The 111,264-nt window shown below is 72.5% G+C and carries 110 protein-coding genes and 1 pseudogene (2 of these 111 running past the window's edge); 67 read left to right on the forward strand and 44 right to left on the reverse strand.

Going from position 1 to position 111,264, the window contains the following annotated elements; all coding sequences use genetic code 11:
* Positions 1–234: the 5' portion of a thioredoxin gene (gene trxA, locus AB0D93_RS24930; protein WP_362122981.1), read on the reverse strand. It extends 147 nt beyond the left edge of the window; the window shows 234 of its 381 coding nt (coding positions 1–234); its start codon is at positions 232–234; its stop codon lies off the left edge, out of view.
* A 140-nt stretch (positions 235–374) separates the two neighbouring features.
* Between trxA and AB0D93_RS24935 the strand changes: the two genes are divergently transcribed.
* Entirely contained in the window at positions 375–1,805 is a 1,431-nt protein-coding gene (locus tag AB0D93_RS24935; protein ID WP_362122984.1) for an NAD(P)/FAD-dependent oxidoreductase, read from the forward strand.
* A gap of 240 nt (positions 1,806–2,045) precedes the next feature.
* On the opposite strand, the gene AB0D93_RS24940 is transcribed toward AB0D93_RS24935, so the two are convergent.
* On the reverse strand, positions 2,046–2,690 hold the full coding sequence (locus AB0D93_RS24940) for a peptide deformylase (protein ID WP_362122987.1): 645 nt from the start codon (positions 2,688–2,690) through the stop codon (positions 2,046–2,048).
* A gap of 360 nt (positions 2,691–3,050) precedes the next feature.
* Here AB0D93_RS24940 and AB0D93_RS24945 point away from each other — a divergent pair, with 360 nt between their 5' ends.
* The 3 genes from AB0D93_RS24945 to AB0D93_RS24955 are packed head-to-tail and all read left to right on the forward strand — an operon-like array spanning position 3,051 to position 4,999.
* Positions 3,051–3,473 carry a BlaI/MecI/CopY family transcriptional regulator gene (locus tag AB0D93_RS24945; RefSeq protein ID WP_362122990.1) on the forward strand — a complete coding sequence of 141 codons (423 nt, stop codon included), beginning with the start codon at positions 3,051–3,053 and terminating at the stop codon, positions 3,471–3,473.
* A gap of 6 nt (positions 3,474–3,479) precedes the next feature.
* Positions 3,480–4,409, forward strand: coding sequence for a M56 family metallopeptidase (locus AB0D93_RS24950; RefSeq protein WP_362122992.1), 930 nt, complete (start codon positions 3,480–3,482; stop codon positions 4,407–4,409).
* A gap of 14 nt (positions 4,410–4,423) precedes the next feature.
* Positions 4,424–4,999 carry a GNAT family N-acetyltransferase gene (locus AB0D93_RS24955; RefSeq protein ID WP_362122995.1) on the forward strand — a complete coding sequence of 192 codons (576 nt, stop codon included), beginning with the start codon at positions 4,424–4,426 and terminating at the stop codon, positions 4,997–4,999.
* 52 nt (positions 5,000–5,051) lie between these two features.
* Here AB0D93_RS24955 and AB0D93_RS24960 read toward each other — a convergent pair whose 3' ends face one another.
* From AB0D93_RS24960 to AB0D93_RS24970, 3 genes are all read right to left on the reverse strand, one after another.
* A complete protein-coding gene (locus AB0D93_RS24960) occupies positions 5,052–5,399 on the reverse strand; it encodes a tetratricopeptide repeat protein (RefSeq protein ID WP_362123376.1) in 348 nt (115 codons plus the stop codon).
* A gap of 62 nt (positions 5,400–5,461) precedes the next feature.
* Entirely contained in the window at positions 5,462–5,917 is a 456-nt protein-coding gene (locus AB0D93_RS24965; RefSeq protein WP_362122998.1) for a MarR family transcriptional regulator, read from the reverse strand.
* A complete protein-coding gene (locus tag AB0D93_RS24970) occupies positions 5,914–6,402 on the reverse strand; it encodes a MarR family transcriptional regulator (protein ID WP_362123000.1) in 489 nt (162 codons plus the stop codon). Before AB0D93_RS24970 ends, AB0D93_RS24965 begins: the two co-directional genes overlap by 4 nt.
* A 311-nt stretch (positions 6,403–6,713) precedes the next feature.
* On the opposite strand from AB0D93_RS24970, the gene AB0D93_RS24975 reads away from it, so the two are divergent.
* The 9 genes from AB0D93_RS24975 to AB0D93_RS25015 all read left to right on the forward strand — a co-directional run bounded on the left by AB0D93_RS24975 (position 6,714) and on the right by AB0D93_RS25015 (position 21,013).
* A complete protein-coding gene (locus tag AB0D93_RS24975) occupies positions 6,714–9,293 on the forward strand; it encodes a Pls/PosA family non-ribosomal peptide synthetase (protein ID WP_362123003.1) in 2,580 nt (859 codons plus the stop codon).
* Between the two features lie 13 nt (positions 9,294–9,306).
* Positions 9,307–12,558, forward strand: coding sequence for an amino acid adenylation domain-containing protein (locus AB0D93_RS24980; protein WP_362123006.1), 3,252 nt, complete (start codon positions 9,307–9,309; stop codon positions 12,556–12,558).
* 41 nt (positions 12,559–12,599) lie between these two features.
* The gene (locus AB0D93_RS24985) at positions 12,600–13,604 is read left to right on the forward strand and encodes a TauD/TfdA family dioxygenase (protein ID WP_362123008.1); all 1,005 of its coding nucleotides are present in this window, start codon (positions 12,600–12,602) and stop codon (positions 13,602–13,604) included.
* A complete protein-coding gene (sbnB, locus tag AB0D93_RS24990; protein ID WP_362123011.1) occupies positions 13,601–14,671 on the forward strand; it encodes a 2,3-diaminopropionate biosynthesis protein SbnB in 1,071 nt (356 codons plus the stop codon). The genes AB0D93_RS24985 and sbnB overlap by 4 nt, the downstream gene beginning before the upstream one ends.
* A gap of 36 nt (positions 14,672–14,707) precedes the next feature.
* Positions 14,708–15,703, forward strand: coding sequence for a 2,3-diaminopropionate biosynthesis protein SbnA (gene sbnA, locus AB0D93_RS24995; protein ID WP_362123013.1), 996 nt, complete (start codon positions 14,708–14,710; stop codon positions 15,701–15,703).
* A 277-nt stretch (positions 15,704–15,980) separates the two neighbouring features.
* Positions 15,981–18,377 carry a glycosyl hydrolase family 65 protein gene (locus tag AB0D93_RS25000; RefSeq protein ID WP_362123015.1) on the forward strand — a complete coding sequence of 799 codons (2,397 nt, stop codon included), beginning with the start codon at positions 15,981–15,983 and terminating at the stop codon, positions 18,375–18,377.
* Between the two features lie 260 nt (positions 18,378–18,637).
* Entirely contained in the window at positions 18,638–19,624 is a 987-nt protein-coding gene (locus AB0D93_RS25005) for a L,D-transpeptidase (RefSeq protein WP_362123018.1), read from the forward strand.
* A gap of 146 nt (positions 19,625–19,770) precedes the next feature.
* The gene (locus tag AB0D93_RS25010; protein WP_362123021.1) at positions 19,771–20,409 is read left to right on the forward strand and encodes an ATP-dependent Clp protease proteolytic subunit; all 639 of its coding nucleotides are present in this window, start codon (positions 19,771–19,773) and stop codon (positions 20,407–20,409) included.
* A gap of 1 nt (position 20,410) precedes the next feature.
* Positions 20,411–21,013, forward strand: coding sequence for an ATP-dependent Clp protease proteolytic subunit (locus tag AB0D93_RS25015; protein WP_362123024.1), 603 nt, complete (start codon positions 20,411–20,413; stop codon positions 21,011–21,013).
* 72 nt (positions 21,014–21,085) lie between these two features.
* Here the strand turns inward: AB0D93_RS25015 and AB0D93_RS25020 are convergent, their stop codons facing one another.
* Positions 21,086–21,496 (reverse strand): helix-turn-helix transcriptional regulator, encoded by a 411-nt coding sequence (locus tag AB0D93_RS25020; RefSeq protein WP_362123027.1) that lies wholly within the window; start codon positions 21,494–21,496, stop codon positions 21,086–21,088.
* 198 nt (positions 21,497–21,694) lie between these two features.
* Here AB0D93_RS25020 and AB0D93_RS25025 point away from each other — a divergent pair, with 198 nt between their 5' ends.
* A complete protein-coding gene (locus tag AB0D93_RS25025; RefSeq protein ID WP_362123030.1) occupies positions 21,695–21,943 on the forward strand; it encodes a hypothetical protein in 249 nt (82 codons plus the stop codon).
* A gap of 105 nt (positions 21,944–22,048) precedes the next feature.
* Here AB0D93_RS25025 and AB0D93_RS25030 read toward each other — a convergent pair whose 3' ends face one another.
* Complete coding sequence (locus AB0D93_RS25030; RefSeq protein WP_362123032.1) at positions 22,049–22,381, reverse strand: cupin domain-containing protein; 333 nt, start codon at positions 22,379–22,381, stop codon at positions 22,049–22,051.
* A gap of 340 nt (positions 22,382–22,721) precedes the next feature.
* On the opposite strand from AB0D93_RS25030, the gene AB0D93_RS25035 reads away from it, so the two are divergent.
* The gene (locus tag AB0D93_RS25035; protein WP_362123035.1) at positions 22,722–23,357 is read left to right on the forward strand and encodes a TetR family transcriptional regulator; all 636 of its coding nucleotides are present in this window, start codon (positions 22,722–22,724) and stop codon (positions 23,355–23,357) included.
* 322 nt (positions 23,358–23,679) lie between these two features.
* On the opposite strand, the gene AB0D93_RS25040 is transcribed toward AB0D93_RS25035, so the two are convergent.
* Positions 23,680–25,293 carry an MFS transporter gene (locus AB0D93_RS25040; RefSeq protein WP_362123038.1) on the reverse strand — a complete coding sequence of 538 codons (1,614 nt, stop codon included), beginning with the start codon at positions 25,291–25,293 and terminating at the stop codon, positions 23,680–23,682.
* A 191-nt stretch (positions 25,294–25,484) separates the two neighbouring features.
* Here AB0D93_RS25040 and AB0D93_RS25045 point away from each other — a divergent pair, with 191 nt between their 5' ends.
* Entirely contained in the window at positions 25,485–26,123 is a 639-nt protein-coding gene (locus AB0D93_RS25045) for a TetR/AcrR family transcriptional regulator (RefSeq protein ID WP_362123041.1), read from the forward strand.
* A gap of 57 nt (positions 26,124–26,180) precedes the next feature.
* Positions 26,181–26,966 carry a DUF2993 domain-containing protein gene (locus tag AB0D93_RS25050; RefSeq protein ID WP_362123044.1) on the forward strand — a complete coding sequence of 262 codons (786 nt, stop codon included), beginning with the start codon at positions 26,181–26,183 and terminating at the stop codon, positions 26,964–26,966.
* Between the two features lie 12 nt (positions 26,967–26,978).
* Here AB0D93_RS25050 and AB0D93_RS25055 read toward each other — a convergent pair whose 3' ends face one another.
* Entirely contained in the window at positions 26,979–27,614 is a 636-nt protein-coding gene (locus AB0D93_RS25055; RefSeq protein ID WP_362123047.1) for a TetR/AcrR family transcriptional regulator, read from the reverse strand.
* A gap of 134 nt (positions 27,615–27,748) precedes the next feature.
* Here AB0D93_RS25055 and AB0D93_RS25060 point away from each other — a divergent pair, with 134 nt between their 5' ends.
* From AB0D93_RS25060 to AB0D93_RS25080, 5 genes and pseudogenes are all read left to right on the forward strand, one after another.
* Positions 27,749–28,894, forward strand: a complete 1,146-nt coding sequence (locus AB0D93_RS25060; RefSeq protein ID WP_362123050.1) for a VOC family protein — start codon at positions 27,749–27,751, stop codon at positions 28,892–28,894.
* 23 nt (positions 28,895–28,917) lie between these two features.
* Positions 28,918–29,856: a fumarylacetoacetate hydrolase family protein gene (locus tag AB0D93_RS25065; RefSeq protein ID WP_362123053.1), complete on the forward strand. Its 939-nt coding sequence runs from the start codon at positions 28,918–28,920 to the stop codon at positions 29,854–29,856.
* 19 nt (positions 29,857–29,875) lie between these two features.
* Positions 29,876–31,459 carry a bifunctional 3-(3-hydroxy-phenyl)propionate/3-hydroxycinnamic acid hydroxylase gene (locus AB0D93_RS25070; RefSeq protein ID WP_362123056.1) on the forward strand — a complete coding sequence of 528 codons (1,584 nt, stop codon included), beginning with the start codon at positions 29,876–29,878 and terminating at the stop codon, positions 31,457–31,459.
* A complete protein-coding gene (locus AB0D93_RS25075; RefSeq protein WP_362123059.1) occupies positions 31,456–33,429 on the forward strand; it encodes an acetoacetate--CoA ligase in 1,974 nt (657 codons plus the stop codon). The genes AB0D93_RS25070 and AB0D93_RS25075 overlap by 4 nt, the downstream gene beginning before the upstream one ends.
* Positions 33,430–33,563: 134 nt before the next feature.
* Positions 33,564–33,692 (forward strand): annotated as a pseudogene (locus AB0D93_RS25080) (IclR family transcriptional regulator C-terminal domain-containing protein); the annotation flags it as partial.
* Positions 33,693–33,955: 263 nt separating this feature from the next.
* On the opposite strand, the gene AB0D93_RS25085 reads toward AB0D93_RS25080, so the two are convergent.
* Positions 33,956–34,921: a pirin family protein gene (locus tag AB0D93_RS25085; RefSeq protein ID WP_362123062.1), complete on the reverse strand. Its 966-nt coding sequence runs from the start codon at positions 34,919–34,921 to the stop codon at positions 33,956–33,958.
* A 263-nt stretch (positions 34,922–35,184) separates the two neighbouring features.
* Positions 35,185–35,880: a type 1 glutamine amidotransferase domain-containing protein gene (locus AB0D93_RS25090; RefSeq protein ID WP_362123065.1), complete on the reverse strand. Its 696-nt coding sequence runs from the start codon at positions 35,878–35,880 to the stop codon at positions 35,185–35,187.
* Positions 35,881–36,019: 139 nt separating this feature from the next.
* Between AB0D93_RS25090 and AB0D93_RS25095 the strand changes: the two genes are divergently transcribed.
* From AB0D93_RS25095 to AB0D93_RS25105, 3 genes are all read left to right on the forward strand, one after another.
* Positions 36,020–36,925: a LysR family transcriptional regulator gene (locus AB0D93_RS25095; RefSeq protein ID WP_362123068.1), complete on the forward strand. Its 906-nt coding sequence runs from the start codon at positions 36,020–36,022 to the stop codon at positions 36,923–36,925.
* Positions 36,926–37,228: 303 nt separating this feature from the next.
* Positions 37,229–37,873, forward strand: coding sequence for a hypothetical protein (locus AB0D93_RS25100; protein ID WP_362123071.1), 645 nt, complete (start codon positions 37,229–37,231; stop codon positions 37,871–37,873).
* A 207-nt stretch (positions 37,874–38,080) separates the two neighbouring features.
* Entirely contained in the window at positions 38,081–38,437 is a 357-nt protein-coding gene (locus AB0D93_RS25105) for a cupin domain-containing protein (protein WP_362123074.1), read from the forward strand.
* 79 nt (positions 38,438–38,516) lie between these two features.
* On the opposite strand, the gene AB0D93_RS25110 is transcribed toward AB0D93_RS25105, so the two are convergent.
* From AB0D93_RS25110 to AB0D93_RS25120, 3 genes are read right to left on the reverse strand one after another with little or no spacing between them, the layout of a single operon-like run.
* Positions 38,517–39,491, reverse strand: a complete 975-nt coding sequence (locus tag AB0D93_RS25110; RefSeq protein ID WP_362123078.1) for a pyridoxal-phosphate dependent enzyme — start codon at positions 39,489–39,491, stop codon at positions 38,517–38,519.
* 46 nt (positions 39,492–39,537) lie between these two features.
* Positions 39,538–40,890, reverse strand: a complete 1,353-nt coding sequence (locus AB0D93_RS25115) for a VWA domain-containing protein (RefSeq protein WP_362123081.1) — start codon at positions 40,888–40,890, stop codon at positions 39,538–39,540.
* On the reverse strand, positions 40,887–41,744 hold the full coding sequence (locus AB0D93_RS25120) for a MoxR family ATPase (protein WP_362123084.1): 858 nt from the start codon (positions 41,742–41,744) through the stop codon (positions 40,887–40,889). The genes AB0D93_RS25115 and AB0D93_RS25120 overlap by 4 nt, the downstream gene beginning before the upstream one ends.
* 126 nt (positions 41,745–41,870) lie before the next feature.
* Between AB0D93_RS25120 and AB0D93_RS25125 the strand changes: the two genes are divergently transcribed.
* From AB0D93_RS25125 to AB0D93_RS25140, 4 genes are all read left to right on the forward strand, one after another.
* Positions 41,871–42,443, forward strand: a complete 573-nt coding sequence (locus tag AB0D93_RS25125) for a TetR/AcrR family transcriptional regulator (protein WP_362123087.1) — start codon at positions 41,871–41,873, stop codon at positions 42,441–42,443.
* A gap of 84 nt (positions 42,444–42,527) precedes the next feature.
* Positions 42,528–43,271: an ABC transporter permease gene (locus AB0D93_RS25130; protein WP_362123090.1), complete on the forward strand. Its 744-nt coding sequence runs from the start codon at positions 42,528–42,530 to the stop codon at positions 43,269–43,271.
* Between the two features lie 28 nt (positions 43,272–43,299).
* On the forward strand, positions 43,300–43,971 hold the full coding sequence (locus AB0D93_RS25135) for an ABC transporter permease (protein ID WP_362123094.1): 672 nt from the start codon (positions 43,300–43,302) through the stop codon (positions 43,969–43,971).
* A complete protein-coding gene (locus AB0D93_RS25140; protein ID WP_362123097.1) occupies positions 43,968–44,903 on the forward strand; it encodes an ABC transporter substrate-binding protein in 936 nt (311 codons plus the stop codon). The genes AB0D93_RS25135 and AB0D93_RS25140 overlap by 4 nt, the downstream gene beginning before the upstream one ends.
* 6 nt (positions 44,904–44,909) lie before the next feature.
* Here AB0D93_RS25140 and AB0D93_RS25145 read toward each other — a convergent pair whose 3' ends face one another.
* From AB0D93_RS25145 to rhaI, 7 genes are all read right to left on the reverse strand, one after another.
* The gene (locus tag AB0D93_RS25145) at positions 44,910–46,064 is read right to left on the reverse strand and encodes a betaine/proline/choline family ABC transporter ATP-binding protein (RefSeq protein WP_362123099.1); all 1,155 of its coding nucleotides are present in this window, start codon (positions 46,062–46,064) and stop codon (positions 44,910–44,912) included.
* 87 nt (positions 46,065–46,151) lie between these two features.
* Complete coding sequence (locus AB0D93_RS25150; protein WP_362123102.1) at positions 46,152–46,793, reverse strand: lactate utilization protein C; 642 nt, start codon at positions 46,791–46,793, stop codon at positions 46,152–46,154.
* Positions 46,790–48,277, reverse strand: a complete 1,488-nt coding sequence (locus AB0D93_RS25155; RefSeq protein ID WP_362123104.1) for a LutB/LldF family L-lactate oxidation iron-sulfur protein — start codon at positions 48,275–48,277, stop codon at positions 46,790–46,792. The genes AB0D93_RS25150 and AB0D93_RS25155 overlap by 4 nt, the downstream gene beginning before the upstream one ends.
* A complete protein-coding gene (locus AB0D93_RS25160) occupies positions 48,274–49,029 on the reverse strand; it encodes a (Fe-S)-binding protein (RefSeq protein ID WP_362123107.1) in 756 nt (251 codons plus the stop codon). Before AB0D93_RS25160 ends, AB0D93_RS25155 begins: the two co-directional genes overlap by 4 nt.
* Before the next feature lie 72 nt (positions 49,030–49,101).
* Entirely contained in the window at positions 49,102–50,538 is a 1,437-nt protein-coding gene (locus tag AB0D93_RS25165; protein ID WP_362123378.1) for a rhamnulokinase family protein, read from the reverse strand.
* 8 nt (positions 50,539–50,546) lie between these two features.
* Positions 50,547–52,586 (reverse strand): bifunctional aldolase/short-chain dehydrogenase, encoded by a 2,040-nt coding sequence (locus AB0D93_RS25170; RefSeq protein ID WP_362123109.1) that lies wholly within the window; start codon positions 52,584–52,586, stop codon positions 50,547–50,549.
* 137 nt (positions 52,587–52,723) lie between these two features.
* The gene (gene rhaI, locus AB0D93_RS25175) at positions 52,724–53,884 is read right to left on the reverse strand and encodes an L-rhamnose isomerase (RefSeq protein ID WP_362123112.1); all 1,161 of its coding nucleotides are present in this window, start codon (positions 53,882–53,884) and stop codon (positions 52,724–52,726) included.
* Between the two features lie 275 nt (positions 53,885–54,159).
* Here rhaI and AB0D93_RS25180 point away from each other — a divergent pair, with 275 nt between their 5' ends.
* The 10 genes from AB0D93_RS25180 (at position 54,160) to AB0D93_RS25225 (ending at position 64,749) form a co-directional block, all read left to right on the forward strand.
* A complete protein-coding gene (locus AB0D93_RS25180) occupies positions 54,160–55,677 on the forward strand; it encodes a sugar ABC transporter ATP-binding protein (RefSeq protein ID WP_362123115.1) in 1,518 nt (505 codons plus the stop codon).
* Positions 55,674–56,744, forward strand: a complete 1,071-nt coding sequence (locus tag AB0D93_RS25185; RefSeq protein WP_362123119.1) for an ABC transporter permease — start codon at positions 55,674–55,676, stop codon at positions 56,742–56,744. The genes AB0D93_RS25180 and AB0D93_RS25185 overlap by 4 nt, the downstream gene beginning before the upstream one ends.
* Complete coding sequence (locus AB0D93_RS25190) at positions 56,737–57,726, forward strand: ABC transporter permease (protein ID WP_362123122.1); 990 nt, start codon at positions 56,737–56,739, stop codon at positions 57,724–57,726. Before AB0D93_RS25185 ends, AB0D93_RS25190 begins: the two co-directional genes overlap by 8 nt.
* A 31-nt stretch (positions 57,727–57,757) precedes the next feature.
* Positions 57,758–58,837, forward strand: coding sequence for a rhamnose ABC transporter substrate-binding protein (gene rhaS / locus AB0D93_RS25195; RefSeq protein ID WP_362123125.1), 1,080 nt, complete (start codon positions 57,758–57,760; stop codon positions 58,835–58,837).
* 17 nt (positions 58,838–58,854) lie between these two features.
* Positions 58,855–59,175, forward strand: a complete 321-nt coding sequence (locus tag AB0D93_RS25200) for an L-rhamnose mutarotase (RefSeq protein ID WP_362123128.1) — start codon at positions 58,855–58,857, stop codon at positions 59,173–59,175.
* Positions 59,172–60,527 carry a BNR repeat-containing protein gene (locus AB0D93_RS25205; RefSeq protein ID WP_362123131.1) on the forward strand — a complete coding sequence of 452 codons (1,356 nt, stop codon included), beginning with the start codon at positions 59,172–59,174 and terminating at the stop codon, positions 60,525–60,527. The genes AB0D93_RS25200 and AB0D93_RS25205 overlap by 4 nt, the downstream gene beginning before the upstream one ends.
* Positions 60,528–60,580: 53 nt before the next feature.
* The gene (locus tag AB0D93_RS25210) at positions 60,581–61,606 is read left to right on the forward strand and encodes a LacI family DNA-binding transcriptional regulator (protein WP_362123134.1); all 1,026 of its coding nucleotides are present in this window, start codon (positions 60,581–60,583) and stop codon (positions 61,604–61,606) included.
* Between the two features lie 110 nt (positions 61,607–61,716).
* Positions 61,717–63,018, forward strand: a complete 1,302-nt coding sequence (locus tag AB0D93_RS25215; RefSeq protein WP_362123137.1) for an alpha/beta fold hydrolase — start codon at positions 61,717–61,719, stop codon at positions 63,016–63,018.
* 33 nt (positions 63,019–63,051) lie between these two features.
* Positions 63,052–63,795, forward strand: a complete 744-nt coding sequence (locus tag AB0D93_RS25220) for a PIG-L deacetylase family protein (protein ID WP_362123142.1) — start codon at positions 63,052–63,054, stop codon at positions 63,793–63,795.
* 96 nt (positions 63,796–63,891) lie between these two features.
* Positions 63,892–64,749, forward strand: coding sequence for a pentapeptide repeat-containing protein (locus AB0D93_RS25225; protein WP_362123145.1), 858 nt, complete (start codon positions 63,892–63,894; stop codon positions 64,747–64,749).
* Positions 64,750–64,901: 152 nt separating this feature from the next.
* On the opposite strand, the gene AB0D93_RS25230 is transcribed toward AB0D93_RS25225, so the two are convergent.
* Positions 64,902–66,584 carry a cytochrome P450 gene (locus AB0D93_RS25230; RefSeq protein WP_362123148.1) on the reverse strand — a complete coding sequence of 561 codons (1,683 nt, stop codon included), beginning with the start codon at positions 66,582–66,584 and terminating at the stop codon, positions 64,902–64,904.
* A 144-nt stretch (positions 66,585–66,728) separates the two neighbouring features.
* Between AB0D93_RS25230 and AB0D93_RS25235 the strand changes: the two genes are divergently transcribed.
* Both AB0D93_RS25235 and AB0D93_RS25240 read left to right on the forward strand, forming a co-directional pair.
* Positions 66,729–67,334: a TetR/AcrR family transcriptional regulator gene (locus AB0D93_RS25235; protein WP_362123151.1), complete on the forward strand. Its 606-nt coding sequence runs from the start codon at positions 66,729–66,731 to the stop codon at positions 67,332–67,334.
* Positions 67,335–67,426: 92 nt separating this feature from the next.
* Positions 67,427–68,167 (forward strand): DUF2470 domain-containing protein, encoded by a 741-nt coding sequence (locus AB0D93_RS25240; protein ID WP_362123154.1) that lies wholly within the window; start codon positions 67,427–67,429, stop codon positions 68,165–68,167.
* 52 nt (positions 68,168–68,219) lie between these two features.
* On the opposite strand, the gene AB0D93_RS25245 is transcribed toward AB0D93_RS25240, so the two are convergent.
* The 4 genes from AB0D93_RS25245 to AB0D93_RS25260 form a co-directional block, all read right to left on the reverse strand.
* Positions 68,220–69,452 (reverse strand): lactonase family protein, encoded by a 1,233-nt coding sequence (locus tag AB0D93_RS25245; RefSeq protein WP_362123157.1) that lies wholly within the window; start codon positions 69,450–69,452, stop codon positions 68,220–68,222.
* A gap of 111 nt (positions 69,453–69,563) precedes the next feature.
* Positions 69,564–70,622: a hypothetical protein gene (locus tag AB0D93_RS25250; protein WP_362123160.1), complete on the reverse strand. Its 1,059-nt coding sequence runs from the start codon at positions 70,620–70,622 to the stop codon at positions 69,564–69,566.
* Between the two features lie 70 nt (positions 70,623–70,692).
* Positions 70,693–71,946: an aromatic acid exporter family protein gene (locus AB0D93_RS25255; RefSeq protein ID WP_362123163.1), complete on the reverse strand. Its 1,254-nt coding sequence runs from the start codon at positions 71,944–71,946 to the stop codon at positions 70,693–70,695.
* 644 nt (positions 71,947–72,590) lie between these two features.
* Positions 72,591–73,085, reverse strand: a complete 495-nt coding sequence (locus AB0D93_RS25260; RefSeq protein WP_362123166.1) for an FBP domain-containing protein — start codon at positions 73,083–73,085, stop codon at positions 72,591–72,593.
* Between the two features lie 115 nt (positions 73,086–73,200).
* Between AB0D93_RS25260 and AB0D93_RS25265 the strand changes: the two genes are divergently transcribed.
* Positions 73,201–74,064 (forward strand): DUF3626 domain-containing protein, encoded by an 864-nt coding sequence (locus AB0D93_RS25265; protein ID WP_362123169.1) that lies wholly within the window; start codon positions 73,201–73,203, stop codon positions 74,062–74,064.
* On the opposite strand, the gene AB0D93_RS25270 is transcribed toward AB0D93_RS25265, so the two are convergent.
* Positions 74,001–74,639: a PAS domain S-box protein gene (locus tag AB0D93_RS25270; RefSeq protein WP_362123172.1), complete on the reverse strand. Its 639-nt coding sequence runs from the start codon at positions 74,637–74,639 to the stop codon at positions 74,001–74,003. The genes AB0D93_RS25265 and AB0D93_RS25270 overlap by 64 nt on opposite strands.
* 246 nt (positions 74,640–74,885) lie before the next feature.
* Here AB0D93_RS25270 and AB0D93_RS25275 point away from each other — a divergent pair, with 246 nt between their 5' ends.
* Together AB0D93_RS25275 and AB0D93_RS25280 are read left to right on the forward strand one after the other, a co-directional pair.
* A complete protein-coding gene (locus AB0D93_RS25275; protein ID WP_362123175.1) occupies positions 74,886–78,065 on the forward strand; it encodes a cytochrome P450 in 3,180 nt (1,059 codons plus the stop codon).
* 124 nt (positions 78,066–78,189) lie between these two features.
* Complete coding sequence (locus AB0D93_RS25280) at positions 78,190–79,479, forward strand: ROK family protein (RefSeq protein WP_362123178.1); 1,290 nt, start codon at positions 78,190–78,192, stop codon at positions 79,477–79,479.
* Positions 79,480–79,552: 73 nt separating this feature from the next.
* On the opposite strand, the gene AB0D93_RS25285 is transcribed toward AB0D93_RS25280, so the two are convergent.
* Complete coding sequence (locus AB0D93_RS25285) at positions 79,553–79,735, reverse strand: hypothetical protein (RefSeq protein ID WP_362123181.1); 183 nt, start codon at positions 79,733–79,735, stop codon at positions 79,553–79,555.
* 33 nt (positions 79,736–79,768) lie between these two features.
* Positions 79,769–80,800: an SDR family oxidoreductase gene (locus tag AB0D93_RS25290; RefSeq protein ID WP_362123183.1), complete on the reverse strand. Its 1,032-nt coding sequence runs from the start codon at positions 80,798–80,800 to the stop codon at positions 79,769–79,771.
* A 177-nt stretch (positions 80,801–80,977) separates the two neighbouring features.
* Between AB0D93_RS25290 and AB0D93_RS25295 the strand changes: the two genes are divergently transcribed.
* Complete coding sequence (locus tag AB0D93_RS25295) at positions 80,978–81,856, forward strand: alpha/beta hydrolase (RefSeq protein WP_362123186.1); 879 nt, start codon at positions 80,978–80,980, stop codon at positions 81,854–81,856.
* Positions 81,857–82,104: 248 nt separating this feature from the next.
* On the opposite strand, the gene AB0D93_RS25300 is transcribed toward AB0D93_RS25295, so the two are convergent.
* Together AB0D93_RS25300 and AB0D93_RS25305 are read right to left on the reverse strand one after the other, a co-directional pair.
* Complete coding sequence (locus AB0D93_RS25300; protein WP_362123189.1) at positions 82,105–82,761, reverse strand: HAD family hydrolase; 657 nt, start codon at positions 82,759–82,761, stop codon at positions 82,105–82,107.
* A 49-nt stretch (positions 82,762–82,810) separates the two neighbouring features.
* Entirely contained in the window at positions 82,811–83,851 is a 1,041-nt protein-coding gene (locus AB0D93_RS25305; RefSeq protein ID WP_362123193.1) for a PHP domain-containing protein, read from the reverse strand.
* Positions 83,852–83,966: 115 nt separating this feature from the next.
* On the opposite strand from AB0D93_RS25305, the gene AB0D93_RS25310 reads away from it, so the two are divergent.
* The 3 genes from AB0D93_RS25310 (at position 83,967) to AB0D93_RS25320 (ending at position 85,573) form a co-directional block, all read left to right on the forward strand.
* Complete coding sequence (locus AB0D93_RS25310; protein WP_362123196.1) at positions 83,967–84,770, forward strand: SDR family oxidoreductase; 804 nt, start codon at positions 83,967–83,969, stop codon at positions 84,768–84,770.
* A gap of 10 nt (positions 84,771–84,780) precedes the next feature.
* Entirely contained in the window at positions 84,781–85,179 is a 399-nt protein-coding gene (locus AB0D93_RS25315; protein ID WP_362123199.1) for a hypothetical protein, read from the forward strand.
* 148 nt (positions 85,180–85,327) lie between these two features.
* Positions 85,328–85,573, forward strand: coding sequence for a hypothetical protein (locus AB0D93_RS25320; protein ID WP_362123202.1), 246 nt, complete (start codon positions 85,328–85,330; stop codon positions 85,571–85,573).
* A gap of 12 nt (positions 85,574–85,585) precedes the next feature.
* Here the strand turns inward: AB0D93_RS25320 and AB0D93_RS25325 are convergent, their stop codons facing one another.
* Together AB0D93_RS25325 and AB0D93_RS25330 are read right to left on the reverse strand one after the other, a co-directional pair.
* Complete coding sequence (locus AB0D93_RS25325) at positions 85,586–86,821, reverse strand: RICIN domain-containing protein (RefSeq protein ID WP_362123205.1); 1,236 nt, start codon at positions 86,819–86,821, stop codon at positions 85,586–85,588.
* 106 nt (positions 86,822–86,927) lie between these two features.
* A complete protein-coding gene (locus AB0D93_RS25330; protein WP_362123207.1) occupies positions 86,928–87,485 on the reverse strand; it encodes a VanZ family protein in 558 nt (185 codons plus the stop codon).
* Between the two features lie 239 nt (positions 87,486–87,724).
* Between AB0D93_RS25330 and AB0D93_RS25335 the strand changes: the two genes are divergently transcribed.
* From AB0D93_RS25335 to AB0D93_RS25360, 6 genes are read left to right on the forward strand one after another with little or no spacing between them, the layout of a single operon-like run.
* Complete coding sequence (locus tag AB0D93_RS25335) at positions 87,725–87,919, forward strand: hypothetical protein (protein WP_362123209.1); 195 nt, start codon at positions 87,725–87,727, stop codon at positions 87,917–87,919.
* Positions 87,916–88,368, forward strand: coding sequence for an MrpF/PhaF family protein (locus tag AB0D93_RS25340; protein WP_362123211.1), 453 nt, complete (start codon positions 87,916–87,918; stop codon positions 88,366–88,368). The genes AB0D93_RS25335 and AB0D93_RS25340 overlap by 4 nt, the downstream gene beginning before the upstream one ends.
* 21 nt (positions 88,369–88,389) lie before the next feature.
* The gene (locus AB0D93_RS25345; RefSeq protein ID WP_362123213.1) at positions 88,390–88,650 is read left to right on the forward strand and encodes a hydrogenase subunit MbhD domain-containing protein; all 261 of its coding nucleotides are present in this window, start codon (positions 88,390–88,392) and stop codon (positions 88,648–88,650) included.
* Positions 88,647–89,384 (forward strand): MnhB domain-containing protein, encoded by a 738-nt coding sequence (locus tag AB0D93_RS25350; RefSeq protein ID WP_362123215.1) that lies wholly within the window; start codon positions 88,647–88,649, stop codon positions 89,382–89,384. Before AB0D93_RS25345 ends, AB0D93_RS25350 begins: the two co-directional genes overlap by 4 nt.
* A gap of 10 nt (positions 89,385–89,394) precedes the next feature.
* Positions 89,395–89,742: a sodium:proton antiporter gene (locus AB0D93_RS25355; protein ID WP_362123218.1), complete on the forward strand. Its 348-nt coding sequence runs from the start codon at positions 89,395–89,397 to the stop codon at positions 89,740–89,742.
* Positions 89,742–91,517, forward strand: a complete 1,776-nt coding sequence (locus tag AB0D93_RS25360) for a complex I subunit 5 family protein (protein WP_362123221.1) — start codon at positions 89,742–89,744, stop codon at positions 91,515–91,517. The genes AB0D93_RS25355 and AB0D93_RS25360 overlap by 1 nt, the downstream gene beginning before the upstream one ends.
* 13 nt (positions 91,518–91,530) lie before the next feature.
* Here AB0D93_RS25360 and AB0D93_RS25365 read toward each other — a convergent pair whose 3' ends face one another.
* On the reverse strand, positions 91,531–92,181 hold the full coding sequence (locus tag AB0D93_RS25365) for a DUF4230 domain-containing protein (protein ID WP_362123223.1): 651 nt from the start codon (positions 92,179–92,181) through the stop codon (positions 91,531–91,533).
* A 203-nt stretch (positions 92,182–92,384) separates the two neighbouring features.
* On the opposite strand from AB0D93_RS25365, the gene AB0D93_RS25370 reads away from it, so the two are divergent.
* Positions 92,385–93,332 (forward strand): ribose-phosphate diphosphokinase, encoded by a 948-nt coding sequence (locus AB0D93_RS25370; protein WP_362123226.1) that lies wholly within the window; start codon positions 92,385–92,387, stop codon positions 93,330–93,332.
* Between the two features lie 39 nt (positions 93,333–93,371).
* On the opposite strand, the gene AB0D93_RS25375 is transcribed toward AB0D93_RS25370, so the two are convergent.
* Positions 93,372–93,752 carry an anti-sigma factor antagonist gene (locus AB0D93_RS25375; protein WP_362123229.1) on the reverse strand — a complete coding sequence of 127 codons (381 nt, stop codon included), beginning with the start codon at positions 93,750–93,752 and terminating at the stop codon, positions 93,372–93,374.
* Between the two features lie 153 nt (positions 93,753–93,905).
* Complete coding sequence (locus AB0D93_RS25380) at positions 93,906–94,856, reverse strand: NADP-dependent oxidoreductase (RefSeq protein ID WP_362123232.1); 951 nt, start codon at positions 94,854–94,856, stop codon at positions 93,906–93,908.
* 71 nt (positions 94,857–94,927) lie between these two features.
* On the opposite strand from AB0D93_RS25380, the gene AB0D93_RS25385 reads away from it, so the two are divergent.
* Both AB0D93_RS25385 and AB0D93_RS25390 read left to right on the forward strand, forming a co-directional pair.
* Complete coding sequence (locus AB0D93_RS25385; protein WP_362123235.1) at positions 94,928–95,896, forward strand: helix-turn-helix domain-containing protein; 969 nt, start codon at positions 94,928–94,930, stop codon at positions 95,894–95,896.
* A 59-nt stretch (positions 95,897–95,955) separates the two neighbouring features.
* A complete protein-coding gene (locus AB0D93_RS25390; RefSeq protein WP_362123238.1) occupies positions 95,956–96,798 on the forward strand; it encodes a hypothetical protein in 843 nt (280 codons plus the stop codon).
* A gap of 5 nt (positions 96,799–96,803) precedes the next feature.
* On the opposite strand, the gene AB0D93_RS25395 is transcribed toward AB0D93_RS25390, so the two are convergent.
* Positions 96,804–98,429, reverse strand: a complete 1,626-nt coding sequence (locus tag AB0D93_RS25395; RefSeq protein WP_362123241.1) for an amidohydrolase — start codon at positions 98,427–98,429, stop codon at positions 96,804–96,806.
* 18 nt (positions 98,430–98,447) lie between these two features.
* Positions 98,448–99,950 (reverse strand): APC family permease, encoded by a 1,503-nt coding sequence (locus AB0D93_RS25400; RefSeq protein WP_362123244.1) that lies wholly within the window; start codon positions 99,948–99,950, stop codon positions 98,448–98,450.
* A 122-nt stretch (positions 99,951–100,072) separates the two neighbouring features.
* Here AB0D93_RS25400 and AB0D93_RS25405 point away from each other — a divergent pair, with 122 nt between their 5' ends.
* The 3 genes from AB0D93_RS25405 to AB0D93_RS25415 are packed head-to-tail and all read left to right on the forward strand — an operon-like array spanning position 100,073 to position 101,744.
* Positions 100,073–100,792, forward strand: a complete 720-nt coding sequence (locus AB0D93_RS25405) for a helix-turn-helix domain-containing protein (RefSeq protein WP_362123247.1) — start codon at positions 100,073–100,075, stop codon at positions 100,790–100,792.
* Positions 100,793–100,836: 44 nt separating this feature from the next.
* Positions 100,837–101,301, forward strand: coding sequence for a pyridoxamine 5'-phosphate oxidase family protein (locus AB0D93_RS25410; protein WP_362123250.1), 465 nt, complete (start codon positions 100,837–100,839; stop codon positions 101,299–101,301).
* Positions 101,302–101,351: 50 nt separating this feature from the next.
* The gene (locus AB0D93_RS25415) at positions 101,352–101,744 is read left to right on the forward strand and encodes a VOC family protein (RefSeq protein WP_362123253.1); all 393 of its coding nucleotides are present in this window, start codon (positions 101,352–101,354) and stop codon (positions 101,742–101,744) included.
* Positions 101,745–101,761: 17 nt separating this feature from the next.
* Here the strand turns inward: AB0D93_RS25415 and AB0D93_RS25420 are convergent, their stop codons facing one another.
* Positions 101,762–102,064 carry a DUF4235 domain-containing protein gene (locus tag AB0D93_RS25420; RefSeq protein WP_362123256.1) on the reverse strand — a complete coding sequence of 101 codons (303 nt, stop codon included), beginning with the start codon at positions 102,062–102,064 and terminating at the stop codon, positions 101,762–101,764.
* Positions 102,065–102,093: 29 nt separating this feature from the next.
* On the reverse strand, positions 102,094–103,110 hold the full coding sequence (locus AB0D93_RS25425; RefSeq protein ID WP_362123258.1) for a glutathione S-transferase C-terminal domain-containing protein: 1,017 nt from the start codon (positions 103,108–103,110) through the stop codon (positions 102,094–102,096).
* A 227-nt stretch (positions 103,111–103,337) separates the two neighbouring features.
* On the opposite strand from AB0D93_RS25425, the gene AB0D93_RS25430 reads away from it, so the two are divergent.
* Positions 103,338–104,258 (forward strand): cation diffusion facilitator family transporter, encoded by a 921-nt coding sequence (locus tag AB0D93_RS25430; RefSeq protein WP_362123380.1) that lies wholly within the window; start codon positions 103,338–103,340, stop codon positions 104,256–104,258.
* A gap of 78 nt (positions 104,259–104,336) precedes the next feature.
* Here AB0D93_RS25430 and AB0D93_RS25435 read toward each other — a convergent pair whose 3' ends face one another.
* Positions 104,337–104,786: a nitroreductase family deazaflavin-dependent oxidoreductase gene (locus AB0D93_RS25435; protein WP_362123260.1), complete on the reverse strand. Its 450-nt coding sequence runs from the start codon at positions 104,784–104,786 to the stop codon at positions 104,337–104,339.
* 147 nt (positions 104,787–104,933) lie between these two features.
* Between AB0D93_RS25435 and AB0D93_RS25440 the strand changes: the two genes are divergently transcribed.
* From AB0D93_RS25440 to AB0D93_RS25450, 3 genes are all read left to right on the forward strand, one after another.
* On the forward strand, positions 104,934–105,323 hold the full coding sequence (locus AB0D93_RS25440; protein ID WP_362123262.1) for a nuclear transport factor 2 family protein: 390 nt from the start codon (positions 104,934–104,936) through the stop codon (positions 105,321–105,323).
* 166 nt (positions 105,324–105,489) lie between these two features.
* Positions 105,490–106,719, forward strand: coding sequence for a cytochrome P450 (locus tag AB0D93_RS25445; RefSeq protein ID WP_362123265.1), 1,230 nt, complete (start codon positions 105,490–105,492; stop codon positions 106,717–106,719).
* 12 nt (positions 106,720–106,731) lie between these two features.
* Positions 106,732–106,938 (forward strand): ferredoxin, encoded by a 207-nt coding sequence (locus AB0D93_RS25450; RefSeq protein ID WP_362123268.1) that lies wholly within the window; start codon positions 106,732–106,734, stop codon positions 106,936–106,938.
* Here AB0D93_RS25450 and AB0D93_RS25455 read toward each other — a convergent pair.
* On the reverse strand, positions 106,913–107,500 hold the full coding sequence (locus AB0D93_RS25455) for a TetR/AcrR family transcriptional regulator (RefSeq protein WP_362123383.1): 588 nt from the start codon (positions 107,498–107,500) through the stop codon (positions 106,913–106,915). The genes AB0D93_RS25450 and AB0D93_RS25455 overlap by 26 nt on opposite strands.
* 123 nt (positions 107,501–107,623) lie before the next feature.
* Between AB0D93_RS25455 and AB0D93_RS25460 the strand changes: the two genes are divergently transcribed.
* Positions 107,624–108,082: a nuclear transport factor 2 family protein gene (locus tag AB0D93_RS25460; RefSeq protein WP_362123271.1), complete on the forward strand. Its 459-nt coding sequence runs from the start codon at positions 107,624–107,626 to the stop codon at positions 108,080–108,082.
* Between the two features lie 9 nt (positions 108,083–108,091).
* On the forward strand, positions 108,092–108,616 hold the full coding sequence (locus tag AB0D93_RS25465; RefSeq protein ID WP_362123274.1) for a flavoprotein: 525 nt from the start codon (positions 108,092–108,094) through the stop codon (positions 108,614–108,616).
* On the opposite strand, the gene AB0D93_RS25470 is transcribed toward AB0D93_RS25465, so the two are convergent.
* Together AB0D93_RS25470 and AB0D93_RS25475 are read right to left on the reverse strand one after the other, a co-directional pair.
* A complete protein-coding gene (locus AB0D93_RS25470) occupies positions 108,613–109,464 on the reverse strand; it encodes a hypothetical protein (RefSeq protein WP_362123277.1) in 852 nt (283 codons plus the stop codon). The two genes, AB0D93_RS25465 and AB0D93_RS25470, sit on opposite strands and share 4 nt — an antisense overlap.
* A gap of 136 nt (positions 109,465–109,600) precedes the next feature.
* The gene (locus AB0D93_RS25475; RefSeq protein ID WP_362123386.1) at positions 109,601–110,383 is read right to left on the reverse strand and encodes an endo alpha-1,4 polygalactosaminidase; all 783 of its coding nucleotides are present in this window, start codon (positions 110,381–110,383) and stop codon (positions 109,601–109,603) included.
* Between the two features lie 218 nt (positions 110,384–110,601).
* Between AB0D93_RS25475 and AB0D93_RS25480 the strand changes: the two genes are divergently transcribed.
* Positions 110,602–111,264, forward strand: the 5' portion of a protein-coding gene (locus tag AB0D93_RS25480; protein ID WP_362123280.1) for an aldo/keto reductase. It continues 306 nt past the right edge of the window; the window shows 663 of its 969 coding nt (coding positions 1–663); it begins with the start codon at positions 110,602–110,604; the stop codon falls past the right edge of the window.

The raw sequence follows: 111,264 nt of genomic DNA on the forward strand, positions 1-111,264 counted from the left end.
GATCATGAGGGTCGGGATCGACTGGATGCCGAAGGCCGCGGCCAGCTCCGGCTGGGCCTCGGTGTCCACCTTGCCGAAGACGAGGTCCGGGTTGTCCGTGGCGGCCTTCTCGTACACGGGTGCGAACTGGCGGCACGGCCCGCACCAGGCAGCCCAGAAGTCGATCAGAACGAAGTCGTTGTCGGTGACCGTCTGGTCGAAGTTGTCCTTGGTGAGCTCCACGGTGCTGCTCATGGCCTGAGTCCCTCTTCCTGGTGTGGGGTGTGCCGACGGCGGAAACACGACCGCCGGGCCGCCTATTCCACACGTGCACGTCTGTGTTTCGCGCACGTACCCATGTGGCCGACGCGCACACCACCCACCAGACTGACACCATGACGGAAACGGAATCCATCGCGTACGACGTCGTGGTGCTCGGGGCCGGTCCCGTGGGGGAGAACGTCGCCGACCGCACCCGTGCGGCCGGTCTCACCACCGCGATCGTGGAGAGCGAACTGGTCGGCGGAGAGTGCTCCTACTGGGCGTGCATGCCCAGCAAGGCCCTGCTCCGGCCGGTCATCGCCCAGGCGGACGCCCGCCGCCTGCCCGGCCTCGCCCAGTCGGTCCACGGCCCGCTCGACACCCCGGCCGTGCTGGCCCGCCGGGACGAGTACACCTCCCACTGGAAGGACGACGGCCAGGTCGCCTGGGTGGACGGCATCGGCGCCGACCTCTACCGCGGCCACGGGCGGCTCGTCGGCCCCCGCACGGTCACCGTGACCGCCCCCGACGGCACGGTCACGACCCTGACCGCGCGGCACGCCGTCGCCGTCTCCACCGGCACCCGCGCCCAGCTGCCCGACCTGCCCGGCCTCGCCGGGGTGAAGCCCTGGACCAGCCGCGAGGCGACCAGTGCCGAGGCCGCCCCGGAGCGGCTGATCGTCGTCGGCGGGGGAGTGGTGGCCACCGAGATGGCCACCGCCTGGCAGGCGCTCGGCTCCCGGGTCACCCTCCTGGTCCGCGGCAAGGGCCTGCTGAACCGGATGGAGCCGTTCGCCGGGGAACTGGTCGCCGACGCGCTCACCGAGGCGGGCGTCGACATCCGGACCGGCACCTCCGTGGACTCCGTCACCCGGGAGAACGGCAAAGTCGTCGCCGTCACTTCCGCCGGCGACCGGATCGAGGCCGACGAGATCCTCTTCGCCACCGGCCGCGTACCGCACACCGACGACATCGGCCTCGACACCGTCGGCCTGGAACCAGGCTCCTGGCTGGACGTCGACGACACCCTCCGCGTCACCGGCACCGAATGGCTGTACGCCGTCGGCGACGTCAACCACCGCGCCCTCCTCACCCACCAGGGCAAGTACCAGGCCCGCGTCGCCGGCGCCGCCATCGCCGCCCGTGCGGCCGGCGACCCCGTCGCGGACGAGTCCTGGGGCGCGCACGTGGCCACCGCCGACCATCACGCCGTACCCCAGGTCGTCTTCACCGACCCCGAGGCCGCCGCGGTCGGCCTCTCCCTCGCCGAGGCGGAACAGGCCGGCCACCGCGTCCGCGCCGTCGACGTCGAGTTCTCCTCCGTGGCGGGCGCGGGCCTGTACGGCGACGGCTACAAGGGCCGCGCCCGCATGGTCGTCGACCTGGAGGACGAGATCCTGCGCGGGGTCACCTTCGTCGGCCCCGGCGTCGGCGAACTCATCCACTCGGCCACCGTCGCCGTGGCCGGCCGTGTCCCGGTCAGCCGTCTGTGGCACGCGGTCCCGTCGTACCCGACGCTGAGCGAGGTGTGGCTGCGGCTGCTGGAGGCGTACCGGGACAACTGAGCGAGGAACCCCGCGGCACGCGTTCCGCGGGGCCGGAACAGGTCGCCGTAGAACGCCACCGCGAGCTCGTCCGGCGTCGTCACCGGACCGCCGGCGAGCCGTATGCCGCCGAGGAGTTCGGGGACGACGTCCCGGGCGAGCGAGTCCTCGCTCGGATACCGCTCGCCGGCGCCGTGCACGAAGACGACCTCGCTCACGAACCCTCCCCGGCGACGGCGCAAGGTCACGCGGTGTCAGGAACTAGGGCAGGGTGAAGCCGAGGGCCTCGGCCGCCGCCTCGGGTGCCGGGCTGTTCCACAGCGCGGCCACCGCCTCGTTCGTCGACAGGGAGCGGAGCTCGGCACGGTCCAGGTAGAGCGTGCCGTCGAGGTGGTCCGTCTCGTGCTGGACGATCCGGGCGGGCCATCCGGCGAAGACCTCGTCCACCGGGTGGCCGTGCTCGTCCTCGGCCCGCAGCCGCACCTCGGCGTGCCGGGCCACCACCGCCTGCCACCCCGGCACGCTCAGACAGCCCTCGAAGAACGCGGCACGCGCCGTGCCCACGGGCTCGTACACCGGGTTGACCAGGACACGGAACGGCTGCGGGACACGGCCCCGGGCCACCGCGACCTCATCGGGCACCGGCGCCGGATCCTCGATGACCGCGATCCGCAGCTCCACGCCGACCTGCGGGGCGGCCAGGCCCACGCCGGGCGCGGCGTGCATGGTGACGCGTAGGGCCTCGATGAAACGGGCGAGCAGGGCGGGGCCGAGCTGACCCTCGTACGGCTCGGTGCCGCGCCGCAGCACCGGCCGTCCGGCGGCGACGATGGGCAAGGGGCCGCCGGCGGCGAGGAGTTCCTCGACCCGCTCGGCAAGCGGTGCGTGTTCACGGGGAGGTGCCATCGCGTCAGCATGCCACGTCACCCCGGCACACCCTGTGGTACAGCTCACCAACACCCCGGGGGACCCAGCCCCTTCGCGGTCCGACCACTGGACCACCGGCGTTTCAGCGCCGAGTACCCGGCAGCACGCGGGCCACGGCACGGCGTCCCGCCGGCCGCCTTCCTCGCCGTCGCCATCGTCCTCGCCGTCGCCGTCGCCGTCGTCCTCGGCGATGCCGCGCACCGGCGAGGTCGCGCACCGGCGCGGTCGTCGCGCCCACGCGACGGCCACCGGGCACCGTGGCGGCCCGCGGGCGCACCATGGCTGTGACGGGGTGAAGTAGCGTGGTCCGACACGCCGACGCCGAAGGGAGAGCGGGACATGGCGCGGGAAGGCGGCAGGGTCCGGCGGCGCGGCCAGGGCGAGCTGGAGGAACAGGTCCTCGGCGTGCTGCGCGAGGCGGACGCACCGGTCACCGCGGCCTGGGTGCAGCAGCGCCTCGGCGGCGACCTCGCCCACACCACCGTCGTCACCATCCTGACCCGGCTGCTCGCCAAGGACGTGGTCGCCCGGGAACGCCAGGGCCGTTCCTTCCTGTGGACGCCGACCGCCGACGTGGCCCGGCTCGCCGCCCTGCGCATGCGTCGCCTGCTGGACGGCGAACGGGACCGCGAGGCGGTCCTGGCCAGCTTCGTCACCGCCCTGCCGCCCGGCGACGAGCGGCTGCTGCGCGCTCTGCTGGACGCTGCCGGCACCGGTCAGCCGGACTCCACGGACACGACGGGCCGCCGTACGGAAGACTGACCGCCCATGGGGGTCTTCGTCTTCCTGCCACTGGTGCTCCCGCTGTCCGCCTGGCCGGTCGCCCGGCTCGCCGAGACGCGACTGCACCCGCGCACCGCGACCCGGCTGCTGACGGCGGTCGCGGTGGTCATGGCCGTGTGCAGCACGCTCTGCCTGGCCCTGCTCATGGTGGTCGGCACCGCCCAGCTGCCCGGCAACCCCCTCCCGGACGGCTGGTCCGACCCACAGGTACGGGCCGCCGTCCCCCACGACGAGGTCGCCGGCCGGGCCGCCATCGCCGCGCTCGCCCTGGTCGCCGCCGGCGGTGCCCGCACCCTGCTGCGGCACCGCCGGGTCACCCGCCGCGCCCGCCGGGCCCTCGCCGCGCTGCCGGGCAGGGCGGTCGCGGTATTGCCCGACAGCACGCCGTACGCCTACGCCCTGCCCGGCGGCCGGGGCCGGATCGTCGTCACCACCGCGCTGCTGGCCGGACTCGCGCCCGCCGAGCGGCGCGCCCTGTTCGCCCACGAACGCGCCCACCTGGCCGCCGGCCACCACCGCCATCTGCTCGCCGCGCACCTCGCCGCCCGCGCCAACCCGTTCCTGCGGCCCCTGCGCGGGGCCGTCGTGTACACGGCCGAGCGCTGGGCGGACGAGGAGGCGGCCCGGGCGGTCGGCGACCGGCGCACGGTCGCCCGGGCCATCGGCCGGGCGGCGCTGCTCTCCGCCGGCACCCCCGCGCCCACGCTCGCCGCGCTCGCGGCGACCGGCCCCGTGCCGCGCCGGGTGGCCGCGCTGCTGGCCCCACCACCCGTGGCGCGCACCTGGCCGTCGGCCTTCACCTCGGTCGGCCTCGCCGCCTGGGGTGCCGCCGCCGGGGCGCTGGTGTCGGCGATGTCGTCGGCGAACTCCGCCGTCACCCTGTTCCTGCTGCTGCGCGCGACGGCGTCGCTGTGACCCCGGGGGAGAAAATGGCGTTCTCGGTACGGGCCCTGGCCCCGGACACCTGGCCCGACTTCGCCCGGCTGGTGGCGGAGCACGACGGGGTGTGGGGCGGCTGCTGGTGCATGGCCTTCCACGAGGAGGGCGTCGGCCGCACGAAGACGCCCGAGCAGAACCGGGCGGAGAAGGAGGCACGGGTCCGCGCGGGCAGCGCGCACGCCGCCCTGGTGTACGACGGTCCCGACTGCGTCGGCTGGTGCCAGTTCGGCCCGCCGGTCGAACTGCCCCGGATCAAGCACCGCCGTGCCTATGAGGCGGCCGCCCCGGCCCCGCCCGACTGGCGGATCACCTGCTTCTTCGTGCACCGCGCCCGCCGCCGTACGGGCGTGGCCTCCGCCGCCCTCGACGGCGCCCTGCGCGAGATCGCCCGGCTCGGCGGCGGCACGGTGGAGAGCTACCCGCAGGACACCGAGGGCGCCCGGGTGTCCGCGTCCTTCCTGCACAACGCCACGGTCACCCTGTTCGAGGGCCGGGGTTTCACCCGCACCCGCCGGCTGGGCAAGAACCACTGGGTGGTCAGGCGGACGGTACGGCCGTCCGCCTGACACCTGCCGAGGGCCCGGAACCCCGCCGGGAACCGGGCCCTCATCCCGCGGCTCACTCCTGCGGGAAGTCGCCCCCGAGCGCCGAGGCGATCCGCAGGTGCCGCTCCGCCTCCTCGTGCCGGGCCTGCCGCTGGAGCGTACGGCCCAGCATCAGCCGGGCGTAGTGCTCCACCGGGTCACGCTCGACGATGACCCTCAACTCGGCTTCGGCGCGGCGCAGTTGGGCCGAGTGGTAGTAGGCACGGGCCAGCAGCAGCCGGGGCCCGGTCTGCTCCGGTGCCTCCTCGACCAGCCCGGTCAGCACCCGCGCCGCGCCCGCGTAGTCCTTGGCGTCGAAGAACTGCTGCGCGCGCTCCCAGCGCTCGGCCTGTGTGCCGTGGTCGTAGTACGTGGTCTCCACTTGCGTCTCCACTCGTGACCTCCTTCGACGGCCACAACGGAACGCGTTTGTTTAATATTCCACTAACCTTGCCGGGTCTCCAGGGCCGCCAGCTCCGCGTTGGCCCGCTCGGTGATCAGGGTCAGCACCCGGCCGGTCACGGCGCGGTCCTCCTCGGAGATGCCCGCGTAGATCCGGGCCGTCACCGGCGCCGTCTCGGCCGCGGCCCTGCCGTACAACTCCCGGCCATTGTCGGTGATTTCCAGGCGGGACGCGTCCGTCGCGGTGAGCAGCCCGGCGGTGATCAGCTCCTCGACCGTCGCGTGCGCGTCCGCCGCGTCGACCTTCAGCGCGCCGGTCGCCCCGTCGACGAGCGCCGTGCGCTCGACCGGCCCGTCCGCGACGGCGGCCAGCCGCAGGATCACGTTCTGCTGGAAGGTGGTGCCGTGGGAGGCCAGGACGCGCTCCAGGACGGCACGCGCGGCGTAGTGGGCGAGGGCGATGGTGCGAGGGTCGACAAGGGGGGCGGTGGTGGTCATGACTGCTCCGTCTCGTGATCGGTGGCGCCGAACGGGTCAAGCGGTGCGTCGAGCAGGGTCCGCAGGTCCTGGCTGAACTCGCGGGCGCGCGGGCTGCCGGGGCCACCGAGGGGTGCCGTCAGTTGCCCCAGCAGGCCCTGTACGACCTCGATCGCCTTCTGGGTCACCTCGCGTCCCGGCGCGGTCAGTTCGAGCCGTACGGCGCGCGGGTCGTCGGGGTCGCGGGTGCGCTCGAGCAGGCCGGCCGACTCCAGGCCGCGGGCCAGCTTGGAGACGTAGAGCGCCTCGAGGCCGGTGTGATCGGCGAGGCGCCGCTGGCTGGGTCGCAGGCCGGAGCGGTGCATGCCGTGCAGCGACGCCACCACCACGTACTGCGCGTGGGTCAGCCCCAGCGGGGCCACGGCGCGGTCCACCGCGACCCGCCACTTCATGGACAGCCGCCACACCAGGAATCCGGGGGTGGCTCCTTCGGGAACCTTGCTCATGCTGAATACAGTACATGGCTACTATGTACATAGCTACTATGTACGTGGCTACTTTTTTGGGGCCAACGCCCCAGCACTCCACCCTCGTTGCTGTCGAGGCCATGTGGGTGGACGGGCCGTGCCGTCCGGGCGACCGCCATGCGGGTGACCCGCACTCTCCCTGTCCTCGGGCGGAACAGGGAAAGTCGGGCCAACGGGCCGCGCCTCGCGTGCCGTTAAATCAGCGAGGCAAGTGGCAAATCATCATCTATCCGGACAAACTGAATCCGCCGGTTCGTGATCAGGAACATCCACGTTCTTCAGGAGAGCGCATGGTGGAGCAGTCCTCCGACGTCGTGTCGGAGCCGGACGAACCTGCCGTCGCCCTGAGCGACTCCGGTCCCGGCAGGGCGGAGACCGAGCGGGAGCTCGCGCAGACGCTGGCCGGCCTCCTGGACGCCGAGTGCGTGCCGGTCGACAGCCACTTCTTCCACGACCTCGGCGCCAACTCCCTGGTCATGGCCCAGTTCTGCGCGCGGTTACGGAAGAGGGCGGATCTGCCGTCCCCGTCCATGAGGGACATCTACCGGCATCCCACCATCCAAAGCCTGGCTGCGGCTCTCGGGGAGGCCGCTCCCGCTCCGGCCGGCCCGGTGGCCGCTTCGCCGGCGCCGGTGCCGTCGCCCGCTCCGGGACCGCGCCGGAAGCGGCGGGACCATCTTCTCTGCGGCACGTTCCAATTGCTGTTCTTCCTCGGGTACTCGCTCGTCTCCGGATTCGTCACCGCCGCGGGCTACGAGTGGATCGCCGCCGGTTCGGGCCTGGTCCACGTCTATCTGCGGTCGCTGCTGTTCGGCGGCGTCGGGTTCGTCGCGCTGTGTGCGTTCCCGGTCATCGCGAAATGGGCGCTCATCGGCCGTTGGCGACCGGGTGAGTTCCCCGTCTGGGGCCCCGCCTACCTGCGCTTCTGGCTCGTCAAGGCACTGCTCCACGCGAACCCGATGGTCTTCCTCACCGGGACCCCGCTGTACGTGCTGTACCTGCGGGCCCTCGGCGCCCGGATCGGCAAGGGAGTCACGATCCTCTCCCACTCGGTCCCGGTCTGCACCGACCTGCTGACGATCGGTGCGGGCACGGTGATCCGCAAGGACTCCTTCTTCCTCGGCTACCGGGCCCACGCGGGACACATCCAGACCGGCCGGATCACCCTCGGCAGAGACGCCTTCGTCGGCGAGAAGACCGTCCTGGACATCGACACGTCGATGGGGCACGGTGCCCAGCTCGGCCACGCGTCCGCCCTGCACCGCGGCCAGGCGGTCCCGGACGGTGAGCACTGGCACGGCTCTCCGGCGGAGCCCACGCGGACCGACTACGTCAGGGTCGCCCCGGCCGTATGCGGCACCGCGCGCCGGGCCTGGTTCGGCCTCGGCACCCTGGTGCAGCTGTTCCTCGTGTACGTCCCGCTGGTCGTCGGCGGAATGTACATGCTGTTCACCGAGGTACCGGCGATCGGCAAGCGACTCGACCCGCAGACGGCCGCACTGTCCCGGTCGGAACTGCTCTCCGACGCGCTGGTGCTCTCCCTCGTGCTGTTCTTCGGGTGCGCCGCCCTGGGCCTGGTGGCCCTGTGCACCCTCCCGCGACTGGTGGGCCTGCTGGTCAAGCCCGACAAGGTCTATCCGCTCTACGGATTCCACTACGCGCTGCACCGGGCCACGGCTCGCATGACGAACGTCAGGTTCTTCGCCTGGCTCCTCGGTGACAGCTCCTTCATCGTGCACTACCTCCGCGGACTCGGGTACGACCTGTCACGGGTCGAGCAGACCGGGTCGAACTTCGGCACCGAAGTGCAGCACGAGACACCCCTGCTGGTCTCCGTCGGCAGCGGAACGATGGTCGCGGACGGACTCTCGATCATCAACGCCGACTTCTCCGGCACGTCGTTCCGGCTGTCCCGGGTGTCGATCGGACCGCACAGCTTCCTGGGCAACAACATCGCCTATCCGGCGGGCGGCAGGACGGGGGAGAACTGCCTGCTCGCGACGAAGGTGATGGTCCCTCTCGACGGCGAGGTCCGCGAAGGCGTCGGGCTCCTCGGCTCACCGTGCTTCGAGATCCCCCGGTCCGTGGACCGCGACGCACGGTTCGACCACCTCAGGACGGGCGACACGTTCCGTCGCCTGCTCGCCGCGAAGAACCGCTACAACCTCCGCTCCATGGCGCTCATGCTGCTCGTGCGATGGCTGCACACCTTCGCGCTCACCCTCCTCGCCCTCGCCTCCGTGGACCTGTACGGCGTGGTCGGACACGTGGTGATCGCCGGATACCTGGCCTTCACACTCGCCTTCTCCACCGCCTACTTCATCCTGCTGGAGCGTTGTCTCACGAGGTTCCGTGCGTTGCGCCCCCGGTTGTGCTCGATCTACGACCCGTACTTCTGGTGGCACGAGCGGCTGTGGAAGGTCCCGGACCACTTCCTCAACGTCTTCAACGGAACCCCGTTCAAGAGCCTGGTCTGGCGGCTGCTGGGCGTGCGCATCGGCAGCCGGGTGTTCGACGACGGCTGCTACCTGACCGAGCGGACGCTCGCCACCATCGGCGACGAGTGCACCCTCAACGCCGGCAGCAAGATCCAGTGCCACTCACAGGAGGACGGCACCTTCAAGTCCGACGGCACCACGCTCGGCGCCGGCTGCACCCTGGGCGTCGGCGCCCATGTGCACTACGGCGTGACCATGGGCGACGGCTCGGTGCTGGCGCCCGATTCCTTCCTCATGAAGGGCGAGGAAGTCCCCCGGAACGCCCGGTGGGGCGGCAATCCCGCCGTCGACATGCCGGAGAGCGGCAGCGGGCCCCTCGGCGTCGGCCGGGCCGCGCCGACCACCAACGCCGCTGCGGCGACCGTGAGCTGAGGAAGGCCATTCGATGGGAACGCGCGTGGAAGCGGACCGGGAGTTCTGGAGCCGGGTACTGACCGCCGGCGGTGTCACCACGGTGCCGCGGTGGGTCCGGGAGCCGGTCCCGGGAGCGGCCGAGCACGAGACACCGGTACCGGACGACGTGACGGAGGCGGTGCACGCACTGGCCCGGCACCGTGGAGTGCCGGTGAGCGCGCTGATGCTGGCCGCGCACATGAAGGTGCTGGCCGTGCTGTCCGGCGAGCCGGAGGTCGTAACCGGTTACACCACGGGTGTGCGCGGCGAACCGCTGCCGTGCCGGCCGGCCGTGCCCCCCGGCTCCTGGCAGGACCTGCTGACCGCCGCCCAGCACGCCGAGGCGGAGGTGCTGGCGCACCGGGAGTTCCCGGTGGAGCAGCTGCGGCGGGAGCTGGGAATGACGGAGCCGCCGTACGAGGTCGTGTTCGGTCCCCTCGGGGCCGACGAGGCCCACGCCGACGACGGTGTCCTGCACGTGCGCTGGTCCGAGCGCGGCGGACGGCTGCTGCTGCGCCTGCGGTACCGCACGGACGTACTGGACGCCGGCGCCGCGGCGCGCATCGGCGGCTACCACCTGACGGCGCTGCGGCTGATGACGGCGGACCCCGACGCCGGCCACACCCGACGCGGTCTGCTGTCGGCCGAGGAGGAACGGCAGCAGCTGGAAGGCATGGCAGGGCCGCGCCGGCCGCTGCCGGACGCCCGGGCACACGAGCTGTTCGAGCAGCGGGTCCGGGCGCATCCGCAGGCCGTCGCGGCCGTACACGGCGAGCAGCGGTGGACGTACGACGAGCTCGACCGGCGTGCGAACAGGCTGGCGCGAGCGCTGCTGGCCAGGGGGCTGGGCCGGGAGGACGTGGTCGCCGTCGTCACCGAGCGCACCCTCGACTGGTTGGCGGCGGTGCTGGCGGTCTTCAAGGCCGGCGGCGTCTACCTGCCGATCGAGCCGCACTTCCCGGCCGGCCGCATCACGGCCACGCTGTCGCGCGCGGGGTGCCGGCTGGTCCTGGCCGAAGCCGGCAGCACCCACACCCTCGACCAGGCGCTGGCCACCCTGCCGGGCGTCGAGAAACTGCCGGTCGACACGGCGTACGCCGAACCGCACGCCGACGACGACCTCGGGGTACGGGTCGACCCCGGCCAACTCGCCTACATCTACTTCACCTCCGGCTCCACCGGCGAGCCGAAGGGGGCGATGTGCGAGCACGCGGGCATGCTCAACCACCTCCGCGCCAAGATCGACGACCTGGCGATCGGCGAGGGGTGCGTGGTGGCGCAGACGGCCCCGCAGTGCTTCGACATCTCGCTGTGGCAGCTCATGGCGCCCCTGCTGGTCGGCGGGCGGACCCTGCTGGTCGAGCAGGACGTGATCACGGACGTGGAGCGGTTCGTCGACACACTGGAGCGCGGCCGGGTCGGCGTGGCACAGGTCGTGCCGTCCTATCTGGAGGTCGTGGTCTCGTACCTGGAGCAGCACCCGCGCACGCTCGCGGACCTGCGATGCGTCTCGGTGACCGGCGAGGCGCTCAAACGGGAGCTCGTCCAGCGCTGGTTCGCGGTCCAGCCGGACATCGGGCTGCTCAACGCCTACGGCCTGACGGAGACGTCGGACGACACCAACCACGAGATGCTGCGGGAGGTGCCCGAGCGGGTGCTGCTCGGGCGGCCCGTCAACAACGTTCGCGTCTACGTCGTGGACGAGCACCTGTCGCTGGTCCCGCTGGGCGCCCCGGGACTGATCGCGTTCTCCGGGGTCTGCGTCGGCCGGGGGTACGTCAACGATCCCGAGCGCACCCGGGAGGCGTACCGGACGGACCCCTACCGGCCCGGTGAACGGCTCTACCTGGGCGGCGACTGGGGGCGCTGGCACCCCGGCGGCAAACTGGAGTTCCTCGGCCGCCGGGACAGCCAGGTCAAGATCCGCGGCTTCCGGATCGAGATCGGCGAGATCGAGAACTGCCTGCTACGGGTGGACGGAGTGCGCGACGGCGCGGTGGTCGTCGCCGAGCGGTCCGGCGGCTCCAAGCAGCTGATCGCCTTCTACTCCGGCAGGCAGCAGCAGCCGGAGGCGCTGCGCGAGGCCCTCGGCGCGACGCTGCCCGCCTACATGGTCCCCTCGGCCTTCCACCGGCAGGACAGCCTTCCGCTGACCGCCAACGGCAAGATCGACCGAAAGGCCCTGACCGTACTGGCCGAACGGACGGCACCCGAACGGGAGGCGGGCGACGAGGCCGTCCCGCTCAGCCCGACCGAGCGGAGGCTGGCCGCGGCCTGGGCCGTGCTGCTGGACGTGCCCGAGCACCGGATCGGCCGCACGGACCACTTCTTCGACTCCGGTGGCACCTCCCTGACCGCGGTCAGGCTCACCCTCGCGCTCGACCGCGTGGTGTCCCTGAAGGACATCACCCGGCACCCGGTCCTCGCCGACCTGGCCGCCCTCATCGACGGCACGGCCCGGCAGCGCCCGGAGCTGCTGCTGCCCCTGTCGGACTGCGGCGGCGCCGCGGAGCACACGCTGGTGTGCTTCCCCTACGCGGGCGGCAACGCGGTCAACTACCAGCCGATGGCGAGCGCGCTGGCGGGCGGCTCGGTGGCGGTCCTCGCCGTGGACCTCCCCGGTCACAACCTGGCCGCGCACCCGGAGCCGTTCGCGTCGATCGAGGAGGTGGCCGAGCAGGTCGCCGCCGAGATCACGGCGCGCGGCCTCACCCGGGTCATGCTGTGGGGCCATTCCTCCGGTGCCGCGCACGCCCTGGAGACGGCCGGCAGGCTCAAGGAGCGCGGCGTGCGCGTGACGCGGGTGTTCCTCGGGGCACAACTGCTCGGCACGGCAGCCGACCGGCAGCGGGCCATCGGCGAACTCGACAGCACGAGCGACGCCGACACCGCGGCGCGGCTGACCGCGGACGGTGGCTACACGGAACTGGCGGAGCTGAACGAGCAACACGCCGAACACATCGGTGCGGCCTACCGGCACGACTGCCTCTGCGCCCACCGCTACTTCCGCGAAGCCCTCGAAACACCGCCGCCGGAAAGGCTGTCCGCGCCGGTCACCGTGGTCGTCGCCGCCGACGACCCGCACACCGCCGGCCACGCCGACCTGCACCGTGACTGGCTGCTCCTGGCCGAACACGTCGGACTCCACGAACTCACCGACGGCGGCCACTACTTCCTTCGTACCCGTCCGGCCGAGGCGGCCCAGGCCGTCCTCAGCGCCGCCGTACCCCTCGCCTCCTCCTGAGACCCGTCGCACCCCAGGCGGTCGACCGAAAGGAACCCCAGATGCCGTTCTCCTCGCTGGCGTCAGCGCTGGATGTGGAGTTGCGACCGGACAAACCGGCCCTGCTGCACGTCGATCCCCTCGACGACGCCCCGACCTGGGCGGCCGAGTACCGTGCGGCGCTGCGCGCGCAGGTCACCGAGCACGGGGCGCTGGTCGTGCGCGGCCTCGGGCTGCGCGACATCGATCAGGTCGAGGCCGTCTTCGCGCGGCTGGCCGGCGACCTGATGACGGAGCGGGAGGCCTTCGCCCCCCGCGAGGCCCACCGCCCCGGCCTGTACGCGTCCACGACCTGGCCCGCCAACCAGCCGATGTGCATGCACCACGAGCTCAGTTACCCGCTCCAGGTGCCCGGCCTGATGCTGTTCGCCTGCCTCACCGCTCCCGAACAGGGCGGGGCCACGGCGGTGGCCGACGCCGAACAGATCCTCACGGCCCTGCCCACCGGACTCACCGAACGGTTCGAGCGTGAGGGCTGGGTACTCACCCGCACCTACAACGACGAGATCGGGGCGAGCCTGGCGGAGTCGTTCGGCACCGACGACCGCGCCGAGATCGAGCGCTACTGCCGGGCCAACGCCATCGACTGCACCTGGCGGCCCGACGGGACACTGCGCACCGAACAGCGCCGCAACGCCGTCGTACGACACCCCCTCACGGGCCGGCGCTGCTGGTTCAACCAGATCGCCTTCCTCAACGAGTGGACGCTGGCCCCGGAGGTGCGCGAGTACCTCGTCGAGGTGTACGGCGCGGACGGACTGCCGTTCAACACCCGCTACGGCGACGGCGGTCCGATCGGCGAGGACGTCGTCCAGCTGATCAACTCCACCTACGAGGCGCACACCCGACGCGAACCCTGGCAGGCCGGTGACCTGCTGCTCGTGGACAACATCCGTACCGCGCACAGCAGAGAGGCCTTCACCGGAGAACGGCAGGTACTGGTCGGCATGGCCGAGCCCCTCCGGCCGGCCGAGGACTGCCCGGCCCCGGAGGCGAGCGAGCGATGACCGACGTACTGCCGACCGCCGGCTTGGCGGCCGTGCCCGAACGGCCTCGCGTACCGACGTTCGCGGTGATCAGCGGTGAACAGGTGCAGCGCGCGCTGAGCGGGCGCGAGCAGCACCTGGTGCCACTGGTCGAGGCCGCCTACCGGCTGCACGACGCCGGAGACACGGTCAACCCGCCGTCGTACTTCCTGCGCTTCCCCGACCGCCCCACGGCGCGGATCATCGCCCTGCCCGCATCACTCGGCGGACCGGCCCCCGTGGACGGTCTGAAGTGGATCTCCAGCTTCCCGCAGAACGTGGGCGCCGGGCTGCCGAGGGCCTCCGCGGTGCTCATCCTCAACGACCACGACACCGGCTACCCGTTCGCCTGCCTGGAGAGCTCGATCATCAGCGCCACCCGGACCGCGGCGTCCGCGGCGCTGGCGGCCGACCGGCTCAGCCGCGGCCGTCAACGCCCCACCCGCGTCGGGTACTTCGGCACAGGGCTGATCGCCCGTTACATCCACACCTTCCTGACCGGCACGGGCTGGGCCTTCGAGGCCGTCGGCGTGCACGACGTGTCCGCCGACAGCGCCCGGGGTTTCTGCGGCTACCTGCGGCAGGCCGACGCCACCGCCGCGGTCACCGTCCACGACAGCGCCGAGGACCTCGTCCGCTCCAGCGACCTCGTGGTGTTCGCCACCGTCGCCGGCCGGCCTCACGTCACCGACCCGGCCTGGTTCGGCCACAACCCCCTCGTCCTGCACGTGTCGCTGCGCGACCTCGCCCCCGAGGTCCTGCTCGGCGCGGCCAACTTCGTCGACGACGTCGAGCACTGCCTGAAGGCCGACACCTCGCCCCATCTGGTCGAACAGCTCACGGGCAACCGCGACTTCCTGAACGGAACGCTCAGCGACGTCATCGCCGGGCGTGCCGCACCGCCGGCCGACCGGCCGGTGGTGTTCTCGCCGTTCGGGCTCGGCGTCCTGGACCTCGCCGTCGGCAAGTACGTCTACGACGAGGTGTCCCGGGCGGGGAACCTCCGCCTCATCGATGACTTCTTCCACGAACTTCGCCGCTACGGCTGAGGCCGTCGTCCTCGGCCCGGCACCAGGAGGTCCGCCGTGCCTGTCATCTCCGCTCCGTACGAGTTCAACCAGGGCGATCTCTTCGTCGATCTGGACTCGATCTGCGGATACCCGCTGTACCTGAAGTGCGAGGCCTTCAATTTCGCCGGCTCTATCAAGCTGAAGGCCGCGAGGGAGATGGTGGAGACCGCCGAACGGGACGGAGTCCTGAAACCGGATTCCGTCGTCGTCGAGTCGTCCTCCGGAAACCTGGGCGTCGCGCTCAGCATGATCGCCGCGAGCAAGGGATACCGGTTCCTGTGTGTGACGGACTCCCGGTGCAACCTGTCGACCAGACTGCTGATGGAGGCGCTCGGCAACGAGGTGCACATCGTCGCCGACCAGGACTCCAACGGAGGCTTCCTGGGCACACGGATCGAGTACGTCCGTGCGCTGTGTGCCTCCGACGACCGGTACGTCTGGCTCAGCCAGTACACCAACGAGGGCAACTGGTGGGCGCACTACCGCACGACGGCCCCCGAGATCGCCCGCCAGTTCCCCGAACTGGACGTCCTCTTCGTCGGCGCGGGCACCACCGGGACGCTGATGGGCTGCGCACGCTACTTCCGGCGGTGGCACCGGCCGGTGCGGATCGTCGCCGTGGACAGCGTCGGCTCGGTGGCGTTCGGCGGCGAACCGGGCCGCCGGATGATCCCGGGCCTCGGTATGAGCATGCGCCCGCCGCTGCTCGACGAATCCCTCGTGGACGAGGTGATCCAGGTGGCGGAGACGGACACCATCCGTATGTGCCGGCGCCTGGCCGGACGCGGTTTCCTGTTCGGCGGCTCCACCGGAACGGTGGTCAGCGCGGCGACGGACTGGCTGGCACGACATGACACCCGCACCGTCACCGCGGTGGCCATCGCACCGGACCTCGGCGAGCGTTACCTCGACACCGTCTACCAGACCAACTGGCTGCAGGATCTGTACGGCGATCAGGTGCTCGACACCGCGGACCCCGCACCGACGGACACCCTGTCCCAGGAGGCCTGAGAGCCCGATCAGGGCCCCAGGGCACGTCCCCGCGGCCCAGTGGGCCTCGACCGTGCGGGTGCCTCCCGGCGTGCCGGACGGTGTCCTGCCGCGCCCCCGCGCAGCCGCCTTCTAGCCTCGGCGGCACGCTGGGGCTTCCCGCGCACGTCCGTGCCCGCCTGTTCGAGGACCGCATCGCCCGAGGGCCGGGAACGGACGTCGACCGGGTGGGCGAGGCGGGGCGGGCGCGCGGCGCCGGTGTGGTCGCCCGTGATCCGGCAGACCTTCTGGAGGAACGGTGATCACCCATCCGAGTTTCACGGTAGAGCCGTGGTCGCTGCGCGAGACCGAGCTGAACCTGGACGTGCTTGCGCAGAGCGAATCGGTCTTCGCCCTCTCCAACGGGCACATCGGATGGCGCGGCAACCTCGAGGAGGGAGAGCCGCACGGACTGCCCGGCGCGTACCTCAACGGCGTCCACGAACGGCATCCGCTGCCCTACGCCGAAGCGGGCTACGGCTATCCCGAGTCCGGCCAGACCGTGATCAACGTCACCGACGGCAAGATCTTCCGGCTGCTGGTCGACGACCACCCGTACGATCTGCGCTACGGTCGGCTGGTCGCGCACGAGCGGGTCCTGGACTTCCGCTCGGGAGTCCTCAGCCGCAGCGCACGGTGGACGTCACCCGGCGGTCGTACGGTACGGATCTCCTCGCGGCGGCTCGTGTCCTTCACCCAGCGCGCGGTGGCCGCGGTGGTGTACGAGGTGGAGCCGGTCGACGGACCGGCCACGGTGGCCGTGCAGTCCGAGCTCGTCGCCAACGCGCCGCTGCCACGGTTCGAGGGCGATCCGCGGGTGGCCGCGGCGATCGGGTCACCGCTGGCGGCCGAGGAGAACTTCGCGCAGGACACCCGGCTGCGGCTGGTGCACCGCACCGACCGCAGCGCGCTGCGGGTGGCGGCGGCGGCCGACCATCTCGTCGAAGGTCCGGAGAGCACCCGCTGGTCGGCGCAGTGCGAGCCGGACGTCAGCCGTCTGACGGTCACCGCGGACCTGGTGCCCGGCCAACCGCTCCGGCTGGTCAAGTTCGTGGCCTACGGCTGGTCGGGGGAGCGTTCGCTGCCGGCCGTGCACGATCAGGTGGACGCGGCGGTGGCGGCCGCGGTCAGCACCGGCTGGGACGGTCTGGCCGCGGCACAGCGGGCGTACCTGGACCGCTTCTGGGCGGGCGCGGACGTCGAGGTCGAGGGCAGCGCGCGGATCCAGCAGGCGGTGCGGTTCGCCCTCTTCCACGTGCTCCAGGCGGCGGCCCGCGGCGAGAACCGGGCGATCGCCGCCAAGGGCCTGACCGGAACCGGGTACGACGGACACTGTTTCTGGGACACCGAGTCCTATGTGCTGCCCGTGCTCACCTACACCGCTCCCGAGGCCGTCGCATCGGCGCTGAGGGCGCGTCACCGGATGCTGCCGGCGGCCCGGGAACGCGCGCGTCAGCTGGGGCTCGCGGGAGCGGCGTTCCCCTGGCGCACGATCGACGGTGCCGAGTGTTCCGCCTACTGGCCGGCCGGGACGGCGGCCTTCCACGTCAACGCCGCCATCGCGCTGGCCGCCGACCGGTACGTCATGGTGACCGGGGACGAGGACTTCGAGCGCGTCGAGGGGCTCGACCTCCTCGTGGACACCGCCCGGCTGTGGCGCTCGCTCGGGCACCACGACGCGGAGGGCGTCTTCCACATCGACGGGGTCACGGGTCCCGACGAGTACAGCGCGATCGCCCGCGACAACCTGTACACCAACGTGATGGCCCGGCAGAACCTGGTCTCGGCCGCGGACGCCGCCGTACGCCATCCGGAACGCGCCGCGGAACTCGGTGTCGACGACGAGGAGGCCGCGGCCTGGCGGGACGCCGCGGCCCGCATGGCGGTGCCGTACAACGACGCGCTCGGCGTCCACGAGCAGTCGGCCGGTTTCACGAGCTTGCAGCGCTGGGACTTCGAGGCGACCCCGCCCGAGAACTACCCGCTCCTGCTGCACTACCCCTACTTCGACCTCTACCGCAAGCAGGTGGTGAAGCAGGCCGACCTGGTGCTGGCCATGACGGAGTGCCCGGACGCCTTCTCCGACGAGCAGAAGGCCCGCAACTTCGCCTACTACGAGGCGCTGACCGTCCGTGACTCCTCCCTGTCGGCGTGCTTCCAGGCGGTGCTCGCCGCCGAGACCGGCCATCTGCGCCTGGCCTACGCCTACCTCGGCGAGGCCGCGCTGATGGACCTGGACGACCTGGAGCACAACACCCGCGACGGGCTCCACATCGCCTCCCTCGCCGGGACCTGGATCGCGCTGGTCGCCGGGTTCGGAGGCGTGCGCCGGTGCGCAGGCGACCAGGCGAAACCGGCCCTGCTGGCGTTCGCACCGCGCCTGCCGGAGGAACTGTCCAGGGTGGCGTTCACGCTCCGGGTCCGCGGATGCGGGCTGAAGGTGGAGATCGGTCCGTCCCGTGTGCGGTACCGCCTGCTGGACGGCGACCCGGTGGTCGTGCTGCATCACGGCGAGCCGACGACCCTGACCGCCGGCACCCCGGTGGAACGCCGTCTGCCGCCCCCACCCGCGCGCCCCGAGCCGCAACAGCCCCCGGGCCGTCGCCCGGTGGGCCTGGCCGCCGAGGACGAGGAGCGGGCGGCGACACAGGAGTAGCGCACCGGACGCGGCCGGCCCGTCCGGCCGGACTCCTGCTGGTCTCGGGCGACAGCGCCATGCTCCTCCTCACCCTCGGTCGCGTGCATGCGTTCGGGACGAGTGCGGTACTCACGAGGGGATGGGTCACCGGCCGAGCGGTGGTGCGCACACATTTTTGGGACACGCTTTGCACGACGCACGCAACTGTGGTGCACACCTCGGCTGTCTGACAGGGAGTCGGGCCCTCAGGGCCGAAGAGCGAGAGAGCGGGGCAGGGCGTGGGACGGCGCAAGGGCGGCATAGGGATCGCACTCGTCATGGGCGCGGTGCTGGTGGGCGCGAGTGCCTGCGGCGCGGGCGGCAGTGACAAAGCGGGCGGGGACGACGCCAAGGCGTCGGGCAAGCCGGGCGCGAGCGCCTCTCCGTCACCGACGAAGCCCGCCGGCCCGCCGATGCTGCTGGATACGATCACCCCGCAGACGGGCGCCACGGTCGGCGTGGCCATGCCGATCTCGGTGGTCTTCACGAACCCCGTGGCGGCGAAGGCACGGGCCGCGGTGGAGAAGCACATGAAGGTCAGCGCCTCGCAGCCGGTGGCCGGCGCCTGGCACTGGTTCGGCGACAGGCGCGCCGACTGGCGCCCGAAGACGTACTGGCCCGCCGGCACGAAGGTGAAGGTCGACGCCGACATGACGGGCGTCAGCAACGGCAACGGCCGTTACGGCGTGCACGACTACACGCACTCCTTCACGGTCGGCGACGACGTGCGCGCGGATGTCTCGGTGACCGGCCACACCATGAAGGTCACCCGGAACGGCAAGCCGGTGCGCACCCTGTCGATCAACGCGGGCAGCGCCCAGTACCCCACGTGGAACGGCACGATGGCCGTCATCGACAAGCAGGAGAAGGTCCACATGACCTCCTGCAGCGTCGGCATCAGCTGCGACAAGGGCAGCCCCAACTACTACGACCTGACGCTGCCCTGGGACGTCCACCTGACCCAGTCCGGCACGTATGTCCACTACTCGACCGGCGACCCCTATCCGGGCAGCGGCAGCGCCCGCGGCTCGCACGGCTGCGTCCACCTGTCCATGTCGGACGCCAAGTGGTTCTACGGCCAGGTCAAGCAGGGCGACCCCGTCACCATCACCGGCTCGCCCCGTGCCAAGGCCCCGGCCGACAACGGCTACGCCGACTTCAACCTGGGATGGGACCAGTGGCTCGCGGGCAGCGCGTCGGGGGAGGGCACGACCGCGACGCTGTGACGTGGCTCTTGCGGCATCCGCGCGAGAGGGGCTGAGCCTTCGTCTCTGCCGGTGGCGAATCTGCGGCCGGCAGAGAAACCGCGTCCGGGGATCTCCCGGGGTCAAGAGTGGAGTCGACGGCATCCCTGCCTCGACAAGGAGACCAGATGACTCCACTCACCATGCTCCGGCCCCGCGCGGAGGAGGGCGACACACCGCCCAGCCGCTTCGACGACCATCTCGCGGCACAGCTCCTCGCCCAGCGGATCGTCCTCCTCGGCACCCAGGTCGACGACGTGTCGGCCAACCGGGTCTGCGCGCAGTTGCTGCTGCTGTCGGCGGAGGACCCGCGCACCGACATCAGCCTGTACGTCAACAGCCCCGGCGGGTCGGTCACGGCGGGCCTCGCCATCTACGACACCATGCGGCTCATCCCGAACGACGTCTCGACGCTGGCGATGGGATTCGCCGCCAGCATGGGACAGTTCCTCCTCACCGTGGGGGCGCCCGGCAAGCGGCTCGCGCTGCCGAACGCGCGCATCATGATGCACCAGCCCTCGGCGGGCATCGGTGGGACCACCGCGGACATCGAGATCCAGGCGGAGAACCTCCAGTTCACCAAGAAGGCCATCGAGCGGATCACCGCCGAGCACACCGGGCAGAGCGAGGAGACGATCGCGCGGGACGGCGACCGGGACCGCTGGTTCACGGCCGAGCAGGCCAGGGAGTACGGGATCGTGGACCGGGTGGTGGAGTCGCTCGCCGACATCCGCCCGGCCGCGTCGCGCCGACGGATGGGGCTGTGACATGGGGTCGTACACGGTTCCCTACGTCATCGAGCGGACCGCGCAGGGTGAGCGGTCCTACGACGTCTTCAGCCGGCTGCTGAACGAGCGGATCATCTTCCTCGGCACCGAGATCGACGACGGGGTCGCCAACGTGGTCATCGCGCAACTCCTCCATCTGGAGTCGGCGAACCCGGAGCACGAGATCTCGATCTATCTCAACTCGCCCGGCGGATCGTTCACTTCGCTGATGGCGATCTACGACACGATGACCTTCGTGCAGGCGCCGATCTCGACGTTCTGCGTCGGCCAGGCGGCGTCGACGGCGGCGGTGCTGCTGGCCGGCGGCGATCCCGGCCGGCGGTTCGTGCTCCAGCACGCACGGGTGCTGCTCGGCCAGCCGGCCAGCGGCGGCCGGCAGGGGACGGTTTCCGATCTCAGCCTCGCGGCCAAGGAAATGGTCCGCATCCGTTCACAGGTGGAGGAGGTCCTGTCCCGGCACACGCAGCACGACGTGGCGACGCTGCGCGCGGACATGGACCGGGACAAGGTGCTCACCGCCGAGGAGGCCGTCGCCTACGGGCTCGCCGACGAGGTGCTGAGCCGACGGCTCGCGTTCGTCTGACCGGGGGCGGCCGTGGCCGAAGGCCGGCCGGTACGGCGGTGCCGCGCTCCGCCGTACCGGCCGGCGGTTCGGTCAGGCGGCGAGGCACAGGCCGTCGTACCGTGCCGTGGGCGACGTGGGGCCGTACCGGGCCAACTCGTCCTGGGCGAGCGAGAGCAGGTCGGTGAGGCCGAGCCCGAGGGCCTGGGCGGCGGCCGCGAGCACCTCGGAGGAGGCCTCCTTGCGCCCGCGCTCCACCTCCGACAGGTACGGCATCGAGATCCGGGCCGCCTCCGAGACGTCCTTCAACGTGCGCTCCTGGGCGAGCCGCTCACGCCGCAGCACATCGCCGACGAGGTCGCGCCACAGAGGTTCCCTGGGCGCGGGTGCCCGTGGGGCTCCTGTCGGTCGCTGCGGGGCGCGGCTCGCCCCACCGGAAACTGGCGGCGAGTTCTGCGGGCGCAGGGGGATGACGCGGGCTTCGTCCGGCGCATGAGTGCTCACCCCTTCAGCCTAGGGATCCGCGGCGCCGGGGGAAGGGAGCGGCGTTCTGCCCTGGGTGAAGCCGGGCGGGCGGACCGGCGGTGCCGGTGTCAACACGTCGCGGTCGGTATCCCACGCGAGCGTGGCCGCCTCAAAACCTCCACCTAGATATATCTAGAAGCGGCGCGCGCGGCGGGGACGGGTCGCTAGCGTGGTCGGATGGACACGGAGAGCTTGCCGCACGCTGCTACCGGAAACCTGCGCAGTCAGCTCGTCGCGCACGAGGAAGTCGTCCGTCGACTGGCGAAGCAACTCGGCATCGCCGGCTGCTTCGAGGCCTGCTGCGCGGTCCGCGACGCGGCGGACCTGCTGCTCGCCGCTGGCCGCATGCTGGCCGAAGAGGCGCCCTGCCGGGCCACGGCCCACACGACGGCCGCTTTGTACTCGTTCTCCTTGGCGGACGCGTAACCGGCACGAGCGCCGGCAGGCGTCGCGGTGCCATGTCGCGCAGTGGCCCCGCGGTACCCGAAAGTGTCCGCCTACGACGGCCGCGGTGACCGTGGGCGGATCGGGTCAGGAGGTCTTGGCGACGGTCAGCAGCACGGCGGCGTCTTCGAGGGCCTCCAGGCTGTGGCGGGCGGGCGGCACGAGGAGCAGGTCCCCGGTCATCCCCTCCCACACGTCATCGCCGCTGCGCAGCCGTACCCGGCCGTGCAGGACGTGCACCGTGGCCTCGCCCGGATTCTCGTGTTCGGCCAGAACAGTGCCGTCGCGCAGTGCGATGAGCGTCTGTCGCAGGACGTGTTCGTGCCCGCCGTAGACGGTCTCGGCGCTGCGGCCGTGGGAGGAAGCGGTGGCCCGCCCCAGGTGTTCGCGGACATGGGCGTCGAGGGAGAACTTCCGCATGGCGGTCGTATCCCCTTTCTGGGTCTGCAGCGGACGCCCTGGCGGCGCTGGCGAAGTCCGCTGGTGAGCGGTTCCGGTCGACGGGCGCCGACACGAGCCGGACCTGTGCCGCCTCGGTAGTACCCAGGTGCCACGGAACCACACACGAGAGGGATTCGGGTGGGACACGCGGCTGCGGCCGACCGCTGCCCGGCGACATGAGGCCGTGGCGGTGCTGCACCTGCGCCTGTCCCGCCTCCCGCGACCTCCGTCACCGCGGATGCGGCCACGGGTCGGGCCGCGTCTCGCGTGTCAGAATGGGGGCGCTCGTTCTTCCCTCCGCCCGCATCGAGGTTCCTCCGTGTCCCAGCCCGTCGGCCGCGTGCCGCAGCGACGCAACGCGCGGTCCAACCGGGAGCGCATCCTGGCGACCGCACGCCAGGAACTCGGACGCAACCCCGACATCACCCTGGAGGAGCTGGCTCGCGCCTCCGGCGTCGTCCGGCGCACTCTTTTCGGGCACTTCCCCGGGCGGGCGGCGCTCCTGGAGGCGCTGGCCGCGGAGGCCGCGGAGGCTCTCCAGGTCGCTGTGGCCGTCGGAGCGCCGGGGACGGAGCCGGCCGAGCAGGCGCTCGCGCACTTCACCCTGTCGATGTGGCCCGTGGGCGACCGCTACCGGATGCTCCTGGCGCTGGCCCGTCGGGACCTGGGTACGGAACGTGTCAACGAGATCCTCAAGCCCGCCCGTTTCAGGGTCACCGGCATCCTGGAACAGGGGCAGGGCGAGGGCGTCTTCCACTCCCATCTGCCGCCCGCCGTGCTCAGCGCCGGCCTGGAGGCGATGACGGTCGCCCTGCTGGAAGAGGTCAACACCGGGGCGTTCGAGGACGACGGCAGCCGGGTGGCCGTCGCCACGCTCATCGCGGCCGGGGTTCCGGAGAAGCGGGCGCTCGCCGTGGTCGAGGCAGCCGCGGCGGAGGACGCCACCGACGGTTGAGCCGCGCCGCGGCGGAGGATGCCACCGACGGTTGAGCCGCGCCGCGGCCGTTGAAGCAGAGGCCCGGACACGGGCGGTGATCGGCTCGTGGCGCGGGCGGCGGTCGCCGGTCTGGGTGGGGGCAGTGAGAGCGGATGGCAGTCGTCGGCCTGGCTGGGGGCAGCGAGAGCGGGCGGCGGTCGTCGGTCTGGCTGCGGACAGCGAAAAGGGACGGTGCCGGGCGTCCCCTCCCGGCACCGTCCGGGGCCGTGCGCCGCTCAGGCACGGCCCGTCCTGGGGTGGTGGGGGCCGGAACGGTCTCCGGCCCGCTGCCTCATGGGGCTCAGACGGCGCCCACGGACTCGGTCTCCCGCGCCGCTACCGCCGTGTCCTGCTGACGGTGCTTGCCGGTGTGCCTGCGGCCGGGCAGGACCGCGATGACGATCACGGCTCCGACGGCCATGATGACGCCGCCGATGAGGCTGGTGTGGGCGATGGCGTGGGCGAAGGACTCGTGCACCGCCGCGACCAGGGTCTGGGCCTGCTGGGGTCCGCCCCGCGGGTTCTTCGCGACCTGCTCGGCGACCGCGAGCCCGCCGCCGACCGAGTCCTTGGCGGTGTCCATCGCGGCGGCCGGGAGGTGGCCGCCGACCAGGTCGGTCAGCCTGTGCTTGTAGGAGGTGGCGAGGAGCGAGCCGAGGATCGCGATGCCCAGGGAGCAACCGAGTTCCAGCGACGTGTCGTTGGCACCGCCGCCGACGCCCAGCTCCGACTCGGGGAAGGAACCCATGATGGTGTCGGTGGCCGGCGACAGGCTCAGACCGATCGCGAAGCCCAGCACCACCAGGGACGGCAGGAAGTCGGTGTACGCCGAACCCGCCTCGATGCGAGTGAGCAGGATGACGCCCGCCGTCCCGAGCACCATGCCGATGCCCACGACAGCCTTCACGCCCAGCTTCGGCGTCAGCTTCGCGGTCACCGCGGCGCCGACGAACACGGCCCCGGCCAGCGGCAGCAGGCGCACGCCGGTCTCCAGGGCGTCGTAGCCGAGGACGAACTGCAGGAACTGGGTGGAGTAGTAGATCGATCCGAAGGTGCCGAAGAAGAAGAACAGCACCGCCGTCATCGAACCGGAGAACGGGCGCTCGGCGAACTTGCGCACGTTCAGCATCGGGTTCGGGTGGCGCAACTCCCAGGCCACGAAGGCCAGCAGGCCCACGCCGGCGACCACGGCCGCGGTGATCGGGCCGGTGCCCCAGCCGAAGTGCGGGCCCTCGATGGTCGCGTAGACCAGGGAGCCGATGGAGACGATCGACAGCAGACCACCGACGTAGTCGATGCGGCCCATGCCCTCAGCCTTGGACGGCGGCACGAGGAGCAGCGCGCCCACCACGCCGAGGACGGCGACGGGGACGTTCATCAGGAAGGTCGAGCCCCAGGCGTGGTGCTGCAGCAGCCAGCCGGCGGCGAGCGGGCCCGCGGCGATGGCGAGGCCGGAGGTGGCTGACCAGGCGGTGATGGCCTTGGCGCGCTCGGCCCTCGGGAAGATGGCGACGAGCAGGGAAAGGGTGGCCGGCATGACGACGGCGGCGCCCACACCCATGATCGCGCGTGCGGTGATGACCAGGTCGGTGTGATGGACCTGGCTGCCCATCACCGAGCCGCCCGCGAAGATCAGCAGGCCCAGGACCAGGGCGCCGCGGCGGCTGTACTTGTCGCCGATCGCGCCCAGCACCAGCATCAGCGCGGCATACGGGACGGTGTAGCCGTCGATGACCCACTGCAGGTCGCTGCTGGACAGGCCCAGGTCCCTCGTCATGTCGGGCGCCGCCACGATCAGTGAGGTGTTCGCCATGACGACGATCAGCAGACTCAGGCAGAGCACGAGCAGGGCCCACCAGCGCCGGGGGTAGGGCCCCGTCGTCTTCTCGGCGGGTGTGTTGGCAAAGAGCGGCATAGAAAGCTCCTCGGCGGGAGGCGAAGCGAAGGCTTCGTGGGTTCGCGGATCGGTGTGAGCGGTACGAGTGCGGCCATGGGCCTGCGAGGCACCGGGCAGTTAATTGCCCAACGATGTGCAGGCTAGTTTATTGCCCGTCGATGTGCAAGTATCGGGCCTGCCCTCCCACCGACGACACCGGAGGTCCCGACGTGACCAGCACACACGGGGTAGACACCCCAGGGCGCAGCCGCACCCTCCTCACCCGGTCCCGCATCCTCGAAGCGGCCAAGCGGGAACTCGGCCGTGACCCCGACAGCAGCCTCGGGGACATCGCCGAAGCCGCGGGGGTGGTGCGCCGTACGGTCTACGGCCACTTCAACGGCCGGGCCGCGCTCGTGGACGGTCTGGTGGAGGACGCCGCGCAGGCACTGCGGCAGGCGCTCGCGGACCCGGGGGCTCCTGGCGTGGACGCGGTCACGGCGCTGGCACGCTTCGTCCTCGCCCTATGGCCCGTCGGCGACCGGTACCGCATGCTCCTCCGCCTGGCCCCACACGACCTCGGGGCCGGGCGGGTCGCCGAGGTCCTGGCTCCCGCGCGCGAGACGGCGGCGGCGATCATCGCCCGAGGGCAGCGGCAGGGGGTCTTCCAGACCAGCGTGCCGGCCGATCCCCTGAGCCGGGCACTGGAGGGCCATCTGCTAGGGCTCCTGGAGTGCGTCAACGCCGGCACCTGGAGCGACGACGGCACGCGCACCGCGGCTGCCGCCCTGATCGCCGTGGGTGTGGACGGCGACCTCGCCGTCACCCGCGTCCGAAGCCTCGGCCGGCCGGAGCGCGTCGGCGCCTGAGCCTCGGCCCCCCATGTTCCAAGAAGTTTCCGAGCCCTACCCGGAGAGGACATCCCCATGTACGAGTCCCAGCCCGACGGCAGGTTCGTCGACGAGCCCTACTACGGCGACGCCGCCGTATATGCGAGCCCGCCCCCTCCCGGGCGGCGGCGCCGGATCGTCATCGCCGCGTCCCTGGCGGCGCTGCTGGTCGGCGCCGTCGTGGCCGACCGGATGGCCGCGGCCCACGCGGAGAGCCGTACGGCCGAGGCGTTCCAGGAGGGCATGGGCACGCCCGACCGGCCTTCGGTGCACGTCAGCGGCTTTCCCGTGCTGACGCAGCTGGCCCGGGGCAGCCTGCGGCACGTCGACATCACCGCGAACGACATACCGGCCCGGGGGGCGACGCGGCCGCTGCCGGTGACGAAGCTGACCCTCGGCCTGGACGGACTCAAGACCTCGGGGAACGCCGAGGAGGCCCAAGCCCGCAGCGTCGAGGCGACCGCCTTCCTGTCGTACGACGACCTGTCGGGCGCCCTCGGCCTGCGGATCTCGCGGGGGGACAGGCCGGGACGGGTCGACGCGACGGCCAGGCTGCCACTCGCCGGGGACGTGACCGTGAGCGCGGCGGTCTCGGCGGCCGGTGGCGACCGCATCGCCTTCTCGGACATCCGTGTCACTCAGGGTGAACTGATTCCGCCGGCCAAGGCGCTGCTGGACAAGGGGCTGTCGAAGCCCATCCCGCTCCGGAATGTCCCCCAGGGCCTGCACCTGCGTTCGGTGACCCCCACGGACAGCGGGATCGAGGCCCGCTTCACCGGCACGTCGGTCACCTTTCGTCCGAACCCGTCGTCGGCCGTGTGACGTGCCGGCCGGTCAGGCGAGGTCGGGCAGGGGCCGCCGGGCGACCTCGTGGGCGTCGTCCGGTGGTACGCCCAGCATGCGCAGGACCATTTCGGCGAGGTCCACCGCGGCCTGGTCGCCGTCGAGGTCGGGGCGGGCGAACCTCAGCTCCACCAGGGACAGCAGCGTGCCGCCCAGTGCCGACAGCGCGACCGCCGGGTCCACGGCCGTGAAGCGGCCGGAGGCCATGCCGACCTGGAGGTCACGCAGCGCCCGGGTGGACAGGCCGTTCTCCGAGTGGACGTGGCCGAGGCCGCGGCGGCGCAGGACCTGCATGAGCTCCGGGTGGGACTCCGCCATCCGGGCGCTGAGCCGGAAACCGGCCGCGAGCAGCTCGGCCGGGTCGTCGATCCCGGACAGGTGCTCGTCGAAGTTCTGCCCGAACTCCTCGAGGGCGTCCACCACGGCCGCCTCGAACAGCTCGGTCTTCGACTCGAAGTGGTTGTAGAAGGAGCCGAATCCGACGTCGGCGCGCTCGGCGATCGCCTGGATGCTGGCGCCGGCGTCCCCGGTCTCGGCGAGGATCTGCCGGGCCGCGCGAACGAGCGCCCGACGGGTCTCGGCGCGGCGCCGCTCGAACCGGTTGCTGGGCGGGGCTGACGTAGGCATGCGCAGAGTCTAGCGGCAGGGCGATGGGGCTCACAGTGCTGATGAATTCATCATTTCTTGCCGGTGATGGGTTGACGGCGGAACTGTCACAGTTGATGATTTCCTCATTACGGCAATGTTGCTCGGAGGGCACCGTGTCTGAAACCCGCGTCCCGGGGGCCGACGTCAAGACGGCCCACCAGGACCTCCACAGCGAGCAGGGCGCCCTGCGCGGCGAACACCCCGGCCGCTCCCGGAACCCGCTGATCAAGGTGGCGGACCTGGCCTGGCTCGAGTTCGAGAAGCCCGACCTCGACCGGGCCGAGGTGTTCGCCCGGGACTTCGGCTTCCAGACCGCCGCGCGCACCGAGCGGGAGCTGTGGCTGCGCGGCACCTTCGCCGGCTCGCCCTGCATGGTGATCCGGCGCGGCCGTACGTCCCGTTTCATCGGCCCGGCGTTCCGCGCGGCCGAGCGGGCCGACCTCGGCCGGCTGGCCCGCGCCACCGGCACAGCCGTGGGGGACGCGGACGTGCCCGGCGGCGGCAGGGCGGTCGACCTGCTCGACCCGTCCGGCTTCCCGGTACGTGTGGTGCACTGCGGAGAGGAACTTCCGGCGCTGCCCGAGCAGCGGCCGCTGCAGCTCAACTTCGGCACGGATCACCGCCGTACGAACGCCACGCAGCGCCCACCGCGCGAACCGTCCCGGATCCAGCGCCTCGGCCATGTCGTCCTGGAGACCCGCGTGTTCGGCCGCGCCCTGGACTGGTACCTGGACACCCTGGGCATGATCGTGTCCGACTTCCTCTTCCTGGACGGCCAGCGCGACCGGGGCCCGACGATGGCGTTCATCCGCTGCGACCGGGGTGGCACGCCGGCCGACCACCACACCCTCGCCATGCACCTGGGGCCGGGGACGGGCTATGTCCACTCCGCCTACCAGGTGACCGACCTGGACTCCATCGCCGCCGGCGGTGAGTACCTGGGCGAGCGCGGCTACAAGCGCAGCTGGGGCATCGGCCGGCATATCCAGGGCAGCCAGCTCTTCGACTACTGGCGCGACCCCGACCACTTCATGCTGGAGCACTTCGCCGACGGCGACCTGTTCTCCTGCGACGTCGAACCCGGCTGGGCCCCCATGTCCACGAGCGGGCTGGCCCAGTGGGGCCCGCCGGCCACCCGTGACTTCCTCGGCGCCGGCCCCTCCCCGCAGCGGATCCGCGACGTGATCGAGGCCCTGCGCGGCGACAACGAGATGGACCGCGCACGCCTGCTGGGTCTGCTGAAGGCCGCGAACTCCTGATCCCCCTCACAGAAGGCAAGACAATGAGCACCAACGTCCTGCGCACCGCCGACGGCTGGTGGGTCGTCCGTGGCCACCGCGCCGTCCCCGTCGACACCAAGGCCGCCACCACCGCCGAACTGATCGCCGACCGTGCCGCCGTGCGCGAGGCGGCCCTCTCGGACGACACGGGCACGCCCGTCGCCGACCTGGTCGCCCTCTCGCCGGTCACCACCCCCTGCCGGGTGGTCGCCCAGATGGTCAACTACCGCAGTCACGCCCGCGATTCGGGCTTCACGGGCGACATCCCGCCCGCCTTCTTCCGCAAGGCGTCCGGCTCGGTCAGCGGACCTGCTCAGGCCGTCGTCCGACCCTCCCATGTGCGGTTCCTCGACTACGAGATCGAGCTGGGGCTCGTCATGGGCGCGCCGCTGCCCGTCGGCACCGTCGTCGAGGAGCGGGACCTGCCGTCGTACGTCGCCGGGCTGGTCATCACCAACGACGTCAGCGCCCGTGACGTGCAGCTCACCAAGACACAGTTCTACGAGAGCAAGTCCTACCCCACCTTCACGCCGACCGGCCCGTACCTGACCCTGCTGGAGCCGGAGGACTTCGCCCATCTGCTCGGCCTGCGGCTGAAGTTGTCCGTCAACGGCGAGCTGCGCCAGGACCGCACCCTCGCCGACATGATCGTCCGCCCGGCACAGGCCCTGACCCTGCTGGCCCGCTTCCAGACCCTGGAACCCGGCGACCTGCTGCTCACCGGCACCCCCGGCGGCACGGCGCTCAAGGCGCCGCCCAAGGCGGTGGAGAAGATCGGTTCGCTGCTGCCGCCCGCCGCGAAGTGGAAGGCGTTCTTCAAGAGCCAGGCCCGCAACCCGCACTACCTCCGCACCGGTGACGTGATCACGGCGACGATCTCGTCCCCGGACGGCCGGATCGACCTCGGCGAGCAGCGCACGCCCGTCACGGACGCCGAGTAGGACCCGAGGTGAGCCGCACATGACCGTCGAGCACAACTCGGCAGACGCACCCGTAGTGATCATCGGCGCCGGGCCGGTGGGCGTGACCGCCGCCCTCCTCCTCGCCCGGCGCGGGGTCCGCAGCATCGTCCTGGAACGCCACCGGGACGTCTACCCGCTCCCGCGCGCCGTCGCCACCGACGACGAGGTGTGCAGGATCCTCCAGGCCGCGGGCGTGGAAGAGGAGTTCGCCGCCATCTCACGTCCCGCCAAGGGGCTGCGGCTGCTGGACGCGCGGCACCGGGTGATGGCCGAGTTCCGCCGCTTCGGGCACGGCCCTCACGGCTACCCGCAGACCAGCATGTTCGACCAGCCCGAGCTGGAGCGCCTGCTGCGCGACGCCCTGGCCCGGCGCCCGGAGTGCGAACTGCGTGGCGGCGCGGAGGTCACCGCCGTCGGCCCGGACACCGCGGGCCCCGTGCGCGTGACCTACCGCGACGACGACGGCGAACACCACCTGTGGGCGCAGGCGGTCCTCGGCTGCGACGGCGCCCACAGCCTCACCCGCGACGCCATCGGCGCCCTCTGGGAGGACCTGCGCTTCGAGGAACACTGGACGGTCGTCGACGTCCGGACGAACGCCGGCGTCCGCTGCTGGGAGGGGGTCGACCAGGTCTGCGACCCGGACCGGCCGGCGACCTTCATGCGCGTCGGCGAGGACCGCTACCGCTGGGAGTTCCGCCTGCGCGACGGGGACGAACCGGTCCGCGAGCTGGTGGCCCCCTGGGTGCCGCCCTCGTACGACGGGGACTTCGAGGTCGTCCGCAAGACCCGGTACACCTTCCGGGCGCGCGTCGCCGACCGGTGGCACCAAGGACGGATCTTCCTCCTCGGCGACGCCGCCCACCTCACCCCGCCCTTCATCGGACAGGGGCTGTGCGCGGGCCTGCGGGACGCCTACAACCTCACCTGGAAACTCGCCCGCGTGCTCCAACAGGGAGCGGAGGAAGGGCTGTTGGACACGTACGAGAGCGAGCGCAAGCCGCACGCGCGTCATGTGATCCGGCTCGCGGTGGTCATGGGCTGGGCCATGACCGGCGGCCAGGACGGTGCCGCCGCACTGCGCCGCAGCCTCCTGGCCGCCGCGTGCCGCGTCCCCGGCCTGACCGAACTGGCCGGCCGCGACCTCAGCCCGCCCCTGAGCGCGGGGCCCCTGGTGCGGCGCCGTACCCGCCGGGGGCTGGTGGGCACGCACTGCCCGCAGCCCTGGGTGAGCGCCGGCGGACGGCGCACCCGTCTCGACGACGTGCTCGGCGACTCCTTCACCGTCCTGACCGCCACCGATCCCTGGCCCTCGCAGAGCGCGCTCGCCCACGGGCTGGGCGTCCGGGCGGTCTGCGCGGCCGACCTGGGCGACGACGGCACGCTCGCCGCCTGGCTGCGTGCCGGCCGGGCGGACGCCGTACTGCTGCGCCCCGACCGCGTCGTCATGGACATCGTCCCCGCCGGCGGCCGCGACTTCACGGACACCGCCGCCTGGGCGTCCCTGCTGCACACCACGCGCGGCCCCCACCCTTCCCCACGGACCGTCGAGAAAAGCACGTTGAGGAGCGCCACCCGATGACCAGGTCGTACCCGGCCCCCTTCTTCACTCCCGACCCGGAGGACGTGGCCGCCAGCCGCATCGTGGACTTCGCCCGTCACGCGGGGCTGGACGGTTCCGACTACGCCGCCCTGCACCGCTGGTCGGTCACCGACCTGGAGGGTTTCTGGGGCGCGGTGTGGGAGTACTTCGACGTCGAGGCGGCCACCCCGTACGAGCGCGTCCTGGCCGAGGAGGCCATGCCGGGCGCCCGCTGGTTCCCCGGCGCCACCCTCAACTACGCCCACCACGCACTGCGCCACGTACCGGACGACGGCGCCGCGATCGTCGCCCTCGACGAGACCGGCTCCTCGTACGAGGTGACCGGGAGGCAGCTGCGCTCCCAGGTCGCCTCGGTGGCCGCGACCCTGCGCGAGCTGGGGGTGCGGCGGGGCGACCGGGTGGTCGGCTACCTGCCCAACACCCCGCACGCGATCGTCGCGTTCCTCGCCGCGGCTAGCCTGGGCGCCGTGTGGTCGGTGTGCGGCCAGGACTACGCCCCCAAGGCCGCCGCCGACCGGTTCGCGCAGCTCGAACCGACCGTCCTGATCACCGCCGACGGCTACCTCTTCAACGGCACCACGCACGACCGCCGCGAGGCCGCACTCGAACTGGCCCAGTCCCTGTCGACGTTGAAGTCCACCGTGCTCGTGGACCACGTCGGGCTGCCCCGGCCGTCGGAGAACCACCCCTGCCTGGCGATCCCGTGGGAGGACGCGTCCACCCGCAGCGAGGAACTCACCTGTGTCCCGGTGCCGTTCGACCACCCGCTGTGGGTGGTGTTCTCCTCCGGCACCACCGGCCTACCCAAGGGCATCGTGCACGGCCACGGCGGCGTCCTGCTCGAACACCTGAAGACCCTGGCCCTGCACTCCGACCTCGGCCCCGGTGACCGCCTGCTGTGGTACACCACCACCCACTGGATGATGTGGAACCTGGTCGCCTCCACCCTGCTGACCGGCGCCACGACGTGTACCTACGACGGCAGCCCGGCGCCGTTCGCCAAGCTCGACGTCCTGTGGGAGCTGGCCGCGCGTCACCGGGTGACCGTCTTCGGCACCAGCCCCCAGTACCTGCTCGGCATGGCCAAGTACGGCATCGACCCGTCCATCCACGACCTGTCGTCGATCCGCGTGGTCGGCTGCACCGGTTCCGCCCTGCCGGCCTCCGCCTACCCCTGGGTCCGCGACCACGTCGGCGGCCATGCCCTGCTCGCGTCCATCAGCGGTGGCACGGACGTGGTGTCCGGCTTCGCGGGCAGCGCGCCCAACACGCCGGTGTGGGCGGGTGAGTTGTCCGCGCCGCACCTGGGCGTGGCGCTGGCCGCGTACGACGCCGAGGGTGTCCCGGTCACGGATCAGGTCGGCGAGCTGGTCGTAACCCGGCCCATGCCGTCGATGCCCCTGTACTTCTTCAACGACCCGGACGGCACCCGCTACCGGGACGCCTACTTCTCCTCCTACCCCGGCGTCTGGCGGCACGGCGACTGGATCACGCTCAGGGGACACGGTTCGGTGATCGTCCACGGCCGCTCCGACAGCACGCTGAACCGCAACGGCGTGCGCCTGGGCAGCGCCGACATCCACGACGTCGTCGAACGCCTCCCCGAGATCGCAGAAGCCCTGGTCATCGGAGCGGAGGAACCCGACGGCGGCTACTGGATGCCGCTGTTCGTGGTCCCCGCCGCCGGGGTGAGCCTGGACGATTCCCTCCGTGAGAAGATCAAGGACGCGATCCGCACCGGCGCCTCACCCCGCCACGTCCCCGACGAGATCCTCGAAGTGCCCGGAATCCCGCACACCCGCACCGGCAAGAAGCTCGAAGTCCCGGTCAAGCGCCTCCTCCAGGGCGCCCCGGCCGAACAGGTCGTCAACCCGGCCGCGGTGGACATCCCTGACCTGATCGACCACTTCGCCCGCCTCGGGGCCGAACGCCAAGACCGGTCGGCATGACCAGCGCACACCGCACCCCCACCGTGGCCGGCGCAGGTGCAGCACCGCTGCCGCGGCCCTCGGCAGCCCCCCGCCCGGTCGCAGCCTGCTCCCACGGGGCACGGCGGAGCAGTCCGCCTTCGAGGTCGCCTGCCGTTAGCTGCATCGCGGCCCCTGTCTTCGCCGGCGGCAGCACCGTCGCGGCTCTCTCGGTGGCCGTACCGCGCCCCCGTTTCAGCCCCGCCCAACTCGCCCCGGCCGTACGGACCGCGGCACTGGCTCTCCCGGGCGCTGCGGGGCAACGGCTGACCCGGGCATCGCGGCCCGGGCCAGGGGTTCCGCACCGTCAACCGTCCGGCGCGGAAGAACGCCGTTCGAAGAACCGCATGAGAGGTACTGGCAAAGGCGGTGGACGGGGCGGTGGGTGACGAGGCAGGCGGCGAGGCCGAGGAAGCCCTCGTGGATGTCGTCGCGTCGCGGCGCTCCGCAGGCGGCGGTGGCCGTACGGCCAGGGATCGCTCGTTCGACAATCCGGCGGACGGTGGACTCAGCGCACCCGGCCCCGCGCCTTCAGCGGCACCGGCGGCAGCTCCGGCGCAGGCAACGGATCTCCGTCGTAGCCCTTTACAACCCCGAACCTCGACCCGCTCATCCAGTCCTCCCGGGCCTGCTCGATATCGTCCTGGGTGCGTCCGACGAAGTTCCACCACATGATCAGCTCCTCCGCGAACGGCTCCCCGCCCAGCAGCATGATCCCGGCGTCCGACTCGGCGCGCAGCGGGAGTTCGGAGCGGCCGCAGCCGAGGTAGAGCATCGAACCGGGGAGTACCGGGACGCCGTCCACGTGGACCTCGCCGGACATGGCCAGTACGCCGTACTCGAAATCGGGTTCCAGCGGCAGCCGTACGTCGGCACCCCGGGTGAGGGCGAGGTCCGCGCCGACGATCGGGGTGTACGTCGTACCGGGCGAGGCGGAACCGTCCAGGTCGCCGAGGATCACCGTGGCGGTCAGGCCGGGCGCGGTGACCGTGGGCAGGTCCGGGTGGTACTCGAACTCCGGCTCGGTGTGGCGGTGTTCGTCGGGCAGTGCGACCCACAGCTGGGCGCCGTGCAGGAAGCGGGCGTGCGGACGCGGGCTCTCCTCGGAGTGGCTGATCGCGCGGCCCGAGGTCATCAACCCCAGTTGCCGTGGCCGGATCGTCTGCAGGCTGCCCGTAGAGTCGCGGTGCAGCACCTCGCCCTCGTGCAGCCAGCTGACCGTCTGCAGCCCGATGTGCGGGTGCGGCGGCACCTGCATGCCCGGCTCGTCGGCGATGTCGTCCGGACCGTAGTGATCGACGAAGGCCCACGCGCCGATCATGCGACGGCCGAGGTTGGGCAGCAGCCGGCGCACCTCGGTCGACTCGCCCAGCTTCACCTGACGAGGGCTCAGCAGTTCGCGTACGGGCTCGGCGACGACGAATCCGCGGCCGCCGCAGACGCTGGGCACGGGTGCGCGGTCAAGATTGCTCATGGCGCCCAACTTAGCGGGGCGGGCCCCGCAACGGTGAGCGCGGAAACGCGGAATGTACGGCAAGCGCCTGATGCTGCTGATCCTCCCTCGGTATCGGCGGTGCGCTCGGCCTGCCGTACGACTGGCCCGTGCCGTTCCGGACATCAGGCGCTCGGCGCCGTCGCCGGCGTGCGCCCGCCTGACCCTTGTGGACGCCGAGGGCGACGTCGTCCCCACGGCGACCACCGGAGACGACGGGTGCACGCCTTCTCCGACCGGGCCTCTCAGCCCAGCTTCTCCAGCAGTTCCTGGGCGACCGGGCCCGCGGAGGCCGGGTTCTGGCCGGTGATCAGGTTGCGGTCGGTCACGACGTGGGGCGCCCACGGCTCGCCGGTGCGGATCTGCACGCCCGCCTCGGTCAGCCGGTCCTGGAGCAGCCACCGGGCCCGCTCGGCGAAACCGGCCTGGCCTTCCTCCTCGTTGGTGAAGGCGGTCGCGCGGTAGCCGGCGAAGGCGTTGACGCCGTCGGCGCGGACCGCGGCGAGCAGCGCGGCCGGCCCATGGCAGACCACGGCCAGCGGCCTGCCCGAGTCGAGGGCCGCGACGAGCAGCCGGCCCGAGTCGGCGTCCACCGCCAGGTCCTCCATCGGGCCGTGCCCGCCGGGGTAGAAGACCGCGGCGAAGTCGTCGAGGTCGACCTCCGCGAGCTTGACCGGCGTGCTCAGCTCGGCCATCTCCGCCAGGCCGCGCCTGACCTCCTCGGCCCTCTCCCGACCGCCGTTGACCTCGGGGGCCAGGCTCGCCTGGTCGACCCGCGGCACCACACCGCCCGGCGTCGCGACCACGATCTCGTGACCGGCGGCCTTGAGGGCGCGGTAGGGGACCAGGGCCTCGTCGGCCCAGAATCCGGTCGGGTGCAGGGTGCCGTCGGCGAGCGTCCAGTGGTCGGCACCGGTCAGCACGAACAGGATCTTCGACATGGGTTCCTTCTCCCGGAGCTGGGTGTTTCCACAGAGAACGTAGGCGAGCCGACCCATAGGCAACCAATGAATCACCCAATAGCTGACATTGGATTCCCTATGGGTGCCGGGGAATACCGGACGGTGAATACTCGGACGCGTGGAGACCGCTTCCCTCGACCTGAACCTGCTGCGCACCTTCCTCGCGGTGTACCGCTCCGGCTCCTTCACCGGGGCCTCCCGCCTGCTGGGCCTGTCGCAGCCGACGGTGACGACACAGATGCGCGCGCTGGAACGGCAGACCGGCCGGGAGCTGTTCGAACGGTTGCCGCGCGGTGTCGCGCCGACCCCGGTCGCCGACGAGCTGGCGGCCCGGATCGCCGCGCCCCTGGACGAGCTGGCCGCCGTCGCGGGACCGACGGTCCCGGCGGGCGCGCGCCGTGAACCCGTGCATCTGGGTGGTCCTGCCGAACTGCTCTGCACCACCGTCCTGCCGGCCCTGGCGCCCCTGGTCGCCGAGGGCGTACGGCTTCGGGTGTCCACGGGGCTGACGGATCCCCTGCTGGAGGAACTGCGCGCGGGCCGTCACGACCTGGTGATCGCCACCACCCGCCCCCGGGGCCGTGCCCTGCACGCCGTGGCGCTCAGCGACGAGGAGTTCGTGCTCGTGGCCGCGCCGGTGTGGGCCGGGCGGCTGGCGGACCGGACGGCCGACGAGGGGCCCGCCGCCCTGCACGACCTGCCGCTCGTCACGTACGCCGAGGACCTGCCGATCGCCCGCCGCTACTGGCGGCACGTCTTCGGCCGGCGTCTGTCCCGCACCGCCGACGTGACCGTGCCCGACCTGCGCGGTGTGCTCGCGGTGGTGGCCGCCGGCGCGGGGTTCGCGGTACTGCCCCGCTATCTGTGCCAGGACCTGCTGGACTCCGGCGCGCTCGTGGCCCTGCTGGAGCCGGAGGACCCGCCCATCAACACCGGCTTCCTGGTCCAGCGCCCCGGCGTCCCCGACAACCCGGACGTGCCCCGCGTCCGCGCGCACCTGCTCCGGGAGGCGCGCACCTGGTAGCGGTACGACCGTCGCCCTCACCCGCCGCCGGCCCGCGGACCGCCGGCCCACTCCGGTGCCGGGGTTCTCCTCGCCGTGCCGCTCGCCCCGGTACGGGCAACTCACCCGCAGGACGGCCTCCTTGCTCGTGCCGAGCCGCGGGGCGACCGCGCTGCCGGGTGCGTGCTTCGCCGACACCGACCACTCCACCCGGTGGCTGCCGCACACCCGGATCGCCCAGTCGCATCGACGGTGTGTCGCCGGCTGTGATCGTGCCAGAGTAGTCATCGGCGCGTATCGGGCGGTCGGTTGACGGGGGTATAGATGCACACGGCGTTCCTGCTCGGCACGGGTGTGTTCTGGACCGCGGCGTACGCGCTGTTGATCCGCACGGGCCTCAGTGAGCGCACGTTCGGGATGCCCGTCGTCGCCTTCGCGACCAACATCAGCTGGGAGTTCATGTTCGCGTTCGTGCGGCCCCCGTCCGGGGTGATGCACGTCGTCAACGTCGTGTGGTTCTGCTTCGACCTCGCCGTCGGCTACACGCTCGTACGTTTCGGACGGTCCGAATTCCCTTACCTGCCCGGCCGGTTGTTCCTGCCCGCGCTCGCGGCGCTGCTCGCCTTCGCCTACCCGGGCATGAACTTCGCCTCGGAACAGTTCGACGCGGGGGGCGGGGCCATCACCGCGTTCGGCAGCAACCTGGCGATGTCCGGCATGTTCCTCGCCATGCTCGCCGCCCGCCGGGGCACGCGCGGCCAGTCGCCGGGCATCGCCCTGACCAAGCTCCTCGGCACGGCCTGCGCCTCCTTGTCGATGCTCACCGATCCCGACCCGGTGCCCCGCCACGACACCGCCCTCATGCACTACCTGTACGTCGCCTGCTTCCTGCTCGACCTCGCCTATGTCTGCGCCGTGTTCGTCGTACGCCGTACCGAGCGAACCGTGCCCGACACCGCCGGGGCGTGAGGTGCCCTCGTCGGACGCGCGGAGCGGGCATGGTCGTTCGCGGGCCGCCCGACATCGTTGTCCCGCCCGGATGGCGGCGCCGACCGGTGAGGCCGACGATGGAGCCGTGGGGTACGGCCGCCGCCGCAGCGCCGGTGGCGTCCGAGGCCGCCGGGGGACGGAGGCCGGCCCCGGCCGCGGTCAGCGGCCGGAAGGGAGGATACCGTCATGCTGGAAGTGAAGACGGTCGAGAAGCCGGACGAACGGCGCGACTTCCCCCGCGGCCACCTCGAAGCCCTGCACCTGACCGGGCTCGACTTCGCCGTGGCCACGTTCGAGCCCGGTTGGCGCTGGTCGGAGTCGGTGGCGCCCCTCGCGGGCACCGAGAGCTGCATGGTCCACCACAACGGCTATGTGGTGCAGGGGAGGATGCACCTGCGCATGGACGACGGCGGCGAGTCCGAGATCGGCCCCGGCGACGTCTTCGTGTGCTCGCCGGGCCACGACGCCTGGGTGGTGGGGGACGAGCAGGTCGTGGTCCTCGACTTCGCCGGGACCATGGCGAACGAGTACGCGAAGGACTGACGGACGGGCTGTTGCGGTGGAACCGGGTCGCACGGCGTGCGACCCGGTCGCATGCGGAGGGCCGTACCTCTCTCCGCCGTCAGTCGTCGAAGGCCGTCGCCCCCTGTTCGGCGAAGGCGAGCGCGTCTGTGTGGCCGAAGAGGCCGGGTAGTCCGCCGGTGTGTACGAACACCGTCTTCTCGCCGGGGCGGATGTCTCCGTCCTGGACGGCGGCGTGGAGGCCGGCCAGGGCCCGGGCGGTGTAGACCGGGTCCAGGACCAGCCCCTCGGTGCGCGCGGCGAGCCGCAGCGCCTGCCGCGCCGGACCGGTCAGCGTGGCGTACCCGTCGCCCACCTGGTCCCGGCGCACCCGCAGCCCCTTCGCCGTGACCTCCTGCGTCGCCAGCGGTGCCGCGAACTCCGCGACCGCCGCCGCCGGGTCGGCCAGCGCGCCCACGTCGACGCCGAGCACCGCTCCGGTGCCCAGGGCAGCGACCAGTCCGGCCATGGTGCCGCCCGAGCCGAGGGCGACCACCACCGTGCGCAGCTGAGGCACCTGCTCGTCCAGTTCCTCGCCGCAGCGCACGTATCCCCGGGCGCCGAGGACCCCCGACCCGCCGAACGGGATCAGCGCGGGCCGGGCACCGCCCGCCCGTAGCCGGGCGCACACCTCGGCCGCCGCCGCGTCCAGCCCCGCCTGGTCCACCTCGCCGGCCCAGGCGAGCCGCGCCCCGAACAGCCCGTCCAGCGCGAGGTTCCCGGATCGCCCGGCACCCGGCGTGCCGCGCAGCACCAGGACGGCGTCCAGGCCCAGCCGGGCGGCCGCGGCAGCGGTCAGCCGGGCGTGGTTGCTCTGCGGGGCCCCCGTGGTGACGAGCGTGTCCGCGCCCTCGGCCAGGGCCGCGCCCACGGTCCACTCCAGCTTGCGGATCTTGTTCCCGCCACCGCCCAGACCGGTCAGGTCGTCCCGCTTGATCCACAGGTCCTCGGGCCCGAGTCCGAGCGCGGCGGCCAGCCGGGGCGCCGGTTCGACGGGGGTGGGGAAGGTGCCGAGGGCTACGGGGGAGTGGCTCATCGCGTACGTCCTTGGATGCCGGTCGCGGTCGTCGCGGACCAGTCGATCACACCGGCAACAGCCGGGCGACCAGCGTGCTGAGCTGTCGGGCCGTACGGCACTCGTGCATCTCGACCAGCTCGGCGTAGGCGGGCGCGGCCGAGTCGCCGGTGCCCCACTGGCCGCGCGGCTCGGGGTTCAGCCAGTAGACGCGGCGGGCCCGCCCGGCGACCTCCCGTACGGCGGCCAGGTTCGGGTCGCTCATGTTCGTCCGCGCGTCCCCGAGTACGAACACGGTCGTGCGGGGGCCCACCGCGTCGCCGTACCGTTCGGCGAACTCGCCGAGGGCGACGCCGTAGTCACTGCTGCCGTGCCAGCCGGTCAGCGTGGCCTCGGCGCGGATGCGGGCGCTGAGCCCGTCGGGGTCGGCTCGGCCGTGGTCGAGCAGGCCGGTGACCTCGTCCAGCCGGTTGACGAAGGCGAACACGCGGATCTTGCTGAACTGGTCGTGCAGCGCCTGCACCAGCAGCATCGTGAAGTCCGAGAAGCCGGACACCGAGCCGGACACATCGCAGAGCAGCACCAGTTCGGGGCGTACCGGGCGGCGCCGGCGCAGCACCGGGCGCATGGGCACCCCGCCCGTGGACAGCGAGGAGCGCAGGGTGCGGCGCAGGTCGACCGTGCCGCGCGCGGCCCGGCGGCGGCGCGCGGCCAGCCGGGTGGCCAGCTTGCGCGCGAGCGGCTGCACCGCCCTGCGCAGCTCGGTCAGCTGGTCCCGGTTCGCGAACAGGAAGTCCACCCGGTCCGCGGTCGGTACGACCCCGCGCCGGGCGATCTCGTCCCGCCCGCGCCGCTCGGCGACCCGGCGTCGCGCCTCCGCCCCGACCATCCGCCGGAACTCCCCGATCCGGCGCCGGATCTCGTCGTCCAGCAGCCGGTCCGCGAAACCGGCACCGCTCCCGTCCCGGCCCCGGACGTCCGCCCGCACCCGGGCCAGCAGGGTCTGCGGGCGCAGCCGGTCGAGCGTCTGGTACGCCGAGAAGCCGTCGGACCCGGGCGAACTGCCGTACCCGCCCAGACCGTCGACGGCCTCGGCCGCCAACTGGGCCATCATCGCCCGGTCGTTGGCTGCCAGTGCCTCGGCCAGCCGGTCGCGCAGCTCGTCGCGGTCCGCGCCGGGGCGGTGCGGGCCCCCGACCGTGCGCGGGAAGTACAGGTCGAAGACGGGGTCGAACACCGCCCGCTGTCCGGGGCCGTGCAGCAGCGTCGCGGCCAGTCCCTCCCGCAGCAGCTCCCGGTCCGCGAGTCCCAGCGCCTCCACCGCACGGGCCGCGTCCACGCTCTCGGCGGTGCCGATCCGTACGCCGTGCCCGCGCAGCGCCCGGACCAGCCCGGTGATCCGGTCGGCGACCGCGGTCACAGCGCTTCCAGGTCGAGCTTGGCCGCCGCCTTCTGGATGTCGTCCTGGTGCTTGAGGACCACCCCGAGGCTGTCGTGTACGACCGTCTCGTCCAGGGTGTCGGCGCCCAGCGCCAGCAGGGTGCGGGCCCAGTCGATGGTCTCCGCGACGGACGGCACCTTGCGCAGGTCCATCGCGCGCAGCGCCCCGACCACCCGGACCACCGACTCGGCCAGCGCCGCGTCGAGGCCGGGTACCTTCAGTCGTACGATCCGCCGCTCCAGCTCCTCCTCGGGGAAGCCGATGTGCAGGAACAGACAGCGGCGGCGCAGCGCCTCGGACAGCTCCCGGCCGGCGTTGGAGGTGAGGACGACGAACGGGCGGCGGGTTGCGGTGACCGTGCCCAGCTCCGGCACCGTGATCTGGAAGTCGCTGAGCACCTCCAGCAGCAGCCCCTCCATCTCGACGTCGGCCTTGTCGGTCTCGTCGATGAGCAGCACCGTCGGCTCGTCGCCGCGGATGGCGGTGAGCAGCGGGCGGGGGAGCAGGAACTCTTCGCTGAAGATGTCGGTGCGGGTGTCGTCCCAGCTCTCGTCGCGGCCCGCGGTGATGCGCAGCAGCTGCTTCGCGTGGTTCCACTCGTACAGCGCCCGGGACTCGTCCACCCCCTCGTAGCACTGCAGCCGGACCAGCCGGGCTCCGGCGACCTGGGCGACGGCCTTGGCCAGTTCGGTCTTGCCGACCCCGGCGGGGCCCTCCACCAGCAGTGGCTTGCCGAGCCGGTCGGCGAGGAACACGGTCGTGGCGACGGCGGGCGAGGCGAGGTAGCCGGTCTCGGCGAGGCGGGCGGAGACGTCGTCGACGGACGTGAACAACGGGGCCTCCGGCGGGTCGGGAGTGGGTGTGGCCGGGCACCTATCTAAGCGCTTGTTCACCACCCCTGTCCAGAGATATACACCGATCGGTTTCCATTCGTCCGCGTCGCCGGTTACGCTCGCCGCATGGCCTCCGCAGACAAGGTGTCCCCCCGCGACCGGCTGCTCGACGCGGCCGGCCGGCTCTCGTACCGCGACGGCGTCTCCGTCGGCATCGAGGCGCTGTGCCGGGAGGCCGGCGTCTCCAAGCGGTCGATGTACCAGCTCTTCGACAGCAAGGACGCCATGCTCGCCGCGAGCCTGGAGCGGCGCATCCCCGGATACGAGGCCCGGCTCGCACACCCCGACCCGGAAGCCGCGACGCCACGCGAGCGCATCCTGTACGTCTTCGAACGCCTGGAGCGGGCCTCGGTGGACGCCGACTACCACGGCTGCCCGTACCTGGCCGTCCTGGTCGAGCTGAAGGACCCGGAGCACCCGGCGACCAAGGTCGCCCGAGGCGTCAAGCAGCGGCTGACCGACGCCTTCCGCGCCGAGGCGGAACGCGGCGGCGCCCGCGACCCCGGGCTGCTCGCCCGCCAGCTCGTGCTGGTCTTCGACGGCGCGAGCGCCCGGGCCGGCGCGAAGGTCGAGCACCTGGACGACGGACTGGCCACGGCGACGGTGACGGCACTGCTGGACACGGCGGGGATGGACTGAGAGCAGTGCCCCGTCCGGGCGCTGCCGGACCCGGACGGGGCAGCCCGACGCGCCGCCCCCTCGCCCGCCCAGTCCAATGGGACCGTGACCGCGCCCCCGGACGACTGCCTCGCCCGCAACGAATGGATCTGCGGCGCCTACCTCAGCAGCCGCCGCCAGATCCTCCTCGACGCGGTCCTCCAGCACCTCCGGCTGACCTTCCTGTCCGTCCTGATCGGTCTGGCCATCGCGCTCCCGCTGGCGGTGCTCGCCCGGCGCTGGGGCTGGGCGGCCGGGCCCGTCCTCGCCGTGACGACGATCCTCTACACGATCCCGTCCCTGGCGATGTTCTCCCTGCTCCTGCCCCTGTACGGCCTGTCGGCCACGCTCGTCGTCGCCGGACTGGTGCTGTACTCGCTGACCCTGCTCGTCCGGAACATCCTCGCGGGCCTGCGCGCCGTCCCCCAGGAGACCCGCCAGGCCGCACGCGGCCTCGGCTACGGGCCGATCCGCCTGCTGCTCACCGTCGAACTGCCCCTCGCCCTGCCCGCCGCGATGGCCGGCCTGCGCATCGCCACCGTCTCCGCGGTCTCCCTGGTCACGGTGGGCGCGATCGTCGGCTTCGGCGGCCTCGGGAACCTCATCTACGCGGGCATGAACACCTACTTCAAGGCCCAGGTGCTCACCGCGTCCGTGCTGTGCGTGCTGATCGCCGTCGCCGCCGACCTGCTCCTGCTGGGGGCGCAACGGCTGATCACGCCGTGGACGAGGGCGGGGCGTGCACGAGCGCCCGCGCGCCGCGGCCGGTCGCGCGTGAGGCTCCCCCGGACGAAGGCGGACCGCGCATGAGCACCCGCCCGACGAGAGCGGGGCGCGCATGAACACGCTCACCGCGACCTGGCACTGGCTCACCGACCCCACCCACTGGTCGGGCGACGACGGCGTCCGGCACCGGCTCCTCCAGCACCTGGTGCTCACGGTCGTCTGCCTGCTCCTCAGCTGCCTGATCGCGCTGCCCGTCGCCCTGGTCCTCGGCCACCTCGGCAGGGGCGGTGCGCTCGCCGTCAACATCTCCAACGTGGGCCGGGCCGTGCCCACCTTCGCCGTCCTGGTCCTGCTGCTCCTGACCCCGGTCGGCAGGTGGGGCGAGGGGCCCACCGTGGTGGCCCTGGTGCTGTTCGCCGTACCCCCGCTGCTCACCAACGCCTACGTCGGCATGCGCGAGGTCGACCGCGACGTCGTCCAGGCGGCCCGGGGCATGGGGATGACCGGACGGCAGACGCTGCTGCGCGTGGAACTCCCCCTCGCGCTGCCGCTGGTCATGAACGGGGTGCGGATCGCCGCCGTCCAACTCGTCGCCACCGCCACCATCGCCGCGCTCGCGGGCGGCGGCGGCCTCGGCCGGATCATCACCGCCGGCTTCAACCTCGCCAGTACACCCCAGGTGGTCGCCGGCGCCCTGCTCGTCGCCGTGTTCGCGCTGGTCGTCGAGGGCGTCTTCGAGATCGCCGAGCGGCTGGCACCGGGGCGGACGCGGGGCGGCCGATGAGACGAGCCCGCACAGCCGTCGCGCTGCTCCTCCTCACCGCCTGCTCCGCCGGCCCCTCCCTGGAGAACCGCGGCGAGGTCACCGCACCACCCGGCGACAGCCACCACCTGACCATCGGCACCGCCGGCTTCACCGAGAGTGACCTGCTCGCCCAGATGTACGCCCAGCTGCTGAACCGGGCCGGCTACAGGACCTCGATCCTCACGGTCGCCAACCGGGAGCTGTACGAACCCGCCCTGGAATCCGGCCAGATCGACGTCGTGCCCGAGTACGCGGCCACCTTCGCCGACTGGCTGAACGCCAAGACCCACGGCACCGACGCGAAACCCGTCGGCTCGCCCGACCTCGCCGCCACCATGAAGGCCCTGCGCGCGCTCGCCACACCCCGCGGACTCACCCTGCTCCCACCCGGCCGGGCCGTCGACCAGAACGCCTTCGCGGTGACCGCCGCCTACGCCCGCCGGCACCACCTCAGGACCCTCGGCGACCTCGGCGCCGCACAGCTGGAGGTACGGCTCGCGGCGGGCGACGAGTGCGTGCAACGCCCGTACTGCGAACCAGGGTTGAAGAAGGTGTACGGCATCCGCGTCATCGGCGTCGACCCCAGGGGTGTCGGCACCACCCAGGCCAAACGGGCCGTGCAGGAGGGCCGGGACCAGATGCTGCTCACCACCACCACGGACGCCACCCTCGACTCCTTCGGGCTGGTCCTGCTCGCCGACGACCGACACCTCCAGAACGCCGACTACGTCGTCCCGGTCGTCAACCGCTCCCGCGCCGGCAGTGAACGCGTCGCGAAGGCGCTGGGCAGGCTCAACCAGGTCCTCACGACCCGTGACCTGGCGCAGCTGAACCAACAGGTGGACAGCTGGCGCCGACTGCCCGCCGACGTGGCCCGGACCTGGCTGAGGGACAAGGGCCTGCTGACATGACCGGGCTCAGGCGTCCGCCACCGAGTCGAAGGTCACCTGCCCGCGCGCCACACCCCGCGCGTCCGCGTCCACCGAACGGCGCAGCGCCTCGTGCAGCTTGGCCGGGGTGAGCACGCCGAGGAAGCGGGCGCCGTCCAGCACCGCGACCCACCCGGCGTCGTACTGGAGCATCATGCCGAACGCCTGCTTCAGCGGCGCGCCCACCGGCACCCAGGCGGTCATCCGGTGGGTGCGGTCACCGACCGTGCCGCCCCGCGCGAGCCCGTCGACGCCGACCCAGCCGTGCAGATCGCCGTGCGCGTCGAGGACGACGGCCCAGCGGGCGCCCTCGGCCCGCAGCCGCTCCAGGGTCCGCGCGGCGGGCTCGTCCAGCCGGGCCACGGGCGGCTGTTCCAGGTCGTCCGGCTCGATCGCGGTGACCGACAGCCGCTTCAGCCCGCGGTCGGCGCCCACGAAGGAGGCGACGTACGGCGTCGCCGGCGCGCCGAGCACCGCGCCCGGCGTGTCGAACTGCTCGATCCGGCCCTCGCCGTAGACGGCGATCCGGTCGCCGAGCCGGACGGCCTCCTCGATGTCGTGGGTGACCAGCAGCACGGTCTTGCGCACCGCCGCCTGCATCCGCAGGAACTCGTCCTGCAACTGCTCGCGCACCACCGGGTCCACCGCGCCGAACGGCTCGTCCATCAGCAGCACCGGCGGATCCGCCGCGAGCGCCCGCGCCACGCCGACCCGCTGCCGCTGCCCGCCCGAGAGCTGTTCCGGATAGCGCGGCCCGTACGTCTTCGGGTCGAGCCCCACCAGATCGAGCAGATCCGCGGCCCGCGCCCGCGCCTTCGCCCGCTTCCAGCCGAGCAGTGCCGGCACGGTCGCGGTGTTGTCCAGGACGGTGCGGTGCGGGAAGAGGCCCACCTGCTGGATGACGTACCCGATGCGGCGGCGCAGCCGCACGGGGTCGACGGTGGTGATGTCCTCTCCGTCGACGTGGATCCGGCCGGAGGTCGGTTCGATCAGCCGGTTGACCATCATCATGGTCGTCGTCTTGCCGCACCCCGAGGGGCCGACGAGCGTGACCAGCTCACCCTCGGCCACCTCGAAGGAGAGGTCGTGCACGGCCGTCGTACCGTCCGGATACCGCTTGGTGACCTGCTCGAACCGGATCATGTCCGCACGCTATCGGGACCGCTCGGGCCGTGCGCGGCGGTGCCGCCCGAGCGGGTGGTGCGCTGTGTCCCCAGGGAGAGCGCTCCGTCAGCCGAGCAGGATCACCTCCAGTTTCCGCGGCCCGTGTACGCCCTCCACCCGGTCCAGTTCGATGTCGCTGGTCGCCGACGGGCCGGAGATCCAGGTCAACGGGCGCCCCGGATCGAGGCGTTCGAGGGCCTGCGGGACCGAGGAGACGACCTGGTCCGGGACCCGGACGACACAGATGTGGTGGTCGGGAATCAGGGTGATGCGGCGTCGGCCCTGGTCGGCGGCGCCGTCCAGGACGATCGTGCCGGTCTCGGCGATCGCCACGGCACAGCCCGTGACCACACTGTCCACCCGGTCCAGCCGCTGCGGCGTGTTCGCCGCCCGGTCGTGGATCCGCACCGGGTCCGCGGCGGCCAGCCACTGCGGCGGCAGCCCGGGCGGCACCAGCACCTCCTGGGAGCCGTGCGCGGCCAGCAGCCGCATGACGAGGAGCGGCATCTCCTCGGCGTCGCTGCGGTGCACGACGGCCCGGTAGTCCGCCAGGTTCTCGGCCAGCAGCTCCACCGTCCGCCCGGTCGTCCGCTGCCCGTGCTCGCGCAGATAGTCGCGGGGCAGCGCTTCCGCGTAGGGCCTCTCGTCCGGGGTCACGTCGGCGAGCGCCCGCCGTACCCGGCCCAGGATCCGTTCCCTGCTGCTCACTCGGCCGCCCCCTTGTCTCCGTTCTCGCCGTGCGTGCGCCGCCACCAGTCCCGGAAGGGCTGCGCCGGTACGGCCGGCAGGTCCCGGGTGCCGCTCCACGCCTTGCCCGGGCCCGGCAGGGTACGGGGGTGAAGGCGGCGGGTGCGGGAAGCGAGCCGTTGGCCGGTGCGCAGGGCGGCCGGGTGGAGGAACGCCCAGCGGGCCGCGCGCATGGCCGCCCGTTCGGCCGCGTGACCCTTGGCGGGTCTGAGGAGGACCTTGTTGCCCGCGCGTGTCGCCGTGCCGCCCTGGGCGACCCGTTCGCGCAGGTGGACCAGGACTTCGGGGATGTCGATGGCGACCGGGCACACCTCGTAGCAGGCGCCGCACAGACTCGACGCGTACGGCAGGGAGGCGTCGATCTCGCTTGCCGTGCCCCGGAGCTGGGGGCTGAGGATGGCACCGATCGGGCCGGGGTAGACGGAGCCGTAGGCGTGTCCGCCGGCGCGTTCGTAGACCGGGCAGACGTTGAGGCAGGCCGAACAGCGGATGCAGCGCAGCGCCTGGCGGCCGACCTGGTCGGCGAGGGTGTCGGTGCGGCCGTTGTCGAGCAGCACCAGATGGAAGGTGCGGGGCCCGTCGTCGTCGGTCGTGCCGGTCCACATGCTCGTGTACGGGTTCATCCGCTCGGCGGTGGAGGAGCGGGGGAGCGTCTGCAGGAAGACCTCCAGGTCCCGCCAGGTCGGCACGATCTTCTCGATGCCGACGACCGAGATCAGTGTCTCCGGCAGGGTGAGGCACATCCGCCCGTTGCCCTCGGACTCGACGACCACGAGGGTGCCGGTCTCGGCGACCATGAAGTTGGCACCGGAGATGCCGACCTTGGCCCGCAGGAACTTCTCCCGCAGGTGCAGCCGCGCGGCCTCGGCCAGTTCGGCGGGCGCGTCGGTCAGCCCTTCGGGAGCCGGACGTCCCCACGCGCCCATCCGGGAGCGGAAGATGTCCCGGATCTCCCCCCGGTTGCGGTGGATGGCGGGGACGAGGATGTGCGAGGGCCGGTCCCTGCCCAACTGCACGATCAACTCGGCGAGATCGGTCTCGTAGGCGCGGATGCCCTCCTTCTCGAGGGCTTCGTTCAGACCGATCTCCTGCGTGGCCATCGACTTGACCTTGACGACCTCCGACTCGCCGGTCTCCTTGACGAGTTCGGCGACGATCCGGTTGGCTTCGTCGGCGTCGGCGGCCCAGTGGACCGTACCGCCCGCCGCGGTGACCGACTCCTCCAACTGCACCAGATAGCGGTCGAGATGGCGCAGGGTGTGGTCCTTGATCAGGCGTCCCGCCGCGCGTAGTTCCGTCCAGTCGGACAACTCGGCGACGGCCTTGGCCCGTTTGGCGCGGATGGTGTGCGTCGCGTGCCGCAGATTGCCGCGCAGGGTGGGATTGTGGACGGCCTCGCGCGCGGCCCGGGGGAAGGCCGGCATGCCGACGAACGTGCCGCTCATACGGCGGGCTCCTCTTCCGTGCTCGCCAGGATCTCCGCGAGGTGGACGGGGCGCATGCCCACCCCGAGGCGGCTCATGGTTCCGCCGATGTGCATCAGACACGAGTTGTCGGCAGCGCACAGCACCTCCGCGCCCGTCGACTCCGCACTGCGCACCTTGTCCGCGCCCATCGCCGCCGACACCTCGGCGTTCTTCACCGCGAAGGTGCCGCCGAACCCACAGCACTCCTCGGCACCCGGCAGCTCGACCAGTTCCAGGCCCTTGACCGCCTGCAGCAGCCGGCGCGGCCGCCCGCCCAGACCGAGTGAACGCAGGCCGTGACAGGTCGGATGGTAGGTCACCTTGTGCGGGTAGTAGGCGCCGACGTCCGTCACCCCGAGCACATCCACCAGGAACTCCGTGAGTTCGTACGTCTTCGGCACCACCGGCGCCAGCGTCCGCGCCAGCGAGTCCCCGCGCCCCTCGGCACGCGCCCGCTCGCCCATCCGTGGATACAGTTCCCGCACCATCGCCCCGCAGGATCCGGACGGGGTCACGATCGCCTCGTAGGATCCGAAGACATCGGAGAAGTGCCGGGCCAGTGGCTCGGCCTCGTGTCGGTAACCGGTGTTGTAATGCGCCTGCCCGCAACAGCTCTGCCCCATCGGGAAGTCGACGTCGACACCCAGTCTGGTCAGCAGTTTCACCACGGCACGGCCGGTGTCCGGATAGAGCGTGTCGTTGACACAGGTCAGGAACAGGGCGACACGCATCGCGGCTCCTCGGGGTCGGTCATCGGACGAGTGCAGGGTAGTAGGCGGACACCGCCGACGGGAGAGGGCCGCTCACCGCGTGGCGAGCCGCGCCTCGGCCTCCCGCCAGCGGCCGCCGTCGCCGCGGGGCGTGTACCGGGTCAGCGGCTGGGTACGGCTGAGCAGCCCGCGCATCGCGGCCAGGTCGCCGCCGAGCCCATGGGCACGGGCCTGGACCAGGACGTTGCCGAGGGCCGCCGCCTCCGTCGCACCGGCCACCACGGGCAGCCCGCAGGCGTCGGCGGTCAGCTGGCACAGCAGCGCGTTGCGGGTGCCTCCGCCGACGAGGTACACCACGTCCACCGGATGGTCGGCCAGCCGCTGCGCGTCCGCCACGGCCCGCCGGTGGGCCAGCGCCAGCGAGTCCAGGATGCACCGGGTCACCTCCGCCCGCGTCACCGGCACCGGCTGGCCGGACGCCCGGCACGCCTCGGCGATCCGCTCCGGCATCCGCCCCGGCGCGAGGAACGTCTCGTCCCCGGCGTCCACCACCGAGCGCAGCGCCGGCGCGGCGCCGGCCTCACGCAACAGCGCCCCCAGGCCGGCGCCACCCCAGGCACGCTGGCATTCCTGGAGCAGCCACAACCCCATGATGTTGCGCAGGTACCGGACCGTGCCGTCGAGCCCGAGCTCGTTGGTGAAGTTCGCGGCCCGGCTCTCCTCGGTGAGCACCGGAGCCGTCAGCTCCAGCCCCGCCAGGGACCAGGTGCCGGTGCAGATGTAGGCGAACCGTTCACCGGTCGCCGGGACGGCGGCCACCGCGGAGGCGGTGTCGTGCGAGCCGACGGCCGTCACCGGCACCGGGCCGGTCAGCCCGGTCTCCTCCAGCACCTCCGGCCGCAGCACTCCCGCCGGATCGCCGGGCTGCCGCAGCGGCGCGAACAGCCCGAGATCGATGCCGAGCCGCCCGGCGATGTCGTACGACCAGTCACGGGTCCGGGGGTCGACGAGCTGGGTGGTGGAGGCATTGGTCAGTTCGGTGCCCTGCTCGCCTGTCAGCCAGTACGACACGAGGTCCGGCACGAGCAACAGCCGCTCGGCACAGGCGAGCTGGACCGCGGACCGGGCGGCCGTGAGCTGGTAGAGGGTGTTGAACGGCGCGTACTGGATGCCGGTCGCCGCGTACAGCTCCTCGGCCGGCACGCTCGCCCACACCTTCTCCGCGACCCCCTCGGTGCGGGTGTCCCGGTAGTGCACCGGGTTGCCCAGCAAGGCCCCGTCGGCGTCCAGCAGGCCGTGGTCGACGGCCCAGCCGTCGATGCCGACGGACGCCACCTGCCCCGCCGCCCGCAGCCCTTCCAGAACACCCGCGTACAGCGCGAGGACGTCCCAGCGCAGCCCCTCCGGAAGGCGCACCGGCCGGTTCGGGAACCGGTGCGCCTCGCTGAGCTCCAGCGAGTCCGGGCCGACCCGGCCGACCATCACCCGCCCGCTGGAGGCGCCGAGATCGACCGCGGCGTACGCCTTCACGTCCGCGCTCACCGCAGGAACGCGGCCGCCACACCCGCGTCGACCGGGATGTGCAGGCCTGTGGTGTGCGTGAGGTCCCCGCCGGTGAGCGCGAAGACCGCGTTCGCCACGTGCTCGGGCAGCACCTCCCGCTTGAGGAGGGTCCGCTGCGCGTAGAACTCGCCGAGCTTCTCCTCCGGCACCCCGTACACCGCGGCCCGCTGGGCACCCCAGCCGCCCGCGAAGATGCCGGAGCCGCGCACCACACCGTCCGGGTTGACACCGTTGACCCGGATCCCGTGCTCGCCCAACTCCGCGGCCAGCAGCCTGACCTGGTGGGCCTGGTCGGCCTTGGTGGCGGAGTAGGCGATGTTGTCGGGCCCGGCGAACACGGCGTTCTTCGAGACGATGTAGACGATGTCGCCGCCCAGCCCCTGGGCGGTCATCACGCGTGCCGCCTCCCGGGAGACCAGGAAGGAACCGCGGGCCATGACGTCGTGCTGGAGGTCCCAGTCCTGCGCGGTCGTCTCCAGCAGCGGCTTGGAGAGGGAGATGCCGGCGTTGTTCACGACGAGGTCGACCCCGCCGAAGGCGAGCACGGCAGCCCGGAACGCGCCGGCGATCTGCTCCTCGTCGGTGACGTCCACGGTCACGGCGACGGCCTTGTCCGGTCCGCCCAACTCCTCGGCCACCGCGGTGGCGTTGCCGGCGTCGAGGTCGGCGACGACGACGCAGGCGCCCTCGGCGACGAGCCGGTGCGCGACGGCCCGCCCGATCCCGCTGCCGGCCCCGGTGACCAGGGCGACGCGGGTGGCAAGCGGTTTCGGCTTCGGCATCCGCTGGAGCTTGGCCTCCTCCAGGGCCCAGTACTCGATGCGGAACTTCTCCGATTCCTCGATGGGCGCGTAGGCCGAAACCGCTTCCGCACCCCGCATCACGTTGATGGCGTTGACGTAGAACTCGCCGGCCACCCGCGCGGTCTGCTTGTCCTTGCCGAAGGAGAACATGCCGACGCCGGGGACCAGGACGATCGCCGGATCGGCGCCGCGCATGGCGGGGGAGTCGGGCAGGGCGTGCCGCCGGTAGTAGGCGGCGTACTCCTCCCGGTACGCGGCGTGCAGTTCCTTCAGCCGGGCGACGGCCTCTTCCAGTGGCGCGGTGGGCGGCAGGTCCAGTACCAGCGGCCGTACCTTCGTGCGCAGGAAGTGGTCGGGGCAGGAGGTGCCGAGAGCGGCGAGCCGGGGGTGTTCGGCGCGGGCGAGGAAGTCCAGGACCGGGTCCGCGTCGTCGAAGTGCCCCACCTGCGCCTTGTCCCGGGAGGCGAGGGCCCGCACATGCGGCGCGAGGGCGGCGGCCCGGGTCCTGCGCTCCGCCTCGGGCAGCGCCCCGTACCCCTTGAGAACCGGCCCGAAGGGCTCGGCCCTGCCCCTTTCGGCGAGGAAGGTCTCGGCGGTGCCGATGATGTGGAGCGAGTTGCGTTCGCACTCCTCGGCGCTGTCGCCCCAGGCGGTGATGCCGTGCCCGCCGAGGACGCAGCCGACGGCCTGCGGGTTCGCGGCCTTGATCGCGGCGATGTCCAGGCCCAGCTGGAAGCCGGGCCGTCGCCACGGCACCCAGACCACACTGTCCCCGAAACACTCGGCGGTCAGTTTCTCGCCGTCGGCCGCACAGGCGAGCGCGATGCCCGAGTCGGGATGGAGATGGTCGACGTGCGGGGCGTCCACCAGTCCGTGCATGGCCGTGTCGATGGACGGTGCGGCGCCGCCCTTGCCGTGCAGGCAGTAGTCGAACGCGGCGACCATCTCGTCCTCGCGTTCGACCCCGGGGTAGACGTCGACGAGCGCGCGCAACCGGTCCAGCCGCAGCACGGCCAGCCCCGCCCCGGTGAGGGTGCCGAGATCCCCACCGGACCCCTTCACCCACATCAGCTCCACATCACCACCGGTGACGGGATCGGTGGCGACGCCTTTCGCGGAAGCGTTTCCCCCGGCGTAGTTGGTGTTCCGGGGATCGGAGCCGAGCCGGTGGGAGCGGGCGAGGAGGGCGGCGGCTTCGGGATGGGTTGCCATGAGAACGGTTCCCTTTCACAGGTCACGACAGGAGGCGTATCGAAGGGGCGGGGCTGTACGGACATGCGGGTGCGCCGTGTGGGTGCGCCGAGCCACCACGCGCCCGCACCCCGCAGCGGCGCCGGCTCGGCGGACGCTCACGCCCCCCAGCCGGCCTGCTCCCCGCCCACCCGCTCAGCGACGATCTTCTCGGCCCATCCGGAGCGGGCGTACGCGGCGAGCGGCTCGGGATCCAGCCCCATCTCCTCCCGCACCTCCCGGAGCAAGGGCCGCACATCCGTGTTGAACGCGTCCATCAGCACGGCATTCGCTGCGAGAACGTCCCCGGAGAGCTGGGCGTCGGCCAACGCCGACCGGTCGACCAGCAGGGCCTTCGCCGTCGCCTCCTGGACGTTCATCACCGACCGGATGATCGCCGGGATCTTCGCCTCGATGTTGTGGCACTGATCGAGCATGAAAGCGACGTCGGGCGAGAAACCGCCTCCGCGCACCACCTCGAACATGATCCGGAACAACTGGAACGGATCGGCCGCCCCCACCATCAGGTCGTCGTCGGCGTAGAAACGGGAGTTGAAGTCGAAGCCGCCGAGTTTCCCCTCCCGCAGCAGCGTGGCCACGATGAACTCGATGTTGGTCCCCGGAGCGTGGTGCCCGGTGTCGACGACCACCTGGGCCCGGTCCCCGAGCTTGAGACAGTGGGCGTAAGCGGTTCCCCAGTCCGGCACATCCGTCGTGTAGAACGCCGGCTCGAACAACTTGTACTCCAGCAGCATCCGCCGGCCCTCGCCGAGGCGCGCGTACACCTCCGCCAGCCCTTCCGCGAGCCGGTCCTGCCGGGCGCGGATGTCGTCCTGGCCCGGATAGTTCGTACCGTCGGCGAACCAGAGCTTCAGGTCCTTCGACGCGGTCGCGTCCATGATGCCGACGCACTCCAGCAGATGGCCGACGGCCTTCCTGCGCACCGCCGCATCCGGGTGACAGATGCTGCCCAGTTTGTAGTCGTCGTCCTGGAAGGTGTTGGAGTTGATCGTGCCGAGCCGCAGCCCGCGTTCCTCGGCGTACTTCGCCAGCGCCGCGTAGTCGTCGACCTCGTCCCAGGGGATGTGCAGGGCGACGGTCGGGGCCACGCCGGTGAACTCGTGCACCTTCGCCGCGTCCTGCAGCTTCTCCCACGGATCGCGGGGCACGCCGGGCTGGGCGAACACCTTGAAACGGGTCCCCGAGTTCCCGTACGCCCACGACGGTGTCTCGACGGCCTGGGTCTTGAGCGCGGCCTTCACCGCGGCGAGGTCGGTCACTGCAGGACTCCTGGTGATGTCGGTCGTAACGACGCAGCGCTATGAAACGATTCAGAACCGCAAGCTAGGGGCCGCCCGGAAGGGTGTCAAGCACTCCGACCGTCCCCGTTGTCCGTGACTCCGCCGTGAACCTTCGGCTATCGAAAGTTTTTCGACACGGACCCATTGACGTGCCCTGGCTGGGGTGCCTACGGTCCCGGCAATCCAGTTGAAACCTTTCACGGCGCGGTGGAGGCCTTCGGGGCCGTCCCGCCGGTGTCGTCGAGGAGCCTGACATGACCCACCCGCCTGACCCGGGGCCGGCGCCGGTGCTGGCGCTGAAGGGCGTCTCCAAGTCCTTCGGTGCCGTACGCGCCCTCAGGGACGTCTCCCTGGAGCTGTTGCCCGGCGAGGTGCACGCCCTCGCCGGCGAGAACGGCGCGGGCAAGTCGACGTTGATCAAGACCCTCGCCGGGGTGCACCGGCCCGACGCCGGCCAGGTGCTGCTCGACGGGGAGCCCGTCGTCTTCCACGGCCCCGGCGACGCCCGCGACGCCGGTATCGCCGTGATCTACCAGGAACCCACGCTCTTTCCCGACCTGTCGATCGCCGAGAACATCTTCATGGGCCGCCGGCCGAAGCGCGCCCTGGGCCGGATCGACCACAAGGCCACCCACGCGGCGACGGCCGCCCTGATGAAACGGCTGGGTGTCGCCCTCGACCCCGACCGGCCCGCGCGGGGTCTGTCGATCGCCGACCAGCAGATCGTGGAGATCGCCAAGGCGCTGTCCTTCGACGCCCGGGTCCTGATCATGGACGAGCCGACGGCCGCCCTGACCGGCAGCGAGGTCGCCCGCCTCTTCGGGGTGGTGCGGACGCTGCGCGAGCAGGGCGCGGCGGTGCTGTTCATCTCGCACCGGCTGGAGGAGATCTTCCAGATCTGCCGGACGGTGACGACCCTGCGGGACGGCGCCCGGATCGCCAGCGAGCCGCTGGCCGGCATGACCGAGGACGACCTGGTCCGCCGCATGGTGGGCCGGGACCTGGACGAGCTGTATCCAAAGCAGGACGTCACTCCGGGCGAGGTGGCGCTCAGCGTGTGGCGGCTGACCCGCGAAGGCGTTTTCACCGATGTTTCCTTCGAGGTGCGGCGCGGCGAGATCGTCGGTCTCGCCGGGCTGGTCGGAGCCGGCCGTACCGAGGTGGCCCGCGCGGTGTTCGGCGTCGACCGCTGGGACGCGGGCGAGGTCGAGGTCGACGGGCGCCGGCTCGCCAACGGGGCGCCGTCCACCGCCATGGCCGCGGGCCTCGCCCTCGTTCCCGAGGACCGGCGCGCCCAGGGCCTGGTGATGTGCATGTCCATCGAGCGGAACATCGGCCTGACCGGGCTGCGTTCGACCGTGCGAGCCGGGCTGGTGGACCGGGGTGCCGAGCGCAGCCGGTCCCTGGACTGGGCGGTCAGGCTCCAGGTGAAATACGCCCGGATCGCCGACGCCGTCTCCACGCTGTCCGGTGGCAACCAGCAGAAGGTCGTCCTCGCCAAGTGGCTCGCCACCGGGCCGAAGGTGCTCATCGTGGACGAGCCGACCCGCGGCATCGACGTCGGGACCAAGGCCGAGGTGCACCGGCTGCTGTCCCAGCTCGCCGCCGACGGCGTGGCGGTCCTGATGATCTCCTCCGACCTGCCCGAGATCCTCGGCATGGCCGACCGCGTCCTCGTCATGCACGAGGGCCGGCTCACCGCCGACATCCCCCGCTCCCGGGCCACCGAGGAGACCGTGCTGGCCGCGGCCACCGGGAGGGCCGCCGCATGACGGTGACAAGCCCGAACCCCGCCCCCGCCACCGAGACGCCCCGGTCCGGTGGAACCCGGCTGGTGGACCGCGTCTTCAGGATGCGTGAACTCGCCATCCTGGTCGTCTTCCTGGTGATGATCGCCGTCACCGAGGCGGGCAACAGCCAGTTCCTGTCGGAGCAGGGCGTCAAGGACCTGCTGCTCAACGCGACCATCCTGGTGCTGGTCGCCACCGGGCAGTCCCTCGTCGTCATCACCCGCAACGTGGACCTCTCCGTCGGTTCCACCCTCGGCATCAGCGCCTTCGCCGCCGGCACCTGTCTGCACGGCGGCGTCAACCCGGTGATCGCGGTCACCCTGGCGATCCTGCTGGGCACCGGGTTCGGGCTGCTCAACGGGCTGCTGGTCAGCCTCGGACAGGTGCCCGCCCTCGTCGTCACCCTCGGCACGCTCTACATCATCAGGGGCGTCGACTCCATCTGGGTCGGCTCCCGGCAGATCACCGCGGCCGACCTCCCGGGCGGCTTCGTCGACTTCGGTTCCGGCGGCATCTCCGCGATCCCCTGGCCGGCCCTGATCGCACTGGTGGTCCTCGTCGGAACCGCCTACTACCTCAAACACTTCGGCAGCGGGCGGGAGTTGTACGCACTCGGCTCCAACCCCGAGGCGGCACGGCTCGCCGGTATCCCGGTGCGCAAGCGGATCCTGGCCGCGTACACCTTCTGCGGCGGCCTCGCCGGACTCGCCGGGGCGATGTATCTGGCCCGGTTCGGAAACGTCGACTCAGGCACCGGAAACGGCTACGAACTGACCGTCGTCAGCGCCGTCGTGGTCGGCGGGGTCGTCTTCACCGGCGGCTCGGGAAGCGTGTACGGCGCCGCTCTCGGCGCACTGCTCCTCACCTCGGTCAACAGCGTGCTGCCCGCGCTCGGTGTCAGCTCGGTCTGGGTGCTCGCCATCAACGGCGTCCTGCTGCTGCTCGCCATCGCCGTCGACCGGATCGTCGCGCTGCGGGTGGCCGCCGCGCTGAAGAAGGACTCCGACCGGAGGAACACCACCATGGCGAAGGAGAACGCCGGTGCCTGAGTCGCTGACCCGCGCCGTCCGCTGGGACACGGTCGTCGGCGCGCTCCTCGTCGTCCTGCTGCTGATGTCGTTCGGTTTCGTGGACGGTTTCGGCAACGCCCTCAACCTGTCGTTCCTTCTGGGCAACACGCTCCCGATCGCCCTGATCGCCCTGCCCATGACCCTGCTGGTGGTCGCCGGCGAGATCGACCTGTCGGTGGCGTCGACGGCCGGGCTGTCCGGAGCGGTGATGGGCAGACTCTGGAACGAGGGCATGGCCATCGAGACGATCATCCCGCTCTGCCTGCTGCTGGGCCTGGTCTGCGGGCTGGTCAACGGTCTGCTCGTCACCCGGCTCGGACTGCCCTCCCTCGCCGTCACCATCGGCACCCTCGCCGCCTACCGGGGCCTCGCACAGATCGTGCTCGGCTCCGACGCCGTGACCGACTTCCCCTCCCCGTACCTGAACTTCGCCGCCGGTCGCGTCGGGAACTCCTTCCTGCCCCAGGCCTTCCTGCCCTTCCTGGCCCTGCTCGCCGTCGCCGTGGTCGTGCTGCACGCCACCCCGTTCGGCCGGTCGCTGTTCGCGGTGGGCGCGAGCGAGGAGGCGGCTCGGTTCGCCGGGATCCGGGTCAGGCGGACGAAGCTGATCCTTTTCCTCGCCACCGGGTTCATGTCCGCGCTCACCGGTGTCTTCTGGGCACTGCATTACGCCAGTGCGCGGTACGACAACGCCACGGGGCTCGAACTCTCCGTCGTGGCAGCGGTGTTGCTGGGCGGTATCGATTTCGACGGCGGCCGGGGCACGTTGGGCGGGGCGATCGCCGGTGTGTTTCTGCTCGGTGCGCTGCAGAACGTGATGAGCCTGCTGAACGTCTCCGCGCAGTCGCAGATCGTCGTCACCGGCGTATTGCTGGTCGTTTCCGTGCTGGGCCCCCGGGTGGCGCGCCAGATATCGGTCGCGAGGGTGGGCCGCAGGGCCGCCTCGACTCCGACCTCGTAGTCCGTCCCCTTCCCCGTAAAGGACCCTCGTCATGCGCAAGCCATCCCTCCGCCGTACCTGCGCCGCCCTCGCCGCCGGTACCTCCCTCGCCCTGGCACTGACCGCCTGCGGCGGCACGACGAAGAACGACGTCAAGGCCGACGACGGCTCCGCCGCCTCCGCGGGCAAGGCCGATCCGAACGCGGCCACGAAGAAGGGGCTCACCGTCGGTTTCCTGCCCAAGCAGGTGAACAACCCGTACTTCACGACCGCCGACAAGGGCGGGCAGCAGGCGCTTGCGGAACTCGGCTCCACATACAAGGAGGTGGGACCGTCCAGTGCCACGGACACCTCCGGCCAGGTGAGCTACGTCAACACGCTCACCCAGCAGCAGGTGAACGGCATCGCCGTCTCGGCGCAGGACCCCGGTGCCCTGTGCACCGCGCTCAAGCAGGCCATGAGCAACGGCATCAAGGTCGTCACCTACGACTCCGACACCAACCCCGGGTGCCGTAACGCCTTCGTCTCGCAGGCGTCCGCCGAGGACCTCGGCCGCACCGAGGTGCAGCTGCTCGCGCGGCAGATCGGGTACAAGGGCGAGATCGCGATCCTGTCGGCCGCGCAGACCGCGACCAACCAGAACACGTGGATCGGCTACATGAAGGACGAGCTGAAGGATCCCAGGTACAAGGACATCAAGCTCGTCAAGATCGCCTACGGCAACGACGACGCCCAGCAGTCCTTCCAGCAGACCCAGGGCCTGCTCCAGGAGCACCCGGACCTGAAGGGGATCATCTCGCCGACCACCGTCGGCATCAAGGCGGCCGCCCAGTACCTGTCCGGCTCCAAGTACAAGGGCAAGGTCAGGCTCACCGGTCTCGGCACGCCGAACGACATGCGCAAGTACGTCAAGAACGGCACCGTCGACGCATTCGAGCTGTGGGACCCGGCGAAGCTCGGCGACCTGGCCGCCCGTGCCGCGGTCGCGCTGGCCTCGGGACAGATCACGGGCAAGCAGGGCCAGACCTTCAAGGCCGGCGCCACGACGTACACCGTCGGCAAGGACGGCGTGATCACCCTGGGCAAGCCGACCGTATTTGACGCGAAGAACATCGGCCAGTTCAACTTCTAGCGGACCAGGGGTCGTTGATGCAGCGTGTGTGTTTCCTGCTGAAGGTCCGGACGGACCGCCTCGAGGAGTACCGTGAGCGGCACGCCGCCGTCCGGCCGGAGATGCTCGGCGCCCTGAAGGCGTCCGGCTGGCACAACTACTCGCTGTTCCTGCGCGAGGACGGCCTGCTCGTCGGCTATCTGGAGACAGAGGACTTCGCCGCCGCCCGGGCCGGCATGGAGGCAACCGAGATCAACGCCCGCTGGCAGGCGGAGATGGCGCCGTTCTTCGAGTCGCTGGACGGCGCCCGGCCCGACGAGGCGATGAAACCGCTCACGGAAGTGTTCCACCTGTCATGACCGCCGCCGGAAGCGGGCCCGCGGCCCCCGGGGTCACCTGGCTCGGCCGCACCCTCCTCGATGCCCGGGCCCTGTACTTCGTGTCGTACGACGGCCTCGTCAACAACAACTCGTTCCAGAAGAACGGCCTGTTCACCTACCGGGGCCGGCAGTACGCGGCCTGGTACTCCGCCGACCGCAGCGCGACCCTCGCCCGCCGCACCACGGGCGGGGCACACTGGTCGACGGTGGCCCTCGACCACAGGCTCACGAGCGACGACTCGCACAACGTGATCTCGATGGGCGTGTCGCGGACCGACGGCCGGCTGCACGCGGTCATGGACGCGCACAGCGACGGCTTCTTCTACGTGAAGTCCGCCCCCGGGCTCCTCGACGGCGAACTACCGTGGACCCCGGCCGCCTTCGGTCCGGTACGCACCACCCTGGACGGACTCGCGCTCACCGAGCGGTTCACGTATCCGCAGTTCCTCTGCACCCCCGAGGGCAGGCTGCAGCTCGGGTACCGGGCCGGCGTCTCCGGAGACGGCCGCAACGCCCTCGCGGAGTACGACGGTGCGCGGTGGACCGTGCTGGGGGAGTGGAGCAGCTCGTCGGGCACCTACACCAGCGCGCACGGCTCCAGTGACGCCCGCAACATGTATCTGCACGGCCTCGACTACGACGCCCAGGGCCGGCTGCACGCCCTCTTCACCTGGCGCGAGCAGAGCGCCTCCGTGATGTGCGGCAGCGGCGGCCTGAGCAACCACGACACCGGTTACGTCCACTCCACCGACCGAGGACGGACCTGGCGCAACGACGCCGGTGCGCTCGTCGGCACCACCGGCGGTCCGGACACGGTCGCCGTCGACGGCCCCGGACTGGTGGTGGACCCGCTCGGCCCCGACCATTCGCTCATGAACCAGGAGAGCCAGGCCGTCGACTCGGCCGGCCGTCCGCACGCGGTCATCAGCTACGTTCCCGGCCGCTTCGGCCGGTGCACCACGGACTACGTCGCCGACCGCATCGCCCACGGGCGCGCCTTCCATCTCCGCAAGAACGCTTCCGGACACTGGCAGAAGACCGAGATCCCCCTCCCGCTCGACTCCACCCAGCGCACCCAGCTCGTCCTGGACCGGTACGACAACGCCTACGCGGTCTTTCCCTACGGCCGCATCGCCGCCGCCTCCAAAGCCTCCGGTCACACCGACTGGACACCGCTGTATGACGGCGGTGGTCTGAACGCCTTCGGCGAAGTGGTGATCGACGAGACGCGGATCCGGGCGGACGACGTCCTGTCCTTCATGTACCAGGAGAGGTCCACCGGTACGACCCCCTCACCCCTCTACGTGGCCGACTTCGCGCTGCCTGCATGACGGTAATGTGAAGGTCGTCCCGCCGCCCCTCGTCCCCTGGAGGTCTTCACCCGATGGCCCAGTCGGTGGGTATCAAGGACGTCGCCCGTGCCGCCGGAGTGTCGGTGGGAACGGTGTCGAACGTCATCAACCGCCCGGACACCGTCGCCAGTGAGACCCGGGCACGGGTGCTGTCCGCGATCGACCGGCTCGGCTATGTCCGCAGCGAGTCCGCGCGTCAGCTGCGCGCGGGCCGCAGCCGGATCATGGGCCTGCTCGTGCTCGACATGGGCAACCCGTTCTTCGTGGACGTGGCACGCGGTGCCGAGCGGGCGGCCCGCGAGGCGGGGCTCGGCGTGATGGTGTGCAACAGCGCCCAGAACGCCGCCGAGGAGGCCGAGTACCTGTCGCTCTTCGCCGAACAGCGGGTGCGCGGCGTGCTGTTGACCCCGGCCGACGCCACCGGCAGGAACATCGAGGCCTTCCGCCGGCACAACATCCCGTTCGTGCTCGTCGACCGGGTCGCCGAGGGCACCGCCGAGTGCTCGGTCTCCGTGGACGACGTGGCCGGCGGCGCCCTCGCGGTCCGGCACCTGGTGGATGCCGGACACCGCTCGATCGCCTACGTCAGCGGGCCGCCCGGGCTCAACCAGGTCCGCGACCGCCGTACCGGCGCCCTGAACGCGCTGGCCGAGGCCGGGCTCGGCCCCGAGGCGCTGCGCGAGCTGCCCACCGAGCGGCTCGACGTGGCCGCGGGCCGTGACGCCGGCGCCCGCCTGCTCGGCCTCGTCGACCGCCCCACCGCCGTGTTCTGCGCCAACGACCTCCTCGCCCTCGGTGTGCTGCAGGCCATGTACGCGGCCGGCGTGACCGTGCCCGACGACCTGGCGATCGTCGGTTACGACGACATCGAGTTCGCCGCGGCGGCGGCCGTACCGCTGACCTCCGTGCGGCAGCCCGCTGTCACCATGGGTGCCCTGGCCGCCGAGCTGCTGCTGGAGGAGACCGAGCAGGGCGAGGGCACGCCGACGCACGAGCACCGCCGGGTGGTGCTCCAGCCGGAGCTGGTCGTGCGCCGCTCCAGCCTCGTCGCCCGCTGATCCGCACGCTGACCCGGAGTTCAGTAACAATCCATGATCCCGGGGGTCGGCGGGGGTCCGGTCATGTGCTGAACTGGGATGCGTCCGCACCGTTCGTCCCGGGAGACCCGTTGAGCCTCAGCTACCGCCAGCCCGGCGTCATCCTCACCGACCGCCGCTTCACCGTACCCCTCGATCACACCGAGCCGGACGGCGAGACGATCGAGCTGTACGCCCGCGAGGCGGTCGCGAGCGATAAGGCCGGGCAGGAACTGCCGTGGCTGCTGTACCTCCAGGGCGGTCCCGGGTTCGGGGCGAATCGTTTCGTCGGACGTCAGGCGTGGCTCGACCGGGCTCTGAAGGACTACCGCGTCCTGCTGCTCGACCAGCGCGGCACCGGCAGCTCGACACCCGCCACCCGGCAGACGCTCCCGCTGCGCGGCAGCCCCGCCGAACAGGCCGACTACCTCACCCGCTTCCGCGCCGACGCGATCGTCCGGGACTGCGAGACCATCCGCCCGCAGGTCACCGGCGGCGCGCCGTGGACCGTGCTCGGCCAGAGCTTCGGCGGCTTCTGCACGGTGTCATACCTCTCCCTCGCCCCCGAGGGCCTGGACACCGCCGTCATCACCGGAGGCCTGCCCTCCCTGCACGCCCACGCCGACGACGTCTACCGCGCGGCCTACCCGCGGATCGAACGCAAGGTCACCGCGCACTACGCCCGCTACCCGCAGGACGTGGAACGGGCCCGTCACATCGCCGACCACCTCCTCACCCACGACGTGACCCTCCCGAACGGCTACCGGTTCACCGTCGAGGCGTTCCAGTCCCTCGGCCTGATGCTCGGCGCGAGCGACGGCAGCCACCGGCTGCACCACCTCCTGGAGGACGCCTTCGTGCGCACACCCGGTGGCCCCGAGCTGTCCGACGCCTTCCAGGAGCAGGCCCAGTCCCTGCTGTCGTACGCCGCCCACCCCCTCTACGCGCTCGTCCACGAGTCCATCTACGGCCAGGGCGCCCGCCCCACCGCCTGGGCCGCCGCGCGGGTGCGCGCCGAGTTCCCGCAGTTCGACGCGGCCAAGGCGCTCGCGGGCGACACCCCGGTGCTGTTCACCGGCGAGACCGTCCACCCCTGGATGTTCGAGGCCGATCCGGCGCTGCGCCCGCTGCGCGAGACGGCCGACCTGCTCGCCGCCCGCACCGACTGGCAGCCCCTGTACGACCCCGCCCGCCTCGCCGCCAACGAGGTGCCGGTGGTGGCGGCCGTCTACCACGACGACATGTACGTCGACACCGCGCACTCCCTGGAGACCGCGCGCACCATCCGCGGCCTGCGCACCTGGGTCACGAACGAGTTCGAGCACGACGGCCTGCGCGCGGGCGCCCCCCGCGTCCTGGACCGACTGCTGTCGATGGCACGCGACGAGGTGTGAAGCCGGGGCGGCGGAGCGCATAGTGTGCGGCCCATGACCGAGCCCGCGATCCCTCAGCTCAAGCCCATGCCCGAGGACTGGCAGCGCGCCCTGGCCGTGGTGGCGCACCCCGACGACCTCGAATACGGGTGCGCCGCGGCCGTCGCGGCCTGGACCGACGGCGGCCGCGAGGTCGGTTATGTGCTGGCCACCCGTGGCGAGGCGGGCATCGACACCCTCGACCCGGCCACCTGCGGCCCGCTGCGCGAGCGCGAGCAGCGGGCCAGCGCGGCCGTCGTCGGCGTCGGCACCGTGGAGTTCCTCGGCCACCGGGACGGGGTGATCGAGTACGGCCCCGTGCTGCGCCGGGACATCGCGGCCGCGGTCCGCCGTCACCGGCCCGAACTCGTCCTCACCCTCAACCACCGCGACACCTGGGGCGATGCCGTCTGGAACACCCCGGACCACGTGGCCGTCGGCCGGGCCACCCTGGACGCCGTCGCGGACGCCGGCAACCGGTGGATCTTCCCCGAGCTCACCGAGCAGGGCCTGGAACCCTGGAACGGCGTCCGCTGGGTCGCCGTCGCCGGTTCCGCACGGCCCACCCACGCGGTGGACGCCACACCCGGCCTGGAGCGGGCGGTGCGCTCGCTGCTCGAACACCGCACGTACATCGAGGCGTTGACCGACGAGGACCCGGAAACGTACGCCCGCACCTTCCTGACCACCAGCGCCGAGGCCACCGGCGAACGCTTCGGCGGCACACCGGCCGTGGCTTTCGAGGTCTTCACCCGCTGACCGGGCCGCTGCTCACGCCGAACCGGCCCTCGCACGACGCTGACCTGCGTGATCCCGCCGGAATCGGGGTTGGGTCGGCCCGGTAGGCTGTCCCCCATGCCAGATCAGACAGCGGGACTTCCGGAGCTGCGCGGGGACTGCGCGAACTGTTTCGGGCTGTGCTGTGTCGCCCTGCCCTTCGCCGCCTCCGCCGACTTCGCGCTCGACAAGTCGGCCGGGAAGCCGTGCCCCAACCTCCAGGGGGACCACCGCTGCGGCATCCACGCCGACCTGCGGAAGAAGGGTTTCACCGGCTGCACGGTCTACGACTGCTTCGGCGCCGGACAGAAGGTCTCGCAGCTCACCTTCGGCGGGCAGGACTGGCGCACGGGGTCGAAACAGCACGCGCGCCGGATGTTCGACGTGTTCCCGGTCGTACGGCAGCTGCACGAGCTGCTGTGGTACCTGACCGAGGCGCTCGGCCTGCCCGCCGCGCGCTCCGTCCGTCCCGAGCTGCGGCAGGCGCTGGAGGAGACCGAGCGGTTGACCCGGCGGTCCCCCGAGGAACTGGCCGCGCTGGACGTGGCCGTGCACCGGCAGCAGGTCAACGTGCTCCTGCTACGGACCAGTGAGCTGGTCCGGGCGGGCGCCGGCGGCGCAAAGGGTGGCAAGAAGGGCAAGGGCAGGGGGAAGGACCGCCGGGGCGCGGATCTCGTCGGGGCCCGGCTCCGGGGCGCCGATCTGCGCGCGGCGAGTCTGCGCGGGGCTTGTCTCATCGCCGCCGACCTCACCGGCGCGGATCTGCGCGACGCGGACATGATCGGCGCGGATCTGCGCGACGCCGATCTGACGGACGCGGACCTCACCGGCGCCTTCTTCCTCACCCAGCCCCAGCTCAACGCGGCCCGCGGCAGCACCGGCACCAGGCTGCCCGAGTCGGTGACGCGACCGGCGCACTGGACGGCGGGCGGCTGAGCCGGGCAGGCGGCGTCGCAGGCCTGAGGTGTCCGGGCCGGGGGTCGCGGCCGAGCGGGCTCGGCGCGTGTCCCGAGGCCCTGCGGGAGGGCGCCCGGTGGCGCCCCTCACCCCCCCGGCCCGTGGACCGGAGGGACGCGTGCCCTCCGGGTTCAGCGCGCCGACCGGTGCACCGGACAGCCGTCGGCCGACGTGCTCTCGGTGGGTGTGCCGGCCGCGTGGGTCGCTGTCGGCTCCGCGGTGCTCCCCGGTGCGCCCGCCTGGTGCGCGGGGCAGGTCTCCGGCGCGGCGATCGCCTTCTCCGGGGCGGCCTCCCCGGTGGCGGCACCTTGCGCCGGGCGCGCCTTTGGCGTGCTCACGCCCGGTGCCGGTCCGGTTTCCGGTGTCCGGGCCGGCGTCGGCCGTCGCTCCAGGTGCAGCCGCAGCCCCTCCGGGATCACCGTCAGCCGTTCCGTCACGGTCAGCCGGTACGCCGGGTCGGCCCGGAGCTCGTAGCGGCGTAGCAGCAGGCCGAGGACCAGTGTCGCCTCGTGCAGGGCGAACTGGCGGCCGATGCAGGCCCGTGCGCCGGTGCCGAACGGCTTGAAGGTGTGCGGGGGGCGGGCTCGTACGGCCTTCGCGTCGAAGCGGTCCGGGTCGAAGCGCTCGGCGTCCTCGCCCCACACCTCCGGGTCGCGGTGCAGCATCGGTGTCAGGATCAGTGCCCACGCGCCCCGGAGCATCGGGTGGTCGTCGGCGAGTACGGTGTCCTGCCGGGCCTCGCGGGCGAACGCCGGCGCCGTCGGCCACAGCCGCAGGGACTCGTCCAGCACGCGGCGCACGTAGCGCAGCTTGGCCACCTGGTCGTAGCCGGGCTGTGCGGTGTCGCCCCAGACGCGGTCCACCTCGGCGCGGGCCCGGGCGGCGATCCCGGGGTGCCGGGCGAGGTAGTACAGGGCGAAGGAGAGCGCGCCCGAGGTGGTCTCGTGGCCCGCCACCAGGAACGTGATCACCTGCTTGCGGACGTTCTCCGCCGACAGCTTCTCGCCGGTCTCCGGGTGCGCCGTCTCCAGCATCCGGTCCAGCAGGTCGCCTTCCCCGCGGCCCGACCGGCGCCGCTCCGCGACCAGGCCGTCGACCGTCCGGTTGAGGTAGGCCATGTCGGCCGCGTTGCGCCGGGCGGCGGAACGCAGGAACAGCGGGGCGAGCGGCGTGGGCACGCTGTTCAGGCGCTGGGCGTAGGTGAGCGTGCCGACCATCGCGGTGACGAAGGGGTGCGGGCGGTCCCGTTCGAAGGAGCCGAAGTCGTGCCCGAACCCGGTCCGCGCGATCGTCTCCAGGGTCAGCTTGGTCATGTCGCCGGGCACGTCGACCGCGCGCCCGGCCGCCGCCTCCCGGTCCCAGTGGCCGGTCAGGCGCCCGGCCACCGACAGCATCATGCCGTGATAGCCCTCCATCGCCTCGCGGCTGAACCCGGGCGCCAGGACGTCGTGCGCCAGCTGCCAGTTGGGCTCGTGGTTGTAGGCGGTGAACAGGCCGTCCCCGGCGACCGGCCGGAGGTTGGCCACGCCCAGCCCGACGTGCTTGGCGAACCGGGACTCGTCGGCCAGGTCCGCGGCCGGCCGCGCGCCCCACACGAACACGAACTCCTTGCCGAAGGCCCGCCGCCGGAAGATCGGCCCGAGCTCGCGTGCGAAGCGCATGGAATCCTGCACCGGCTTGCGCCGGTCGGCGCCGAGCACATCGCCGAGCAACGGCACCCGGTGCGGCGGATGCGGAATGCGGTGCAGTTCGGGCCAGCCGTGTTCGGCGCTCCGGAAACCCTTCGGCAGTCCCGTCCCCGTCGTCTCCGCCATGACGCCGATCTCCCTTGATCCAGCGGCCGTTGAACCTGTGACGTGCATCCGTGACGTGAATCCGTGCGTGCGTGTTGTACGTGGATTCAATAACGGGTTTCAGTGTGGTCCGCCTGTTGAACCCACGTCAAGTAAAGTGACGCCATGCCCGCGAACCAGGGGGAGCGTGCCCGGCGCAGACTCAGCACGGAGGAGCGCCGTGAACAGTTGCTGTCGGTCGGCGCCAGACTCTTCTCCGAGAGCCCCTACGACGACGTGTGGATCGAGCAGGTCGCCGAGATCGCCGGGGTCTCCCGCGGGCTGCTGTACCACTACTTCCCGACCAAACGGGACTTCTTCGCGGCGGTCGTCGAGCGCGAGAGCGAGCGGATGCTGCGCATGACCGCGGCCGTGCCCGGTGTGCCGGCGCGCGAGCAGCTCACCGCCGGCCTGGACACCTACCTCGGTTACGTGCAGGCCCACGCCCACGGCTTCCGCGCCTTCCATCGCGCCGACGCGGCCGGCGACCAGGCCGTGCGCCGGGTCTACCGGCGGGCACTCGCCGCGCAGGAGCAGCAGATCCTCGCCGCGCTCGCCGCCGATCCCGAGTTCGGGCCCGTTTCCGAGGGCGCCCCGCAGGTGCGCCTGGCCGTGCGCGGCTGGCTCGCCTTCACCACGGCCGTGTGCCTGGAGTGGCTGCGGGACGGGGAGTTGAGCCGCGAGCAGGTGCGCGACCTGTGTGCGCGGGCGCTCTTGGGCGTCATCGCCTGACCGCCGTCCGCTCCCTTCCCCCGGGTGGGGAGTGGTTGGCGCGCGCCTCGATCTCCGATAAGTTAGGCAAGGCTTACCTAAGGAGGTCGAGGATGGGTGACACGCAGGACTGGACGGCCGCACCCGGCGCGGCGGAACGGGCCCGGTCGGTGCTGGCCGTCGCCTGGTCGTGCGCGGTGACCGCGGACGGTGCCCGCGAGGAGTACGTCGGCGCGCACACCGTGACCGACGACGGCGCCGTGCGGCTGGCGGTGCCCGACGACAGCTCCCTGCTGACCGCGGCCGTCTGCGCCCCGCGCCAGGAACCCTCCGCCGTACTGGAGTTCGCCGACGTGGCGCCCGTACCGGTCCGGGGCCGGATCCGGGCCCGGCTCCATCTCGCCGGCTGGCTCGCGCCGGACCGTGGCGCCCTGCTCTTCCGGCCCACGCGGGTGGTGCTGCGGCAGTCCTCGGGGGCGGTGGTCGTCCGCCCGGACGAGTTCGCCGCCGCCCGGCCCGACCCCCTCGCCGAGGCCGAGGCCCGGCTTCTGACCCACCTCGCCGACGCCCACCCGGACGCCGTCGAGCGGCTGACCCGGCTGGTGCGCCCCGAGAGCCTGCACGCCGCGACGCGGGTGGTGCCGCTCGCCGTGGACCGGCACGGACTGACCCTGCGCATCGAGCGCACCCGCGCCCACGGCGACGTACGACTGCCCTTCCACACGCCCGCCGACGACATCGCCCAGCTCACCGAGCGCATGCACGCCCTGCTGGCCCAGGCCGGTGCCGCCGCCTGCCCTCGCGCGCGAGGGCCTGTCCGGCGGGCCGAGTCGCAGGGAGGCAACGGTGTCTGACCGGCCGAATCGAACCGAGACGGGTCCGCGGCGTGATCCGCCGGACAGGCCCCTACAGCGGCAGCGCGCAGACGGCGACGGGTGAGGCGAACGGCTCACCGGCCGACCGGAGTTCACCGCCGGTCGCGTCCACATGGAAGACGCTGACCGTACCCGAGCGCTGGTTCGCGGCGAACAGCAGGCCGCCGTCCGGCGAGAGGGCGATCTGCCGCGGGAAGTCCCCGCCGGCCGGCACCGTGCCGAGCAGCCGCAGCCGGGCCCCGTCGGCCTCGATCGCGTAGCGCGCGAGGCTGTTGTCGCCCCGGTTGGCCAGGAACGCGTACCGGCCGTCCGCCGTCACCACGAACTGCGCCGGGTAGTTGGTGCCGCCGCCCGAGCCCGTGGCCTGCGGCTCGCCGATCGTCAGCCGGCCGGAACCGGGATCGTAGGCGCAGACGGCGACCGTGTCGTCCACCTCGTTGGCCAGATAGGCGTAGCGGCCGCCCGGATGGAAGGTGAGATGGCGCGGTCCCGCCCCGGGCCGGGTGTGTGCCTGCGCCACCTCCGTCAGCGTGCCCTCGGCCCCGTCGAGGCGGTAGCTGTAGACGGTGTCGGTACCGAGGTCGACCGCGAGGACGTGGCCGCCGTCCGGGCCGGTGACGAACTGGTGCGCATGCGGCCCCTGTTGGCCCGGGCCCGGCGCCGGGGTGCGGTGCGTGACGAGGTCGGTGCGCTCACCGAGGGCGCCCGAGGCGTCGATCGGGTGCACGGCCACACTGCCCGAGCCGTAGTTGGCGCTCAGCAGCCAGCGCCCCGACGGATGCACCGACACATGGCAGGGACCCGCGCCGCCCGTGCTCCGGGTGCCGAGGACCCGCCGGCCGGCGAGGCGTACGGTCGTCACACCGCCGTCCTGGCGCTCGTCCACCGCGTACAGCGTGCGGCCGTCCGGGTGCACGGCGAGATACGACGGGTCGGGAACGCCGGTGAGCGTGCCCGAGCCGGTGATCCGACCGGTCACCGGGTCGTAGGAGGCCAGTCCGATGCCCGTGCCGCCCCCGTCGACCGACGTGTAGGTGCCCACGTACAGCGGACGCGGCCCGGAGGCCCCGCGGGGCGGCGCGGCCGCCCCGGGCTCGTCCGCCACGGCCGTGCCGTCCGCGGGCGGGGCCGCCGGGGACGGCACCGCCACCACGGCCGCGGTGCCCCCCACGGCGCCGAGGAACCGGCGCCGGCTCCAGCCGCCCCCGGTCTCCCGCGCGAGCCGGGGAGACCTCCCGCACACCGCCCGCTCCTCCGTGTCCATGCCCACCTCAGGTCGTCGGTTGCCCCGATCGTGACAGCCACCTTGGCGTGAACCCGCCGCCAAGGGCAAGCCGGGCAACGGACGTTGCACATGGTGCAACCGGCGGTGGGTCTACCACTCCCCGTCCTCGACCGGTTTGCCCGTTGCGTCCTTCAGCGGGGTCACCTGGCCCGCGGACGGCGCCTGCCACGGGTCCAGGTCGTCCCCGAGCCACTCGCCGACCGGTTTGACCTCCTCCAGGGTGTCCGTCGGGGGCAGATCCCCGGCATCGGCGTCGTAGTAGTCGTACCAGGGCAGACCCGCGCTGGTGTACGCCGCCCGGTCCACCGGCGAGGGCGGGGGCGCCTCGCCGGTGATGCGCCGCCACTCCGGCGGCGTCACCAGGTGCACGAACACGCGTCCGGCGGGCTCCTCGGACCAGTCGGTCAGCGGCCGGTCGTCCCGGTACACCTCCTGGCGCATCAAGCCGCCGACGCCGAGGCCCATGGCCGCGGCCCGCCGGGGTGCCGCCCCGGGCGGCATGGCCGGTGAGGGGCCTCCCGGAGCGGACGCCGTCATCGGCATCGCCGCGCCGTACCCGCCCGCCGGGCCGGCCGACAGGGCCCTGCGCCGGGCCTCCTCCCGCTCCCGCTCCTGGCGCCGCCACTCGGCGAGGAGCGGCTCCCGCAGCGGGAACGACTGGAGCTGCACCCCGCCCCACACCTCCTCGCCGGTGACCTGCCCCTCCACCGTCGCGCCGAGACCCAGCGGCACGGCGACGAACTGGCGGACGGTCCCCCTGCCGGAGTTGATGCCGTCCAGCCAGGGCTGGCGCGGGAGCGCCAGGTAGTTCTGCGGATCCCGGGCGAGCCGGTCGCTCCACGGCCGGCCGGACACCGCGCACACCTTGCCGACCCCGACCTGGAGCGCGGCCGGTTCGCGCGTGCCCGAGAAGCTCAGCCACATCGCCTCGCGCAGATACACCGGCAGCATCACGCCGCCGCGGGCGCGCCACTCCTCGGGGACGGTGTCCGCGTGGTCCGCGACCCGCCGGACCGGGAACTCGCCCAGCCCCGGCGGCAGCGGATGCGTGCCCGTCTCCGGCAGCCGCAGCGTGCGGATGAACCGCACCGCCACGCCGCCGGGCAACCGCAGTGTGTTCCCGTCGATCCGCACCCCGGAACCGGCCATCCGGTCGCCCCCTCGCGCTCCGTGCCGGCCATCCGGCACCTTCCGGGCCGGGCTCTGCCCGGCGTCCCTCTCACAGGGAACGCTCGCCGAACCCCGCACGGTTCCGCCACAGCTCCTCCTGGACCCCGAGCCGCTCCCGCAGCCGGGTCATCCGGGGCAGCTTCGCCCGCTGCCCGCGGGAGACCCGGTCCAGCTCCTCGAACAGGCGGCGGGTGCGGTGCTCGGTGTTCAGCTCGTCGATGATGCGGGTCGTCTCGGTCAGCACGGACCCGAGCAGCTGCCAGTTCGCCCAGTCCTTGCCGATCTCCTCGCGGAGCAGCGCGGCCAGCCGGTCACGGGTGCCGGCCGCCGTGTGCAGCTCGGCGGACAGACGGGCCTCCGCCGACTCGGCGTTCTCGCTCAGATGGGTGGTGACCAGGACCGCGAAGCTCACCACCGCGTCGGCGATCTCCGACAACAGCTGCTCCACCGTCGCCCCGACCCGGGACGGGAACAGGTCCTCGGCCCCGCGGGCCTTCGCCAGATCGGTGAAGGTGCGGGCCATCACCCGCAGGACCACCGTGCAGATCTCCAGCGTGTCCAGACCGGTGCGCAGCACCACCCGGTGCAGCAGGCCCTCCTTGACCCGCGGATTGAGCCGCAGGCTGTCCTCGGCCTGCCGCAGCGACGCGTCCACCTGGCTGATGTGCTGGTCCAGCTGCCGTGCCTCGTGCAGCCGCTCGGCCGCCCGTTCCCAGGGGATCCGCCCCGCGGCCTCCTCGCCCATCCGCAGCATCAGCTGCCGCACCCGGCGCGCCTGGTCCTCGATCGAGCGGCCCGCCTCGTCCACCCACACCGGGGGCGGGAGCAGCAGATTGCAGGCCGTCCCGACGACCGCGCCGATCAGCGTCTCCACGATGCGCGCCCAGGCGGTGAAGCCGACGGTGGTGACCCCGAGGACCAGCATGGCGCTGATCGCGACCTCGGCCACGTACTCGTCCACCCGCACCAGGTGGCCGACGGCCAGCGCGGCCACGATCAGCAGCGCGAGGCTCCACCAGGTGAGCCCCACCAGCACGCTGAACGCGATGGCCACCAGCACTCCGGCCACCACCGAGTTCACCCGGCGGATGCCGTTGGTGAGGGTGGCGTAGAAGGTCACCTGGACGACCAGCAGCGCGGTCAGGGGCGCGGTGAGCGGAGCCGGCTCGGGGCTCAGCCGGAGCGCGATGACGTAGGCGATCGTCGCCGCGGCGGCCGACCGCAGCGTCTGGACGACCACCGGTTCCCTGTGCCGTTTCACCAGGCGCAGCAGTCCCGAGGTCCACTGGCGTACGTCGTGCATCCCTTGGCCTGTTCCCGTTCCTCGGGCGGGTCGAACGTACCCGGGTTGAGGACCGCAGCTGTCCGCGAATGTTACTGCAGGGGTCTCAGAGGTCGGGGGAGCGGCACGGAGGGCTCCGTCGAGGAGGCCCGGGGCCGGTCGACGGCGTGCGCCGCGTGGACCGTCCGGCGTACGGGCTCGCGCTCTCCGCGGAGCGGTCCGGCGAGGACCCGTTCCAGCCGGCCGACGCCCTCCGCGGCGATCCGTGGCCGAGCCGGCGACGGCCTTGGACGCCGTGGCCGACGCGTATGTGCCGCTGCCGGCCGGTGCCGAGTCCGTGGCGACGCCACTGCGCTGGGTCCGCTGCCCCGGCCGGTGGCCGCTGATGCGGCCGCGCCGGGACGCCGCCGTACACGCCTGGGACATCGCCGTCGCCACCGGCCGGGACCAGCCGCCCGGCGCCGGCCGCGAGTCTCCGGCCGGCCGCCGGCCGAAACGCCGTACTCGCGCAGCCGCGGCACCAACCGGTGGACACCTCCGCTGTCCTGACGGCGCGGCCCACTGGCGGTGCGCGGTGGGAACCGGCGGGCAGCTGGACGGGGCTGTCCGGGCAGGCCGTCGGCCCGCTTCAGCAGGCGTGCAGCCGTCGGGCCCGTCCCCGTCCGTCAGGCGTACAGCTTGTCGATGAACGCGTACAGGTTGCCCGTCGCGCGGGCGATCTGCTCCTCCAGGGTCAGGCTCTCCTCGAACCGGGCGCCGGACTCGGGCACCTTCCGGCCCCGGACGTACAGCGAACACGCCAGGTCGGTGCACATGTACAGGCCGACCGAGTTGCCCTCGCGGCCCGCCGTCCCCGCCTTGCGCGCCGCCATCAGCGTCACCCCGCCGCCGGGATGTGTGGTCAGGCACACCGAGCACATGCTGCGGTGCAGGAACCCGCGCCGCGCGGTCTGGAAACGCAGGGCTACGCCGATGAGCCGGTCGTCCCGTTCGGTGACCAGATAGCTGCGGTCGGGCGCGCCCGGATCCCGCCAGCCGAGGAAGTCCAGGTCGTCCCAGGGGCGTTCATCGAGGTCCCGCGGTACCGTCAGCCGCTTCGCCTCCCCCTTGGAGCAGTTGACAAATGAGTTGCGGATGTCCTGCTCGGTGAGCGATCTCATGAGGGGGAGTCCTTCCGGATTCGTCCGCGTGAGCCTGGTGGCCCATCGGATGGCCCATGAACCTAATGGGTCTAGGTTCGCGGCTAGCCTACGTAGCCACGGGGAGGGTGGGCCAATGGATTTCCGGCAGGTGCTGCCGCCGCGCGCCCGGCGGGCGCTGGACCACGTGGCCGCCGGGGTGTCCGGCCCCGCGCTCCACCCCGGCCTGCGCATCACCCTGAACTTCCATCCTGACCGGGTCCGCGGCGGAGTGCCGATCCTCGACGCGCTGGCCCGGGACGGCGCGTACCACTCGCAGTTCGTCACCGGCACCAGCAACGGGGGCCTCACCGCGCACCCGGGCGGCGACCGGACGCGCTGGGAGAGCCGGATCTTCGGCGGCGTGTACGACGACGCGGCCCCGGTCGAGCGACCGCTGTACGGCGCCCTGAACTTCCGCCACCAGGTGGTCGGCGCCGCGCCGCGCTTCGGCTCCTCGCACCTCAGGCTCGCCGGAACGGTCCTGGGCCGGGCCACCTTCTGCTACCCGGACAGCGCGGCCGAACCCACCGACTTCGGCGTGGCATCCGCGATGCCGTTGATCGCGCTCGCGGAGGCGGACGAACAGGACCCGCTCAACGACTACATCGAGAGCCACGTGCACGCCGGGGTGCTGCTCGCCCGGGACGTGGAGGCGCTGGTGCTCGACGCGAGCTACCGGGACACCCCGGTGGAGGAGGCTGCCCGGCGACTGCCCGTCCCGCTGGAGTGGCACCCCGGCTACCGGCTCACGGTCACCGAGCTCGGCGCCCCGCCGGGGGCGGGCACGGCGTCCTCGGCCACGGTCTCTTCCGGGAGTGCCGGCTGCGGTAAGGGGGCCTCGGGGGCTCCCGGTGATCTCGAGTCGGCCGCCCCTCCTGAGTCGGATGCACCGCCCTACTCCGCCGCCGTCCTGGCCTCCGGTGGCCACACCCCGGGCTTCAGGACGCCCAAGGCGTAGGCCCGGGCGACCAGTTCCGTGCGGGTGGACGCGTTCCAGCGGGCCGACAGGCGGCGTAGGTGGTAGGTGACGCCGTCCTTGCTGAGGCCCAGTTCACGGGCGGCGCCGGCCGTGGTGGCGCCGCCGGCCAGCAGGGCCAGCACCCGGCCCTCCACCGGCGTGAAACGGGCCGGCTCGGGCCCGGACGGCGCGCGCTCGGCGTGCACCCGGAGCATCACCAGCAACGCCGGTGTCTCGTCCACGGTGTCGCTGACCGGGTCCGCCGTCAGCTCCCCGAACCGCTCGTTCCCGCCGGGCGCCCGCCAGCGCACCGACACCTGATAGCGCGAGCGGTGCCGCAGCCGCAGCGCCTGCGCGATCCGTTCCACCTGCGTGGCCTCCTGCGGGCGGAACAACTCCAGTACGTCGCGGCCCCGCAGCCGCCCCGGTGCCGTACCGCACTCGGCCGCCATCGCGGGATTGGCCAGCACCACATGGCCGTACACATCGCACACCGCCACCGGCACCGCCACCCGGTCGAAGAGCAGCAGGGCCCGGTTGCGCCACACGACCCCGTCGGCCCGCCCCAGGTCCATGTCCACCTCCCGTAACCCGAGTCAGCACGCACATCCAAGACGAAGTTCCAGGTCAGCGGCAAACCAGCGGCCCCTCGGCGGAGCTCCGGGCCAGGTGTCCCCGGCCGGCGCAAGACCCATGACCGAGTTTTGACTGCGCGATCGTGTAGTGCCGTGGCGCGGGCCCGCCCCGTCGGTCGACCACCCTGGAACGCAGTACTCGGTTACCGCGAGTACTCCGTTACCGCGAAAGGCAGTTGCCGCGTCATGCCCCCCACCGCACTGCACCCCGATCAGGCCGGTACCCTGCCCGGCGTCCCCCTCGTCGACATCAGCGCCACCGGTCCCGGCCGCACCCCACTGCAGCAGATCATGGGCCTGATGCGCACCCACGGTCCGGTGCTGGTGCGCCGGCTGCACGGCCGGGACGCGCTGTTCGTCGCCGACGCAGGCCTGGTCACCGACCTCGCCGACGAGGAGCGGTTCGCCAAGCACATCGGGCCCGCGCTGGAGAACGTGCGCTCCTTCGCCGCCGACGGACTGTTCACGGCGTACAACGAGGAGCCGAACTGGGCCAAGGCGCACGACATCCTGATGCCCGCCTTCGCGCTCGGCTCGATGCGCACCTACCACCCGGTGATGCTCAGGGTGGCCCGCCGGCTCATCGAGTCCTGGGACCGGGCGGCGGGGGACGGGCGGGCCGTGAACGTGCCCGACGACATGACCCGCATGACCCTCGACACCATCGGCCTGGCCGGGTTCGACTACGACTTCGGCTCCTTCGGACGCGAGCAGCCGCACCCGTTCGTGGAGTCGATGGTCCGCTGCCTGGAGTGGAGCATGACCCGCCTGGCCCGCACCCCGGGCCAGGACCACTCGGCGGCCGACGCCGCCTTCCGGGCGGACGCCGACCACCTCGCCCGGGTCGTGGACGACGTCATCGCGTCCCGTGCGGGCACCGACCAGAGCGCTGCCGAGGACCTGCTCGGGCTGATGCTCAGCGCCCCGCACCCGGCCGACGGCACCACGCTGGACGCGGCCAACATCCGCAACCAGGTCATCACCTTCCTGATCGCCGGCCACGAGACGACCTCCGGCGCGATGTCCTTCGCCCTGTACTACCTCACCAAGCACCCGGCCGTACTGCGGCTGGTGCAGCGCGAGGCCGACGCGCTGTGGGGCGATGCGGCCGATCCGGAGCCGACGTACGACGACATCGGCCGCCTTACCTACACCCGCCAGGTACTCAACGAGGCCCTCCGGCTCTGGCCGACGGCTGCCGCGTTCAGCCGGCACGCCCGCGAGGACACCCTGCTCGGCGGCCGGATCCCGCTGGCCGCCGGCCAGGCCGTCACCGTGCTCACCCCGATGCTGCACCGGCAGCCCGTGTGGGGCGACAACCCCGAGCTGTTCGACCCCGAGCGGTTCACCGCCCAGGCGGAGGCGGCCCGCCCGGTGCACGCCTTCAAGCCCTTCGGCACCGGAGAACGCGCCTGCATCGGGCGGCAGTTCGCGCTGCACGAGGCGACCATGCTGCTCGCCATGCTGGTCCACCGCTACCGGCTGCACGACCACGCCGACTACCGGCTCACCGTGAAGGAGACCCTCACCCTCAAGCCCGAGGGATTCACCCTCACCCTCACCCCGCGCACCCCCGCCGACCGTGTCCACGCCCCGCTGCCCGGCGCCGCACGCCCGCAGCAGGACGGCACCGCGGCCCCCGACGCGCTCCCCGCCCGGGTCCGCCCCGGCACCAGCGCCCTCTTCCTGCACGGCAGCAACTACGGCACCTGCCGCGCCTTCGCCGCCCAGCTCGCCGACGAGGCCGCCGCCGTCGGCTGTGCCACCGAGGTCGCCGCCCTGGACGCGTACGCGGACGCACTGCCCACCGACCGGGCCGTCGTCATCACCGCCGCCTCCTACAACGGCCGCCCCACCGACGACGCCGGTGCCTTCACCGCGTGGCTCGACGGCACGCCCGACCTCACCGGCGTGACCTACGCCGTCCTCGGCTTCGGCGACCGCAACTGGGCCGCCACCTACCAGCAGGTCCCCACCCGCGTCGACGCGCGCCTCGCCGAACTGGGCGCCACCCGCCTGACCGAGCGGGCCGCCGCCGACGCCTCCGGCGATCTCACCGGCACCGTGCGGGAGTTCACGGCCCGGCTGCGCGCCGCGCTCCTGACGGAGTACGGCGATCCGGAGGCCACCCCTCCCGAGGCGGACGAACCCCAACACGCCTACGAGGTGCGCACCCTGAGCAGCGGCCCGCTGGACGCCCTCGCCGCCCGGCACGAACTGGTCCCGATGACCGTGACCGAGGCCTACGACCTGACCGCGCCGGACCACCCGCGCACCAAGCGGTTCCTGCGCGTCGCGCTGCCCGAGGGCGTCACCTACCGCACCGCCGACCACCTGACCGTCCTGCCGGCCAACGCCCCGGACCTGGTGGACCGCGCCGTCGCCGCGTTCGGCCTCGACCCCGGCGCGGTCCTCGACATCCGGGCCGGCCGCCCGCGCCGCGACCGCCTCGCCGTGGACCGTCCGCTGACGGCACGCCAGCTCCTCACCCACCACGTCGAGTTGCAGGAGCGGCCCACGGCCCGGCAGCTGACGCTGCTCGCGGAGGCCAACCCCTGCCCGCCCGAGCGTGCCGCCCTCGCCGCCCTGACCGGCGACGACCCGCGCACCCTCGTCGAACTCGCCGAGGACCACCCCGCGCTGCGCGGCGCCCTCGGCTGGCCGCTGCTGCTCGACCTGCTCACCCCGCTGCGGCCCCGGCACTACTCGGTGTCCTCCTCCCCGGCCGTCGACCCGGGTCATGTCGACCTCATGGTCTCCGTCCTCGACGCACCCGCCCGCTCGGGCCGGGGCCGCTACCGGGGCACGGGCTCCGGCCACCTCGCCTCCCTCGCGGCCGGCGACACCGTGTACGCCCGGATCCAGCCCTGCCGCGAGGTGTTCCGCATCGACGGTTCGGCGCCGGTCGTGATGATCGCCGCCGGCACCGGACTCGCCCCGTTCCGCGGCGCCGTCGCCGACCGCACGGCGGCCCGTTCGGCGGGAGCCGAACTCCCGCCCGCGCTGCTCTACTTCGGCTGTGACGCTCCCGGCGCCGACTTCCTGCACGCCGGGGAACTGCGGGCGGCGGAGGCGGCCGGCGCGGTCTCGCTGCGCCCGGCCTTCAGCGCCGCCCCGGAGAACGGCGCCGCCTTCGTGCAGCACCGCATCGCCGCCGAGGCCGACGAGATCTGGCGGCTGCTGGACTCCGGCGCCCGGGTCCACGTGTGCGGCGACGGCGCCCGGATGGCGCCGGGGGTCCGCGAGGCGTTCCGTACCCTGTACCGGGAGCGGACGCCCGGCAGCGACGAGACGGCGGCCCGCCGCTGGCTCGACTCGCTGGTGGCGGACGGGAGGTACGTGGAGGACGTGTACGCGGCCGGGTGAGCCAGGCTGCGCAGGGCCGCGGGATGCTTAGCTCAGGCCGTGAACTAAGGCCTGGGGGAATCTCGCGTTCCGACTGCCCGAAGGGGTATGTTGCAGGTCGGGCAGGGTTCGTGAAGGGAGCGGTATGGCGGGGCGTAACGGACGCACGGTGCGCGACCTCAGGCGGGGCAACCGCACGGCCGTGCTGCAGAAGCTGTACTTCGACGGCCCGCTCAGCCGCTTCGAACTGGGGCCGGCCACCGGTCTGAGCTCCGGCTCGGTCAGCAACGTGGTCGCGGACCTGATCGCGGACGGCCTGGTCGAGGAGGCCGGCAGCGTCGACTCCGACGGCGGCCGGCCCCGCACCCTCTTGCGCGTCGCCCCGGACAGCGGCCAGCTGATCGGCGTCGACGTCGGCGAGACCCGGGTCCGCGTCGAGCTGTTCGACCTGGCCCTGACCGAACTGGCCCGTACCGAGCGCCGGTTGGCGCCGCAGGGTTACGACGTCGAGGTGATCGCCGGTCACATCCGCGACGGCATCGCCGAGGTGCTCGGCGCCGAACGGGCCGCGCCCGAGCGGCTGCTCGGCGTCGGCGTCGGCGTCCCCGGAATCGTCGAGCACGCGGCGGACCAGGGCGCCGTCGTCCACGGACAGACCATCGGCTGGGACGCGGTCCCGCTGGAGCGGCTGCTCCGCTCCGCCTCACAGCTGCCCGACGAGATCCCGTACTTCATCGACAACGGCGCCAAGACCCTGGGCCAGGCCGAGATGTGGTTCGGCGCGGGGCGCGGCGCCCGCAACGCCGTGGTCGTCCTCTTCGGTTCCGGCGTCGGCGCCTGCGTGGTCACCCCCGAGGTGGAGAACGGCCGGGCCGTCGAGTGGGGGCACCTGACCGTACGGGTGCGCGGGCGCCGCTGCCGCTGCGGTGCGCCCGGCTGCCTGGAGGCCTACGCGGGTGCCGAGTCGCTGCTCGCCCGCTGGCGCGAGGACGGCGGACGGCCGCCCGAGGGCACCGACGAGGAGACCGCCCTCACCGCGATGCTCGCCGCCGCCTACCCGCCCGAGGGCGCCGAGCCCGACGCGATCGCGTTGGCCGTGCTGGAGGAGACCGCGGAGTACCTCGGGGCCGGCCTGTCCGACCTGATCAACCTCTTCCAGCCGGAGCGGATCCTCATCGGCGGCTGGGCCGGGCTCCAGCTCGGCGCCCGCTTCCTGCCCGCCGTACGCCGGCACGCGACGACGTACGCGCTGCGCCATCCGGCCGACAAGGTGACCATCGACCTCGGCCGGCTCGGCCCGGACGCCGTCACCGTCGGTGCCGCGATCCTGCCGCTGGCCGACTTCTTCGCGAGCGGCGGCCGCCGTCCCGAACCGATCACCGAGGACCGGCTGCCCGCGTGGCGCGCCGCGCTCCGGCAGCGGGCCCCACACTGAACGACCGCTCGGCATCCGGCAGTTGAGGCACCGGGGAGCCACGGCCGCCCGCAGCCGAGGCGCTGCCCGCCGCTCAGGCCGGCGGTTCGTCCCGGCCGGGCGCGTCCTCGGCGGGGGTCTTGTCGTCCTCGGACGGCTCGTCCGGCGTGATCTCCCAGCGATCCTCGCCGGCGCCCGCCTGCTGGTCGGGCATGTCCCTCGGCACCGGCCCCGCTCCCGGGTGCCGGCCCGGCTCGGGCTCACGTTCTGCGGCCATGGCGTTCTCCCCTCGGCCCGGGCGTACGGCGCGTCAGCCGACCTTCCGCCCGCGCAGTGGTTCGGTGTCCATCCCCGCGCCCTTCTGCAGGCCGTCGAGGAACTCCTGCAGCACCTCGGTCGCCGTGCGGCGCGGCTGCCAGCCCAGCTCGGTGTGCGCCCGGCCGCAGTCCATGAGCGGCAGCCGCAGCACGGCGTCGAACAGGTGCGGTGAGGCCGGCAGCAGATGCAGCCCCCAGGCGGCGGCGATCGCCGACCGGGCCGCCGTACGGGGCAGTCGTACCGGGCGGCTGCCCAGCAGTTCGGCGAGGACCGCCGCGTCGAGCGGCGGGTCCGCGGCGAGGTTGAAGGCGCCGCGGGCGCTGTCCGTGTGCACCGCGAGCCGGTAGGCCTCCGCGGCGTCGTCCGTGTGCAGCGCCTGCACCCTGAGCCCCGGGACGTCCGGGAGGAACGGCAGCAGCTCCGGCCGGGCCAGCGGGCCCGGCAGGAACCGCCCGCCGAAGATCCGCCGCTGCTCGCTCGCCGACTGCCACTTGAACAGGAACGCCGGGCGCATCCGCACCACCCGCACCTCGGGATGGTCCCGCTCGAACGTGTCCAGCGCCCGCTCCAGATAGGCCTTCTCCCGGCAGTACGCGGCGTCCGGCCAGCCGTGCGTCGGCCAGGACTCGTCCACCGCGCGGTCCTTCGGGCCCGGCGAGTACGCGCCCACGGAGGAGGCGTGCACCAGCACCGGCACCCGCGCCGCGGCGACCGCCTCGAACACCCGGATGCCGCCGAGCACATTGGTCCGCCAGGTGGCCGCCGGATCGTGCGTCGGCTGGAACGCCCAGGCCAGATGGACCACCGCGTCCGCGCCCTCGCACCGCTCCGCGAGGTTCGCCCCGTCGGAGGCGAGGTCGACCGCGGCCCACTCGGTCTTCGGCGGCGACCACCGCGGCGTGCGCCGGGCAAGTCCGCGCACCGACTTGATCCCGGGGTCCTCCGAGAGCAGCCGTACGACACTCGTGCCGACGTTGCCGGTGGCGCCCGTGACGACGACCCTGCTGCCCGCTGCGCTGCTCACCTTCGGCTCCTCTCGGCCCACGGTTCGGCGGACGGCCGGGTACCCGGGCCCGGGCGCGCGCACACCCGGCCATGACGTGAGGGGTAATCGACCGGTGCCCGCGGTCCGGGCAGCATCGACGACGTCAGCGCGACCGAACCGCGGCGCACCTGGCCCGGACAGCCCGAGGAGGCACCCATGCCGTACTACGAGAGCCCCGTCGACGGCACCCGTCTGCACTACGTCGACCACGGCCCCGCCACCGGACCCGTCGCCGTCTTCGTCTCCAGTGCCTATCTGGGCCACGAGATGTGGGAGTACCAGATGCTGCCCCTCGCGGAGGCCGGGTACCGTTGCGTCGCCCTGGACCGGCGCGGCCACGGCCGCTCCGACGACACCTGGTCCGGCTACGACCTCGACACCCTCGCCGACGACGTGCACGGTCTGCTCGACCACCTCGGCCTGCGTGAGGTCACGCTGATCGGTCACTCCGTCGGCAGCGGCGAGGTGATCCGCTGCGTGACCCGGCACGGGCTCGGCCGCGTGGCCCGGGTCGCCCTCGTCGCGGGAGTCAGCCCCGGGGTCGTCCGCTCGCCGGGCACTCCGGACGGGGTGGACCCCGAGGCCGTGCGGGCCGACGACGAGGTGTTCCGGCGGGACCGGGCGGCGTACTTCACCGCTCTGGCCGACGACTTCTTCGCCGCCCACCTGCCGGGCAACGAGATGTCCCCGCCCTACGTCCGCTATCTGATCGACCGCTGTCTGAGCGCCACCCCGCGTGCCGCGAACGGCGTCCGGGCCGTGGTGGCGGCCCTGGATCTGAGCGCCGAGCTGCCCGCGCTGGACCTGCCGGTGCTGGTCGTGCACGGCACCCACGACACCTCCGCTCCGCTGGAGCTCACCGGTGAGCGGGCGGCCCGGCTGGTGCCGGACGGCACCCTGAAGGTGTACGAGAACGCCGGACACGGCCTGTTCGCCACGCATGCCGCACGGCTCACGGCCGACCTGCGGGAGTTCGTCGCGGCCGGCGCCGGCCGCACCGCCGAGCCGGCGCGCTCCGGCTCGGCCCGCCGGTGACCAGCCGGTGGGCACGGGAAAGCCCCGGCCGTGACGGGGGAATCACGACCGGGGCGGTCGGGTGGTGGGCACGGATGGCGGTCGCCTCTCGGCGAAAGGCTCCACAGGGCTTCAGCCGAACGATCGTCCCTGTGGGCGAAGGGTGAGGCCCGGGGACACTGTCCCATCCGTACCCACGCCTTGTTCAACGGGCAACAACCCCGTGGCGTTCCGGCCGGTCATGTGACCCGCACCACTCCGCGTGGTGCTCAGTCCAGCGGGCTTCCGGCGAGCCGTTCCAGCAGGTCGGCGGGGTCGGCGTAGACCGCCTCGGCCCCCGCCTCCTCCAGGTCGGCCCGGGGAATCCCACCGCACAGCACCCCCACACAGCGCACCCCGGCCCTGCTGCCCGCCCGCATGTCCCACACGGTGTCCCCGACGAACACCGCCCGCGAGGCCGGCACCCCGGCCAGCTCCAGCGCGTGTTCCACGGGCTCTGGGGCGGGCTTGCCCTCCCGCACGTCCTCCGCGCTCGCCGTGTCCGTGATCGCGTCGTCGGCGTCGATGGCCCGGCGCAGCGCGCCCAGCTCGGCGCCGCTCGCCGAGGTGGCGAGGACCACCGTCCAGCCGCCCCGGCGCAGCCGGCGCAGCAGCTCCCCGGCCTTCGGCAGGGCGGGCAGCCGGTCGAAGTACTGGCCGTACAGGGCCTTGTGGGCGGCGCTCAGCGCGCCGTCCTGATCCGTGTCGCGGCCGTCACCGAGCAGGTGGGCGATCAGGTCCGTGGAGCCGAGGCCGACGGCCCGGTGCACCGCGTGCATGGGCACGTCGTGTCCGGCCTGCCGGAAGGCCTCCCACCAGGTGACGACGTGCAGGTGGTTGGTGTCGACGAGGGTCCCGTCGACGTCGAAGACGGCGGCTCGCTCCATTGGGGTCCTTTCTGGCTCGGGCGTGCGGCCGGGTACCACGCCGGCCAGGTCAGGAACCCGCCGCGCGCGCCGGGACCCGGCCCTGACGGGTCCAGGCCAGCAGCTCGTCGGCGGACCAGGTGGTCACCACGCGCTCCGCAGGCACCCCGCACTCCTCGGCCCGGGCGCAGCCGAGGATCTGCCAGTCCAGCTGGCCGGGCGCGTGCGCGTCGGTGTCGACGGAGAACAGCACCCCCGCCTCCACGGCCCGGCGCAGCAGCCGGCGGGGCGGGTCCAGCCGCTCGGGCCGGCTGTTGATCTCCACGGCCGTCCCCGACTCGGCGCAGGCGGCGAACACCTGGTCCGCGTCGAACTCCGACTCCGGCCGCCCCCGGCCCGTGACCAGGCGGCCGGTGCAGTGCCCGAGCACGTCGGCGTGCGGATTGCGTACGGCGGCCACCATCCGCCGCGTCATCGAGCGGGCGTCCATCCGCAGCTTGGAGTGCACGGACACCACGACCACGTCCAGCCGCTCCAGCAGCTCCGGTTCCTGGTCCAGCGAGCCGTCCTCGAGGATGTCGCACTCGATGCCGGTCAGCAGCCGGAACGGCGCCCATCGCGCGTTCAGCCCGGCCACCACCTCCAGTTGCTCGCGCAGCCGTTCCGGCGACAGGCCGCGGGCCACGGTCAACCGGGGCGAGTGGTCGGTGAGGGCCGTCCACTCGTGTCCGAGCCCGGCCGCAGTCCGGCCCATCTCCTCGATCGGGCTGCCCCCGTCGGACCAGTCCGAGTGCGTGTGACAGTCCCCACGGATCCGCGCCCGGAGCCCGGCCCCGGCGCCCTCGGCCGGAGCCCTGCCGCTGTCCTCCTCCAGCTTGCGCAGATAACCGGGCACCTCCCCGGTCAACGCCTCCCGCACCACCTGGGCGGTCTTCGGCCCGACCCCCTTGAGCGACTCCAGGGTGCCGGCGGCGGCCCGCTCGGCGATCTCCCCCTCGGGCAGCGCGGCAAGTGTCCGGGAGGCGGTGCGAAAGGCCTTCACCCGGTAGGTGGGCGCGAGCGACCGCTCCAGCAGGAAGGCAATCCGGTCCAGAGCCGCGACGGGATCCATGCCACCCAGGGTGCCCGAGGCGCCCCGAAGAGGCGCGGCGACGCCACTCGTTTGCCCACCCGGCCCCCGGGTACTGCGGTGACGCGTCCGGTGACACACGGCAGGGAGGCTCGCCATGTCCACACCAGCCGCGCGGCGCACGGCGCTGATAACCGGCGCGGACTCCGGGATCGGCCGGGCCACCGCCGTACGCCTGGCCGAGGCGGGCCTGGACATCGGCATCACCTGGCACACCGACGACAAGGGCGCCGAGCGGACGGCGGCGGAAGTGCGCGCCGCGGGCCGCCGCGCCGTGGTCGCCCGGCTGGACCTCACCCGGCTGCCCGAGGCCGCCGACACCGTCGACGAGCTGTGCGCCGAACTCGGCCGTGTCGACGTCCTGGTCAACAACGCCGGCACCGGCACCATGACCCCCTACCTGGACCTGACCCTGGCGGACGTGCGCCGGGTCCTGGACGTCGACCTCGTCGGCCCCTTCGTGTGCGGGCAGCACGCGGCACGGCGGATGATCCGGCAGGGCGACGGCGGCCGGATCGTCAACGTCACCTCCGTGCACGAACACCAGCCCCGGGTCGGCGCGGCGCCGTACTGCGCGGCCAAGGGCGGACTCGGCCTGCTGACCCAGGTGATGGCGCTGGAACTGGCCGAGTACGGCATCACCGTGAACGCGGTCGCGCCCGGCGAGATCGCCACCCCGATGACCGGGCAGGAGGACACCGACGTGCACACCGAACGCCGGCCCGGCGTGCCGCTCGGACGCCCCGGCGACGCCCGTGAGGTCGCCGCCGTGATCGCCTTCCTGGCGAGCCCGGACGCCTCGTACGTCACCGGCGCCTCCTGGAGCGTCGACGGCGGCATGCTCCGGATGGGCCCGCAGGCCGGGTCCCATCTGACCAGCGACGACTGGCGCCGTCCCTGAGGCCGGGGCCATGCGGCTGCGCACCAGTTCCTGCGACGGCCCCGGCTACCGGCGCATCCGCTGCGGCCGGGGGTTCCGCTACGCCGACAGCCGCGGCGAGCCCCTGACCGACCCCGAGCGGCTCGCCCGGATCCGTGCCCTGACCATCCCGCCCGCCTGGCGTGACGTATGGATCTGCCCCTGGCCCAACGGCCACCCGCAGGCCGTCGGCACGGACGACGCCGGGCGCCGCCAGTACCTGTACCACGAGCGGATCCGGGCCGAGCAGGAGATGGCCAAGCACGAGCACGTGCGGCAGGTCGCGCGGGCCCTGCGCGAGCGGCGCGCGAAGGTGTCGGTCGGCCCGGCGGGCCGCGGACTGAGCCGGCACCGGGTCACGCGGTCTTCGAGCTGTTCGAAGAGGACGTGACCATCGCCCCCGTGCTCACCCGGCTGGGGGAACACGGGGACTTCGGGCGTCCTGCCACCCAGGGAGCGGTCGAGGCGGCGGTACTCGATCTTCTGGACGGCCGCCGTGGATGACTCGTCGGCCCGCGATGAGTTCTAGGCTCTATTGCATGACCGAACAAGCAGCTCCCCACATCTCCCATCCGCGGATCCTCGTGCTCGGAGTGTGCCCGGGCAAACCCGGCGAGCGGCCCTTCAGGATCATGGAGATCGACGGTCAGGTGATCGGTGAGGCCAGGACCGTCACGGACGTGCTGGAGGCCGCCGCCTCCTACGGCATCACCATCCATGACCTGGACGACCCCGACGTGGTCCGCTGGGTCGGCGGGGACAAGTACACCTGGACGCTGCGCTGAGCGGGACGCGGCTCAGCCGACGCTCCACTTCTGGTTGGCCCCGCCCGAGCACGTCCAGATCTGCAGGCGCGTGCCGTTGGCCGAGTTGTTCCCGGTGACGTCCAGGCACTTGTTCGCCTGCGGGTTGACGATGTCGTTCGCCCCGGTGACCGTCCACTTCTGGTTCGGGCCGCCGGTGCAGTCCCACAGCTGGACCGTCGAGCCGTCCGCGGTGCCGTTGCCCGTGACGTCCAGGCACTTGCCGAGCGCGCGGATCGTGCCGTCCGAGCCGACCGTCCACTGTTGCGCGGCCGTGCCGTTGCAGTCGTAGAGCTGCACCGGTGTGCCGTTCGCGGAGTTCGCGCCGGCCACGTCCGCACACTTGCCGGCCAGGCCGCGGATCGGCACCCCGGCCGCGCTGTTGCTCGTCGTCACCGACACCGAGTCCACCACCAGTTGCTGCGGGAACTGGGTGCTCGCGTCCGGGTCGCCCGGCCAGTAGCCGCCCACGGCCAGGTTCAGGATCAGGAAGAACGGCTTGTTGTCGTACACCCAGGTCTTCCCGCCCAGGTCGGCGGGGGTGCGCCGCTCGTAGACGTTCCCGTCCACGGACCAGGTGATCGAGCCGGGGGACCAGTCGACGGCGAAGGTGTGGAAGGCGTCCGCGAAGGCCTGCCCGTTCGGCAGGGTGTAGGCCGCGCCGATGCCGCCGGAGCCGGAGTATCCGGGGCCGTGGATGGTGCCATGCACGGTCGAGGGCTCGAAGCCGACGTTCTCCATCACGTCGATCTCGCCCGAGTCCGGCCAGTTCACCGGCGTGCCGAGCATCCAGAAGGCCGGCCACATGCCCTGCCCCCGCGGGATCTTCATCCGCGCCTCGACGTGCCCGTACTGGGCGTTGAACTTGCCCGACGTGTTCAGCCGGGCGGAGGTGTACTGACAGGTGCCGTACCAGCACTGGTAGCCGGCCGGGTTCTCCTTGCGGGCCGTGATGACCAGGTGGCCCTGGCCGTCCAGGGCCGCGTTGTGCGTCCCGGACGTGTAGTACTCCCGCTCGTGGTTGTTGACGTTGTCGCCGGTCTCCAGATTCCACTTCGAGGAGTCGACCGCGGAGCCCGCGGGCCCGTCGAAGTTGTCCGAGAAGGTGCTGACGGTCGCGGCCGTCGGCACGGCGGTCCGGGCCCGCACCGGACCGACGGCGGCGGAACCGACCAGTGCGGCGGACAGGGCGGCGAGGAGACATCTGCGGAGCAGGCGCGGCGAGACCATGGCTCTCCGTTCGGCGTGGGGGGTGAGATGCCTCTTGATTTAAGGAGTGAGAAAAGAGGGCGTCAATACTCTGGTACGGGCCTGTTGTTGACGACACATCAGATGATCACTCGGCGCCCGGTGCGCGCACCCGCCGGTGCACCGCCCGCCCGAGCCGCCGCCCCAGCAGCAGCCAGCCGAGCAGTGCGCCGGCCGTGTTGAGCAGGACGTCGTCGATGTCGAAGGCCCGCCCGGTGACCAGTGCCCCCTGCACCAGCTCCACCATCAGCATCACCAGCGCCGTGAGCGCCAGTACCCGGAACATCCCCCGGGCGCGCGGCGCGAGGACCGGCACCAGCACCCCGAACGGGACGCCGAGCAGCAGGTTCCCGCCGATCTGCTTCACCGCGTCCGCCGTCCGCGCCTGCTCCAGATAGGCACGCAGGGAGCGGCCCGGGTGCAGGTTGCTGTGCGTCAGGTGCACCGACGCGGGTGACGGCTCGAGCGTGATCCGGGCCAGGACGGCGGCGAACGCCACCATGCAGCCGAAGGCGACCAGCATGGCCAGCAGTCGCAGGGGCAGGGGGAGCGCGTGCCGCGCGGCCGACGGGCGGGCCCCTTCGGCCGACTTCCGCTTCGTCGGCGCACGCAGCACGGCGGGCAGCCGCGGGACGGTACGGGCCATGAGGTCCTCCAACGGTGAACTTCCCTGATTCGTAAGGCGGTTACCCGGCAACCGGTCCGGGATGCCGCGGTCCTGACGGCTCCGGCGCGCGCCGGTGTTTCCGTTCACGCTCCCGGGGCACTCCGGCTGCGGACCCGCGCGCCGCCGCCCCTCCCTGGGCCCGGCGGTGCTTGGATGCCCGAGCGGCGTATCGGACACATCGCCGCACATGCGTGCAGAGCGGACCGAGGAGGCGGTCGATGACCCGGCGTACGGCCCCGCGCGCGGTCCTCCTCGCCATCGGTGAACTCCTGGCCTGGTGGGGCGCGCTGACGCTGCTGTGGCTGGTGCTCATCACGCCGGTCTACCCGCTGGAGTGGGTCGTCGGCGGGAGCTCCGCGGCCGTCGGGGCACTGCTGGCACGGGCCGGCCGACGGGCGGTGACCTGGCGGTGAACGGCTGGATCCTCGTGGCGAGCGTCGAACTGGGCGCGGGTGGGGCGGCCGCCCTGTGGGGCGTCACCACCGGCCCGCCCGCCCGCCGGGTCGTCGCGCAGAACATGACCACCCCGGTGCTGTGCCCGGCCCTGCTGCTGCTCTCCCAGGGCTACGGCCGCCCGTCCTACGTCGACCTCGCCCTGCTGCTGGCCCTGCTCGGCCCGATCGGCACCCTCGTCTTCGCCCGGCTCCTCTCCGACGACCTGGAAGGCGAGCGCCCGAGCGCCTGGGGACTGACCTGGACCGCCGCGGGCCTGAGCGCGGCGGTCGTGGCCGCCGTCTGCGCCGCCACCGGCCCGGGCCGGGCGATGGCCAAACTGCTGGTGGTCGGCGCCCTCCTGATCGCCGGCAACGTGATCGCCTCGCGCGCGCTGGCGGGCGGATTCCGGGGGGTGCGGGGTGGCTGACACCGTCCGGGGAGGTGCGGCATGGACGACGCCGTGATCGTCGTCGCGCTGCTGCTGGTGGCCGCCTGCGCCACCGCGGCCGTGGCCCAGCGCGACCCCGCCCGCCAGGCGCTGGTGCTGTCCGTGCTCGGGTCCGTCCTGGCCGTGCTGTTCACCGTGCTCCAGGCGCCGGACGTGGGCCTGTCCCAGCTGGCCGTCGGCTCCGCCCTGACCCCGCTGCTGATCATGCTGTCGGTGCGCAAGGTCAGACGCCGCGGCCGGCCCAAGGACGGTGCGCGGTGAAACGGCTCCGGCTCGTCCTGCTGGCCGTCGGCGGCGCCGGCGTCGCCGCCCTGCTCGTCGCCGCCTGCCTCGACCTGCCCGCCTTCGGCGGCCGCAGCCACCCCTACGGCACCCGGGCCGTGCACGCCTCCCTCAGCCGGCACACCGCCAACACCATCGCCTCCGTCAACTTCGACCAGCGCGCCTACGACACCCTCGGCGAGATGAGCATCCTGTTCGCCGCCGTCCTCGGCTGCGTGGTGCTGCTGCGCGAGGCCCGTGGCGAGCACCGGGAACAGCCGCAACCCGCCGACGTGGCCCGGCCGGTGCGCCGCTACGCGCTGCTGGTGCTGCCCGTCGCCCTGGTCACCGGCCTCTACGTGATCGCGCACGGCCAGCTGAGTCCCGGCGGCGGTTTCCAGGGCGGGGTCGTCGCCGCGACCGCCCTGCACCTGCTGTACCTCGGCGCCGACTACCGCGCGTTGGAACGGGTCCGCCCGCTCGCCGTCTACGAGGCCTCCGACGCGCTCGCCGTCTCCTCCTACCTCGCGCTGGGCCTCGCCGGAGTCTTCGCCGGCACCGCCTTCCTGGCCAACACGCTGCTGCCGTACGGCACGTTCAACACCCTGTCCTCCGGCGGCATCGTCCCCCTGCTGAACGCGGCCATCGGCGTGGAGGTGGCGAGCGCGGTCGTCGTCCTGCTCGCCAACTTCCTCGACCAGGCCGTCGAGATCGAGGAGGAAGACGGGAGTTGAGAACACCGTGATGCACATCTTTCCCTACCTGGTCGCCGCCTACGTCTTCCTGACCGGCTGCTACGGCCTCGCCACCAGCCGCAACCTCATCCATGCCGTCGGCTGTCTCGCGATCTGTCAGTCCTCCACCTATGTGCTGCTGCTGGCCGTCGGCTACCGCAGCGGCGCCACCGCCCCCGTCTTCTCCGACCTCACGCCGGGCTCCCGGCCCGTGGTCGACCCGGTGGTGCAGGCGCTCACCCTCACCGACATCGTCGTCGGTGCCACCGTCACCGCGCTGCTGCTCGCGCTCGTCCTGCAGATCGCCAAACGGCACGGCACCGTCGACCCCGACGAACTGCGGGAGCTGCGCGGCTGATGCACCATCTGGTTCCCCTGCTCGTCGCGATCCCGCTGCTCGGCGCCGCCGTGCTGGTGGCCGTCGGCCGCCATCTGCCCCGGACCGCCGCCGAGATCACCGGCCTCGTGGTCTCCGGCGGTACAGCGGCCCTCGCCGTCGTGCTGCTGCTGAACTCCTCGCCGCCGATGGTCGAGTGGGTCGGCGCCTGGCTGCCCGTCGGCGGCGAGAGCGTCGGCATCGTCGTGACGGGCGACGGCCCCGCGCTCGGCATGGCCGCACTGGTCTCACTGCTGACCCTCGCCGCCCTCGCCTACTCCTGGCGGTACTTCGACGAGCCCCCGCGCAGCCACAGCGGCGCGTTCACCTCGCTGATGCTGGTCTTCCAGGCCGCCATGTGCGGGTTCGCCATCGCCGGCGACCTCTTCAACGCGTTCGTGTTCTTCGAGCTGATGAGCGTCGCCGCCTACGCGCTCACCGGCTACCGCATCGACGACCCGAAGGCCGTACAGGGTGCCCTGACCTTCGGGGTCGTCAACTCCCTCGGCGCGTACGCCATGCTGATGGGCATCGGCCTGCTGTACGCCCGTACCGGCGAGCTGGCCATGACGAAGATCGGGCGCGGCCTCGACACGGCGGCGGCCGGACACGGCGGACCCGACGCGCTGGTCCTCGCCTCCTTCGTGCTGGTGCTGACCGGGCTGCTGGTGAAGGCGGCCGCCGTGCCCTTCCACTTCTGGCTCCCCGACGCGCACGCCGTCGCCCCCAGCCCGGTCTGCATGCTGCTGTCCGGGGTGATGGTCGAACTCGGCGTCTACGGCGTCTGGCGCGTCTACGGCACCGTCTTCGCCGGACCCGGTGGCATCCCCGCCGCCGACCTGACCCGGGCCCTGGTGACGCTCGGCGCCCTCACGGCCGCGACCGGCGCCGTCATGTGCTGGTACCAGCGGCACATCAAGCGGCTCCTGGCCTACTCCACGGTCTCCCACACCGGCCTGTTCCTCGTGGGCATCGGCGTCCTCACCCCGCAGGGCGACGACGGGGCCGCCCTGTACATCCTCGGGCACGCCGGGGTGAAGGCCGCGCTGTTCGCCTGCGCGGGCCTGTTGCTGGACCGGTACGGCAGCGTCGACGAGCACGCCCTGCACGCCCGGGCCATCGGACAGCGCGCCACCGCGGTGATGTTCGCGGCGGCCGGCCTCGGCCTCGCCGGACTGCCCCCGTTCGGCACCGGGCTCGGCAAGGCGGTCACCGAGGAGGCGGTCGGCGGCCCGCTCACCGTGGTGTACGTGGTCGCCTCCGCGATCACCGGCGGGGCCGTACTCCGCGTCACCGCACGGGTGTTCCTCGGCCTCGGGCCGCGCCCCGAGGACGCCGACGCCGACCTGGAGACCAGCGGATCCAGTGAGGAACCCGAGACGACCGGCCCGCTGAGCCGGATCCCGGACACCATGAGGACGGTCCCCGCGGTGCTGCTGGCCGGCGCCCTCGCCGTCGGCGCCGTGCCCGGCTTCGGCGACCTGGTCGCCCGCTCCGTCAACGAGGCCGGATCCGGCGGCGCCCACGCCTCGGCGCAGTGGACGGCGCACGGCGTGCTGCTGGGCCTGGTCTCGACCGCGCTGGCAGTGGCCCTCGCCGGCCTCGCCGTGACCCGCCCGCACTGGACCGCGGCCCCCGAGTGGGGCCGGCCCCTGCGGCGCCTGCAGTCCGGCCACGTCGGCGACTACGTGGCTTGGCTGCTGCTCGGCGCCACGGCACTGGGCGCCCTGGCCCTGCCCGGGTTGCTCGGCGGCTGAGCCGACGCCCGGGTCAGGAGCCGTAGCTGACGCGCACCCGGGTGAAGCCGAGCGAGCGCAGCAGGCCCTGCAGCATGCCGGTGGTGTTCGTCTCCGCGCGCGCGGTCAGGCCGCTGGTCCGTGCCGCGTCGCCGATGTGCCGGACGGCGAGCTTCTGCACGGCCTGCTCGCTGTCGGGGTTGTCCGAGAACAGATCGCCGAGCCGGTCCAGCAGCCCGCGCTGCTTCGAGACGGCGTAGGAGTGGTCGGGGTCGAGGGCGGGCCTGCCGAGGCGGGCGTGCGGCAGCCGGAGTGTGACGGCCGTGCGGTCGCCGTTGACACGCACGTCCTTCGCGCCGACCCGGCCGAGGTCGACGTACGCGTCCACGGTGCCCGCGCCGACGTACAGGGTGCGGGTGCCGCGGATCGCGTCGGGCAGGTACTTCGCGTCCTTCTCCAGGTCGACGACCACCTGGAAGTCGCCCGAGGCGGCGTCGTAACGGCTCATGTCGTTGATGGACTTGAGGAGTGCGGGACCGGAACGGTCGTGCGTCTCGGTGTCGAACAGGTCCTTGATGCCCGGCAGTACGGCCAGCCGGATTCCGGCGAACAGCACGGCGAGCACCAGGACGAGCGCGGCGACGGCCTTGGCCCAGCCGGGCAGGCGCCTGACGGAAGTCGTCATCGCGACGGTCCTCCTTCCTGCTGACCGGATGCCCGCCCACAGGCCCGCCAGACCGGTGCGCCGGCCGAATCGTCCACCTGACGTACGCGCCGGGTCACCGCCCGGGCGACCCGGAGGCGGGCGGGGACGCCGGTGCCCTGGTGCGCGGGGTGCCGCCGATAGCATGACGGTCCAGCCCGTGACGGTTCTGCGAGGAGCGGATCGTGCGAGACATCGCCGTCTTCAGCGGCAGTGCCCATCCCGACCTGGCCCGCGAGGTCTGCGCCCACCTCGGCGTCCCGCTCAGCCCCACCCAGGTCAGCCGGTTCGCCAACGACTGTCTGGGGGTGCAGCTTCAGGCCAACTGCCGGGAGCGGGACGTCTTCCTGATCCAGCCGCTGGTCCGGCCGGTGCAGGAGCACCTGGTGGAACTGCTGCTGATGTGCGACGCCGCCCGGGGTGCCTCCGCCGCCCGGATCACCGTCGTCATGCCGCACTACTCCTACGCCCGCTCCGACAAGAAGGACGCCCCGCGCATCTCCATCGGCGGCCGGCTGGTCGCGGATCTGCTCGTCGCGGCGGGCGCGAGCCGGGTGCTCGCCATGACCCTGCACTCCCCGCAGGTACACGGCTTCTTCTCGGTGCCCGTCGACCACCTCAACGCGCTGCGCGAACTCGCCGCGCACTTCCGCCGGTACGACCTCACGCGTACCACGGTCGTCTCGCCGGACCTCGGCAACGCCAAGGAGGCCGCCGCCTTCGCCCGGCTCATCGGTGCCCCGGTGGCGGCCGGCGCCAAGCAGCGGTTCGCGGACGACCGGGTGAGCATCAGCTCCGTCATCGGCGACGTCACCGGCCGGGACGTCATCGTGCTGGACGACGAGATCGCCAAGGGCAGCACCGTGCTGGAACTCCTCGGCCGACTGCGGGAGTTGGGCGCCGGGTCGGTCCGGGTGGCGTGCACGCACGGGCTGTTCGCCTCCGGTGCGCTCAAGCGGCTGAGCGAGCAGCCGGACGTGCTGGAGATCGTCTGCACCAACACCGTGCCGCTCCCCATGGAGGAGGAGCACGCCGACAAGCTGCGCGTGCTCTCCATCGCCCCGGCCCTCGCCGAAGCGGTACGGCGCATCCACAACGGGGAATCCGTGAGCGCCCTGTTCGAGCAGTCGTAGCCCGCCCGGACAGGACGGAGGACCGTGCGCCGGCCCCGCTCAGAGGGAGCCGGACGCGGCCTCGGACCGGGCCAGGGCCGCGTCCAGCGTGGGGTGCGGGGGCAGCAGCCGGGACAGCCCGGTGACCCGGAAGACCCGCAGCGTCAGCGGGTGCGCGCACACCAGGTGCAGCTGTCCGCCGCCGTCCCGCACCCGGGCACGGGCCCGGTACAGCAGCCGCAGCCCCGAGCAGTCGAAGAACTCCACCGGCCGCAGGTCGATGACGACCCGGCTGCCGGGCCGGCCGGTGATCCGGTCCAGCGACGGGCCGATCTCCGTCGCCGCGACCAGGTCGATCTCGCCCCGCAGTTCCAGCACCGTGTGTGCCCGGTGCTCGTACACACGGAGGTGGCGGGTGAGCGGTGCAGGCTCGTCTCGCACGACGGCGTCACCTCCCACCCGCGCCCGGACGTCGGTCTCCCGATCGTCAAGTTACCCTCGATGGAAGGAATTTGAGCATGTTCGATTGACATATGTCTTCGACTTTGGGGCGTGTCGCCCGGTAACCCGGCCCGGCCGACCGGGCAACGCGGCTCAGTCGACCAGAAGGACCAGCTTCCCCGCCGTCCGTCCGGTGTCGCCCACTTCGTGCGCCTTCGCGGCCTCGGCCAGGGGGAACGTCCCGGCGATCGTCGCCTTCAGCTTCCCCGACCGCGCCAGCTCGGCGATCGTCTCCATGCCGGACCGGTCGGCGTCCACCAGCATGCGCACGGCCCGTACGCCGAGTCGCTCGGCCTCGTCGTAGAACTCCCGCGAACCGACCGGCAGGATGGACACCACGACCCCGCCCGGCCGCAGCACCTTCAGCGACTGGACGGAGGTGTCCCCGCCGAGCGTGTCCAGCACCACGTCGACGTCCCGCACCGACTCGGTGACATCGGTCGTCCGGTAGTCGATGGGCTCGTCCACGCCGATCTCCCGCAGGAAGTCGTGCTTGCCCGCGCTGGCCGTGCCGATCACGTACGCGCCGCGCGCCTTGGCGATCTGCACGGCCACGTGCCCGACCCCGCCGGCCGCCGCGTGGATCAGCACCCGCTGCCCGGGCCGCACCCGCGCGTGCTCGGTCAGGGCCTGCCAGGCGGTCAGGGACACCAGCGGCAGCGCGCCCGCCTGGGTGTGGTCGATCGAGGCCGGCTTGTGCGTCAGGGCGCGGACCGGCGCGATCACGTACTCGGCGTGCGAGCCGTGGCCGTACGGGTAGGGCAGCATGCCGAAGACCTCGTCGCCGGGCTCGAAGGCGACCACCCCGATCCCGGTCTCGGCCACCTCGCCGGAGACGTCCCAGCCGAGGACGAACGGCGGCTCGCCCAGGAAGCCGCCGGTGGCCCGGTGCTTCCAGTCGGTGGGGTTGACCCCGGCCGCCCGCACCCGGACCAGCACCTGGTTGGGGCCCGGCTCCGGCCGCTCTGCCCGTACTTCCTTCAGGACCTCGGGACCGCCGAGGACGTCCTGGCTGATGGCTCGCATCGTGTTCACATCGCTCATGGTCACCCAGCCTGCCGGGGTCCGCCCGCCCGGGAAATGGCATGATTGCCAACCTTCGATAGGATCGTGTCATGAGTGGCACGCGGAAGACGAAGCCGGAACCGGAGCGGGTGGTCGTGCTGGCCCTCGACGGCGTCTACCCCTTCGAGCTGGGCATCCCCAGCCGCATCCTCGGCGCAGCCGACGGCCACTACGAGGTGCTGACCTGTACGGTCGACGGCCGGCCCGTGCGCACCAGCGCCGACTTCACCATCGGTGTGGCACACGGTCCGGAGATCCTCCGGACGGCGGACACGGTGGTGGTCACCTCGATGCCGCCCGAGTACATCCCCGCCGAGCTGCCGGACGAGGTCGTCCAGGCCCTCGACCGCATCCGCCCCGACGCGCGGATCGTCTCGATCTGCACGGCCGCGTTCGTGCTCGCCGAGGCCGGCCTGCTGGACGGCCGCCGCGCGACCACCCACTGGCAGGTGGCCGACGCGTTCCGCCGCCGTTTCCCGCGGGTGGACCTCGACCCCGACGTCCTCTTCGTCGCCGACGGCCGCATGCTCACCTCGGCCGGGGCCGCCTCCGGCGTCGACATCTGCCTGCACATCGTCCGCACCGACCACGGCAGCGAGCTGGCCAACTCCGTCGCCCGCCGCTGTGTCGTCCCGCCGTTCCGGGACGGCGGCCAGGCCCAGTACATCGAGCAGCCGGTCCCGGTCAGCGGAGCGGCGAGCACGGCCGCGACCCGTGCCTGGGCCCTGGGGCGCCTGGACGAGCCGCTCACCCTGTCCGAACTCGCCGGCCACGCCCGGATGAGCCTGCGCACGTTCATCCGCCGCTTCAACGACGAGGTCGGCCTCAGCCCCGGCCGCTGGCTCATCCAGCAGCGCGTCGCCCGCGCCCGTCACCTGCTGGAGTCCAGCGACCTGCCGGTGGACCGGATCGCCGCCGAGGTCGGCTTCGCCACCGGCGCCTCGCTGCGCCAGCACCTGCACGCGGCGATCGGGGTGTCACCGCAGGCGTACCGGCGGACGTTCCAGCAGACCCGCTGAACGTTCCGGCCCGCCGCGGCGTCGGAGGACCGTACACGGCAGGGGAGAAAGGGGCGGGAATGCGCAGAGGCCTGGTGGCGGTGGCGGTACTCACGACGGTGGCGGTGGCGGGTTGCGAAGAGGGCCCCCGTCCGGACCTGGTGGTGAAGGGCACCTCTCCGGCGTCCCCGTACGGCGGCCCGCTCCATGTCCACACCGAGGAGCCCGACGACAGCGGCCCGCGCGCCCTGCGCCTGGCCTCCGGCGCCGCCGGCCGGGCGCTGGAGTGCGACGGCGAGATCTTCGACGGTGCCGGGCCGGACGGCTGGTCGTTTGGGGACGGCGGGGACACCCCCGAGGCCGGCCTCCGGCTCTTCTTCGACATGGTCCAGCCCGACCTGCCCGACCACGGCTGGCGTGTGGAACGCCGGTCGGCGGACCGGGTGTTGTACTCCTACGACGTCGGCGGCCGGACCAAGGCCGCCGTCGTGGTGGCCAAGGACCAGAAGGACCGGCCCGGTTGGGGACCGGAGACGCACGCCGCGTGCGACCCGGCCGAGTTCCCCGCCGCGTTCGCCGCCGCCTGGGGCTGGGAGGTGTGGACGGACCGGCACGGCAGGCGGGTGCCGGTGACCCGGCTCAGCAGCTCCACCGGCCCCGGACACTGCGACTGGCAGTCCGCCCACTTCCTCGACCTGGACGGTGCGAGCTACGCCCGCGACCCCGAGGGAGTGCTCGGCGACCAGCTGCTCACCGCGCCCTACCGCGCCCACGTCCGCATGCCCGCCGGCGCCCACGACACCGGGTACCGCTACCGCCACTGGCGGCTGTGGCTCACCGACGACAAGGCGACCGCGTACGTCCGCACCCCCGACGGGGTCGAGGCCTGGCCCAGGATCAAGCGCGGCGTCGGCTGCGCCTGACGGCGTCACCCGTCGCCGTACACCCGCTCGCCGCCCACCCACGTGAGTGCCACGGCCGTCTCCGCGATCGCCTCCGGCGGCCCGGCGAACGGATCGCGGTCCAGCACCACCAGATCGGCCAGTGCCCCGACGGCCACCCGGCCGGTGTCGTCCAGGTGGTTCACGTACGCCGAACCGGCCGTGTACGCCCCCAGCGCGTCCGCGAGGCCGAGCCGCTCCCCGGGCAGGAACACCGGGCCGCTGCCGCCGGGCTCGACCCGGTTGACCGCGACATGGATGCCCTGGAGCGGATCGGGGCTGCTCACCGGCCAGTCGCTGCCCGCCGCCAGCCGTGTCCCCGAGCGCAGCAGCGCGCCGAACGGGTACTGCCACCCGGACCGTTCGGGTCCGAGGAAGGGGATCGTCAGCTCGTCCATCTGCGGCTCGTGCGCGGCCCACAGCGGCTGGATGTTCGCGGTGGCGCCGAGCCGGGCGAAGCGGGGCACGTCGTGCGGGTGCACGACCTGCAGGTGGGCGAGGTGCGGCCGGGTGTCGCTCGGCCCGTTGGCGGCGCGGGCCGCCTCGACCGCGTCCAGCGCGTCGCGTACGGCGCGGTCACCCAGGGCGTGGAAGTGGCACTGGAAGCCGAGAGCGTCCAACTCGGTGACGTATTCCGGCAGACGGGCCGGATCGATGAAGCTCTTGCCGCGGTTGGCGGTCGCGCATCCGCACCGGTCCAGATACGGGTCGAGCAGTGCTGCCGTGCCGTTCTCGGCGACGCCGTCCAGCATCAGCTTCACGGACCCGGCCCGGAACCGGCCATGGCTCAACTCCACCCTCTTTTCGACGAGTTCGGGGATCTGCTCGGCCCCGCGCTCCCGGTCCCACCACAGCGCGCCCCGCACCCGCGCGGTCAGCGAGCCGTCCCGCGCCGCCGCGAGATACGCCTCGGCCGGGTCGTCCATGCCGAGGAAGTCGCCGACCAGCGCGTCCTGCCAGGCGGTGATGCCGAGCGCGTGCAGATGCCGCTGGGCGTGCAGCAGCGCGGCCAGCCGGTCGGCCCGCGTGGCGGGCGGGGTGAGCCGGCCGACCAGCTGCATCGCGCCTTCCTGGAGCGTGCCGCTCGGCTCCCCGGAAGGGTCCCGCTCGATCCGTCCGTCGGCCGGGTCGGGTGTGTCCCGGTCGATGCCGGCCAGCTCCAGTGCCCGGCTGTTGACCCAGGCCCCGTGGTGGTCGCGGTTCGGCAGATACACCGGGCGGTCCGGTACGACCGCGTCCAGCAGCTCCTTCGTCGGCGTACCGCCCGCGAACGCCTCCATCGACCAGCCGCCGCCCAGGATCCACTCCCGCTCCGGCCGGGCGTCGGCATAGGCCCGTACGGCGGCCACGGTTTCCCCGGCCGTCGCCCGGCCGGACAGATCGCACTGGGCCAGTTCCAGCCCCGCCGGCACCGGATGGACGTGCGCGTCCTGGAAGCCGGGCAGCAGCAGCCGTCCGGCGAGGTCGACCACTTCCGTCCGTGGCCCGGCGAGATCGCGCAGCTCGTCGTGCCCGACGGCGGTGATCCGGTCCCCGGTGACGGCCACGGCGGTCGCCGTACGGCCCTCCGGAGTGAGGACGGGGCCGCCGGTGAAGAGGAGATCAGCGTGCATGATGCCTTTCCTGGTAGTTCAGTTGGAGGTGGTGAGTAGTTCGGGAGCGTCGGCGTCGGTGCCCGCGCCGGTGCGGAAGTACGGCGACCTGCGCACCCACTTGGCCCAGGCGGCCACGACGAACCCGGACGCGATCATCGCGACCGGCATGAGCAGAAGGAACCAGCCGTTGTCCGCGCGGAGTTCGAGGTGGTCGGCGGAGTCGTAGAAGGACCGGCAGAGGTAACCGCCCAGGCCCAGCAGGGCCAGCGCGCTGAGCGTGGGCAGCAGCACCGCGCGGACGCCCTGCCACGGATCCGTGCGCAGCAGGCCGCGGAACCGCACGGCGGCCGCCAGCGCGGTGAGCGCGTAGGACAGGGCGACGACGATGCCGACGGCGTTCACGATCGCGTCGATCATGTCGGCGAGGCGCGGGATCACCAGTGCGCCCGCCGCCACCGCGAGGGCCAGCGCCCCGATCAGCAGCGTGCCGGCCGCCGGAGTCCCGTACCGGGCGCTGACCCTGGACCACACCGGTCCGAGGGTACGGTCCCGGCTCATCGCGAACATCCCGCGTGCCGTCGGGATGACCCCGGCCTGCAGTGAGGCCACCGCCGAGAACATGAGGGCCACCAGGGGCAGCGCTGCCAGCGGCCGGTCGGCGAGGCGGTCCCCGTAGTACGCGAGCCCCTGCGCCCCGTGACCGGCCAACTCGCCCTGCGACAGCACCCGTTGGAAGGCGAGCGAACCGAGCAGGAACAGCCCGAGCATGGTCACCAGGGTGATGGTCCCGGCCCGGGAGGCGTCCCGGGGGTCGCGCACCTCCTCGTTGACGGTGAATGCCGCCTCGAACCCCCAGTAGCAGAACACCGACAGGAGCAGTCCCTGGGCCAGCGCGGTCGCCGAGGGGATCGCGAACGGGTCGAACCAGGAGAGGCTGAAGGAGTGCGGTCCCGTGACGATGCCGTAGCCGCAGAACCCGAGCAGGACGACGTACTCGAAGACCAGCAGCCCGCTCTGCAGCCGGGCCGCGGTGCGGACTCCGGTGACGGCGGTCACGGTGACCGCGACGAGGACCACGATCCCCACCGCCGTCGTCTGCGCGGTCGAGTCCGGATCGAGGCCGAGCGAGCCGATCCGGTGCAGCCCGGCCTCCCCGGCCAGCTGCAGCAGCGCCGAACCCGTGACCGCCGTGGTGTAGGCGAGGAACGCGACACTCGCCACGACGTTCACCCAGCCGACCATGAACCCGAGCCAGGGACTGAGCGAACGGCCCACCCACACGTAGCCGTTGCCGGCGTTCGGCTCCACCCGGTTCAGCCGCGAGTAGGCCCCCGCGATGCCGAGGACGGGCAGGAACGCCAGCAGCATGATGGCCGGCAGATGCGGGCCGACCACGCCCGCGGTCACCCCCAGCCCGATGCCGATGCTGGTCGTGGCGGCCGTACTGGAGGCGGCGACGGCGACGCCGTCCACCACGCTCAGCGACCTGCGCAGCTCTGGCCGCGCGGGGGGATCCACTCCGAGAGGTCTGTCGCTCATGCCGGCTCTCCGCTCCACCGCGGGGCCCCGGACGGCCCCGGTGACGGGACATGAAACTGCCGCGGCACTTAACAGGTCAACGGTGTTGTCGTAAGGTGCCGGGCACGAACCAGGGAGGCACCATGACCGACCGAGTCGTCCCGCCCGCCGCCCGGCAGCGCCGGCGCCCCACCAAACAGGGCGTCGTGCTGTCCGGGGAACTGATCGTCGCCACCGCCCTGCGGCTGATCGAGGAGCACGGCGCCGACGCCCTGTCCGTGCGCCGCCTCGGCCGGGCCCTCGGCGCCGATCCCAGCTCCCTGTACCGGTACTTCCGGCACACCGACGACCTGATGCTGGCCATCGCCGACGAGCTGATCGGCCGGACGCTGCGGACCTGGCGGCCGACCGGCGACTGGGTGGCCGACCTGCGCGATCTGGGCCTGCGGATGCACGCGGGCGCCCTCGCCCACCCCCGGGCGGCGATGCTCAGCGCCCACCGCGTCACCGGGCGCACCCATGAGATCCAGGCCGTGGAGAGCATCCTCGGCGTGCTGCGCGGGGCCGGGTTCCCGGACCCGGAAGCCGTGCGGATCTACCACGCCTTCGTGGACCAGGCCCTCGCCTTCGGCGCCCTGGACTCCGCGGGCACGGCCCTGCCCCGGGCCGCGCGCGAGGCCGAGTCGGAGGTGTGGCGCAGCACCTACGGCCGGCTGCCCGCCGACACCCACCCGCACATCGCGGCCACCGCCCCCCGGCTCGTCGCCACCATGCGCTCCAGCTCCTACCCGGCCGCCCTCGACCTGCTCCTGTCGGCCGCACGGACACGCCTTGATCACATTCGTGCGGGGACCCGGGGCTGACGGCCACACTGGACGGAATTCACCTCACGAGGAGGCCGTACGTCATGAACCCACCGCCCGCCCGCACCCCCGCGGAGCGCACGAAGGACACCCTGCACCGGCTGGAGAACGACGTCGACGTGTGGGTCGCCACCGCCGACCCCGACGGCGGCACCCCCTATCTCGTGCCGCTGTCCTTCGTGTGGGACGGCGCCACCCTGCTGATCGCCACCCCGGCCGAGAGCCCCACCGGCCGCAACCTCGTGACCACCGGCCGGACCCGCCTCGGCATCGGCCCGACACGGGACGTCGTCCTGATCGAGGGCACCGTCCAGGCGGTCACCCCGGAGGACCTCCCGGAGGAGGACGCCGAGGTCTTCGCGGGCAAGACCGGCTTCGATCCCCGCCAACTCGCCACCCGCTACCTGTACTTCAGGGTCCTCCCGCAGCGCGTCCAGGCCTGGCGGGAGGAGAACGAGCTGAAGGGCAGGGAGCTGATGCGCGACGGACGCTGGCTGCTCGCCGACTGAAAGCGGCGGCCCGGGATATCCGCAGCAGGAGGACATCCCCGGGAGGAAACATGGCACTGGTGAAGGCGGGCGTCGTGGTGCTGGACTGCGCCGAGCCCGAAAAACTCGCCGCGTTCTACAGGGAGTTGCTGGAGGGGGAGCAGACGGACGCCTCGGCGAACCTGGTGGAGATCCGGGGCGCCGACGGTGTCCGGCTGGCGTTCCGCCGTGATGTCAACGCCACGCCGCCCAGCTGGCCACGCCCGGAGAACTCCCTCCAGGTCCATCTCGACTTCCTGGTCGAGGACCTGGACGCGGCGGAGCGGCGGGTGGTGGCGCTCGGCGGCCGGCCGGTCGACACCAAGGACGCGGCGGGGCCGTACGAGCGGCGCGGCTACGCCGACCCCGCCGGTCACTCCTTCACCCTGCGCCTGTTGCCCGCGAGGGCACCGAAGCAGGGCTGAGTTCCGGGCGCACGGACTCAGTCCCGGCCGCCCTTGTCGGCCACCGGCCACCGCCCCGTGGACCGCGCGATGGCCTTCGCCCCCGTGCGGTCCACGGCACTGCGCACCACCGCGAAGATCGCACCCTGGACCGCCGCGGCCAGCAGGATCTCGCCCCAGCCGCGGTCCGGGTCCAGGGCGTCGGGCGCGTCGTCCTCGTGCCGGATGGCCTTCCAGGCCTGCTGAAAGGCCATACCGGCCAGTGCCCCGCTGGCCCAGCTGAGCACGAACCCGATCGGCTGGTAGACGAAGGGAAGCTTCTTCTTCTTTGTCTTGGCCATGGTGTCACTTGTTCCTCGTCGCGGGGCCCTCATGCGGGCCGTCCCTGCGGGGCCACCCGTTCGCCGGGAGGCACCGGACCCGGTGCCGTACCGTCCCCGAACGGCCGGCCGCCCAACTGCTCGCGGTGGTGCGGCGTCCGCCAGCCGGCGAGGTCGGGACCGAGCGGCACGATGCCGGTCGGGTTGATGCCGGTGTGCACCTGGTAGTAGTGCCGCTTGATGTGGTCGAAGTCGACGGTGTCCCCGAACCCGGGTGTCTGGAACAGGTCCCGCGCGTACGCCCACAGCACCGGGTTCTCCGTCAGCTTCCAGCGGTTGCACTTGAAGTGGCCGTGGTAGACGGCGTCGAACCGGACCAGCGTGGTGAACAGCCGGATGTCCGCTTCCGTGAGGGTGTCACCGACCAGATACCGCTGTCCGGCCAGCCGTTCGGCGAGCGTTTCCAGCCGCCGGAAGACGCCCGCGCACGCCTCCTCGTACTCCTTCTGGTGCGTGGCGAACCCGGCGCGGTAGACCCCGTTGTTCACGTCCTCGTACACCTCGGCCATCACCTGGTCGATCTCCTCGCGCCGGCCGTCCGGATACAGGTCGGGCGCGCCGGCGCGGTGCTGGTCCGTCCACTCGGTCGCCAGGTCCAGGGTGAGCCGCTGATAGTCGTTGGTGACCAGCTGTCCGCTCGGCACGTCCACGACCGCGGGGACGCTGACGCCGCCCGGGTAACCGGTTTCGCGCCGGTCGTAGGCCTCGCTGAGGAACCGGATGCCGAGCACCGGGTCCCGCCCGCCCGGGTCCAGGGTGAACCGCCAGCTGCGGTCGTCCTGGACGGGATCCGCGACGGCCATGGACAGCGCCTCCTCCAGTCCCAGCAGCCGGCGCGAGATCACCGCCCGACTGGCCCACGGACAGGCGCGCGAGACCACCAGCCGGTAACGGCCCGCCTCCACCGGCCAGCCGTCCCGGCCGTCCGCGGTGATCCGGTCCGTGAAGTGGCTCCTGGACCGGGAGAACGCCTTGTGCCCGTAGGCACGGTTGCCGTCGCCGCCCATGTCTCCTCCTCGCCGCGCGCTGCTCCTCGGGCAACGCGTTCCCCGTTTTTCCCCACCCGCACGGTGTGATCCGCGCCCTCGCGGGCAGTCGGCGTTACGTGACCGGGACATCCTCCGAACCGCAGAGCGCCGCGCCTACGGCCGAGGACGCGGACACCGCAGCACGTACGGCCGAGCACGAGGACACCGGCGCCGGCTCTCAGTCCGACCGGCACACGAAGGTCACCGTGCTGGTGGCGCTCGCCGCCAACCTGGTGATCGCCGTCGCGAAGGCCGTCGGAGGGGTCCTCGCGGGTTCGCCCGCCCTGCTGTCCGAGGCCGCGCACTCCGTCGCCGACAGCCTCAACGAGGTGTTCCTGCTGGCCGCGCTGCGCCGCAGCCGCCGCCCCGCGGACAAGCGGCACCCCTTCGGCTACGGCAAGGAACGCTTCTTCTGGTCCCTCCTGGCCGCCGTCGGCATCTTCGTCATGGGCGGCTGTTTCTCCTTCTTCCAGGGCGCCGAGGCACTGCGGCAGGGCACGCAGGAGAAGTTCAGCGGCTACGTCGCCGGCCTGATCGTGCTCGGTGTGGCCCTCGTCGCCGAGGGCGTGTCGCTGCTGCGCGCCCTGCACCAGGTGCGCCGGCAGGGCGGCGGGCGCGGCGCGCTGCGTGACCCGGCACTGCGCACGGTGATCGCCGAGGACGGCACGGCGGTGCTCGGTGTGACGCTCGCCCTCGCCGGGATGGGGCTGCACATGGTGACCGGGCAGGTCGTGTGGGAGGCCTCCGCCTCGCTCGCGATCGGTGTGCTGCTGGTGTACGTCGCCTACCGGCTGGGGCGTGACGCCCGCGTCCAGCTCATCGGGGAGGCCGCCGACCCGGAGCTGAGCGGCAGGATCCGCTCGCTGCTCCGGGCGCAGCCGGAGATCGACAGTGTGGAGGCGCTGTTCACGATGAAGATGGGCCTCGACTCCACCCTGGTGGCCGCCCGCGTCGACCTGGCACCGGGCCTGGACAGCGAGCGGGTGGAGGAGGTCGCCGTACGCATCAAGCGGTCGCTGGCCCGGACGTTTCCCGAGGCCGACCAGATCTTTCTGGACGTGACCGACCGGCCGGCCGGTGAGGCACGAGAGAGCCCCGCCGCGACGGGGGAACGCGGCGGGGCCTGACGCACGAGTGCCCGCCCCGGAACGGCTTCACACCTGCCGGCGTGGATTGTTCCGGATCCGGCCGCTTCCCGGCGCGAATCAGCTCTCGCCGAGCGGCTCCAGGACGAAGACCGGGATCTCCCGCGAGGTCTTCTTCTGGTAGTCGGCGTACGGGGGGTACGCGGCGACGGCCCGCTCCCACCAGCGGGCCTTCTCCTCGCCAGTGACCTCACGGGCCCTCATGTCCTGCCTGACCGGCCCGTCCTGCAACTCGACATGGGGATCGGTGATGACGTTGAAGTACCACACCGGGTGCTTGGGCGCGCCGCCCTGAGAGGCGACCACCGCGTACGCGCCCTCGTGCTCCACCCGCATCAGCGGCGTCTTGCGGATCTTTCCGCTCTTCGCGCCCCGGGTGGTCAGTACGACGACCGGCAGCCCGGTGTCCAGGAGCGTCGTGCCCTTCGTCCCACCGGAGCTCTCGTACAGCTCGACCTGCTCGCGCACCCAATGCGCCGGGCTGGGCTCGTACTCGCCCTCAAGAGGCATGGGATCCGTCCCCTTCGTCGGTCCAACAGCTGTCTGCCACCCGCATTCAACACCGGCGGCCCCGCGAATCATCCGCAGCGCGGACCGCTTGGGCCGACGGGGTGATGACCTCCGGGGCGATGACGCCGCGCCGGCGCGCCCGGCACCGTGGTGCTCGCCCTGACCGACCGCCAGCCACGTCCCGTCGACCAGTGCCTCGACCGGCCGGAGGAGGAGCACGGCCGTCCCGAGACCCCGTGGATCCGGCACCGCTCCACCCGCGCCGACGCCGCCGCGCACTTCCGGGAGCTCGCCGCGCATCATCTGCCGGAGCGGGCGGACACCCGGGTCGAACGGATCCTGGTCGGCGGCGAGGACGCCGTCGTGCTCGGCGTCATCCGGCAGACGGCGGCACCGACCGGCCGCGCCGACCCCGCCCGTTTCGCCCTGCATCTAGTGGTACGTGGCGGTATGGTCGTACGGCACCATGTGTACGAGGACAGTCTGGCCGTCGCGCGGGCCCTCACCCCGGCCGAGGGGAGCCGCCGACCGGTGTGAGGGGTGGACGCGTGCCCCACCCGGCCGGAATCCGCCCCTCCGACCCCCTCTTCTTCGGTCAGATCCCACACATCACCTAAGTGGCCGAACTTTTCATCGACCCATAGATGCCCGAGGCATCTAATGAAGATCGGCACGACGCACTACTTCGTCTGCGAGGTCTTCCATGACGGAACTGACGGACATCCCCGGCCCCGGGCACCAGGCCGACCCCGTCGCCTTCCCGCAGGACCGCACCTGCCCCTACCACCCGCCCACCGGCTATCAGCCGCTGCGCGACGGGCGACCCCTGTCGCGCGTCACCCTCTTCGACGGCCGTGAGGTCTGGGCCGTGACCGGGCATGCCGCCGCCCGCGCCCTGCTCTCCGACCCCCGGCTGTCCTCCGACCGCCGCCGCCCCGAATTCCCGGTGCCCGCGGAGCGCTTCCAGGGCATCCGGGACCGCCGGGTGGCCCTGCTCGGGCTGGACGACCCGGAACACAACCGGCAGCGGCGGATGATGATCCCGGAGTTCACCGTCCGGCGCGCCACCGAGCTACGGCCCTGGATCCAGCGGGTCGTGGACGACCTGCTGGACCGGATGATCGCCCAGGGCCCGCCCGCCGAACTGGTCTCGGCCTTCGCGCTGCCCGTGCCGTCGACGGTGATCTGCTGTCTGCTCGGCGTCCCGTACGCCGACCACGAGTTCTTCGAGGAGCAGTCCCGCAGACTGCTGCGCGGCCGGACGGCCGACGAGGCCGTGGCCGCCCGCGCCCGGCTGGAGAAGTACATCGGCGGGCTGATCGATGACAAGGCCGCGGCGGCCGAGCCCGGCGACGGCATCCTCGACGACCTCGTCCACCAGCAACTGCGCGACGGCGACCTGGAGCGTGCCGAGGCCGTGTCCCTGGCCCTGATCCTCCTGGTCGCGGGCCACGAGACCACCGCCAACATGATCTCGCTGGGCACCTTCACCCTGCTGCAGCACCCCGACCGGCTGGCCGAGTTGCGTGCGGACCCGGCGCTGCTGCCCGCCGCCGTCGAGGAGCTGATGCGGATGCTCTCCATCGCGGAGGGGCTGCAACGGGTGGCGCTCGAGGACATCGAGATCGCCGGCCGGACGATCCGGGCCGGGGAGGGCGTGGTCTTCTCGACCTCGGTGATCAACCGCGACCCGGACCAGTACGAGGAGCCCGACGCCCTGGACTTCCACCGTGCCGCCCGCCACCACGTGGCGTTCGGTTTCGGCATCCACCAGTGCCTGGGCCAGAACCTGGCCCGCGCGGAGCTGGAGATCGCCCTGGGCACGCTGCTGTCCCGGCTGCCCGGCCTGCGCCTCGCCGTCCCGGCCGAGGACATCCCCTTCAAACGCGGCGACACGATCCAGGGGATGCTGGAACTCCCCGTGACCTGGTAAGAGGCTCAGCTCATGCGATTCAAGGTCAGCATCGACACGAACGTCTGCATCGGCGCGGGGCAGTGCGCACTCGCCGCCCCGAAGGTCTTCACCCAGGACGACGACGGCTTCAGCACCCTGCTCCCCGGCCACGAGGACGGCACGGACGATCCGATGGTCAAGGAGGCGGCCCGCGCCTGCCCGGTCGGCGCGATCACGGTGTCGGAGTCCACCGGCTGATCCCGTCAGCGCCGGCGGCCGCCACCAGTGCCCGCGCCGCCTCGCGGGCCTCGGCGGCCGGCCGCGCTCCGCCCGTGACGCCCGCCGTGACCATGGCTCCCTCGGCCAGCAGGAACAGGGGGCCGGTGAGCGCGGCGGGCAGCCCGGCCGCGTCCACGAGCGAGGCCAGGTACCCCCGGAACGCCTCCTTGTGGGCGCGCACCTGCTCGGCCACCGGGGTGGACGTCGTGCCCAGCTCGCCGTAGGCGTTGAGCCAGGCGCAGCCGCGGAAGCCGTCCTCGCCGAACCACTCCTGAAGCCAGTCGAACACGGCCGGGATCCGTGCCCGCGGATCCCGCTCCCGTGCGACGTGCTCGGCCAGACGCCGGCGCCAGCGCTCGTCCCGCCGGGCCAGATACGCGGCCACGAGCTGCTCCTTGGCGGGGAAGAGCTGGTACAGGCGCTTGAGCGACAGCCCCGAGGCGCCGCGCAGTTCGTCCATGCCGACGGCCTGTATGCCCCGGGCGTAGAACAGCTCCTCCGCGGCGTCGAGCGCCCTGGTCCGGGCGACGTCGGTGGTCATCGGTGGCATCGGCGCTCCTTGCCTCCCTGGCGGGATCCTTGACGTGAGAACGAGCGTTCTCCTACGGTAGCAGCCGCTGGAGAACGCTCGTTCTCCCGTGTCGAGCAAGCCCAGGAGGAGCCCATGGCCGACCGCCCGCCCCTGCCGCCCTTCACCCGCGAGACCGCCGCCCGGAAGGTCCAGGCCGCCGAGGACGCCTGGAACACCCGCGACCCGCACAAGGTGGCGCTCGCCTACTCGGAGGACTCGGTCTGGCGCAACCGCGACACCTTCGTCACCGGCCGGGCCGAGATCGTCGCGTTCCTCACCGCCAAGTGGCGGCGCGAACTCGACTACGCGCTGCGCAAGGACCTGTGGGCCTTCGACGGCAACCGGATCGCCGTCCGCTTCCAGTACGAGTGTCACGACGCCGACGGCCAGTGGTGGCGCTCCTACGGCAACGAGCTGTGGGAGTTCGACGAGCACGGCCTGATGACCCGGCGCGAGGCCAGCATCAACGACGTGCCCATCGACGAGAAGGAGCGCCGCATCCACGGCCCGCGCCCCGAGGCCGAGCGAGGGCGGTCCTTCCCGCTTCAGTAGGGTTCCCCAATGACCGAACAGGCCGGGAACCCCTTCCTCTACGTCGTCGTCTGCGCGGCCGGGATCGCCGCGGGCGTCAGCAAGCTGATCGGCGCCGCCCAGGAACGCGACTGGGAGGTCGGCGTCATCGCCACACCGGTCGCCATGGGCGGCTTCTTCGACGCCGGGGCCGTGCAGGCGCAGACGGGCCGTCCCGTCAGGTCCGCCTGGCGCACGCCGGCCGACCCGCGCCCCTTCCCGCCGCCGGACGCCGTCGTGGTGGCACCCGCCACCTTCAACACGGTCAACAAGTGGGCGGCCGGGATCGCCGACACCCTCGCGCTCGGCACCCTGTGCGAGGCCGCGGGCCTCGGCATACCCGTCGCCGTCCTGCCCTGCGTCGCCGACGCGCTGGCCGCCCATCCCGCCTACCGGGACAGCCTGGAGCGGCTGCGCGGCATGGGCGTCCGCTTCGGCGAGCCGTACACGGGCGAAGTCCGGCCGGACGGCCGCCGGCCGGAATTCGCCTGGGAGAGCGCGCTGGAACTGCTCTAGCGGCAGGTCAGCGTCGGCCCCGCCAGCATGTTCCCGGTGAACATGTCCTGCCCCTTGGGCACCCAGTAGCCGAGCTTCGACACCACCGTGGAGCACTTCGACCCGACGGTGAAGCGGACCTTGAGCTGCTCCGGGTGGCCGGGCTGCAGCTCGGTCACCGTGCAGTCCAGCGAGTGCGCCGTCCGGGCCTTCGACGGGTACCGGCCGACCAGCGGGTTGACGCAGCGCCTGTCGGCGGTGCTGATCCGCAGCCCGGTGCCCGCCTGGCCGATCATCCCGAGGCGCGCGTTGCCGTCGCCCTGGTCACTGTCCCGGCGGATCGTGTAGGTCACGGTGGTGGTGGCATTGCGGCGCAGTTCGGTCCTGTCGACGGTGACCGAGTGTGTCGCCTTCGCCTTGGGCGCGGTCAGCGAGACGGTGGCCCGCACCGTGCCCTTGAGGTCGACACCCGCGGGCGCCGACCGCACGCGCACGGTGGCGGTGAGGTCGTAGGTGCCGGGACCCGGGTACAGGCCCGAGCCGGGCAGCATCCCGTTGCCCAGGGTCTTGCCGGACCGGACGGCCTTCCAGGTGCCCTCGGTGCGACAGGCGTAGTGCACCCGGGCGCCGGAGATCCGGCAGGTGGCGGGCGCGGTGATGTTGAATCTCGGGACGCCGGTGTCCGCACACAGGCTGACGTCGGCCTGCTCCCCGTGGGCGCCGTGCAGCGTGCCGGCGACCGAGCACAGGGTCGCCGGGCTCTCGGGCGCCGGCGCGGCGGCGGCCTGCGCGCAGGCGGGGGTGACGAGGGCCAGCGGCAGCAGCACCGCTCCGGCCAGGGTTTGCAAGGTGGTGGGACGAGTCGGCACCGCGTTTCCTCCGGGCGGCCGAGACCGGCCGGTTGCCGGTCGTCTGCGCCGAGGATGAGCCGACAGTACGACGATCCGCCGCCTCCCACGCCGCACGGTCACCTGAGGGCAGCAACGGGTCCGCCCGGGTGCGTCCTCAGCGGACCTCGCGGACGTAGCCCTTGCTCCCCGGAGTGGACACCTCCCGGTCCCGGCGGACGATGCTCAGCCGGTCGCCCCAGTGGGCGAGCGCCGCGCGCAGGCCGGCGGCGGTGTACTCGATGTCCACGACGCGGTCGTCGAAGGCCTTGGCGTACACCCCGCACTCGTCGTACTGCCCGCACTCCTCCGCCACCGCGAAGTCCAGTCCGGCCCGCCCGCGCACACCGGCCAGTTGGGCGGTGTTCTTCTGGGCGACGGCCAGGTGCCGGGCGTGCGCGTGCCGGGACAGCAGTCTCATGAAGGAGGTCGCGTCGGCCGCGGTGAGCAGGTGACGGGAGCGGGTGTAGCTGTCGTAGTTGTCCGGTTCGACCGCGTCGAAGCCCTTCTTCGCGCAGCCGTCGATCCACCGGTTCACACGCCCGGCCACCCGCGCCCGCTTGGCCGGGGTGCCGATGTCGAGCAGTGCCTCGTTCCAGTCCTCGTCGATGACGGTCTTGCCGTGGGCGTCGCGCAGCAGCAGGTCGGCCGGCCAGGTGGAGCGTTCCTCGGGCTGGGCCTGGAACGCGTTGACGTAGCAGATGTTGTACAGGCCGGGCGCGGGGGAGTCGGAGCGGTCGCGGCTGACGATGCGCACGCCCTCGGCCGGGGGATAGCCGCCGCCGATCTGGTAGTCGAACCCGGCGTGGCGCGGGGGCAGCCGTACGGCGGCGGGTGTCGGCGAACCGTGTCCCTGCGTGCCGCCCGGGCCGCCGAAGTCGCAGCCGGTGAGGGCCGACAGGGTGACGGCCAGTGTCACTGCCAGGGCGCCCGCGCCCCTTCGGGAAACCGCGGTGCGCACCACACCCTTCCGGGGCACGTCCGCTCCATCCTGCCCACGCCGGGCGGCGCGGCGCGTGACAGGATCACATCGCCCGGACACATCGGACGTCAAGTCGGCGTCCCGGGCACGCCGTAGGCTCGTCGTCGACCATCGTCCCGAAGGCAGGAGCAGCAACGATGCAGTACGTGAAGCTCGGTTCGACGGGCCTGGACGTGTCGCGGATCTGTCTGGGCTGCATGACCTACGGCCTGCCCGACCGCGGCGTCCACGAGTGGACCCTCGGCGAGGAGGCGTCCCGACCACTCATCCGGCAGGCGCTGGAAGCGGGCATCAACTTCTTCGACACCGCCAACGTGTACTCCGACGGCACCAGCGAGGAGATCGTCGGCAAGGCCCTGCGCGACTTCGCCGACCGTGACGAGATCGTGCTGGCCACCAAGCTGAACGGCCGGATGCGGCCGGGCCCCAACGGCGCCGGACTGTCCCGCAAGGCCGTCATGACCGAGATCGACCACAGCCTGCGCCGCCTCGGCACCGACTACGTCGACCTCTACCAGATCCACCGCTTCGACCACGCGACTCCCGTCGAGGAGACCATGGAGGCGCTGCACGACCTGGTCAAGGCGGGCAAGGTCCGCTACATCGGGGCGAGTTCGATGTACGCCTGGGAGTTCTCCAAGCTCCAGTACACGGCGGAACTGCACGGCTGGACGAAGTTCGTCTCCATGCAGAACCACTACAACCTGCTCTACCGCGAGGAGGAGCGGGAGATGCTGCCGCTCTGCGCGGACCAGGGCGTCGGTGTGCTGCCCTGGAGCCCGCTCGCCCGGGGCCGCCTC

Source organism: Streptomyces sp. NPDC048191 (genome assembly GCF_040652655.1).
GTDB lineage: Bacteria > Actinomycetota > Actinomycetes > Streptomycetales > Streptomycetaceae > Streptomyces.

Coding starts and splice junctions, on each gene's coding strand:
- AB0D93_RS24935 (WP_362122984.1), top strand. CDS start 375: ATGACGGAAACGGAATCCATCGCGTACGACGTCGTGGTGCTCGGGGCC.
- AB0D93_RS24940 (WP_362122987.1), bottom strand. CDS start 2,690: ATGGCACCTCCCCGTGAACACGCACCGCTTGCCGAGCGGGTCGAGGAA.
- AB0D93_RS24945 (WP_362122990.1), top strand. CDS start 3,051: ATGGCGCGGGAAGGCGGCAGGGTCCGGCGGCGCGGCCAGGGCGAGCTG.
- AB0D93_RS24950 (WP_362122992.1), top strand. CDS start 3,480: ATGGGGGTCTTCGTCTTCCTGCCACTGGTGCTCCCGCTGTCCGCCTGG.
- AB0D93_RS24955 (WP_362122995.1), top strand. CDS start 4,424: ATGGCGTTCTCGGTACGGGCCCTGGCCCCGGACACCTGGCCCGACTTC.
- AB0D93_RS24965 (WP_362122998.1), bottom strand. CDS start 5,917: ATGACCACCACCGCCCCCCTTGTCGACCCTCGCACCATCGCCCTCGCC.
- AB0D93_RS24970 (WP_362123000.1), bottom strand. CDS start 6,402: ATGAGCAAGGTTCCCGAAGGAGCCACCCCCGGATTCCTGGTGTGGCGG.
- AB0D93_RS24975 (WP_362123003.1), top strand. CDS start 6,714: ATGGTGGAGCAGTCCTCCGACGTCGTGTCGGAGCCGGACGAACCTGCC.
- AB0D93_RS24980 (WP_362123006.1), top strand. CDS start 9,307: ATGGGAACGCGCGTGGAAGCGGACCGGGAGTTCTGGAGCCGGGTACTG.
- AB0D93_RS24985 (WP_362123008.1), top strand. CDS start 12,600: ATGCCGTTCTCCTCGCTGGCGTCAGCGCTGGATGTGGAGTTGCGACCG.
- sbnB (WP_362123011.1), top strand. CDS start 13,601: ATGACCGACGTACTGCCGACCGCCGGCTTGGCGGCCGTGCCCGAACGG.
- AB0D93_RS25010 (WP_362123021.1), top strand. CDS start 19,771: ATGACTCCACTCACCATGCTCCGGCCCCGCGCGGAGGAGGGCGACACA.
- AB0D93_RS25015 (WP_362123024.1), top strand. CDS start 20,411: ATGGGGTCGTACACGGTTCCCTACGTCATCGAGCGGACCGCGCAGGGT.
- AB0D93_RS25025 (WP_362123030.1), top strand. CDS start 21,695: ATGGACACGGAGAGCTTGCCGCACGCTGCTACCGGAAACCTGCGCAGT.
- AB0D93_RS25030 (WP_362123032.1), bottom strand. CDS start 22,381: ATGCGGAAGTTCTCCCTCGACGCCCATGTCCGCGAACACCTGGGGCGG.
- AB0D93_RS25040 (WP_362123038.1), bottom strand. CDS start 25,293: ATGCCGCTCTTTGCCAACACACCCGCCGAGAAGACGACGGGGCCCTAC.
- AB0D93_RS25050 (WP_362123044.1), top strand. CDS start 26,181: ATGTACGAGTCCCAGCCCGACGGCAGGTTCGTCGACGAGCCCTACTAC.
- AB0D93_RS25055 (WP_362123047.1), bottom strand. CDS start 27,614: ATGCCTACGTCAGCCCCGCCCAGCAACCGGTTCGAGCGGCGCCGCGCC.
- AB0D93_RS25065 (WP_362123053.1), top strand. CDS start 28,918: ATGAGCACCAACGTCCTGCGCACCGCCGACGGCTGGTGGGTCGTCCGT.
- AB0D93_RS25070 (WP_362123056.1), top strand. CDS start 29,876: ATGACCGTCGAGCACAACTCGGCAGACGCACCCGTAGTGATCATCGGC.
- AB0D93_RS25075 (WP_362123059.1), top strand. CDS start 31,456: ATGACCAGGTCGTACCCGGCCCCCTTCTTCACTCCCGACCCGGAGGAC.
- AB0D93_RS25085 (WP_362123062.1), bottom strand. CDS start 34,921: ATGAGCAATCTTGACCGCGCACCCGTGCCCAGCGTCTGCGGCGGCCGC.
- AB0D93_RS25090 (WP_362123065.1), bottom strand. CDS start 35,880: ATGTCGAAGATCCTGTTCGTGCTGACCGGTGCCGACCACTGGACGCTC.
- AB0D93_RS25100 (WP_362123071.1), top strand. CDS start 37,229: ATGCACACGGCGTTCCTGCTCGGCACGGGTGTGTTCTGGACCGCGGCG.
- AB0D93_RS25105 (WP_362123074.1), top strand. CDS start 38,081: ATGCTGGAAGTGAAGACGGTCGAGAAGCCGGACGAACGGCGCGACTTC.
- AB0D93_RS25110 (WP_362123078.1), bottom strand. CDS start 39,491: ATGAGCCACTCCCCCGTAGCCCTCGGCACCTTCCCCACCCCCGTCGAA.
- AB0D93_RS25125 (WP_362123087.1), top strand. CDS start 41,871: ATGGCCTCCGCAGACAAGGTGTCCCCCCGCGACCGGCTGCTCGACGCG.
- AB0D93_RS25135 (WP_362123094.1), top strand. CDS start 43,300: ATGAACACGCTCACCGCGACCTGGCACTGGCTCACCGACCCCACCCAC.
- AB0D93_RS25140 (WP_362123097.1), top strand. CDS start 43,968: ATGAGACGAGCCCGCACAGCCGTCGCGCTGCTCCTCCTCACCGCCTGC.
- AB0D93_RS25145 (WP_362123099.1), bottom strand. CDS start 46,064: ATGATCCGGTTCGAGCAGGTCACCAAGCGGTATCCGGACGGTACGACG.
- AB0D93_RS25155 (WP_362123104.1), bottom strand. CDS start 48,277: ATGAGCGGCACGTTCGTCGGCATGCCGGCCTTCCCCCGGGCCGCGCGC.
- AB0D93_RS25160 (WP_362123107.1), bottom strand. CDS start 49,029: ATGCGTGTCGCCCTGTTCCTGACCTGTGTCAACGACACGCTCTATCCG.
- AB0D93_RS25170 (WP_362123109.1), bottom strand. CDS start 52,586: ATGGCAACCCATCCCGAAGCCGCCGCCCTCCTCGCCCGCTCCCACCGG.
- AB0D93_RS25180 (WP_362123115.1), top strand. CDS start 54,160: ATGACCCACCCGCCTGACCCGGGGCCGGCGCCGGTGCTGGCGCTGAAG.
- AB0D93_RS25185 (WP_362123119.1), top strand. CDS start 55,674: ATGACGGTGACAAGCCCGAACCCCGCCCCCGCCACCGAGACGCCCCGG.
- rhaS (WP_362123125.1), top strand. CDS start 57,758: ATGCGCAAGCCATCCCTCCGCCGTACCTGCGCCGCCCTCGCCGCCGGT.
- AB0D93_RS25200 (WP_362123128.1), top strand. CDS start 58,855: ATGCAGCGTGTGTGTTTCCTGCTGAAGGTCCGGACGGACCGCCTCGAG.
- AB0D93_RS25205 (WP_362123131.1), top strand. CDS start 59,172: ATGACCGCCGCCGGAAGCGGGCCCGCGGCCCCCGGGGTCACCTGGCTC.
- AB0D93_RS25210 (WP_362123134.1), top strand. CDS start 60,581: ATGGCCCAGTCGGTGGGTATCAAGGACGTCGCCCGTGCCGCCGGAGTG.
- AB0D93_RS25220 (WP_362123142.1), top strand. CDS start 63,052: ATGACCGAGCCCGCGATCCCTCAGCTCAAGCCCATGCCCGAGGACTGG.
- AB0D93_RS25225 (WP_362123145.1), top strand. CDS start 63,892: ATGCCAGATCAGACAGCGGGACTTCCGGAGCTGCGCGGGGACTGCGCG.
- AB0D93_RS25230 (WP_362123148.1), bottom strand. CDS start 66,584: ATGGCGGAGACGACGGGGACGGGACTGCCGAAGGGTTTCCGGAGCGCC.
- AB0D93_RS25235 (WP_362123151.1), top strand. CDS start 66,729: ATGCCCGCGAACCAGGGGGAGCGTGCCCGGCGCAGACTCAGCACGGAG.
- AB0D93_RS25240 (WP_362123154.1), top strand. CDS start 67,427: ATGGGTGACACGCAGGACTGGACGGCCGCACCCGGCGCGGCGGAACGG.
- AB0D93_RS25245 (WP_362123157.1), bottom strand. CDS start 69,452: ATGGACACGGAGGAGCGGGCGGTGTGCGGGAGGTCTCCCCGGCTCGCG.
- AB0D93_RS25250 (WP_362123160.1), bottom strand. CDS start 70,622: ATGGCCGGTTCCGGGGTGCGGATCGACGGGAACACACTGCGGTTGCCC.
- AB0D93_RS25255 (WP_362123163.1), bottom strand. CDS start 71,946: ATGCACGACGTACGCCAGTGGACCTCGGGACTGCTGCGCCTGGTGAAA.
- AB0D93_RS25260 (WP_362123166.1), bottom strand. CDS start 73,085: ATGAGATCGCTCACCGAGCAGGACATCCGCAACTCATTTGTCAACTGC.
- AB0D93_RS25265 (WP_362123169.1), top strand. CDS start 73,201: ATGGATTTCCGGCAGGTGCTGCCGCCGCGCGCCCGGCGGGCGCTGGAC.
- AB0D93_RS25270 (WP_362123172.1), bottom strand. CDS start 74,639: ATGGACCTGGGGCGGGCCGACGGGGTCGTGTGGCGCAACCGGGCCCTG.
- AB0D93_RS25275 (WP_362123175.1), top strand. CDS start 74,886: ATGCCCCCCACCGCACTGCACCCCGATCAGGCCGGTACCCTGCCCGGC.
- AB0D93_RS25280 (WP_362123178.1), top strand. CDS start 78,190: ATGGCGGGGCGTAACGGACGCACGGTGCGCGACCTCAGGCGGGGCAAC.
- AB0D93_RS25285 (WP_362123181.1), bottom strand. CDS start 79,735: ATGGCCGCAGAACGTGAGCCCGAGCCGGGCCGGCACCCGGGAGCGGGG.
- AB0D93_RS25295 (WP_362123186.1), top strand. CDS start 80,978: ATGCCGTACTACGAGAGCCCCGTCGACGGCACCCGTCTGCACTACGTC.
- AB0D93_RS25300 (WP_362123189.1), bottom strand. CDS start 82,761: ATGGAGCGAGCCGCCGTCTTCGACGTCGACGGGACCCTCGTCGACACC.
- AB0D93_RS25305 (WP_362123193.1), bottom strand. CDS start 83,851: ATGGATCCCGTCGCGGCTCTGGACCGGATTGCCTTCCTGCTGGAGCGG.
- AB0D93_RS25310 (WP_362123196.1), top strand. CDS start 83,967: ATGTCCACACCAGCCGCGCGGCGCACGGCGCTGATAACCGGCGCGGAC.
- AB0D93_RS25315 (WP_362123199.1), top strand. CDS start 84,781: ATGCGGCTGCGCACCAGTTCCTGCGACGGCCCCGGCTACCGGCGCATC.
- AB0D93_RS25320 (WP_362123202.1), top strand. CDS start 85,328: ATGACCGAACAAGCAGCTCCCCACATCTCCCATCCGCGGATCCTCGTG.
- AB0D93_RS25325 (WP_362123205.1), bottom strand. CDS start 86,821: ATGGTCTCGCCGCGCCTGCTCCGCAGATGTCTCCTCGCCGCCCTGTCC.
- AB0D93_RS25330 (WP_362123207.1), bottom strand. CDS start 87,485: ATGGCCCGTACCGTCCCGCGGCTGCCCGCCGTGCTGCGTGCGCCGACG.
- AB0D93_RS25335 (WP_362123209.1), top strand. CDS start 87,725: ATGACCCGGCGTACGGCCCCGCGCGCGGTCCTCCTCGCCATCGGTGAA.
- AB0D93_RS25345 (WP_362123213.1), top strand. CDS start 88,390: ATGGACGACGCCGTGATCGTCGTCGCGCTGCTGCTGGTGGCCGCCTGC.
- AB0D93_RS25355 (WP_362123218.1), top strand. CDS start 89,395: ATGCACATCTTTCCCTACCTGGTCGCCGCCTACGTCTTCCTGACCGGC.
- AB0D93_RS25360 (WP_362123221.1), top strand. CDS start 89,742: ATGCACCATCTGGTTCCCCTGCTCGTCGCGATCCCGCTGCTCGGCGCC.
- AB0D93_RS25365 (WP_362123223.1), bottom strand. CDS start 92,181: ATGACGACTTCCGTCAGGCGCCTGCCCGGCTGGGCCAAGGCCGTCGCC.
- AB0D93_RS25380 (WP_362123232.1), bottom strand. CDS start 94,856: ATGAGCGATGTGAACACGATGCGAGCCATCAGCCAGGACGTCCTCGGC.
- AB0D93_RS25385 (WP_362123235.1), top strand. CDS start 94,928: ATGAGTGGCACGCGGAAGACGAAGCCGGAACCGGAGCGGGTGGTCGTG.
- AB0D93_RS25390 (WP_362123238.1), top strand. CDS start 95,956: ATGCGCAGAGGCCTGGTGGCGGTGGCGGTACTCACGACGGTGGCGGTG.
- AB0D93_RS25395 (WP_362123241.1), bottom strand. CDS start 98,429: ATGCACGCTGATCTCCTCTTCACCGGCGGCCCCGTCCTCACTCCGGAG.
- AB0D93_RS25400 (WP_362123244.1), bottom strand. CDS start 99,950: ATGAGCGACAGACCTCTCGGAGTGGATCCCCCCGCGCGGCCAGAGCTG.
- AB0D93_RS25405 (WP_362123247.1), top strand. CDS start 100,073: ATGACCGACCGAGTCGTCCCGCCCGCCGCCCGGCAGCGCCGGCGCCCC.
- AB0D93_RS25410 (WP_362123250.1), top strand. CDS start 100,837: ATGAACCCACCGCCCGCCCGCACCCCCGCGGAGCGCACGAAGGACACC.
- AB0D93_RS25415 (WP_362123253.1), top strand. CDS start 101,352: ATGGCACTGGTGAAGGCGGGCGTCGTGGTGCTGGACTGCGCCGAGCCC.
- AB0D93_RS25420 (WP_362123256.1), bottom strand. CDS start 102,064: ATGGCCAAGACAAAGAAGAAGAAGCTTCCCTTCGTCTACCAGCCGATC.
- AB0D93_RS25425 (WP_362123258.1), bottom strand. CDS start 103,110: ATGGGCGGCGACGGCAACCGTGCCTACGGGCACAAGGCGTTCTCCCGG.
- AB0D93_RS25435 (WP_362123260.1), bottom strand. CDS start 104,786: ATGCCTCTTGAGGGCGAGTACGAGCCCAGCCCGGCGCATTGGGTGCGC.
- AB0D93_RS25445 (WP_362123265.1), top strand. CDS start 105,490: ATGACGGAACTGACGGACATCCCCGGCCCCGGGCACCAGGCCGACCCC.
- AB0D93_RS25450 (WP_362123268.1), top strand. CDS start 106,732: ATGCGATTCAAGGTCAGCATCGACACGAACGTCTGCATCGGCGCGGGG.
- AB0D93_RS25455 (WP_362123383.1), bottom strand. CDS start 107,500: ATGACCACCGACGTCGCCCGGACCAGGGCGCTCGACGCCGCGGAGGAG.
- AB0D93_RS25460 (WP_362123271.1), top strand. CDS start 107,624: ATGGCCGACCGCCCGCCCCTGCCGCCCTTCACCCGCGAGACCGCCGCC.
- AB0D93_RS25465 (WP_362123274.1), top strand. CDS start 108,092: ATGACCGAACAGGCCGGGAACCCCTTCCTCTACGTCGTCGTCTGCGCG.